At 72.8% G+C, this 114,361-nt stretch carries 97 protein-coding genes and 1 pseudogene (2 of these 98 running past the window's edge); 49 read left to right on the forward strand and 49 right to left on the reverse strand.

Annotated elements, in window-relative coordinates; genetic code table 11:
* Together SRB17_RS26485 and mltG are read left to right on the forward strand one after the other, a co-directional pair.
* Positions 1-693, forward strand: partial view of an ABC transporter ATP-binding protein gene (locus SRB17_RS26485; protein ID WP_153542655.1) — the end only. Its footprint begins 1,116 nt before the window's first position; the window shows 693 of its 1,809 coding nt (coding positions 1,117-1,809); its start codon lies beyond the left edge, outside the window; the stop codon is at positions 691-693.
* Positions 694-846: 153 nt separating this feature from the next.
* Positions 847-1,767, forward strand: coding sequence for an endolytic transglycosylase MltG (mltG, locus tag SRB17_RS26490; protein ID WP_153542656.1), 921 nt, complete (start codon positions 847-849; stop codon positions 1,765-1,767).
* 12 nt (positions 1,768-1,779) lie between these two features.
* On the opposite strand, the gene SRB17_RS26495 is transcribed toward mltG, so the two are convergent.
* On the reverse strand, positions 1,780-2,859 hold the full coding sequence (locus SRB17_RS26495) for an NAD(P)-binding domain-containing protein (RefSeq protein ID WP_323376263.1): 1,080 nt from the start codon (positions 2,857-2,859) through the stop codon (positions 1,780-1,782).
* Positions 2,860-3,482: 623 nt separating this feature from the next.
* On the opposite strand from SRB17_RS26495, the gene SRB17_RS26500 reads away from it, so the two are divergent.
* Together SRB17_RS26500 and SRB17_RS46620 are read left to right on the forward strand one after the other, a co-directional pair.
* On the forward strand, positions 3,483-3,905 hold the full coding sequence (locus tag SRB17_RS26500) for a YjbQ family protein (RefSeq protein WP_153542657.1): 423 nt from the start codon (positions 3,483-3,485) through the stop codon (positions 3,903-3,905).
* Between the two features lie 84 nt (positions 3,906-3,989).
* Positions 3,990-4,619 carry a transposase family protein gene (locus SRB17_RS46620; protein WP_228396300.1) on the forward strand — a complete coding sequence of 210 codons (630 nt, stop codon included), beginning with the start codon at positions 3,990-3,992 and terminating at the stop codon, positions 4,617-4,619.
* 95 nt (positions 4,620-4,714) lie between these two features.
* Here the strand turns inward: SRB17_RS46620 and SRB17_RS26510 are convergent, their stop codons facing one another.
* Positions 4,715-8,374, reverse strand: coding sequence for a LamG-like jellyroll fold domain-containing protein (locus tag SRB17_RS26510; protein WP_153542658.1), 3,660 nt, complete (start codon positions 8,372-8,374; stop codon positions 4,715-4,717).
* Positions 8,375-8,801: 427 nt separating this feature from the next.
* On the opposite strand from SRB17_RS26510, the gene SRB17_RS26515 reads away from it, so the two are divergent.
* From SRB17_RS26515 to SRB17_RS26545, 7 genes are all read left to right on the forward strand, one after another.
* Positions 8,802-9,815 carry a LacI family DNA-binding transcriptional regulator gene (locus SRB17_RS26515; protein ID WP_323376264.1) on the forward strand — a complete coding sequence of 338 codons (1,014 nt, stop codon included), beginning with the start codon at positions 8,802-8,804 and terminating at the stop codon, positions 9,813-9,815.
* 132 nt (positions 9,816-9,947) lie between these two features.
* Entirely contained in the window at positions 9,948-11,195 is a 1,248-nt protein-coding gene (locus SRB17_RS26520; protein ID WP_153542660.1) for a sugar ABC transporter substrate-binding protein, read from the forward strand.
* Between the two features lie 10 nt (positions 11,196-11,205).
* On the forward strand, positions 11,206-12,192 hold the full coding sequence (locus tag SRB17_RS26525; protein ID WP_153542661.1) for a carbohydrate ABC transporter permease: 987 nt from the start codon (positions 11,206-11,208) through the stop codon (positions 12,190-12,192).
* The gene (locus tag SRB17_RS26530) at positions 12,189-13,013 is read left to right on the forward strand and encodes a carbohydrate ABC transporter permease (protein ID WP_153542662.1); all 825 of its coding nucleotides are present in this window, start codon (positions 12,189-12,191) and stop codon (positions 13,011-13,013) included. Before SRB17_RS26525 ends, SRB17_RS26530 begins: the two co-directional genes overlap by 4 nt.
* A gap of 51 nt (positions 13,014-13,064) precedes the next feature.
* On the forward strand, positions 13,065-14,801 hold the full coding sequence (locus SRB17_RS26535; protein WP_153542663.1) for an amylo-alpha-1,6-glucosidase: 1,737 nt from the start codon (positions 13,065-13,067) through the stop codon (positions 14,799-14,801).
* A gap of 73 nt (positions 14,802-14,874) precedes the next feature.
* Positions 14,875-16,728: an RICIN domain-containing protein gene (locus tag SRB17_RS26540; RefSeq protein ID WP_153542664.1), complete on the forward strand. Its 1,854-nt coding sequence runs from the start codon at positions 14,875-14,877 to the stop codon at positions 16,726-16,728.
* Positions 16,729-16,987: 259 nt separating this feature from the next.
* A complete protein-coding gene (locus tag SRB17_RS26545; protein WP_126388790.1) occupies positions 16,988-17,191 on the forward strand; it encodes a cold-shock protein in 204 nt (67 codons plus the stop codon).
* Between the two features lie 450 nt (positions 17,192-17,641).
* On the opposite strand, the gene SRB17_RS26550 is transcribed toward SRB17_RS26545, so the two are convergent.
* From SRB17_RS26550 to SRB17_RS26575, 6 genes are all read right to left on the reverse strand, one after another.
* Positions 17,642-18,829 (reverse strand): cytochrome P450, encoded by a 1,188-nt coding sequence (locus SRB17_RS26550; protein WP_153542665.1) that lies wholly within the window; start codon positions 18,827-18,829, stop codon positions 17,642-17,644.
* Positions 18,830-19,366: 537 nt separating this feature from the next.
* The gene (locus tag SRB17_RS26555; protein WP_153542666.1) at positions 19,367-20,113 is read right to left on the reverse strand and encodes a cupredoxin domain-containing protein; all 747 of its coding nucleotides are present in this window, start codon (positions 20,111-20,113) and stop codon (positions 19,367-19,369) included.
* Positions 20,101-20,652 (reverse strand): hypothetical protein, encoded by a 552-nt coding sequence (locus SRB17_RS26560; RefSeq protein ID WP_153542667.1) that lies wholly within the window; start codon positions 20,650-20,652, stop codon positions 20,101-20,103. The genes SRB17_RS26555 and SRB17_RS26560 overlap by 13 nt, the downstream gene beginning before the upstream one ends.
* A 110-nt stretch (positions 20,653-20,762) precedes the next feature.
* Positions 20,763-21,824, reverse strand: coding sequence for a cupredoxin domain-containing protein (locus tag SRB17_RS26565; RefSeq protein ID WP_153542668.1), 1,062 nt, complete (start codon positions 21,822-21,824; stop codon positions 20,763-20,765).
* Between the two features lie 52 nt (positions 21,825-21,876).
* Positions 21,877-23,211: a copper resistance CopC/CopD family protein gene (locus tag SRB17_RS26570; RefSeq protein ID WP_323376265.1), complete on the reverse strand. Its 1,335-nt coding sequence runs from the start codon at positions 23,209-23,211 to the stop codon at positions 21,877-21,879.
* Entirely contained in the window at positions 23,208-23,408 is a 201-nt protein-coding gene (locus SRB17_RS26575; protein WP_153542669.1) for a hypothetical protein, read from the reverse strand. Before SRB17_RS26575 ends, SRB17_RS26570 begins: the two co-directional genes overlap by 4 nt.
* 1,756 nt (positions 23,409-25,164) lie before the next feature.
* On the opposite strand from SRB17_RS26575, the gene SRB17_RS26580 reads away from it, so the two are divergent.
* On the forward strand, positions 25,165-27,594 hold the full coding sequence (locus tag SRB17_RS26580; protein WP_323376266.1) for an ATP-binding protein: 2,430 nt from the start codon (positions 25,165-25,167) through the stop codon (positions 27,592-27,594).
* Here the strand turns inward: SRB17_RS26580 and SRB17_RS26585 are convergent.
* From SRB17_RS26585 to SRB17_RS26595, 3 genes are all read right to left on the reverse strand, one after another.
* Positions 27,587-29,332, reverse strand: a complete 1,746-nt coding sequence (locus tag SRB17_RS26585; protein ID WP_323376267.1) for a hypothetical protein — start codon at positions 29,330-29,332, stop codon at positions 27,587-27,589. The two genes, SRB17_RS26580 and SRB17_RS26585, sit on opposite strands and share 8 nt — an antisense overlap.
* 185 nt (positions 29,333-29,517) lie before the next feature.
* Positions 29,518-30,309, reverse strand: coding sequence for a helix-turn-helix transcriptional regulator (locus SRB17_RS26590; protein WP_323376268.1), 792 nt, complete (start codon positions 30,307-30,309; stop codon positions 29,518-29,520).
* 804 nt (positions 30,310-31,113) lie between these two features.
* Positions 31,114-31,515, reverse strand: a complete 402-nt coding sequence (locus SRB17_RS26595; RefSeq protein WP_153542671.1) for a DUF5997 family protein — start codon at positions 31,513-31,515, stop codon at positions 31,114-31,116.
* Positions 31,516-31,597: 82 nt separating this feature from the next.
* On the opposite strand from SRB17_RS26595, the gene SRB17_RS26600 reads away from it, so the two are divergent.
* The gene (locus SRB17_RS26600) at positions 31,598-32,359 is read left to right on the forward strand and encodes a LysR family substrate-binding domain-containing protein (protein WP_323376269.1); all 762 of its coding nucleotides are present in this window, start codon (positions 31,598-31,600) and stop codon (positions 32,357-32,359) included.
* A 586-nt stretch (positions 32,360-32,945) separates the two neighbouring features.
* On the opposite strand, the gene SRB17_RS26605 is transcribed toward SRB17_RS26600, so the two are convergent.
* The 3 genes from SRB17_RS26605 to SRB17_RS26615 all read right to left on the reverse strand — a co-directional run bounded on the left by SRB17_RS26605 (position 32,946) and on the right by SRB17_RS26615 (position 35,715).
* Positions 32,946-34,409: an MFS transporter gene (locus SRB17_RS26605; protein WP_153542673.1), complete on the reverse strand. Its 1,464-nt coding sequence runs from the start codon at positions 34,407-34,409 to the stop codon at positions 32,946-32,948.
* Positions 34,410-34,522: 113 nt separating this feature from the next.
* Positions 34,523-35,218, reverse strand: coding sequence for an HAD family hydrolase (locus SRB17_RS26610; RefSeq protein WP_153542674.1), 696 nt, complete (start codon positions 35,216-35,218; stop codon positions 34,523-34,525).
* Between the two features lie 20 nt (positions 35,219-35,238).
* Positions 35,239-35,715, reverse strand: a complete 477-nt coding sequence (locus tag SRB17_RS26615) for an Lrp/AsnC family transcriptional regulator (protein ID WP_153542675.1) — start codon at positions 35,713-35,715, stop codon at positions 35,239-35,241.
* Positions 35,716-35,964: 249 nt separating this feature from the next.
* Between SRB17_RS26615 and SRB17_RS26620 the strand changes: the two genes are divergently transcribed.
* Together SRB17_RS26620 and SRB17_RS26625 are read left to right on the forward strand one after the other, a co-directional pair.
* The gene (locus tag SRB17_RS26620) at positions 35,965-37,449 is read left to right on the forward strand and encodes an FUSC family protein (RefSeq protein ID WP_323376270.1); all 1,485 of its coding nucleotides are present in this window, start codon (positions 35,965-35,967) and stop codon (positions 37,447-37,449) included.
* Positions 37,450-38,230: 781 nt separating this feature from the next.
* Positions 38,231-39,268 (forward strand): lactonase family protein, encoded by a 1,038-nt coding sequence (locus SRB17_RS26625; RefSeq protein ID WP_323376271.1) that lies wholly within the window; start codon positions 38,231-38,233, stop codon positions 39,266-39,268.
* Between the two features lie 107 nt (positions 39,269-39,375).
* On the opposite strand, the gene SRB17_RS26630 is transcribed toward SRB17_RS26625, so the two are convergent.
* From SRB17_RS26630 to SRB17_RS26645, 4 genes and pseudogenes are all read right to left on the reverse strand, one after another.
* Positions 39,376-40,302, reverse strand: a complete 927-nt coding sequence (locus SRB17_RS26630) for a sirohydrochlorin chelatase (protein ID WP_153542678.1) — start codon at positions 40,300-40,302, stop codon at positions 39,376-39,378.
* A gap of 189 nt (positions 40,303-40,491) precedes the next feature.
* Positions 40,492-41,470: pseudogene (locus tag SRB17_RS26635) on the reverse strand (BadF/BadG/BcrA/BcrD ATPase family protein).
* A complete protein-coding gene (locus SRB17_RS26640; RefSeq protein WP_323376272.1) occupies positions 41,467-42,144 on the reverse strand; it encodes a uracil-DNA glycosylase in 678 nt (225 codons plus the stop codon). The pseudogene SRB17_RS26635 and the gene SRB17_RS26640 overlap by 4 nt, the downstream one beginning before the upstream one ends.
* An 89-nt stretch (positions 42,145-42,233) precedes the next feature.
* The gene (locus SRB17_RS26645; protein WP_194294168.1) at positions 42,234-43,322 is read right to left on the reverse strand and encodes a WD40/YVTN/BNR-like repeat-containing protein; all 1,089 of its coding nucleotides are present in this window, start codon (positions 43,320-43,322) and stop codon (positions 42,234-42,236) included.
* Positions 43,323-43,610: 288 nt separating this feature from the next.
* Between SRB17_RS26645 and SRB17_RS26650 the strand changes: the two genes are divergently transcribed.
* On the forward strand, positions 43,611-44,201 hold the full coding sequence (locus SRB17_RS26650; protein ID WP_194294148.1) for a hypothetical protein: 591 nt from the start codon (positions 43,611-43,613) through the stop codon (positions 44,199-44,201).
* Positions 44,202-44,422: 221 nt separating this feature from the next.
* Positions 44,423-46,492, forward strand: a complete 2,070-nt coding sequence (locus tag SRB17_RS26655) for a serine/threonine-protein kinase (protein WP_323376273.1) — start codon at positions 44,423-44,425, stop codon at positions 46,490-46,492.
* Here the strand turns inward: SRB17_RS26655 and SRB17_RS26660 are convergent.
* The gene (locus SRB17_RS26660) at positions 46,435-48,483 is read right to left on the reverse strand and encodes a HEAT repeat domain-containing protein (protein ID WP_323376274.1); all 2,049 of its coding nucleotides are present in this window, start codon (positions 48,481-48,483) and stop codon (positions 46,435-46,437) included. The genes SRB17_RS26655 and SRB17_RS26660 overlap by 58 nt on opposite strands.
* 167 nt (positions 48,484-48,650) lie before the next feature.
* On the reverse strand, positions 48,651-50,342 hold the full coding sequence (locus tag SRB17_RS26665; RefSeq protein WP_153542680.1) for a DNA alkylation response protein: 1,692 nt from the start codon (positions 50,340-50,342) through the stop codon (positions 48,651-48,653).
* Between the two features lie 70 nt (positions 50,343-50,412).
* On the opposite strand from SRB17_RS26665, the gene SRB17_RS26670 reads away from it, so the two are divergent.
* Together SRB17_RS26670 and SRB17_RS26675 are read left to right on the forward strand one after the other, a co-directional pair.
* Positions 50,413-51,183, forward strand: coding sequence for a PaaX family transcriptional regulator C-terminal domain-containing protein (locus SRB17_RS26670; protein WP_194294149.1), 771 nt, complete (start codon positions 50,413-50,415; stop codon positions 51,181-51,183).
* The gene (locus SRB17_RS26675; protein WP_153542681.1) at positions 51,180-51,608 is read left to right on the forward strand and encodes a DUF6221 family protein; all 429 of its coding nucleotides are present in this window, start codon (positions 51,180-51,182) and stop codon (positions 51,606-51,608) included. Before SRB17_RS26670 ends, SRB17_RS26675 begins: the two co-directional genes overlap by 4 nt.
* Positions 51,609-51,616: 8 nt before the next feature.
* Here the strand turns inward: SRB17_RS26675 and SRB17_RS26680 are convergent, their stop codons facing one another.
* Complete coding sequence (locus tag SRB17_RS26680) at positions 51,617-53,857, reverse strand: DEAD/DEAH box helicase (protein WP_153542682.1); 2,241 nt, start codon at positions 53,855-53,857, stop codon at positions 51,617-51,619.
* A gap of 460 nt (positions 53,858-54,317) precedes the next feature.
* Between SRB17_RS26680 and SRB17_RS48570 the strand changes: the two genes are divergently transcribed.
* From SRB17_RS48570 to SRB17_RS26700, 3 genes are all read left to right on the forward strand, one after another.
* Positions 54,318-55,088 (forward strand): hypothetical protein, encoded by a 771-nt coding sequence (locus tag SRB17_RS48570; RefSeq protein ID WP_416237088.1) that lies wholly within the window; start codon positions 54,318-54,320, stop codon positions 55,086-55,088.
* Positions 55,089-55,096: 8 nt separating this feature from the next.
* On the forward strand, positions 55,097-59,431 hold the full coding sequence (locus tag SRB17_RS26690) for a cation-translocating P-type ATPase (protein WP_153542683.1): 4,335 nt from the start codon (positions 55,097-55,099) through the stop codon (positions 59,429-59,431).
* A gap of 661 nt (positions 59,432-60,092) precedes the next feature.
* Positions 60,093-60,497: an ArsR/SmtB family transcription factor gene (locus SRB17_RS26700; protein WP_416237089.1), complete on the forward strand. Its 405-nt coding sequence runs from the start codon at positions 60,093-60,095 to the stop codon at positions 60,495-60,497.
* Here SRB17_RS26700 and SRB17_RS26705 read toward each other — a convergent pair.
* Both SRB17_RS26705 and SRB17_RS26710 read right to left on the reverse strand, forming a co-directional pair.
* Positions 60,414-61,808, reverse strand: a complete 1,395-nt coding sequence (locus SRB17_RS26705) for a nucleobase:cation symporter-2 family protein (RefSeq protein ID WP_153542685.1) — start codon at positions 61,806-61,808, stop codon at positions 60,414-60,416. The genes SRB17_RS26700 and SRB17_RS26705 overlap by 84 nt on opposite strands.
* A gap of 161 nt (positions 61,809-61,969) precedes the next feature.
* On the reverse strand, positions 61,970-63,307 hold the full coding sequence (locus SRB17_RS26710) for an FAD-dependent oxidoreductase (protein ID WP_323376275.1): 1,338 nt from the start codon (positions 63,305-63,307) through the stop codon (positions 61,970-61,972).
* A gap of 201 nt (positions 63,308-63,508) precedes the next feature.
* On the opposite strand from SRB17_RS26710, the gene SRB17_RS26715 reads away from it, so the two are divergent.
* Positions 63,509-64,141 (forward strand): DUF6214 family protein, encoded by a 633-nt coding sequence (locus SRB17_RS26715; RefSeq protein ID WP_323376351.1) that lies wholly within the window; start codon positions 63,509-63,511, stop codon positions 64,139-64,141.
* A gap of 31 nt (positions 64,142-64,172) precedes the next feature.
* Here the strand turns inward: SRB17_RS26715 and SRB17_RS26720 are convergent, their stop codons facing one another.
* From SRB17_RS26720 to SRB17_RS26740, 5 genes are all read right to left on the reverse strand, one after another.
* Positions 64,173-64,841, reverse strand: a complete 669-nt coding sequence (locus SRB17_RS26720; protein ID WP_153542687.1) for a TetR/AcrR family transcriptional regulator — start codon at positions 64,839-64,841, stop codon at positions 64,173-64,175.
* 337 nt (positions 64,842-65,178) lie between these two features.
* Positions 65,179-65,868, reverse strand: coding sequence for an HAD family hydrolase (locus SRB17_RS26725; RefSeq protein ID WP_153542688.1), 690 nt, complete (start codon positions 65,866-65,868; stop codon positions 65,179-65,181).
* 10 nt (positions 65,869-65,878) lie between these two features.
* Positions 65,879-66,610 carry a phosphatase PAP2 family protein gene (locus SRB17_RS26730; protein ID WP_153542689.1) on the reverse strand — a complete coding sequence of 244 codons (732 nt, stop codon included), beginning with the start codon at positions 66,608-66,610 and terminating at the stop codon, positions 65,879-65,881.
* 103 nt (positions 66,611-66,713) lie between these two features.
* Positions 66,714-67,649, reverse strand: a complete 936-nt coding sequence (locus tag SRB17_RS26735; protein ID WP_153542690.1) for a M56 family metallopeptidase — start codon at positions 67,647-67,649, stop codon at positions 66,714-66,716.
* Positions 67,650-67,736: 87 nt separating this feature from the next.
* Positions 67,737-68,291 carry a DUF5134 domain-containing protein gene (locus tag SRB17_RS26740; protein WP_323376276.1) on the reverse strand — a complete coding sequence of 185 codons (555 nt, stop codon included), beginning with the start codon at positions 68,289-68,291 and terminating at the stop codon, positions 67,737-67,739.
* Between the two features lie 197 nt (positions 68,292-68,488).
* Here SRB17_RS26740 and SRB17_RS26745 point away from each other — a divergent pair, with 197 nt between their 5' ends.
* The gene (locus SRB17_RS26745) at positions 68,489-70,174 is read left to right on the forward strand and encodes an FUSC family protein (protein ID WP_153542692.1); all 1,686 of its coding nucleotides are present in this window, start codon (positions 68,489-68,491) and stop codon (positions 70,172-70,174) included.
* A 308-nt stretch (positions 70,175-70,482) separates the two neighbouring features.
* A complete protein-coding gene (locus SRB17_RS26750; protein WP_323376352.1) occupies positions 70,483-71,028 on the forward strand; it encodes a MarR family transcriptional regulator in 546 nt (181 codons plus the stop codon).
* Between the two features lie 435 nt (positions 71,029-71,463).
* Here the strand turns inward: SRB17_RS26750 and SRB17_RS26755 are convergent, their stop codons facing one another.
* The gene (locus SRB17_RS26755; protein ID WP_153542693.1) at positions 71,464-72,228 is read right to left on the reverse strand and encodes a VOC family protein; all 765 of its coding nucleotides are present in this window, start codon (positions 72,226-72,228) and stop codon (positions 71,464-71,466) included.
* 177 nt (positions 72,229-72,405) lie between these two features.
* Here SRB17_RS26755 and SRB17_RS26760 point away from each other — a divergent pair, with 177 nt between their 5' ends.
* Entirely contained in the window at positions 72,406-73,227 is an 822-nt protein-coding gene (locus SRB17_RS26760; protein WP_153542694.1) for a class I SAM-dependent methyltransferase, read from the forward strand.
* A gap of 616 nt (positions 73,228-73,843) precedes the next feature.
* Here SRB17_RS26760 and SRB17_RS26765 read toward each other — a convergent pair.
* Positions 73,844-74,236, reverse strand: coding sequence for a VOC family protein (locus SRB17_RS26765; RefSeq protein ID WP_153542695.1), 393 nt, complete (start codon positions 74,234-74,236; stop codon positions 73,844-73,846).
* Positions 74,237-74,306: 70 nt separating this feature from the next.
* On the opposite strand from SRB17_RS26765, the gene SRB17_RS26770 reads away from it, so the two are divergent.
* Positions 74,307-74,846, forward strand: coding sequence for a GNAT family N-acetyltransferase (locus SRB17_RS26770; protein ID WP_153542696.1), 540 nt, complete (start codon positions 74,307-74,309; stop codon positions 74,844-74,846).
* A 3-nt stretch (positions 74,847-74,849) separates the two neighbouring features.
* Here SRB17_RS26770 and SRB17_RS26775 read toward each other — a convergent pair whose 3' ends face one another.
* Positions 74,850-75,533, reverse strand: coding sequence for a glycerophosphodiester phosphodiesterase (locus SRB17_RS26775; RefSeq protein WP_153542697.1), 684 nt, complete (start codon positions 75,531-75,533; stop codon positions 74,850-74,852).
* Between the two features lie 392 nt (positions 75,534-75,925).
* Here SRB17_RS26775 and SRB17_RS26780 point away from each other — a divergent pair, with 392 nt between their 5' ends.
* From SRB17_RS26780 to SRB17_RS26795, 4 genes are all read left to right on the forward strand, one after another.
* Positions 75,926-77,323, forward strand: coding sequence for a DUF6421 family protein (locus SRB17_RS26780; RefSeq protein ID WP_153542698.1), 1,398 nt, complete (start codon positions 75,926-75,928; stop codon positions 77,321-77,323).
* Complete coding sequence (locus tag SRB17_RS26785; RefSeq protein ID WP_323376277.1) at positions 77,320-78,114, forward strand: SDR family oxidoreductase; 795 nt, start codon at positions 77,320-77,322, stop codon at positions 78,112-78,114. The genes SRB17_RS26780 and SRB17_RS26785 overlap by 4 nt, the downstream gene beginning before the upstream one ends.
* The gene (locus SRB17_RS26790) at positions 78,111-79,181 is read left to right on the forward strand and encodes a low specificity L-threonine aldolase (protein ID WP_323376278.1); all 1,071 of its coding nucleotides are present in this window, start codon (positions 78,111-78,113) and stop codon (positions 79,179-79,181) included. The genes SRB17_RS26785 and SRB17_RS26790 overlap by 4 nt, the downstream gene beginning before the upstream one ends.
* A 78-nt stretch (positions 79,182-79,259) precedes the next feature.
* Positions 79,260-79,853 carry a transglutaminase-like domain-containing protein gene (locus SRB17_RS26795; protein WP_153542699.1) on the forward strand — a complete coding sequence of 198 codons (594 nt, stop codon included), beginning with the start codon at positions 79,260-79,262 and terminating at the stop codon, positions 79,851-79,853.
* Positions 79,854-80,071: 218 nt separating this feature from the next.
* Here SRB17_RS26795 and SRB17_RS26800 read toward each other — a convergent pair whose 3' ends face one another.
* Positions 80,072-80,800: a lysophospholipid acyltransferase family protein gene (locus tag SRB17_RS26800; RefSeq protein WP_153542700.1), complete on the reverse strand. Its 729-nt coding sequence runs from the start codon at positions 80,798-80,800 to the stop codon at positions 80,072-80,074.
* 188 nt (positions 80,801-80,988) lie between these two features.
* The gene (locus SRB17_RS26805; RefSeq protein WP_153542701.1) at positions 80,989-81,405 is read right to left on the reverse strand and encodes a DUF4395 domain-containing protein; all 417 of its coding nucleotides are present in this window, start codon (positions 81,403-81,405) and stop codon (positions 80,989-80,991) included.
* Positions 81,406-81,480: 75 nt separating this feature from the next.
* On the opposite strand from SRB17_RS26805, the gene SRB17_RS26810 reads away from it, so the two are divergent.
* From SRB17_RS26810 to SRB17_RS26835, 7 genes are all read left to right on the forward strand, one after another.
* Positions 81,481-81,894, forward strand: coding sequence for a TlpA family protein disulfide reductase (locus tag SRB17_RS26810; protein WP_153542999.1), 414 nt, complete (start codon positions 81,481-81,483; stop codon positions 81,892-81,894).
* An 83-nt stretch (positions 81,895-81,977) separates the two neighbouring features.
* The gene (locus SRB17_RS48575) at positions 81,978-82,058 is read left to right on the forward strand and encodes a putative leader peptide (protein ID WP_351617915.1); all 81 of its coding nucleotides are present in this window, start codon (positions 81,978-81,980) and stop codon (positions 82,056-82,058) included.
* A gap of 44 nt (positions 82,059-82,102) precedes the next feature.
* A complete protein-coding gene (locus tag SRB17_RS26815; protein ID WP_153542702.1) occupies positions 82,103-82,612 on the forward strand; it encodes a flavin reductase family protein in 510 nt (169 codons plus the stop codon).
* Positions 82,613-82,829: 217 nt separating this feature from the next.
* The gene (locus SRB17_RS26820; RefSeq protein WP_323376279.1) at positions 82,830-83,615 is read left to right on the forward strand and encodes an electron transfer flavoprotein subunit beta/FixA family protein; all 786 of its coding nucleotides are present in this window, start codon (positions 82,830-82,832) and stop codon (positions 83,613-83,615) included.
* 54 nt (positions 83,616-83,669) lie between these two features.
* Positions 83,670-84,632, forward strand: a complete 963-nt coding sequence (locus SRB17_RS26825; protein ID WP_153542703.1) for an electron transfer flavoprotein subunit alpha/FixB family protein — start codon at positions 83,670-83,672, stop codon at positions 84,630-84,632.
* Between the two features lie 182 nt (positions 84,633-84,814).
* Complete coding sequence (locus SRB17_RS26830; RefSeq protein WP_153542704.1) at positions 84,815-86,113, forward strand: DUF6986 family protein; 1,299 nt, start codon at positions 84,815-84,817, stop codon at positions 86,111-86,113.
* 122 nt (positions 86,114-86,235) lie between these two features.
* A complete protein-coding gene (locus tag SRB17_RS26835) occupies positions 86,236-87,993 on the forward strand; it encodes a protein kinase domain-containing protein (RefSeq protein ID WP_323376280.1) in 1,758 nt (585 codons plus the stop codon).
* On the opposite strand, the gene SRB17_RS26840 is transcribed toward SRB17_RS26835, so the two are convergent.
* Positions 87,939-88,718, reverse strand: coding sequence for a hypothetical protein (locus SRB17_RS26840; RefSeq protein WP_323376281.1), 780 nt, complete (start codon positions 88,716-88,718; stop codon positions 87,939-87,941). The genes SRB17_RS26835 and SRB17_RS26840 overlap by 55 nt on opposite strands.
* Positions 88,719-88,725: 7 nt before the next feature.
* Entirely contained in the window at positions 88,726-89,775 is a 1,050-nt protein-coding gene (locus SRB17_RS26845) for a LacI family DNA-binding transcriptional regulator (RefSeq protein WP_323376282.1), read from the reverse strand.
* Between the two features lie 260 nt (positions 89,776-90,035).
* Between SRB17_RS26845 and SRB17_RS26850 the strand changes: the two genes are divergently transcribed.
* A complete protein-coding gene (locus SRB17_RS26850; protein ID WP_153542705.1) occupies positions 90,036-90,983 on the forward strand; it encodes an ROK family protein in 948 nt (315 codons plus the stop codon).
* 120 nt (positions 90,984-91,103) lie between these two features.
* On the opposite strand, the gene SRB17_RS26855 is transcribed toward SRB17_RS26850, so the two are convergent.
* The 4 genes from SRB17_RS26855 to SRB17_RS26870 form a co-directional block, all read right to left on the reverse strand.
* A complete protein-coding gene (locus tag SRB17_RS26855; RefSeq protein ID WP_153542706.1) occupies positions 91,104-93,125 on the reverse strand; it encodes an NPCBM/NEW2 domain-containing protein in 2,022 nt (673 codons plus the stop codon).
* Between the two features lie 215 nt (positions 93,126-93,340).
* Positions 93,341-94,117 carry a maleylpyruvate isomerase family mycothiol-dependent enzyme gene (locus SRB17_RS26860; protein WP_323376283.1) on the reverse strand — a complete coding sequence of 259 codons (777 nt, stop codon included), beginning with the start codon at positions 94,115-94,117 and terminating at the stop codon, positions 93,341-93,343.
* Positions 94,114-94,467 carry a hypothetical protein gene (locus SRB17_RS26865; RefSeq protein WP_153542707.1) on the reverse strand — a complete coding sequence of 118 codons (354 nt, stop codon included), beginning with the start codon at positions 94,465-94,467 and terminating at the stop codon, positions 94,114-94,116. The genes SRB17_RS26860 and SRB17_RS26865 overlap by 4 nt, the downstream gene beginning before the upstream one ends.
* Positions 94,468-94,577: 110 nt before the next feature.
* Positions 94,578-94,910, reverse strand: a complete 333-nt coding sequence (locus SRB17_RS26870) for a hypothetical protein (RefSeq protein ID WP_153542708.1) — start codon at positions 94,908-94,910, stop codon at positions 94,578-94,580.
* Positions 94,911-95,171: 261 nt separating this feature from the next.
* Here SRB17_RS26870 and SRB17_RS26875 point away from each other — a divergent pair, with 261 nt between their 5' ends.
* Positions 95,172-95,378, forward strand: coding sequence for a hypothetical protein (locus SRB17_RS26875; RefSeq protein WP_194294150.1), 207 nt, complete (start codon positions 95,172-95,174; stop codon positions 95,376-95,378).
* A 142-nt stretch (positions 95,379-95,520) separates the two neighbouring features.
* Entirely contained in the window at positions 95,521-96,564 is a 1,044-nt protein-coding gene (locus SRB17_RS26880; protein ID WP_323376284.1) for an NUDIX hydrolase, read from the forward strand.
* 226 nt (positions 96,565-96,790) lie between these two features.
* Here SRB17_RS26880 and SRB17_RS26885 read toward each other — a convergent pair whose 3' ends face one another.
* Positions 96,791-97,495, reverse strand: coding sequence for an MBL fold metallo-hydrolase (locus tag SRB17_RS26885; protein ID WP_153542709.1), 705 nt, complete (start codon positions 97,493-97,495; stop codon positions 96,791-96,793).
* 62 nt (positions 97,496-97,557) lie between these two features.
* The gene (locus SRB17_RS26890; RefSeq protein WP_153542710.1) at positions 97,558-98,913 is read right to left on the reverse strand and encodes a dipeptidase; all 1,356 of its coding nucleotides are present in this window, start codon (positions 98,911-98,913) and stop codon (positions 97,558-97,560) included.
* A gap of 141 nt (positions 98,914-99,054) precedes the next feature.
* Between SRB17_RS26890 and SRB17_RS26895 the strand changes: the two genes are divergently transcribed.
* Entirely contained in the window at positions 99,055-100,296 is a 1,242-nt protein-coding gene (locus SRB17_RS26895; RefSeq protein WP_323376285.1) for a geranylgeranyl reductase family protein, read from the forward strand.
* An 883-nt stretch (positions 100,297-101,179) separates the two neighbouring features.
* Here the strand turns inward: SRB17_RS26895 and SRB17_RS26900 are convergent.
* Positions 101,180-101,629: a nitroreductase family deazaflavin-dependent oxidoreductase gene (locus SRB17_RS26900; protein ID WP_153542711.1), complete on the reverse strand. Its 450-nt coding sequence runs from the start codon at positions 101,627-101,629 to the stop codon at positions 101,180-101,182.
* Between the two features lie 145 nt (positions 101,630-101,774).
* Here SRB17_RS26900 and SRB17_RS26905 point away from each other — a divergent pair, with 145 nt between their 5' ends.
* From SRB17_RS26905 to SRB17_RS26915, 3 genes are all read left to right on the forward strand, one after another.
* A complete protein-coding gene (locus tag SRB17_RS26905) occupies positions 101,775-102,461 on the forward strand; it encodes a TetR/AcrR family transcriptional regulator (RefSeq protein WP_153542712.1) in 687 nt (228 codons plus the stop codon).
* Between the two features lie 108 nt (positions 102,462-102,569).
* Positions 102,570-103,793, forward strand: coding sequence for a sensor histidine kinase (locus tag SRB17_RS26910; RefSeq protein WP_416237090.1), 1,224 nt, complete (start codon positions 102,570-102,572; stop codon positions 103,791-103,793).
* Positions 103,790-104,455 (forward strand): response regulator transcription factor, encoded by a 666-nt coding sequence (locus SRB17_RS26915; RefSeq protein WP_323376286.1) that lies wholly within the window; start codon positions 103,790-103,792, stop codon positions 104,453-104,455. Before SRB17_RS26910 ends, SRB17_RS26915 begins: the two co-directional genes overlap by 4 nt.
* Here the strand turns inward: SRB17_RS26915 and SRB17_RS26920 are convergent.
* Positions 104,416-104,703 carry a DUF6332 family protein gene (locus SRB17_RS26920; protein WP_153542714.1) on the reverse strand — a complete coding sequence of 96 codons (288 nt, stop codon included), beginning with the start codon at positions 104,701-104,703 and terminating at the stop codon, positions 104,416-104,418. The two genes, SRB17_RS26915 and SRB17_RS26920, sit on opposite strands and share 40 nt — an antisense overlap.
* A 71-nt stretch (positions 104,704-104,774) precedes the next feature.
* Complete coding sequence (locus tag SRB17_RS26925; protein WP_153542715.1) at positions 104,775-106,265, reverse strand: MFS transporter; 1,491 nt, start codon at positions 106,263-106,265, stop codon at positions 104,775-104,777.
* 85 nt (positions 106,266-106,350) lie between these two features.
* Between SRB17_RS26925 and SRB17_RS26930 the strand changes: the two genes are divergently transcribed.
* Positions 106,351-106,743: a MarR family winged helix-turn-helix transcriptional regulator gene (locus tag SRB17_RS26930; RefSeq protein ID WP_194294151.1), complete on the forward strand. Its 393-nt coding sequence runs from the start codon at positions 106,351-106,353 to the stop codon at positions 106,741-106,743.
* On the opposite strand, the gene SRB17_RS26935 is transcribed toward SRB17_RS26930, so the two are convergent.
* From SRB17_RS26935 to SRB17_RS26950, 4 genes are all read right to left on the reverse strand, one after another.
* Positions 106,730-107,470 carry a maleylpyruvate isomerase family mycothiol-dependent enzyme gene (locus SRB17_RS26935; RefSeq protein ID WP_153542717.1) on the reverse strand — a complete coding sequence of 247 codons (741 nt, stop codon included), beginning with the start codon at positions 107,468-107,470 and terminating at the stop codon, positions 106,730-106,732. The two genes, SRB17_RS26930 and SRB17_RS26935, sit on opposite strands and share 14 nt — an antisense overlap.
* Positions 107,471-107,557: 87 nt before the next feature.
* Positions 107,558-108,739, reverse strand: a complete 1,182-nt coding sequence (locus SRB17_RS26940; protein WP_323376287.1) for an MFS transporter — start codon at positions 108,737-108,739, stop codon at positions 107,558-107,560.
* Between the two features lie 692 nt (positions 108,740-109,431).
* The gene (locus tag SRB17_RS26945) at positions 109,432-110,118 is read right to left on the reverse strand and encodes an SDR family oxidoreductase (RefSeq protein WP_153542718.1); all 687 of its coding nucleotides are present in this window, start codon (positions 110,116-110,118) and stop codon (positions 109,432-109,434) included.
* Positions 110,119-110,216: 98 nt separating this feature from the next.
* A complete protein-coding gene (locus SRB17_RS26950) occupies positions 110,217-110,945 on the reverse strand; it encodes an SDR family NAD(P)-dependent oxidoreductase (protein WP_323376288.1) in 729 nt (242 codons plus the stop codon).
* A 177-nt stretch (positions 110,946-111,122) separates the two neighbouring features.
* Here SRB17_RS26950 and SRB17_RS26955 point away from each other — a divergent pair, with 177 nt between their 5' ends.
* Positions 111,123-112,172 carry a sigma-70 family RNA polymerase sigma factor gene (locus SRB17_RS26955; RefSeq protein ID WP_323376289.1) on the forward strand — a complete coding sequence of 350 codons (1,050 nt, stop codon included), beginning with the start codon at positions 111,123-111,125 and terminating at the stop codon, positions 112,170-112,172.
* Positions 112,173-112,342: 170 nt separating this feature from the next.
* Positions 112,343-112,738: a luciferase family protein gene (locus tag SRB17_RS26960; protein WP_194294152.1), complete on the forward strand. Its 396-nt coding sequence runs from the start codon at positions 112,343-112,345 to the stop codon at positions 112,736-112,738.
* Positions 112,739-112,761: 23 nt separating this feature from the next.
* On the opposite strand, the gene SRB17_RS26965 is transcribed toward SRB17_RS26960, so the two are convergent.
* On the reverse strand, positions 112,762-113,541 hold the full coding sequence (locus SRB17_RS26965; protein WP_153542720.1) for a DeoR/GlpR family DNA-binding transcription regulator: 780 nt from the start codon (positions 113,539-113,541) through the stop codon (positions 112,762-112,764).
* A 123-nt stretch (positions 113,542-113,664) separates the two neighbouring features.
* Here SRB17_RS26965 and SRB17_RS26970 point away from each other — a divergent pair, with 123 nt between their 5' ends.
* A protein-coding gene (locus tag SRB17_RS26970; RefSeq protein WP_153542721.1) for an SIS domain-containing protein crosses the window boundary here: on the forward strand, positions 113,665-114,361 show its 5' portion. The gene runs 185 nt beyond the window's last position; 697 of the gene's 882 nt are visible here — the first part of the coding sequence; its start codon is at positions 113,665-113,667; its stop codon lies beyond the right edge, outside the window.

A 114,361-nucleotide genomic window follows, 5' to 3' on the forward strand; every position in this document is an offset into this window, starting at 1 on the left:
CGCCGCGTCCTCGAAGGCATCGACGTCACCGTGCCCGCGGGCGGCAGCCTCGCCGTCGTCGGCCCGACCGGCGCCGGCAAGTCCACGCTCGGCTATCTGGTGCCCCGTCTGTACGACGTCACCGGCGGCCGCGTCACCATCGACGGCGTCGACGTCCGGGACCTCGACTTCGACACCCTCGCCCGCGCGGTCGGCGTCGTGTCGCAGGAGACGTACCTCTTCCACGCCTCGGTCGCCGACAACCTCCGCTTCGCCAAGCCGGACGCCACGGACGAGGAACTGCGGGCGGCTGCCGGCGCGGCGCAGATACACGACCACATCGCCGCGCTGCCCGACGGCTACGACACGGTCGTCGGCGAACGCGGCCACCGCTTCTCCGGCGGCGAGAAGCAGCGCCTCGCGATCGCCCGCACGATCCTGCGCGATCCGCCGGTCCTCATCCTCGACGAGGCGACCAGCGCGCTCGACACCCGTACGGAGGCCGCCGTCCAGGAGGCGATCGACGCCCTGTCGGCCGACCGGACGACGATCACCATCGCCCACCGCCTGTCCACGATCCGCGGCGCCGACCAGATCGTGGTCCTCGACTCCGGCCGGCTCGCCGAACGCGGCAGCCACGAGGAACTGCTGGAACGGGACGGGCGGTACGCGGCGCTGGTACGCCGGGACGCGCAACTGGAACCGACGGCCTGAGCGGGCGGTGACCGATGACCTGAGAGGGTCGTGACCGACGAACTGAGCGGGTCGTGACCGGCGGGACCGCGGTCGTGACCGACCCGCTGACGCTGGGGCCGACAGGCTGAACATATGCCGGGTTTGCGGCGATTTGCGTATTACCGTTCCGGTATGCAGACGAACATTCCGCCGCGGAGCACGATTCGACTGACACGCCGGGGCAGACTCGTCCTCGTCGTGGCCGGCGCCGTCGTGGTCGGTACCGCCGCGGCGGTACCGCTGCTGGCGCTGCACAGCGGCCCCGAACAGACACCGCGCGCCGCGCTGGTCGTCCCGGAGGGCTGGCGTGCGAGCCAGGTGTACGCCGCGATCGACAAGGCCCTCCAGCTGCCTCCCGGAAGCACGCGCAAGTCCGTCGGGAAGGCCGGTCTGAAGCTGCCGAGCGAGGCCGCGGGCAACCCGGAGGGGTATCTCTTCCCGGCGACATATCCCCTCGAGAAGGGAGCGACACCCGAGTCCGTGCTGCGTTTCATGGTCGACACCGCCGAGGGCAGGTTCAATGCGGCGCCGATCGCGGCCGGGGCGCAGCGCAAGGCGATGAACGTCTACCAGACCGTCACCATCGCCAGCATCGTCCAGGCGGAGGCCGCGACCAGGGCGGACATGGGCAAGGTCGCCCGAGTCGTCTTCAACCGGCTGGAGCGCGGGATGCCGCTGCAGATGGACTCGACGATCAACTACACGCTGAACCGCAGCACGCTCCGTACCGACCAGGACGACATCCGCATCGACAGTCCCTACAACTCCTACCAGCGCATGGGGCTGCCGCCCACACCGATCGACAACCCTGGCGAGGACGCGATGCGTGCCGCACTCAACCCGACGCCGGGCGAGTGGCTGTACTTCGTCACGGTCAAGCCGGGAGAGACCCGCTTCACCTCCGACTACGCGACGCACATGCGCAACGTGGGAGAGTTCAACTCCCTCCACGCGGGCCCGGGTCGGGCGCAGAGCCCGAGCCAGGCACAGAGCCCGAGCCAGGCACGGATCCCGAGTCAGAGTCCGGCCTCCCCGTGGCCCCCGGTCCGCTGAGCGGGCGGGACGTCACGCGGCGACCGGCTGTTCCTCGGCCAGCAGTCTCCTGATGTCCCGGACGGCCGCGCGGCCCGCCCGGTTCGCGCCGATGGTACTGGCCGAGGGGCCGTAGCCGACGAGATGGACGCGTGGATCGGCCACCGCCCGGGTTCCCTCGACCCGGATCCCACCGCCCGGCTCGCGCAGCCGCAGCGGACGGAGATGGTCCAGCGCCGCGCGGAACCCGGTCGCCCAGAGGATCACATCGGCGGTGACCTGCCGTCCGTCGTCCCACGCCACGCCGTCCGGCGTGATCCGGTCGAACATCGGCTGCCGGTCCAGCACTCCGTCCGCGAGACCCTGCCGGACGGCGTCGTTGAGGGGCAGCCCGGTGACCGAGACCACGCTGCGCGGAGGCAGCCCCTGGCGCACCCGCTCCTCCACCAGTGCGACGGCCGCGCGGCCCACCTCCTGGTCGAACGGGCCCTCGCGGAACACCGGAGGCCGCCGGGTGACCCAGGTGGTCGCGGCCGCGTACGGGGCCAGCTCCAGCAGGTGCTGGGTGCCCGAGGCACCGCCGCCCACGACCACGACACGCTGCCCGGCGAACTCCTCGGGGCCGGCGTACTGCGCGGTGTGCAACTGCCGCCCGCGGAAGGTCTCCTGACCGGGATAGCGCGGCCAGAACGGCCGGTCCCACGTGCCGGTCGCATTGATCAGGGCGCGCGTCGACCAGGTGCCGTCCGAGGTCTCGACGAGCAGCCGCCCGCCGTCGCCTTCCCGCACCGCCCGAACGTCGACGGGACGTCGCACACGCAGGTCGAAGGCGCGCTCGTACCGGTCGAAGTACTCGCCGATCACCTCCGCCGAAGGCCGCGCGGGATCGGCGTCCGTCAGCTCCATGCCGGGCAGCGCGTGCATCCCGTGCACCTTCCCGTACGTCAGCGAGGGCCACCGGAACTGCCAGGCGCCGCCCGGCGCGGGGGAGTGGTCGAGGACCACGGCATCGCGGTCCGGCTCGAAACCGGTGCGCCGCAGATGATAGGCGCTGGACAGCCCGGCCTGACCAGCGCCGATGACGACGACCTCGACCTCGCGCGATTTGTTCACGCCTCTACCAACCGGGATCCGGGCACGGATCTTCCCGAGAACCCGCGGTGGGACTCCCGGACGCCGACGGCAGGGCCCCGCCTCCCGGCTCACCGCCCGCCGGACACCAGCTGTGGCGCTCCGGTGTGCTGCGCGAACGCGGCCGTGGTCCAGCCAGGTGCCCTCGGCGATGTGCACCGTGTACTCGATGTCCGGCGCCCGCACCCCGCCGCATCACGGGCGTCGTTGGGGCCGTAGTCGTGTCGTTCCACGAGGATGCGGCCGCCGCCGGCGGCAGGAACCCGTGCTCTCGGAGGCGACGTGCGGCAGCCCGGTGTCCTCGGCCCACGCAGCTCAGCCCGGCCGCCTTCAGGCAGGCGACCGAACAGCAGGCCACAGGGGCAGTGGAGCCCGAGGAGGGAAAGAAGCCGGAAAGGGTGCCGGCGGCAGCGGGGACACGCGGCGCAGGTCGCCGCAGCAGGTCCATATGACCGCGCGTGTGAGCAGGGCTGAACACAACATGCGGCAGAACGCGGCCAGATGGCCGCCACAGTCACACGGGCGTCTCGTCCTGTGGACCGGCCGTCTCAGGATGCCCTCGCGCCGCAGGGTGCGGAGCCCGGCGTATGGGCCAGGATGGGGGCATGCCAGATGCCTTCACCACCCGCATGCTGCACATCTCCACCGGCTCCCGGGAACGCGTCGTCGACCTCACCGGTGACTGCGAGGACTTTCTGCGCGCGGCGGCGGCCGGCCGCGACGGCCTGCTCAGTGTCTTCGTCCCGCACGCAACCGCCGGAATCGCCGTCATCGAGACGGGCGCCGGCAGCGACGACGACCTCCTCGCCGCCCTGCACACCCTGCTCCCCGCCGACGACCGCTGGCAGCACCGCCACGGCAGCCCCGGCCACGGCCGCGACCACGTCCTCCCGGCCATCGTCCCGCCCCACGCGACCCTCCCGGTGATCGGCGGCCGCCTGGAGCTGGGCACCTGGCAGTCGGTCTGCCTGGTCGACACCAACAGGGATAATCCCAGCCGTCAGGTGCGGCTGAGCTTTCTGGGCTGAGCAAGATCGTCCTGGGTGTGGCCGCCATGTCTCCGTACCTTGCGTGTTCGAAGCGTAGAAGTCTTGCGCGGTACGGTCCTGAACATGACGGCAGGAGTGCCGGCATGGCCCTGCCCGGAAGCGATCGATGCCCCTCCCCGATGCCGGACGAGGGGCCGCCTGGGGCCGGCGCGGAGGCAGGCACGGCACCTGGTGATCACGAGGTACCGAAACCCTGACGCGGCTCCGACGTCACCGGATGAGCTCCCCAGCCTGCTGACCTGCCTGGCCCCGTGTGCCGTCCTGGCCGGAGCGAAGTCCCTGGCCGCGATCGCGAAGTGGGTCACCGACGCCCCTCCCTGCATCCTGGCCCGGCTCGGTGGCCCGTGCCGGGAACCTGACCGCAGCCCCGTCACCCCAGCCGAGGCCACCGTGCGCCGCGCTCTCCAACGCATCGACGGCGACGCGCTGGATACAGCCATCGGCAGCAGCGAGACCACCACGTCCACCGCGGCGACCCCGACCACGCAACCTACCGCTGGAACGTCCACGATGACCGCTGCCACGGTTTCGGGGGCAATGCGGTCATCGCGTCCTGGTACAAGCAAGCCCCCCGTCCTCGACCTCGACGGCCGCCCCAGCCCGTATCCGACGCGCTGCTCGATGAATCACCGTCCGGGGTCGGCGCCGACGGACTCGGCTGAACCCAACTGCCGTGCCAGAGGCGGGCCGTGAGCGGCCCGCCTCCGCGGAGCCACAGCCCTCGGTTCACCGCGCGACGGGCAGAGCGGGCTGCTCGGCTCATCGTGAGAGAGGGCTGCCGCCTTGCCTCACCGCACCTCGCGTGTGTACGGCGCGACGGTGATCCGGTCGATCAGTGGTGCGTAGCGCGAGCGGAGCAGCACTCCAGGGAAGGTGTCCGAGGCGTATGTGGAGCCGTCGAAGTTCGGCAGTTCCTCGGAGCGGAAGGTGATGGTGTTCTGTCCCTTCCTGAGGTGGACCGGGACGGTCAGCTCCCAGAAGTTGTTCTGATGGAAGCTGTGCGGGAAGCTGACGCGCCGCATGTCGCTGCCGTTGACGGTGATGTCGGCGTGACGGGCGAGCGGGTCAGGGTTGTAGTGGGTGGCCTCGGACTGCTCGGGGTTGGAATAGCGGATGCGCAGTGCGTACAAGCCGGCCTTGTCCGCAGCGACCGTGAACGTCGCGGTGTTGTCGTTGCCCGGGTCGCCGCCGATCCCGGTGATCGCCGTGCCGTCGGTCGCCAGGGACAGCGGGGTAAGCGTGGCCGAGCCCGTGAGCTCGGCGTCCTGCGCCTCGTACGTACGCGCCTCGAGCGTGCCGTCCGTGGGCGTGACCGTCAGGCGGTCGACCAGCGTGGCGGCCGAACCGCCGGTCACCGTCACCTTGTTGACGCCGCCCGAGAGGGAGACGGCCACCTCGTGACTGCTCTTGGTCACGTGCAGTACGTCGTGCGCGTTGACGGACAGCTGCGCGTTCCCGCCGCCGAGGGTGTCGACCTCGAGGGTGGCCTCCCGGTCGGCGGGGGAGTAGACCCAGAACGTGGCCGTCTGGTTCTTCGCGACCCGGACCGCGCCCGAGCCGGTGGCGGGGGTCCCGGTGTGCTTCGGCAGGTCGTAGACGGGCCGCGCCCCGCCGCTCGTCCAGGCCAGCTCGCCCTCGTAGACCCTGGTGGCCGCCGACGCGGACGGCAGGGACAGCGTGAGACGGTCGACGATGGCGTCGCCCTTGGTGGCGCGCTTGCCGTCGAGGCTCTTCGCGGCGAGCGTCAGGGTGTGCTTGCCCTTGGTGAGGTGGACCTTGGTGTCGGTGTGGTCCCACACCACCCACTTGTAGCCGAGCGGCATGTACAGCTCCTGCTCGCTGTCCGCCTGTCCGTCCACTCGTAGGAACACGTTGGTGGGGCCCTGCTCCTTCACCTTGTCGAACGTGTTGAGGGAGTTGGCGAAGACGCTCAGGTCGTAGGTGCCGTCCTCGGGCACGTCGACGCCGAAGTCCAGCGTGACGTCCGAGCCTGTGCGCAGCCCGCCGACGTCGTAGCCGCCCGAGGTGTAGAACTTCGACACGTCGGCGGGCGAACCCTCCGGGCCGTTCCTGGAGTAGCCGGACCCGGTGTGCGCCGCGTCCTCCGCCTCGTACGACCCCTGCCAGCGCACGGGCGGTGACTGGGTGCCCTTCGCCTTCCGGGCCGGGCTGAGGACGATCTCGTACGCCGAGGACTCCTTGAGCTTCGGCAGCGTGCCGTCACCGAAGTCGACGAGGACCTGGCCGTTGTCATCGACCTCGAGGTTTGTCTCGGCCAGCAGCTTCGGGCCGGAGTTGTCGCCCACCTGGCCGCTCCAGTCGATCTCGCTCACCCAGGCGTGGACGGTGTCTCCGAAGACCTTCTTGGGGACGTTGTCGAAGGTGATGTGGCCCTTGCCGTCGGACCCGCCGAAGATCAGCCGGGACTGCTTCTTCTTCGCGTCGAGCGTGGCGACTCCCTGCATGGTGTAGTTCTGGCCCGGGAACGGCGGTGTCACGGTCACCGTGTGCCCGCTCATCGAGGCGTACGAGTTGAGCAGCCACCACTGGCCGTTGCCGCGGTTGGACCGCACCGCGGAGTCGGAGAGGTTGCCGTCGATGTTCCAGTACGCGATGTCGGCGTCCACCTTGGACTCCTCGATCGCGGACACCCACTGGATCATCTGTCCGGGCACCGAGGTGTGGTAGTTGAATGCGTACTCGTTGATGTTGATCGGGAGCTGGGTGCCCTCGCGGTCGGTGCCCTGGAACAGCTCCTTCTCCCATGCCCGGTACTTGGTGACGCTCTGGCGCACCGCCTCGGGGTGGCTCAGCTCGTGCCAGGTGATGACGTCCGGGAGCGTGCCGGCGGCCAGGGCGTGCGTGAGGAAGCCCTTCACCTGGTCGTACAGGACGCTCGTGTTGGGGCCGGCTATGCGGGCACTGGGCATTTTGCCCTTGATGAGCTTGTAGACCTCGTCCCACGCGGCGAAATAGTCCTTGGGGTCGTCGAGCCAGCTGACCTTGTCGTAACTCCACTCGCCGGTGCCGAACATGTTGCCTTCGGGCTCGTTGAAGGGCACGAAGACGATGTTGTCCTGGTACTGCTTCGGCAGCTGCAGGACCTGGTCGACCTGCTTGGCGATCTTCTTCTCGTAGAGCTTGAGCTTCTCTGCGGGCGTGTCGCCCGGCCACTCGTACGGGAAGCCGCGGTGGATGTCGGTCATGTAGATGTAGACGTCACCGTCGGTGGAGTCGGCCAGCGGCTTGACGACGTCCAGCGCGTCGGCCCCCGGGTGCTGCGGGCCGTCCTGGGCCTTCGTGGAGACCGTGCGCAGTCCCATGCCCTCGATGAGGTTGTCGGTGGGGACGCCCGGTCCGTACACGCCGTAGAGCGTGCCGGAGGCGCCGCCGTGGAACGCGCCGGTGTCCGAGCCGAGGTCGACGGTGAGCTCTCCCTCCCGGACCACGGTGACGGTCGCCCGCACGGCCCGCCCGGCCGCTGCTCCGGCCACGGTGAACGTGCCCGGCTGGGCGTACTTCTCGGGCCCTGCGGCGTCCCAGGTGATGGGCGTGTCGCGGTCGTAGCCGTCGGAGAAGGACGAGCGGACCGTCGCGGGTAGGGACGGGGCCGTCCCGGTCGTCGTACGGACCTCGAAGGACGTCTGCGAGAGCTGCTGGAGCGTGGGCACCGTCCCGACCGTACCGGCCACCTGCTCGGGGCTGAGCGCAGCATGCCACACCGTGAAGTCGTCGATCGCGCCCTTGAGCAGGGGGTCCTGGTAGAAGGACTTGCCGATGTAGCCGGCAGCCGTGGCCGAACCGTCCAGCAGGTCCTTGGCCTTGACGGTCGTCGATGCGGCGGAGACAGCCACTCCGTCGAGGTAGGTGGTGACCCGGTGGGTGGCGGTGTCGAGGGTGACGGTGACGGTCCGCCAGCCGTCGGAGGGCAGGGGCGCATAGCCGGAGACCTGTGCTTCCGCGCCTCCCCCGCCGGTGGTCACGGCGGTGCGCAGCACGCTGCCGTTGTAGGGCGTCGTGAACAGGTACTTCGTGGTGTCGGTGCCGAGGTCGAAGATCCGCTGCCAGGACGACGTGTCCCCACTCCACTTCACGCGGGCCGAGACCGTCAAGTCGCTTGCGTCGCCCAGAACTTCGCGGGGCAGGCGGACGTACGCGCCGTCGGAGGTGGGTGCTCCGCCGGGCAGGGCGAGCGCCGTGCCGCCGTCCGTGCCCGCGACGGTCCGGGCGGTGGAGCCGTTCACCAGGGTCGCCGTCAGGCCGTTGCCGGAGCTGTCGGTGATCCTTCCGGAGGCGAGGTCGTCCTGGTCGAAGGTGTAGTGGGCGACGGGCTGGGGCGGGCCGGCCGCCTGCGCGGGGGCGGCCGGTGCGGCCAGCAGGCCCGCGCCGAGGGTCAGTGCCACGGCGGCCGGAGCCCGGCGCCGCGCGGATCTGTCAGCGGATGGCATGGATTGCGTCCTCGATCCTTGCATAGGAGGTTCCGAAGGCGTCGGCGCGCGGAATCGAACCGGTTCGACCGCATGCGCCACAGCGACAAGGGAACTCTTCTGGCCGGCGGGTTGGACGCCCCCGCGTTCCGGGGGAAGGTGCGAAGCGGGCTCATGGCCGTCGGAAGGATCACTTCGTCGAACCGGTTCGCGAAGTTAGCACCGGGGAGGCCGACCAGCAATCCCTCCGACGCAAGGGTGCCTTCGTGCCCTTTCGGCGTCGGAAAAGTCCGGCAGGAGGTGTTGACAGTCGTGTGGGTCCTTCCTACCTTCGCTTCACGCGAACCGGTTCGACAACCGGCTCCTGATCCGCGTCCCACCCTTCACCCTCACGACCGGCGGCCGCTCCCTGCTAGAGGCGTCGAACCGGTTCGAGCAAGGAGGCACCGTGAACATCGGCGAGATCGCCCGGCGGGCCGGTGTCTCGCGCAGCACCGTGTCCTACGCGCTCAGCGGCAAGCGCCCTGTCTCCGACGACACCCGCCGGAAGATCCAGCAGGTCATCGACGAACTGGGCTACCGGCCCAATGCGAGTGCGCGGGCCCTGGCCAACGGCCGGACCAGCACGATCGGCCTGGTGTTCCCGCCGGCCGGCAACCACTACACCGGGATGCAGCTGGACTTCATCGGCAGTGTGGTGGAGGCCGCCGCGGCCTACGACTACGACGTGCTGTTGTCCCCGAGCGGTGTGGACAGCGACCGCTCGTTCCAGCGGCTGCTGGGGGAGCGGCGCGTCGACGGTGCGATCCTGATGGAGATCAGGCTGGAGGACGACCGGGTCGATCACCTGGCCGCCCTGGACTTCCCCTCCGTCGCCATCGGCCGCACCGCTCACCCCGAGGGCAGCTGGTGGGTCGGCCTGGACCACACCGCGCTGGCGGCGGCGTGCGTGCACCATCTGGCGGACCTCGGCCACCGGCGGGTCGCCTTCGTCAACCGGCCCGAGCAGCTGCTGCGATCCGGATACGAGTCCGCGCACCGGGGCCTCGACGGCTTCACCAAGGCCGCCGCCGAGCGCGGGCTGACGGTGCGGACGTACTGCTGCGGGGACGACGCCGCGTCCGGCCAGGCCTGCCTGGAACGGATCCTGCACGACGACCCGGCCACCACGGCCCTGGTCACACTCAACGAGGCCGCCCTGGGAGGCCTGTACCGGGGGCTCGCCCAGGCGGGCCGCCACGTGCCACGCGACTTCTCCGTCACCGGGGTCGTGGCCGCGCGCTGGGCGGAGACGGTGACTCCGCAGCTCACCGCGGCCGACGTACCGGCGGAGGAAATGGGCCGTCGCGCCGTCGAGTTGCTCGTGGAGCGGCTGGACCATCCCGACGCTCCGCCCCGGCACCATCTCCTCGCGCCGCCGATCTCGCTGCGGGCCAGCACCGGTCCCGGTACGGCGCCCTGACCGCACCCCTCGGGTAACCCCCAGGTTCCCGCTTCACCCGCCGATCGCTCACCGGCGCCGTCCGGCGTGCCCGTTCTTCCTCGTCACCCCGTGCCCTCGGCTCCCGCATGCCCGAAACCAAAGGAACCCGCGATGAACAGCTCCTCCCGACGGCGGCGTCCGACCGCCGCAGCCCTGACCGCCCTGGCCGTGGCCGCCGGCGCCACCGCCTGCTCCTCCGGCTCGGGCAGCAGCGGCACCGAGGGTGCCGGCAGCGGCACGTACACCATCTGGGACCCGTACCCGCAGTTCGACAAGAGCTCGGCCTGGGCGAAGCTGCTGGACCAGTGTGGCACCAAGGCCGGAGTGAAGATCAAGCGGACCGGCTTCGACACCAGCGACCTGGGCAACAAGACGCTGCTGGCGGCGCAGCAGGGCAACTCGCCGGACGTCCTCATCGTCGACAACCCGGTCGTCTCGACCCTGGCCGAGGCAGGCGTACTCACCACGACCGACGACAACAAGCTGGACACCTCGAAGGTGGACCCCAACCTGCTCGCGGCCGGCCAGTCGGGCGGCAAGACCTACGGCACACCGATCGGCGCCAACACCCTCGCTCTCTACTACAACAAGAAGGTGCTCAAGGAGGCCGGGGTGGACGTCGCCGCGGTCAAGGACTGGACGTCACTGACGGCGGCGTTGGAGAAGGTCAAGAAGGCGGGCAAGAAGGGCATCACGTTCTCGGCGATCGGCACGGAGGAGGGCAGCTTCCAGTTCTTGCCGTGGTTCTGGGGCGCAGGCGGCAAGCTGACCGAACTCGATTCCGCCCAGGCCGTCTCCGCCCTCTCCCTGTGGAAGGACTGGCTGAACAACGGCTACGCCCCCAACTCGGTGCTCAACAACACCCAGACGACCAGCTGGCAGGAGTTCGCCGGCGGCGACTACGCGTTCGCGGAGAACGGCACCTGGCAACTCGCCAATGCCAAGAAGGCCGGCTTCGACTACGGCGTCCTGCCCATTCCCGCCGCGAACGGGGGTCAGGCCGCGGCCCCGACCGGCGGCGAGTTCGTGACCCTCCCGGTCCAGAAGGCCACCGGGCGCTACGCCGTCTCCCAGAGGCTGGCGACCTGCCTGACCAGCGGCGACAACCTCTACACCACTGACACCACGCTGTCCTACGTGGCCCCCACCAGCGAGGTGCAGGACAAGCAGGTGGCCGCGAACGCCGAGCTGAAGCCGTGGGTGGTCGCGGTCAAGGCGGCCAGGGGCCGCACCAGTGACGACCTGGGCACCAAGTACCCCAAGATCTCCGAACAGATGTGGAAGGCGGTCCAGTCCGCGCTCAGCGGGTCCAAGTCGCCCAAGGACGCGCTTACTTCGGCGCAGTCCGCCGTCAAGTGACGTGGGCCCGATGAAGCAGACGACGACGCATCCACCGGACCACCGTTCTGTGCGCGTCGGGAACGGGGCGGCCTCCGTCACCCCTCCCCTGACCCGCACCGGGAGGCGGCGGCGACCCGCCTCCACCCAGTGGGCCGCCTGGGCCTTCCTCGCTCCGGTGACCCTCTACCTCCTCCTCTTCTACGCCTATCCGCTGTACCGCAACATCGACCTGAGCCTGCGCGAGTACACCGTCCGCTCCTTCGTCCAAGGCGACGCGCCGTTCACGGGCCTGAAGAACTACCGCGCCGTCTTCGACGACCCGACGTTCGCGCCGGCCCTGCTGCACACCGCGGTGTTCACCGCCGTGTGCCTGGTCTTCCAGTACGCCATCGGACTCGCCCTCGCGGTCTTCTTCAACCAGAACTTCCGGCTCTCGGCCACGCTCCGCGCCCTGTTCCTGGTGCCCTGGCTGCTGCCGCTGATCGTCTCGGCCTCCACCTGGTCGTGGCTGCTGAACAGCGAGTCGGGCGTCGTCAACGCCGCCCTGCACGCCATCGGTATGGGTCCGGTGAACTGGCTGACCTCGCCGTCCTGGTCGCTGACCTCGGTGATCATCGCGAACATCTGGATCGGCGTCCCCTTCAATCTGGTCGTCCTCTACAGCGGCCTGCAGTCCATTCCCGCGAGTCTGTACGAGGCCGCCGCCATCGACGGGGCGAATGCCTGGCAGCGCTTCTGGCGCGTCACCTTCCCGCTGCTGCGCCCGGTGTCGGCGATCACCCTGCTGCTGGGGTTGATCTACACGCTGAAGGTCTTCGACATCATCTGGATCATGACCAAGGGCGGCCCGGCGGACTCGTCCACCACCCTCGCCACCTGGTCCTACCAGCTCGGCTTCGGCAACCTCCTGCCGGCCTTCGGCCCCGGCGCGGCCGTCGGAAACCTGCTCGTGGTCGCCGCGCTGGTCTTCGGCCTGGTCTATGTCCGGGCCCAGAGAAAGCAGGCACTGTCATGAGCCGAGGCCGCAGGCGCACGCCGGTGAAGACCACGATCGGCGTCCTGCTGACCGGGATCATGCTCTTCCCGGTCTACTGGATGGTCAACGTCTCCCTCACCCCCGACCAGGACATGCGCAAGAGCCCACCGGACCTGCTGCCGGTCCATGGCACCCTGGGCGGCTACCGCACCGTCCTCCAAGAGCAACTGCCCTACCTCGGCACCAGCCTCGTCATCGGCCTGGGCACCGTCGTCCTGACCGTCGCCCTGTCCGCACCCGCCGGCTATGCCCTGGCCAAGCTGCGCCCACGCGGCGGAGGCATCCTGAACTTCGTTCTGCTGGCCGCCCAGATGATCCCCGGCATCATCATGGCGATGGGCTTCTACGCCATCTACCTCCAGCTCGGCCTGCTGCAGACCGTGCCCGGCCTGATCGTCGCCGACTCCACCCTCGCCGTCCCCTTCGGCGTCCTCATCTTCACCGCGTTCATGTCCGGCATCCCCGGCGAACTGCTCCAGGCGGCGACGACCGACGGCGCCGGGCCACTGCGCACCTTCTGGTCCATCGTCCTGCCGATCAGCCGCAACGCCGTCGTGACCGTGTCCCTGTTCGCGTTCCTGTGGTCCTGGTCCGACTTCGTCTTCGCGAGCACCCTCGTCAACGGCGGCGCCCACGAGCCGATCACCCTGGGCATCTACCACTACATCGGCAACAACAACCAGCAATGGAACGCCATCATGGCCACCGCCGTCGTCGCCTCCCTGCCGGCCGCGGTCATCCTCGTCCTCGCGCAGCGCTACGTCGCCGCCGGCGTGACCGCCGGTGCCGTCAAGGACTGAGTTCCTTCCCCTCTGTTCGAGTCCCTGTGCTCGAGAAACGAGTCGAACTTCATGACCGCCGCCCGCTCCGGCCCGGCCTTCTCCGTCCAGGACATCCCGTTCAGCGCATACGGATCCTGGTTCGACATATCGCCCGTGGTGGCGGAGAAGACGTACGCCGATGACCTCCACCTCGTCTCGCACCAGAACGGCATGCACGCCGTTCTGCGCCTGGTCCCCCGGGACCCGGCAACGGGCGGCCGGGCCGAGACCCGCGTCGAGGCGACACCAGGCCTGCTCAGCTGGATCGGCGGGAGCGGGCGCGTCGACCTGGCTTACGAGTCGCCGGACACCGTGCGGCTGCGGGGGAGCGGCCTGGGTATCGGAGTCTTCGCCGCGGCGCACACCCTGACTCCGTTCAGCGGAACGTACTTCTTTCGCGACCCGGCGGCGGGCGCGCACGTGTTCACGTCGTACGAGACCGGACGCCGTTACCGCGTCGCCGTGCTGTCCGGCTCCATCGCCGTGTCGGGTGGTGCTCAGGCCCTGGGCAGTGCCGACCGCGGCGTGGCCGTGACCGCGGCGGCGGACGGAGCGTGGGAGATCGCGATCGAGGAGTTCCAGACCGCCCGAGCGCCGTACGCGGCCTCGGCGAGCTTCGACGACCTCGTGGAGTCCGCGCGGGGCGTGTTCGCGGACTTCGCCGACGCGGTGGCCCCCTGGCGCTCGGCGGCCACCCCGGCGGCCGAGCTCGCCGCCTACGTCGTCTGGTCGGCGACCGTACGGCCGGCCGGACTGGTCACGCGGCCCGCCGTACTGATGTCCAAGCACTGGATGGACAAGGTCTGGAGCTGGGACCACTGCTTCAACGCCCTCGCCCTCGGACCGGGTTGTCCCGAACTGGCCCTGGACCAGTTCGCGCTGCCCTTCGACCACCAGGACGACAGCGGCGCCCTGCCCGACTCCGTCACCCACTCCGAGGTCCTCCACAACTTCGTCAAACCTCCCATCCACGGCTGGACCCTCCGTCATCTGCGTCGCCGACTGCCGACACCTCCGGATCGGGCTGAACTGGCCCAGGTGTACGAGCGGTTGAAGCGCTGGACCGACTTCTGGCTCACCGCACGACGAGTCCCCGGGGACGACCTGGCCTACTACCAGCACGGCAACGACAGCGGCTGGGACAACGCCACCACGTTCGACTCCGAGCGGGTGGTCGTCACCGCCGACCTGGCCGCCTTTCTCGTCCTGCAGCTGCACGAACTGGCCGCTATAGCTGAGCAATTGAGGGAGTCCGACGAGGCGATCCGGTGGACGCGCACAGCCGGGGAGATACAGCAGGCCCTGATCGACCAGCTCTGGACCGGTGACAGGTTCGTCGCCCGGGGGGTCGGCACCGGGAACACCTGGAGCAGCGCCAGCCTGCTCGACCTGATGCCCATCGTGCTGGGCGAGCACCTGCCCGACGAGATCAGCAGCGCGCTGGCCGACCACATCAAGGCCCACCTGACGCCGTACGGCCTGGCCACCGAACTGACCACCTCGCCGCACTACCTCGCCGACGGCTACTGGCGCGGCCCGATCTGGGCCCCCGCCACCATCCTCATCGAGGACGGCCTGCGCCGGGCCGGACACCACCGGCTGGCCGACGACATCAGCGGCCGCTTCCGCGCCCTGTGCGAGACCCACGGCTTCGCCGAGAACTTCGACGCCCTCACCGGAACGGGCCTGCGGGACCGCGCCTACACCTGGACCGCCAGCAGCTACCTCTTGCTGGCTGAAGCACACGTGTACCGAGCCGGTCGCTGACCGGCCGCCGCCCGCACGGCCCCCGGGCCGTGCGGGCTCCGCTCCTTCCTCCTCCCTCCGCAGGAGCCGCCCGATGAAGTCGCCCACAACGCCCCCCGGACGCACCGCCCGCGCCGGACGCCGAACGGTCTCGTCCGTCGCCGTCCTCATGGCGGCGCTGGCCTCAACTCTGGTGCCCGCCGCCCGCTCCCAGGCTGCCGACACCACCGTCACCGTCGACTTCGCCACCGCCGGTGGCGCCCCGGCACACCACGCCTCCGGAACGATCTACGGCATGACGCCGGACGGCTCACTCCCGCAGGACCACTTCTTCAAGGACATCAAGTGGCACTTCATGCGGGCCGGCGGCGCACAGCTCAACAGCGGCGGCTACGCCACCAGCCTCGCCGACTACCGGACCCGTTGGAACGCGACCCTGGCCCAGTACAAGCGGGCTGTCGCGCTCGGTGGCACCTTCGTGCTGCTGCCGCACGACCTGTGGGGCGCCGACGGCACCACGAACCAGGGCTGGCCCGGTGACAACGGTGACTGGACGCAGTTCGACAACTTCGTCACCCAGCTCATCAACGACGTCAAAGCCAACAACATGAACGTCGAGTGGGACCTGTGGAACGAGCCTGACGGCAGCGGTTTCTGGAAGCCCTCGCAGGCGCAGTACCTGCAGATGTGGTCGCGCTTCTACGCCCGGGTCCGGGCCGCGTTCCCGGGCCAGCTGATCGTCGGCCCCAGCACTGCGAGCCAGCCGAACTCGTCCAGCACCTGGTGGACCGCGTACCTGAACTACGTCAAGGCCAACAACGTCGCCCCTGACATCTACAGTTGGCACGACGAACCGGGCGACCCCGCCACCGACGTCGGCCGCGCCAACTCCGTCCTTGCCGCAGCGGGGTTGACCAACACCCGCCCGTACCAGATCAACGAGTACGCCACCCTGTCCATGCAGTCCCCCGGCGGCGGTGCCTGGTTCATCGGCCGCCTGGAACGCGCAGGCGCCGACGGCCTGCGCGGCAACTGGGCCTCCGGCACCGGCCTGCACGACGACGAGGCGAACCTGCTCACCAAGAACAGCGCCGGACAGTACCTGCCGCTGGGCGAGTGGTTCATGTACCGCTACTACGGCTCCCAGACCGGCAACATCGTCAACCTCGTCCCCGGCCCCGGCACCGACGGTTTGGCCGTCAAGGACAACACCGCCAAGGACGCCAAGATCCTGCTCGGCAGCAATGGGGACACCGGCACCGTGACCGTCGACCTCACCGGCTTGAACACCACGTCCGTGGTGGACAGCGGCAAGGTCCGTGCGGTCGTCCAGCGTGTCCCGTACAACAACGGCGCCGCAGTGACCGGCCCAGAGACGGTATCCGACACCACCCTGACCGTCAGCAACAACGCGGCTTCAGTGCGCATCCCCTGGAGCAACGCCAAGGACGGTTACACCGTCACCCTGCTCGCGCCGTCCAACACCACCATCTCCACGGTCGCGGTCAGCGAGAACAGTGGGCAGTGCCTGGACGACACCGATCTGAGCACCGCCGACAAGACCCAGTACCAGCAGTGGTACTGCGAGGGCGGCTACCAGCAGATGCTCGACCTCAGGCCGGTGAGCGGCAAGACCGACACGTACACCGTGGTCGACGAGCTCAGCGGCAAGTGCCTCGACGTCTCCGGGGCATCCACCGCCGACGGCGCCGCCGTCATCCAGTACACCTGCAACGGCGGCACCAACCAGCAGTTCACGCTCAACCCGGTCACCGCGCTGGGCAACAGCAAGGACTACCAACTGGTCGCCGTCCACAGCGGCAAGTGCGTCGACGTCAGCAACGTCTCCACGACGGCCGGCGCGCTGATCCACCAGTGGGCCTGCGACCCGGCGAGCGCGCTGAGTGCCAAGAAGAACCAGATCTGGCGTCTCTCCGGCAAGAGCTGACGCGTGACACGTGCGGCCGCCTGCCTCGGCCCTCTCTTTCGTGGCCATGGCTCGGGATAATCCGAGTCGAGAGGTGCGATCGACTGTCCTCGGACAGTAAAAAGGGGATGTACGGGTGAAAGTAGTGCGGATGCATATATCGTGCTAAACTTACAGGTAGTTGCAGTTGTGGTTCCCGAAAACTTCAAGTGCCTTGGCAACTGCATGCTGCCCGGGCATTTTTGTAGCTCCTCGGGCACTGCACCCAAGGAGATGTGAAATGGCTACTGGCACCGTCAAGTGGTTCAACGCGGAAAAGGGTTTCGGCTTCATCGAGCAGGACGGCGGCGGCCCGGACGTCTTCGCCCATTACTCGAACATCGCCGCCCAGGGCTTCCGTGAGCTTCAGGAAGGTCAGAAGGTGAACTTCGACATCACGCAGGGCCAGAAGGGTCCGCAGGCGGAGAACATCACTCCCGCCTGACGTCGAAGAGTATGAGATATCTGGGGCCTCACCGTTGGGTGGGGTCCCAGCTCGCTGATTTTTGCACCCAGGTCGAATTCGTTTGATCGCGCATTCGGCTCGTTTCCTGCAATTCATCCGACTCATTCCGGTCGGGAATTCCTCGATGCGCTCCCTGTCGAGGCAGGTTCTCCATGAGCCGTTCAGCTCACGCGAACGACCGTTTTCGTCCACAGGGTCACGGTCGCAAGGGTCACGGTCGCACCGGCGTCGGTCCAGGCGACACCGCACGCCGCCCCTCCGCACCACAGGGAGAGTTCGCGCTGCCGGTCACCCCCCGGCCCTCCCGCCACCTGAGGGCCGTCTTCAGCGACGTCGAGCGCAGCCGCGCTCACTCGCCCGAAGGCTTCGCCACCTGACCTCCCTCGACGGTGCCGGTACACCGCACAGCGGAGGTGACCCGGCATCGCGTCAGCGCTGTGCCGACACGTCCCAGCGGACGCGCAGGGCCGGGGGTTTCCGGAAGACCAGGCCTTTGGGCGCGGTGGGCGAGGCCGGGTCGAGCCGCAGGCCGTGGAGACGATCGAGGAGCGCGAGGAGGCAGGCCCGGGTTTCCAGGCGGGCAAGGTGGGCGCCCAGACAGAAGTGTGGGCCGTGCGCGAAGGCCAGCTGAAGGCGGGAGTTGCCCCGTCGCAGGTCGAATCCGTCGGGGTCCTGGAAGATCTCGGGGTCGCGGTTCGCACCGGCGAGCGAGACGACCACCAGATCACCGCGCCGCACGTCCGCCCCGCCGATCGTCACGTCGGCGGTTGCGTAGCGGTCCACGACCGCCGCGGCGGGTTCCAGGCGGAGCGATTCCTCGATCGCCGCGTCGACCAGGTCGGGATCGGCACGCACGAGGGCGAGTTGACCAGGGTGTGCCAGCAAGTGCAGTACGGCGTTGGCGATCATGCCCTCGGTGGTCTCGATACCGCCGAACATCAGCACGGCGGCGTTGGCGACCACCTCCGGCAGTTGCAGGCGCTTGCTCTCGGCCGCCGTGACCAGCAGCGACGCCTCGCTTCCTGCCGCGACCGTCGCCTCGACGCTTCCTCGCAGCTGGTCGAATGCCGCCGCCCCGGCGGGTTTCGCCGGTAGCCCGGCGGTGATGTCGGAGACCGCGCTCACGATGGCGTCGTACCAGGACAGCACCGCCTCGGCATCCGCGCCGATCAGGCCCAGCGACTCGGCGACGACGGCGACGGCCAGCGGCCCGGCCACCTCCCGGCGCAGTTCGGCGCTGCCACGCGGCCGGATGCCTTCCACGAGCCGGGCGGCTTCCTGTTCCACGAACCCGGTGAACCGGTCGTGCACATCTTGCGTGCGGAAGGGGTCGGTGAAGGGGGCGCGGTGCCGGTTGTGCTCGGCGCCCTCCACGGAGAGCATGCTCGGACCGACCACCTGCGCGGTGGAGAAGCGGGGGTCGTCCACCGTGAAGGTCGCCGCGTCGCGCATCACGCGCAGTGCGAGATCACGCCGCGTCACAAGCCAGCCGCCCAGCACGGGGAGCCATGAAACCGGTTCGCGGGCGCGCAGCAGGGCCAGCCGGGGGTGGGGGTCGTCCTCCAGCTCGGTGAGCGTGGTCGCGGAGCCGAGTGGAAACCGGTGCGCTCTCACCATAGAAGCTCTCCCTGTTCCCTTCCTGGATTCCGGCCTCCCCGGCCCACTGAGAGCGTATGCGTCTGCGGCGGTGCGTTGAGCTGGTCCCACACCGTGGGTGACCCGCTCTGTGTGCGGCGGACATCGCCCCACACTCGGCGGTGCACGTGCCGGAACCGTGGCGTCGAGATCCGGCCGCACCGAATGCCCCTTGGTCCGTCGGTGGGCCTCGACCGTGTTGATGGTGCGGGCCGTGGCGGTGTCGCCGGTGGAACCACCGATCGCGAACGTCTCGTTGATCTTGAAATGATGGTTCGACCAAGCCGAGCCGTCACCGCGGCGACACCCGGGTGACGCCGGGCGGGCAGTGGCTCAATCCGTCGGGGTTGATCCGTGGGCAGCGAGACAGCACGTCGGACGACCAGCAGACGGGCTCCCACCGGTGGTCGCGAGCGATCCGCGCACGGGCCTTGTCTCTGACCGCCGGTCTGGGCGGTGGATGGTCGTCACGACGCTGCATGGCTGACCGAGCGCACAGAGTGAGCGGCCGCTGGTACGTCAGCTCGGCGAGGCGGTGTCGCGGCGCGCGCCCGCGGCGGCCGAGCGGGAACCGACCAGGAGCAGGCAGAGCACGGCGACACCCGCGACGACACCGGCGAGGAGGAGCAGCGGGTCGAGCGGGCGGGCCGCAGAGGTGGTGCTGTCGGCCGGTGCGGCCGCCTGCTGGGTCGGTGCTGCCGCGGCGGCTGCCGCTGCGGTGGAGGCAGACGGGCTGCCGGACGCCGGCGCGGCGGCCGACGCGCTGCGCCCGGCGTGCGCGGTGGGGCCGACCGCGGGAGCGGACCGAGCGGGCCGTGCGGGCCGTGCGGCTGAGGGGGCGGAACCACCGGCGTGCTGCTGGGTGGTCGGGTGCGTGGTGGGAGTGGGTGCGGCGGCGGCATTGACGACGAGCTGCGCGGACATGCCGGGGTGCACGGTGCAGACGTAGCCGTAGGTGCCGGGCGTGGTGAAAGTGTGGCTCCAGGTGCCGCCCTTGCTCAGCAGTGGGGAGTGTATCGACTCCGGGCCGGAGGTGGTCTTCACGTCGTGGGGGGCCTGGTCCTGGTTGACCCAGGTGACGGTGTCGCCGGCTGTGACGGTCAGGCTGCGCGGGCTGAAGGCGTAGCCGGACATCACGACGCGGTACGAGGTGGCAGCGTGCGCGGGGCAGGGGGCGAGGAAGGTGACCGCGCTCGCCAGGAGCAGGGCTGCCGGCAGCAGGCGGACGATGTGGGCGGGCCGGAGCCGGGCGGTCAAGGGGCGCATGTGAACTCCGCGGCGACGAGCAGGCCGAGGTGGCGTGCGGGGCGTGTCCGGGACAGGGCGAAACCGGTCGTGCGGTGCAGCGGGCCGTAGGGGACGCGCGCGGCGCCGACGACGAGGAGGCCGGCGTCGGTGCGCTCGACGACGCGCAGCAGCAGCGTGGCGGGAAGTGGCTCGAGCGAGGCGTCGCCCGTGCCGAGGGACCCGGGCACGCGCAGCCGCCGTCCGTCCGCCACCGGTTCGATCGCGGTACTGACAAAAGTGAGCAGCTCGCCGCCGAGCGCGTCGCCGCCCAGCGCGAGGCTCAGGACGCAGTCCTCGGGATCGGCGGCGACGGTCAGTGCCGCCTCCTCGACGTCGGCGCGTCGGCGCAGGGTGGTCAACGGACCGATGCGGTAGGTGAGTTCGGTGATGCAGCGGCCGGCGGCGGCTGCGTACGCGCCGGGGCGGGGGAGCCAGTCATGGTCTGGCTGCTCAGGCAGTGTCGCGATGGACGACGTGCGCACCGGCAGCTGTTGCGTGGGCGGGAGTTCGGTGGTCATGGCGGTACCTCGGGCTCGTGGCGGGCGCCTGCCTGATCGGGGACAATGGCGGTGGTGGCGGGCCGGCCGACTGCGACTCGGCCGGCCCGCCATGTCTCATCGCCCCGGCGTCAGCAGGAGTTGGTGAGGTAGTCCTCGGTCGGGGCGAGCATGTGCTCGGCCCAGACGGTGTGCATCTTCACGTAGGCGTCGGGGTTGAGGATGTCCGAGACCTGCTGGCCCAGGGACTCCTCCAGGTGTGCGGAGTCGATGTGCTGGAGGAGCACCGTGAGGGTGTCGTCGCCGACGGAGCCGGCGCCGTTCACGGCCGGGGTGAGGATGGACTCCACCCAGACGGTGTGCATCTTGATGTAGTTGTCGAGATGGAGCGCGTCCTGGACCTGCTGGCCCGGGGACTCCTCCAGGTGGGCCTTGTTGATGTGCTGGAGGATCGGCAGCAGGACCTGCTGGATGCTGACGCACTGCTCGCTGCCGCCGTCACCGCTGCCTCCGCTCGTACCGCCCGAGCCGCTGGTGCCGCCGGTCGAGCCGCCGCCGGAGCCGCCGGAGTTCGATCCGCCCGTGCCGCCCCCGGTGGAGCCGCCCGTGGACCCACCGGTGGAGCCCCCGGTCGAACCGCCCGTGGAGCCTCCGGTCGAACCACCGGAACCGCCGGTCGCGCCGCCCGTACCACCGCCGGTGCCGCCGCCGCTGTCGGCGACGACGGTGATGGAGGCGGTCATGTCGGGGTGGACGGCGCAGTAGTACTTGTACGTGCCGGGCTTGGTGAAGGTGTACGACCAGCTGTCGCCCTTGTTCAGGGTGCCGGAGTCGAACTTGGCGGGGCCGCTGGTCGTGGTGACCGTGTGCGGAGCGGAGTCCTCGTTGATCCACTTCACGGTCTGACCGACCTTGATGGTCAGGTTCGGCCGGGTGAACTTGTAGCCCTTGATCTCGATGGTGTAGTCGGCCGCCTTGGCCTGTGCAGCGGCCGGCTGTGCCTGGGCCATGGAGCGGGCCTCGGCTGCCGGAGCGGCGGTGGCCGGAGCGGCGGCGCCGCTGGATGCCTGGAGGAGGCTGAGACAGGCGACGGCTGAGATGCCGGCGCCCACGCCGGTGGCCAGCAGTACCCGGTTGCCGGCCCGGGATTGCCGGTGGCGCGGCGGAGGTGCGGTGGTGTCGTCGGTACGCATGATCGTGCGTCTCTCCTTGTCAGGTGAGAGGGGGTGGATCAGGGAGGGCCGGTCAGCGGCCGGGAGCGGACGTGACCAGCAGACTCGTCGCGGCGAGGACGACGAGGACGAGCCCCGTCTCGGCTGCGACCGAGTAGACGAAGGGCCGTACGGTGGCGCGGTCGCCGCGCAGCAGGACCGCGATGTCGAGCCGGGTGCGCACCCAGCTCCGGCTGCCCTGGGCGATGAGCAACACCGCCGCCAGGACGGCGAGTTTGAGCAGCAGCAGGTGGCCGTAGCCGGTGTGGAACAGGGCCCCGAACGAGCCGACGATCTGCCAGGCCAGCACCGCGCCGGCCACCGCGATCGCCGCGACGGACACGCCGGCCAGCGTGGAGTAGCCGGAAACGGCGGCCGAGAGCTCTTCGGGGCGGCGCCTGGGCAGTACCCCGAGGAGCAGCAGGGTCAGGCCGCCCAGCCACACGGACACGCCGAGCAGGTGCACCAGGTCGGCCACCGCACCCCAACCGGGATGCGTGCCTTCGGCGTTGTGGCCGGCCATGCCGGTCGTACGGAGCAGTCCGAGAGTGACGGCGAGGGCGCCGACCCGCCAGCCCGGCGAGCGCGCGGCCCGCTCGCCGCCCTGGAGCAAAGCGGTGAGCACGATGGCGGCGAGCACCCACATCAACACCCGGCAGGCGGCCACGATGCCGACCTCCGTGCCCAGCAGGTCCCGATACGTGGTCAGGTGGAACGCGTCGCCGAGGGCGCCCATCGCTCCGTACGCACCCTGCAGTCCCGGTGTGACCAGGCTCGCCGCGAGCCCACCCGCCCAGGCCAGCGTGAGGATGCGGCGGGTACGGCGGTCCTGGGCACCGTGTGGCCAGAGAAGTGCGAGGAAGACGAGACCACCGACGTAGAGGGCGAGGGTGAGGTATCCGGCCCAGCGGGCGGCCGCCCAAGCCTTGCGCACGCTGTCAGAAGGCGTGGGTGCGACCGCCGCGTCATCGGAGGCGGAGGCGTCCGTCGCCTTCGTGGTGAGGGGAAACGAGAGCGTACCGGAGGTCGGATGACCGTCCTCCATGTCTCGCACCTGCCAGACCAAGGAGAGCCGGTCCTGACCGGCCACCCTCGGAACGGAGACCTCGACACCATTGCCCCGACGGTCGCCGTGGTCCGGACGGGACACGGCGAGCCGCTTGCCACCTGCTGTGACGCGGACGTCGGGCAGGTCGACCGGTTCGCTGAAGGTCAGCCGTACCGTCGCCGGCGTGTGCGTGAGCCGGGTGCCGTCCTTGGGCGACGAGGACTCCAGCTCGGTGTGAGCCGAAGCGGCTGGAGCGAACAGCAGCAGGGCCACAACAGCGGCCGGCGCGGTAGTCCACAGGCGCACAGCGCGATGTCTCACCGGAGCACCTCCGGCAGTACCGAGGGTGACGGCGCAACGACGACGCACAGCGGCGAGAGGTCGGTGCTCGACGGTGACGAGGAGGGAGCGGGCGTCGGGGAAGCCGCGACCCCAGAGGCGTCCGGCCCGAGCAGGCCGTCCAGCAGGTCGGTCAGCGAGGTGAGTGTGCCGTTCAGCAGCGGCTGCACCAGGTGCACCTCACCCTTCTGGCAGCCGTCCGACGGCGTTGGAGAAGGACTGGGGGAAGGCTTCGGTGAGGGGGAATGCGATGCCGGATCGGAGGGCCCGGGCATCGGCATCTGGCCTCCGTCTGCGCCGCCTGCCGCCTGCCCACCGTGCCCGTCGCCGGACGATGTGTCGCTTGCGATCGGAATTCCGGCACCGCCGTCTCCGGCCCAGGAATCCCCAGCAGAACCGGCGCCCATATCGCCGCCCGGGTTGTCGGGATCCCCGGAAGTCGTCCCCGGCGACGGGCTGACGGAGGTCGACGGAGCCGGTGCTGCCGGCGGTGCGGCTGCGTCGAAGGCCACGGGTGGGGGCGCGCCGATGCCGGACGCGTACCCGAGTACGACGATCACCGCCGCGACCAGGGCACCGGCCACGATCTCGTCGCGATGATCTCCCGGCCAGGACGCCCTGGCGAACAAGGACATGGCCCCTCCTGACGCTGTGCGTGAAAGGCAGTGCCCAGGAGTGGAGCGGGACGAGGATTCCCGGCCGCTACGCGTCAGTTAATCGCCCGTTTCATTGCCTCATATTCGCCCCCTACCCGACTGTGAGAACGGACCTCCCCACCCCAATCCACGCAATGCATTCCGTGAAGAACATGGAGTGCCCGTGAATTCGAACGCGCTCCTCATTTATTCCTTCACCGAATCACCGCGAATGCATATGCAGGGCATCGGCATCTCTCGCCGGTGGGCTTGGGCTCTTTCTGGACCATGGATCCGCCTGGCTGATCGTCATCGGCGTCCTGGGCGCGCTCGCGGCGGCCTGCGTCGGCGCCCTGCTCGGCGTCACGATGTTGGCCCGCTGGGTGCTCTCCCAAACCTGTGCGCTCAGGTACGACTGTGGCGCCCGGTCCCTCAAATGTGTCGAAAGGCAGATGTATCGAAAGGCAGATGTGTCGAAAGGCAATAAAGTCACTGTGCAGGACCCTGGCCACGGTGCCGCACCGCCGAGCACGAGGGTCGCTGGCATGAGCACCCTCTGATCCTCCTCCTCGCCCAGGACGGCAGGCTGCGGCCCAGTGACCCGGTGTCCGCCTACGTTCCCGGAGTGCCGGGAGGCGAACACAGCACCATCGCCGAGCTGCCCTCAGGTCCATGACGTGTCTCGACTGTGGCGAGCCGTCAACGGCCGTGGCTGACCCAGTTCGACTGAGTTTCCTGGCCTGATCAAGATCGTCCTGGGCGTGGCCGTCATGGTCGGCGTGCGACTGCTGCCGCGTGCCGAGCGCCGTCCGCGACTGCGAGGGCGAAGTTGCCGCCGCGCGGGCTCCCGCGTGGCGGCATCCCGCACGGTCAGGCGGCACGCTGTCGCGTTTGACCACGTGGCCGTGCGACGAGAACCGTGTCGCCCCGGCCGGGATGGCCGGCGGAGAGGATCGCCCGCACAGCCCCAGCACCAGGGTGACCAGGCCATTCCCTGGAAGGCCGGAGCGGGCGCGGCGGACCTCTGCGTCGATCGGGTTTCGCTGGTGCCCCGGCCCGCGCGGTAGCAGAAGATCGACCGGTCCGGCGACCCGCAGTGCCACGACGGCGGCGTCAGCGTGTTCGGGGCCAGTACGAGCCGGTCGGTCGCGTCGATCACCACGGCGTCCGGCGCGTCGATCCGCTCGTCCACCCGGCGTGATGACGTCGGCTCCGGTGGTGCCGACTGGGAATCCGGCGAAGATCCTTCTACGGTGGGATCCGCCTGTCCCGGGGCCGCTGGACGACGTAAGGGGGCTTGGTGGAAGCCGAGTTGGGGACGCTCGCCGCGCAAGGGGCCACGGCTCTGGTCGGGCTCATGGTCACGGACGCCTGGCAGAAGATGAAGCACGGGAGCCGGCGGTTCACCCGCTGGCTCTCGCGGCGCGGCGAGGACGGTGAACTTGACGTCGCGCGCGAGGAGTTGGAGGCGGCCCGGCAGAGCGGTGACGAGGAGGGCGCGGCGGACCGGGTCGCCGCCGACTGGGAGCGGCGGCTGCTCCGCATCCTCGAGGACGACCCCGAGGCGGCGGGGGAACTGCGCTGGCTGCTGGCCGAGGTGCTGCCGGGAACGTCGTACGACATCGCCTTCGACGTCCGTCCTGCCGCACCGGCGGTGCCCGGTGCGCAACCCGACCATCTCCCCGCCCTGACCGGCACGTTCAGCAACCGGGTCGCCGAGCTCGACCGGATGAACAGCCTGTGCGGGGAACCCGACAGGGTGCGGCTCGCCGTCCTCGCCGGGCTGCCCGGGGTGGGCAAGACGGCGCTCGCCTGCCGCTGGGCCGACACCCGGCGCGAGCACTTCCCCGACGGCCTCTTCTACGTCGACTACGCCGCCCTGCGCGACGAGTCCGCCGTCGGCGCGGCCATGGGCCCCGCCGAGACCTCACAGGCCCTCGCCTCGATCCTGCGGGCCGTGCTGGGGAGCGATGCCCATGTCTCCGAGCGGTTCGAGGAGCTGCGGCGGCAGTACGAGACCCACTCCCGAGGCCGGCGCATGCTCGTCCTCATCGACAACGTCACCCTGGCCTCCCAGGTGCGAGCGCTGATCCCCACGGGTCCCGGCAGCACCGTCATGGTCACCAGCCACAGCAAGCTCGGCGAACTCGTCGCCCAGGACGGCGCCGAACTCATCGACCTGAAGCCCCTCGACGCACACGGCGGCCTGAAGCTGCTGAGCGACCAGTGCGGAGACGATGTGGTCGCGGCCGAACCCGGCGCGGCCGGACGCCTGGTGGCACTGTGCGGCGGACTGCCGGTGGCGCTGCGCATCGTGGCGACCCGGCTGACCACCGGCGACGCGCCGAGCCTGACGTACCTGGCCCAGGAACTGGAGGACGAGAGCGAACGGCTGGAGGGCATCTCCCTGCCCGGCGGCGACCACTCGCTGTCGGCCGTCCTCGGCCCCTCCTACCGGCTGCTGCCGCCCGGCCCCGCCCGGATGTTCCGCCTGCTGGGCTGGCTGCCCTCGGGACTGTTCGACGAGTCGGTCGCGGCCGCCGCCGCGGGTGTGGACCGCCGCACGGCCAGGCGGCTGCTGCGCGAACTGACCGCCGCGAGCCTGCTGGAGGTCGACCGCGACGGCCGCTACCGCGTCCACGACCTCGTCCGCCTGTATGCCCGCGAGCGTGCCGTGGCCGAGGAACGGCCCGCCGAGGAGCGCGCCCTCGTCGAGCGGCTGACCACGCACTACCTCGTCCTCTCGGCCCTCGCCGACCGGGCGCAACGCGCGGACCGACTGCGCGTCGCCGATCTGACCGAGCTGCTGGCGGGGGCGGCCGATCCCTTCTCCGCACCCGGTGGCCCCGCCCCGCTGACCTGGCTCGACGCCGAGTGCCCCGCGGTCCTCGCCGTCCTGCGCGCGGCCGTACGCCACCGCCTGTACGCCCTGGCCTGGCCGCTGGCCGAGGCGTTCACCGTGCTGTTCCTGCACCACCGCCACCTCGGCGCCTGGAAGGAGTCCCTGAGCCTGGGCAGCGAGGCCGCTGCCGCGCTGGCCGCCGACCCTGCCACCCCCGCCGACCTCGCGGCCGAGGCCCGTGCCGGCGAGGCCCGGCTGCGCAGCCTGCTCTCGCGCCCGCTCACCGACCTCGGCGAACACGACCGCGCCCGCAGCGAACTGGAGCGCGCCGTCGCGCTCGCCGAGCCCACTGACCGCCTGCTGCTGCGCGCCTCCGTCCAGGAGTTCTACGGCCGCCACCTCGACCTCTTCGAACCGGCCCGGGCCGTGCAGACGTACCGCTACTGCCTCGACCTCAACCGCCGCGCCGGGGACCGGCGCGGCGAAGCCCTGGCCCTGCTCTTCCTGGGCTCGGCGCTCGACGCCCAGGGGGAGCACGAGCAGGCCCTCACCCTGCTCGGCCGGGCACGCGCGGACCTGCTGAACCTCCCCGAGCCCGACGAGCGGATGGCGGCCCGCGCCCTCCTCGCCATCGGCCGGGCCCACGCCCGCCGCGACGAGTTCGACGAGGCCTTCCGCGCCCTGGAGACGGCGGCCGGCACCCTCCAGGAGCGGCGTGCGTACAGCTACGAGGCCGACGCGCGGGAGCAACTCGCCGACCTCGCGCAGCACACCGGCCGCCACTCGGACCGGGTGCGCGCGTGGCTGACCCGTGCCCTCGAGATCCACGAGGCGAACGGCAACCGGCGCGCGGACGACGTGCGCCGCCGGCTGAGGGACCTCAGCTGAGACGCGAGGACGCGGGGCGCGGGCGGAGTACGACGTCCTCGTCCCGCACCCCGGCGATCCGCAGGGTCAGCAGCGCCTCGCCCGGCGGAAGACCCTGCCGCAGCCGGGCGTAGACGATCGCCGCGGCGAGCCCGGGCGACGTCGCCGGTCCGGTCACCGCCGCCTCGACCACCCGGCCGTCGCGCAGCCCCACCAGATGGCCACCGCCCCGCACCGCGCAGGCGGCCAGCAGACCGCCGGGCAGCCGCGCCAGGGTGTCACGGATCCAGCGCAGCGCCTCGGGAACCGATCCGGCCCGGTCGGCCCGCTCGATCACCGAGGCGCTCTCCAGCAGTCGGCGGTCGCGTTCCGCGTCCGAACAGGCCAGATGCGCGAAGCGGTACGGCGCCGCCGCGAGGCCCTCTTCCTCGGCCGCCGGTCCGCCGTGCGCGTAGGCCCGTGCGTCGGCCGGATACCGGCGCACCGACACGACCGGACCGGCCGGCGCCTCGGCGGCCTCGGTGACGACCAGCCAGGAGGTGACGGACCCGGCCGCCTGTTCCGGCACGGGCAGCAGCAGGTCCGGCGGGGGCGCGGAGACCGGCTCGGGAAGATCCAGCAACTCGTAGACGGCCGCGCGGAGCCGCGCCGATGCCCGGCCCGAGTCGGCGAAGGCCCGCCGTGTCATCCGGGCGTACCGCTCGGGGGCGTGGTCGCGTACGGCGTCCTCGACCTGAGCCGCCAGATCGCCGCCGGGATCCAGGCGCGGTGTCACGTCCGCCAGATCGTGCGCGGCCGTCCCCGGTACCGCGTCGGCGCCGAACGCGCCGAGCAGCACCGGATGGCCGAGCGCGGCGCCGTACAGGGTCACCGAGCCGTGGTCGCCGATCACCACGTCCGCCGCGACGAGTGCCGGCCGCCAGGCGTGCACGGGCGGCATCACCAGCAGGCCCGCGTCGAGCGCCGAGGCCTGGAGCGCACGGATCTGCCACGCCCCGTGTGCCGCCCAGACATTGGGGTGGACCACGGCCGCGACCCGGTAGGCGTCGTGGGGGAGCGCGCCCAGCAGTCGGACCGGCAGATCCGGATGCCGGCCGAGCAGGGAGGTCGGCCCCCAGGTGGAGCTGATCACGACGAGCCGCAGGCCCTCGGCGACACCGAGCGCCCGCCGGTAGGCGTCCCTGCGGGCCCGGGCGGCGAGCAGTTCGTCGTAGCAGGGGTCGCCCAGCAGCAGGGTGCGGCCGGCGGTCTTCGGGTGCGCGGCGAGGAGCTGTCGTTCCTGGTCCGGGTGCGATACGGCGAGCCAGGCCCGGCCGGACTCCAGCAGCGCGTCGGGGACGAGCCCGGACAGCCGGTCGTGCGCCCCGCGCGCGTCCGGGACCCGCTTCTGGAAGCCCACGCCGTGCGGCAGCACCAGCACCGGGCAGTCGCCCTCCGGTATGTCCACGTTCTCGCTGGCCGTGAGGACGAGATCAGGGCCTATGTGCGCCAGCTGGTCCCAGGGCATGACCCGGCATCCGGAGTCCCGGAGGATCTCCCGCACCCCGTCGGCGAACGCGGAGGTGGGGTCGTGGGCGAAGACGACGCTCACTCGGGGGTCGTCGCGGACCAGCGCGGGCAGCGCCTCCAGCACGCGCACCGTGGAGGTGACGGTGCGCGCGGCGACGACGAGCGTCCGCTCGGCGGGGAAGGTACGCCAGCGGTGGGCGTCGGGGCCTACAGGGACGCGTAGGAAACCGCCGGAGGGGCTACCGGACACCACGTCCCCGCCCGAGCCCCACGCGGTTCGCGGTTCGCGGTTCGCGGTTCGCGGTTCGCGGTTCGCGGTTCGCGGTTCGCGGGACCGTCGCCGTATCACGTGACACGTTGGCTGACAACCCTTCAGATCGGCTCGGCTCCGGCGGACCGCACCACGGTAACGAATCACGCGGGCCGGGCCCAGGCTCAGGGTGGGCCGGGCGACGGCACCAGACCGAGTTGCTGGGCTCGCAGTACGGTGCCGAGCCGGTCGCGGGTGCCCAGCTTGCGGTAGATGTTCTCGACGTGCTTGTGCACCGTACGGACGGAGATGCCGAGGCGACGGCCGATGGCGTCGGCGGTGAGCGCCTCGGTGAGCAGCAACAGGACGGTCGTCTCGCGCGGCGTCAGCGCACAGTCCGCCGCCCGTTCGTCCGGCGCTCCGCCCGGGCCAAGCCCGCGCCGCCACTCCTCCAGCAGCTGCCGCTGCCGCTCGACGGCCGCCAGCAGCGGCTGTGCGCGCTCCGCCATGACGAGCTGGTCGTCGGTGAAGTCCGTACCGGACCGATAGACCAGGCACCCGGTGACCGGGGCGGTGCTGTCGGCGAGCGGTACGCCGAGCACGTGGTCCACGTCGAGGGCCTGGCCGAGCAGACGCGCCGTGGGACTGTCCGGCCAGCGCCGCCCCGCCGTCCGCTGGGCGGTGACGGGCATCCGGTCGGTCCTGTCCGCGTAATGGCGGGCGAACGGATAGCCCGCGCGGAGCAGGGCCAGGTCCGCTTCCCCGAGCCGCTCCAGCTCGGCGGCGGCAGCGTCGGGTGCCGCACCGATCGTGCCCGCGTGCTCGTTCCAGTCGTCGCGTTTGTGGATGACCGCCTCGCCGCCGCACAGGTCCGCCAGGGCACCGGCGAGCATCGGCCACAGGTGCGCGGGTCGTCGTTCGTGCAGCGCCGCCACGGCGACCGCCGTCATGCGTTCGTAGGCCCTGTCCAGCCCCACCTGGTCCTCTCCCGTTGCCTCGCCGCGCGCCCTGCCCCTCCGCATACGTACTTCTACGCATACCCCCGCGGCACAGCGTGTCGCACACTTCAACCCGGCGGCACCGGCCTGTGCGGACGGACGTCCGGCGGGCCGCCGACACGGGGGAACGGCGGCCCGTCCGGTGTCGTGCCTTTCCCCTCCCTTCGCCCCCTCACTCCGGCCGGGGGTCTTTCGCGCTGTTCCGGCCAGGCTGCGACGCAGAGCACGCGGTCCACCTCCTCGGTGTAGCAGGCGGCCGCCGGCCAGACGCGGGCGAAGCGGTACGGGTCCGCCGGCAGGAGGCGGCCGCACACATCGCGGGAGCGTTCCGCTGGCACCGCGTGCAGTTCCTCCAGCAGACCGGCCGCCGTGGCCGGCCCGGCCGCCGGGCGTCGGCGGCCGTGTCGCCGGGGAAGGACAGCACCCACCGGCCGCTCGAGACCGCCCGCTGGACGCGGCGGCGCAGCAGATGGATGGGAGCCTGCTCGGCACTCGGCGCCGCCTGCGCCGGGGACGCGGGCGCGGTGGGCAGGTCCGCGCGCTGCAGCCGGTCCAGGCCCACGTCGACCCGCGCACCGGACTGCGCCGGATGCTCGGTGGCGAGGAGCTGGGCGCGGGGGTGCGGGGCCGGGGTGAGCCGGGCGACGACCCGGAGCGTGGCGCCCCGGGCGGCCGGCAGACGCAGGTTGTCCCAAAAACGGTTCTGGAAAGGCCGTTCGAGAAACCGGAGACCCGGAAAGGCCGGAGAGCGGCAAAGCCCGGAAACCGGAGAGGGGGGAAGGATCAGTCGCGCCCGGCGGCCCGCTCCTGCTTCTCCTTCTTCAGCTGGTTGATCCGCGCGGCCTCCTTGCGGACCTCGGCCTGGGTGGCGCGCTCCTTCTCCAGCCACTCGGGCCGCTCCTGCTTGAGCGCCTCGATCTGCTCGGTCGTCAGCGGCTCGGTGACCCCGCCGCGCGCGAGACCGGCGATGGACACGCCGAGCTTCGCGGCGACCACCGGACGCGGGTGGGGGCCGTTGCGCCGCAGCTCACTCAGCCACTCCGGCGGGTTCGCCTGCAGCTCGTTCAGCTCGGCGCGCGTGACGACGCCCTCCTGGAACGAGGCGGGGGTGGCGGGGAGGTACACACCCAGCTTCTTCGCCGCGGTCGCGGGCTTCATCGTCTGGGTGCTCTGCTGCGAACTCATGAGGTCAAGGGTATCGGCCGTGTGCCGGGCCGCTGACCACGGCCGGTGACGGAGGGCAGGCCACGGCCGGTAACCTGGCCTGGTGACAGGCTCGGAGGAATCACCGTCGTTCCGGCTCGCGTACGTACCCGGAGTGACGCCCGCCAAATGGGTGAGGATCTGGAACGAGCGTCTGCCGGACATCCCGCTCACTCTCGTCCAGGTCCCGGCCGCTCAGGCGCCCGAGGTGCTGCGCGCGGGCGAGGCCGACGCGGGCTTCGTACGGCTCCCGGTGGACCGTACGTTCTTCAGCGCGATCCCCCTCTACACCGAGACCACGGTGGTCGTCGTCCCCAAGGACCACCTGATCACGGCGGCGGACGAGGTGACCATGGCCGACCTCGCCGACGAGGTGCTCTTCCATCCCCTGGACGACGTCCTCGGCTGGGACAGTCCGCCCGGCGAACCCGCCTTCGAGCGCCCCGTGACGACAGCGGACGCGATCGAGCTGGTGGCCGCGAACGTCGGCCTCCTGGTCGTCCCGCAGTCCCTGGCGCGCCTCCACCACCGCAAGGACCTCACGTACCGCCCCGTCACCGACGCCCCGCAGTCCGGCGTCGCCCTGTCCTGGCCGGAGGAGGCCACCACCGACCTGGTGGAGGACCTCATCGGCATCGTCCGCGGCCGCACCGCCAACAGCACCCGGGGCCGTACGAAGCCTCCGGCCGAGCAGCAACGGAAGCGCTCCGAGCCGACCGGCACCCGGCAGAAGGCGGCACCGAAGCCGACGGGCCGGACCCCGCGCGCCCGCACGGCGGGGACCAAGCAGACTCCCAAGCGGGGCAAGCCACGCCGGAGGTCGTGAGGGGGGCGGTGCGGCGGCGGTTGCCGTGCGCCCCATTTCGTACGGTCGATGCCGGGCCTGGGTGGCGGTGACCGGCTCGCGGCGACCGGGCGGCGCCGACCGTGCGGCGGTGACCGGCTCACGGCAACCGGCTTGCGGTGACCGGGCGGCGGCACCAGTCGGCTGTAACCGGTTTGTGGTAGTAGGGGGGCGGCGGTAACCGGCCCGCGTTGACCGGTTTGTGGCGGTAGCGGGCAGCGGTAACCGGCCCGCGGCAACCGGCTTGCGGCGACACCGGCTTGTGGCAACCCGACCGCATCCCGCGTCCTCGCCGAGACGCTCGCCGCCGCCACCGCGCTCCGCGCCGCACGCCCCGCAGTCGGCGTCGTGCCCGATATGGTCCGCCGCGCGCCGCCCCGCAGTCGGCGTCGTGCCGATATGGTCCGCGGCGCCCCGCCCTGCAGCCGGTGCCGTACCGGTATGGTCGGCGCTCCCCGCCCCGCCTTGGAGTCGGCGTCGTGCCGTTATGGTTTTCCTCGCCTCGCCCGACCCTTGCACCTGGCGCCGTGCAGACATGGCCCTCCGCGCCCCGTCCGCCCACCGGCCCCTACACCCTCTCCCGCGCCGTCTCCCTCCGCTGCTCCGGCTGGGGACGGACGCGGCGTTCCCGCAGGTCGGCGAAGGCCAGGCAGAGGGCCAGCAGGATGATGCCGACCGAGGTGAGCAGGCCGTACTGGAGCGCGGTCGCGGGGCTGTCGTCGTTGGCCAGGTGGGCGAAGTACACCGAGCCGACCACGGCGACACCGGCCGCCGAGCCGATGCGCTGGGCGGTCTGGAGTACCCCGCCGGCGGCCCCGCCCCGCCGCACGGGCACGAGGGACAGGGTGAGCGTGGTGTTGGGGGAGACGGTCAGGCCGGAGCCGATGCCGGCGACGAGCAGCGGAAGCGCCGCCGCCCAGGCCACGCCTCGCCCCGGGGCCCAGTGCACGGCCGCGAGGACGCCGAGCATCCCCGCCGCCACCGTGCACAGCCCGGCGATGACCAGCTTGCGTCCGAAGCGCACCACCAGCCGGCCGCCCGCAGCGGCACCGACCGCCGAGCCCGCCGCGAACGGCATGGACGACAGGCCCGCCGCCAGCGCGCCGTAGCCCATGCCGTTCTGCAGGAACAACGTGTAGACGAAGAACAGCGTCGTGAAGCCGCCGAAGTACACCAGGCTCAGCAGCGCGCCCAGCGAGAAGGAGCGCAGCGAGAAGAGCCGCAGGTCGACCAGCGGTGCCCGGCCCCGCCGCCCCTGGCGCCGCTCCCATGCCCAGAACGCGGCCAGCAGCCCGGCGCCCACGGGGAGCAGGGCCCACTTCAGCCGTCCGTGCCACTGCTGTTCCTGTACCAGGGGCAGCATCAGCCCGAGCACACCGCAGCCGAGGAGCAGGACACCCGGAACGTCGAAGCACTCGCGCTTGCCCGGCGAGCCGGGGGAGTGGGGCAGCAGCCGCAGCGCCGCGCAGAAGGCGGCCAACCCGATGGGCAGGTTGACGTAGAACACCCAGCGCCAGGCGTCGGGGCCGCCGGCCGCCTGGATCAGCAGGCCGCCCGCGAGCGGGCCGACCGCCGTGGAGATGCCGATGGTGCTGCCCATCATGCCGAACGCGCGGGCCCGATCCGCGCCCTGGAACATCTGCTGGATCAGCGCCGAGGTCTGCGGCGCGATCAGGCCCGCCGACGCTCCCTGGACCAGCCGGAACAGCACCAGCCAGGCTGCGCCGGTGGACAGCCCGCAGGCCGCCGAGGCGAGCGTGAACAGCGCGAGCCCGGTCAGAAAGGTCTGGCGCCGTCCGCGCATGTCGCCGAGTCGCCCCGCCGGGACCAGGGCCAGGCCGAGGGTGAGGGCGTACCCGGACATCACCCACGACAGCTCGGCCGTGCTGGCGCCCAGTCCGTGCTCCACCGAGGGCAGCGCCACGTTCACGATCGAGGTGTCCAGCAAGGTCATGAAGGCCGCGGTCAGGCAGACGGCGAGCGCTTTCCACCGTCGGTCGTGCGGGGCCGGCCCGGCCCGGTCTGTGGTCATGGGATCACGCTAGGCAGCCACCGCCTCCCGCGCACGGCAGGAACGTCCAGGGCGGGACACCCTGCCCCACCCCCGACCGCGTCGAGGAACGGGCTGACCGGTGCCGGTGCCGCTCAGCGGGACCGCGCCATGGCCCGGAGCCAGGCGTACGCCGACTGTGCCGTGAACTCCGTCTGGCCGCCGCGCAGCAGAAGGGTCGCCGTGGCGAACTCGGGCATGTCGGCCTGGGCGGCCACGTACGGGATCGCGATGCAGCGCATGCCGGCCGCGTGGGCGGCGGCCGCGCCCGGTGCCGCGTCCTCCAGGACCACGCAGTCCCCGGGGTCCGCGCCGAGCCGGCGGGCCGCCTCCAGCAACACGTCGGGGGCCGGCTTGCCGTGCGGCACCTCCTCGGCGGACACCACCGTACGCAGGCAGGTGCCCAGGCCCGTGCCTGCGAGGATCGCCTCGATCGCCTCCGGGGAGGACCCGGACGCGACCGCCATCGGTACCCCGTCGGCGGCCAGGAGTTCCACGAACTTCCGCATCTCCGGGTACACGGGTGTACGGGTCCGGGCGATCTCCAGGTATCGCCGGTTCAGCTCGGCGAGCAGGTCCTCGGCCGGCGTGCTCAGGCCGTAGCGCTCTGCCCAGAGCCGCGTCGCGTCCTGGTTGCCGATGCCGACGTAGGCCTCGTTGTCCGCCCAGGTGAAGTCCGGGACGCCGTGCCCGGCCAGGGTCTGCCGGCTCGCCTCGTAGTAGTTCGGTTCGCTGTCCACCAGCGTTCCGTCGAGATCGAAGATGACCGAGAGGCCGCCGAGATCGCTCATGCGCTCCAGCATGCCAAGGGTCAGGTGCGCGTCGCCCGGCCGATCGACTCCACCAGGGGCAGCAGCCGCTGCGGGACGCGCTCGCGCAGCGCCACCTCGGTACGCGTGCGCACCACGCCCGGCAGGCTGATCAGCTTCTGGATGATGTCCTCCAGATGGGCGTTGTCCCGGCCCACCACCCGGGCGAGCAGATCGCCCCCGCCCGTGATCGAGAACGCCTCCACGATCTCCGGTACGGCCGCCAGCGCGTCCCCGACGTCGTCCAGGTGGCCCTGGGTGACCTCGATGTGCACGAACGCCAGCACCGGATGGCCCAGGGCGGCGGGGGAGAGGGAGGGGCCGGTGCCGGTGATCACACCGTCCCGCTCCAGCCGGTCAAGCCGCGCCTGGAGGGTGCCGCGGGCGACGCCGAGGATGCGGGCGTATTCGCGCACGCTGGTGCGCGGCTGTTCCAGGAGCAGTCGCAGGATGCGGGTGTCGAGTTCGTCCACGGCCATGATGGACGACTGTACCAATGGCTCAGTCGGCCTAAGTGCGCCTGTGGCCTCGAACTGGTCCGTTGGCTCTTCGTGAACGCGGCCACCGGTGCGCTGCTGCACCAATGGCACAGCGATTCGCGACACACTTGAGCCAGTGACGTCGGTGATGCTCTCATGGAGGCGTCGATGGCGCTGCGGAGTCCCGCGGCGCCTTTTCTGTGCCGGTGTTCCGTCCGGTTTCCATCGGTTTCCATGGGGAGGGCAGCAGTGCTGAAGAGGGTGTTCGTGGCTCCGGACCCGGGACGGGCGCGGTTGCGCTTCGCCGCGCGGGCCGTCCTCGGCATCGGCCTCGCGGTCGTCGTCTGCCTTCTCGCCGGTCAGTCCGTCGTCGGCGCGGTCGCCGGCGGCCTCGCGGCTCTCCTCGCCCTGTTCACCGTCGCCGACGCGACCGTGCGCGGGCAGGCCGTGACCACCGCACTGCTGCCCGCCGTGGGGGTGCCGGTGCTCGCCGCCGCGGCCGAGCTGCACGCCGTGCCCGTTGCGCGCGACCTCGTGTTCCTGGGCGTCGTCGGCGCCGGGGTGTACGCGCGCCGCTGGGGGCCGCGCGGGCACAGCCTCGGTGTGTTCGCCTTCATGACCTTCTTCGTGGCCCAGTTCCTGCACGCCACCCCGGCGCAGCTGCCCGAGCTGTACGCTGCCGTCCTGCTGTCGGTGCTCAGCGCAGCCGTGGTGCGCTTCGGCGTGTGGTGCTACGAGCGCCGGCTGCCCCCGGCCGTCGTACCTTCCCCCACTCCCGGCTTGGCTCGGGTGACCACGCGGCAGGCCGTCCAGGCGACCGCCGGCGCGGGCTTCGCGCTGGTCGTCGGCCAGCTGGTGTCCGGACAGCGGTGGTACTGGGCCGTCGGCGCCACCTGGTGGATCTTCGTCAACACCGCCTCGCGCGGTGAGACCCTGGTACGCGGCTTCCGTCGGGTCCTCGGCACGGTGATCGGCATCTGCCTCGGCTTCCTCGTCGCCGTTCCCGTGGGCGGCGCGCCGGTCCCGACGGCCGTCCTGGTCACCGTCGCCGTCTTCGGCATCTTCTACACGGCCGCCGTCTCCTACACCTGGATGATGCTCTGGGTCACCCTGCTCGCCGAACTGCTCTACGGCCTCCTCGGCGTCCTGAGCCCCGGCCTGCTCGCGCTGCGTTTCGCCGAGACCGGCGTGGGGGCACTCGGCGCCGCGCTCGCCGTGCTGTTCGTCCTGCCGGTGACCACCCACGCGATCACGGACGCCTGGATCCAGCGCGCCCTGCGCTGCGTACACGCCTGTACGGCCGAGGCCGCGGCCCGGCTCGCCGGTTCCAGCACGGCGGACCCGGCGCCCCGCGTCGCTGAACTGGAGCAGCTGCTCGGCCGGGTCCGGCTGGCCGTGGCCCCGCTGGTCCACCCGCTGAACCCGATGCCGGCCCGCAAGCGGCGCGCCCGCCGGGTGCTGGCGCTCCTCGACGACTGCGCCCGTGAGGTACACGGCCTGGTCGCCGTCGCCGCCGACCCCGAGGCGTCGCACGACGCCCGCCTCGCCGCGGCCTGCTGGCGCGTCGAGTCGGCCGTCGAGGCGCTTACGGCAGGCCGTCGGGAGCCCGTCCACAACCCCGCCGAGCCCCCCGCCGAGCCCGCCCTGGCCCACCTCCACGGCCTGGAACGTGCCCTCACCGACCTGGCCGAGCCCCTGCGTGCTCCGACGGGGTCACGGCCGGTTGGGGCTTGAGCCGGGCGGTGTGGGCGTGCGGTTGGTGGGGGCTTGTGCCGGGTGGCGTGCGGGGGTGCGGTTGGTGGGGGCTTGTGCCGGGTGGCGTGCGGGGGTGCGGTTGGTGGGGGCTTGTGCCGGGCGGCGTGCGGGGCGCCGGATGGTGGGGCTGATCGGGGCAGTGTGCGGGGCGCGGGTGGATGGGGGCTTGTGCCGGGCAGTGTGTGCGGGGCGCGGATGGTTGGGGGCTGATCCGGGCGACGTGCGGGGCGCGGGTGGTGGGGAGTCGAGCACCGGCGGGGGCGCGGGTGGTGAGGGGCTGAGTCGAGCACCGGCGGGGGACGCGGGTGGTGAGGGGTTCAGCCGAGCACCGGCGGGGGGCGCGGGTGGTGAGGGGCTGAGTCGAGTACCGGCGGGGGCGCGGGTGGTGAGGGGCTGAGTCGAGTACCGGCGGGGGACGCGGGTGGTGAGGGGTTCAGCCGAGCACCGGCGAGGACGCAGGTGGTGAGGGGCTGGACCGGCCGGCAGTGACGGTCCTGCGTGGCGGTGCGGGGGCCGTGACCGGGGCCTCGGTGGGGTGACCTGTGCCTGCGGAGCCCGTGCGGCGTTGTCCCGGCCCCGGCAATGATCAGACCCGGCGTTGCAATGACCGGACCCCTGTGGCAATGATCGGACCACGCACAGCAACCGTTCGCTTCCCGCGAGAGAAAGAACCACCGGCCACGCCCCGGCCCTTGGTCTAGACCGGCCGTGATCGCTGCTACCGTCGGCCCCGGACGGGCTCGACCGAGAGGGGACAGCGGTGGCACAGGACAGCAGGTCCGGCAGGAGCCGGGCGTTCATCGGCTCGTTCACGGCGGCGGGCGGTCCCGGCCTCGTGACCGCCGAGGTCGCGCCGGAGGGCGGCGCCCTCCTCCTCGGCACCGCGGTGAGCGAGGTACCCGACCCGTCCTACCTGGTTCTCGCGCCGGACGGGGCGACGCTCTACGCGGTCAGCGAGACGGCCGAGGGTGCCGTCGCTGCTTACCGCGTCGACGGCGGCCGGCCCGAACCCGCGGGGCCACCCGTGCGGGTCGACGGCAGCGGACCGACCCACCTCGGCCTGTACGCCGGCCATGTGCTGACGGCCAACTACGGCTGCGGCAGCGTCACCGCCGTACCCGTGCGGCCGGACGGCTCTCTCGCCGCCAAGCCCTCCGGGCGGCTCCAGCACACCGGCTCGGGCCCGCACGACCGGCGCCAACGCGGTCCGCACGCCCACCAGGTGCAGCCCGACCCGAGCGGCCGGTGGGCCGTCAGCGTCGATCTCGGCACGGACTCGGTGCGCATCTGCACCCTGGAGGACGGCGTTCCCGCCGTGCACGGCGAGTTCGCCCTGCGCCCCGGCTCCGGCCCCCGCCATCTGGCTTTCCACCCGGACGCCACGCACGCCTACGTCGTCAACGAACTCACCCCCACCGTCACCGTGTGCCGGTGGGACGCCGAGGCCGGCTGCCTCAGACCGCTGGTCGAGGTCCCCGTGCTGCCCGGCGCCCCGGCCGGCGACGCCTATCCGTCCGGGATCGCGGTCTCGCCCGACGGCCGTTTCGTGTGGACCGCGACCCGCGGCGAGGACGTCCTGTCGATCCTCGCCGTCGAGGGCGAGTCGCTCCGGCTGATCGGCACAGTGCCCTGCGGCGGGCACTGGCCGCGCGCGCTCGCCGAGCACGACGGCTTCCTCTACGCGGCCAACGAGCGCTCCGGCGACGTGACGTGGTTCGCCGTGGACGAGGCGACGGGGCTGCCCCGCTACGAGGGCTCCGTGTCGGTCACCGCGGCCTCCTGCATCGTCTTCGGCTGAGGCCGCTGAGGCCGCGCGGGGCAGGGCGTTCCGGCAAGGCGAAGGGCCCGCTCCGGGGTGGGGAGCGGGCCCTTCGCCGTACGGGTGCCGCGAGGTGGCGGCGGGGGTCAGCGGACCGGAATGCCCTGCGCCTGCTGCGGGGCGATGCCCAGTGTCGTCGTGTACTTGGCGAGGGCGAGCTTGCCGATGGCCGGGTACGCGCCGAGCGCCTCGGCCGTGGCGCAGCCCGCCTCCTCGGCGGCCGCCGCCAGCAGCGCCGGGTCGATCTCCGGGCCGATCAGATACGGCGCGAGTGCCAGCTGCTGCGAGCCCGAGGAACGCAGCTGCTCGGCGACGGAGGAGATCGAGCCCTCCTGGTCCAGGGCCGCCGCCATCACCGGCACGGCGAGGCGCGCGGCGAGCAGCATGCCGGTGATCCCGGCCGCCTGTACGGCCTCCTCTCCGCCCACGGACGCCAGGATGATGCCGTCCGCGGCGGTCGCCACGGTGAACAGGCGCGCGCGGTCGGCACGGGCCAGGCTCGCCTCCGACAGCCGCACGTGCAGCGCCTCGGCGAGCAGCGGGTGCGGGCCGAGCACGTCGGTCAGATCGGCGGCGACCCGGCTGTCCATCACGGACTGGCGGATCTGCCGCAGCAGGGAGCTGTCCGGACCGGCCAGCAGCGGGACGACGACGGCGACCGGGCCGTCGGGCTGCTTGACGCCCTCGACCCCGGCGGCGACGGCCTGCTCATAACGGGCCGTGCGCTCCTCGGCCGCGCGCACGAGCACGGAGCGGAGCGTGGGGTACTCGGCGTCGTCCCCGTCCAGGTATCCGATCCGGGCGTCCAGGCCGGGCAGCTCGGAGCGGGCGATGCTCACGACCTCCTCGGCGAGGGCACGCGTGGCGGCGCTGGGCGCACCGGGCACCGCGAGGGTGAGCGCGGGCGCACCCTCCGGAGCCACCAGCGGTTCCGGTCGGCGGTGCCGTCCGGGCTGGCGGGGTCGCGGCATTCGTACGGGCAGGCCGGACTCGGGCCCAGTGGGGGTGCTCATGGCGCCGCATGTTACTGGCTTTCCCGGTTACTCCGTTCGGGGAGGGTGCAGGTGAGCGGTATCCGTCCGGTTTTGTCTGATGAGTTACGCGCCGGCGGCACGTGTTATAGGCACTTGCCGCGGATATGGGTCGACAAAGAGGTGACAAGGCAGAAGAATCCGCTTTTGTGAGGAGCGCGAGCGGGGACCTCAATCGCCTTGCGCGGGGACCACGCAGAGCACGGTCGGTTCGCCCGGCAGGGTGAGCCGGCCGGCCGCGAGCTCGCTCGCGATCCGGACCGAGCCGTGCAGGGGATCGCCCTCGGCCGGCACCTGCCGGGCGTGCGGCAGCCTGCTCGCCAACTCCTCGCGCAGCGGTACGAGGAGGGGCTCGCCCATCCGGAACATGGCGCCGGTGAGCGCCACTTGGGGCTCCCCGTCAGCCGGGCACCCGGCCGCGGCCGACTCGGCCATGTGCCGGGCCACGGCGCGCAGGATGCCCGCGGCGACCGGCTCGTGCGCGGCGCACGGGGCCACCCGGGGGCGAAGGAGGCAGGTACGGCGTGCCGGTCGGAGCGAGAGTAGAGCTGTCCCGGCAGCCCGCACACCGGGCCGAATCGCTCCTGAGCGCACGTCGGCGACGCGGCGGAGCCACCGTCCCGGCCGTCGTGGGCCCGCAGCGCCGTGTCCAGGCCGGCCCACCCGATCCAGACGCCGCTGCCGCGGTCACCGGGCAGATGGCCGTAGCCGCCGGCCCGGCGTCGTGCCTTCGGGTTGGTGCCGACCGCGATCGGCCCGGTGCCCGCGGCGAGCATCGCGCCCGGACGCGACCCGAGGGCGCTGACGCGGCCGGTCACGGCGTCGGCGGCGAGCGCCACGTGTCGTATACCCAGCTCCCGGGCGAGGGTGCCCGGCAGTTCGGCGCGCGGGGCGTGGCCCAGGGTGGCGAACCCGGCGGCACCGACGACGGCAGTGCCCGGCCTGTCCACTCCCGCCCCGGCGGTGGACGCGCGGGCCGGCGGGACGAGTTGGGCCATCAGACGGGCGGGATCGATGCCCCACTCGCCCGTGCGGACCGGCTCGCGTGACTCCCGCTGTGCGGTGGGCGGCCGGCCCGGCACGGCACGCCGACGGCGATCCGGAGACCGGAGCCTCCGGAGTCCAACGCCGGACAACCGGGGACGGTCACGGCAGTCGCCAGTCCACGGGCTGCCCGCCCTGCTGGATCAGCAGGTCGTTGGCCCGGCTGAACGGGCGCGAGCCGAAGAAACCGTAGTCGGCCGACTTGGGCGAGGGATGCGGGGACTCCACCGCCGGCAGGCTGCCCAGCAGCGGACGCAGATTGCGGGCTTCCCGGCCCCAGAGGATGGCGACCAGCGGCTTGCCGCGTGCCGCCAGCGCCCGGATCGCCTGCTCGGTGACCTCCTCCCAGCCCTTGTCGCGGTGGGCACCCGGGCGGCGGGGAGCCACGGTCAGCGCCCTGTTGAGCAGCAGGATGCCCTGCTGGGTCCACGGCGTCAGGTCGCCGCTGGACGGCTGGGGCAGCCCCAGGTCGGTGTTCAGCTCGCGGAAGATGTTGATCAGGCTGGGCGGCAGCGGGCGTACCTCGGGCGCGACCGAGAACGACAGCCCCACCGCGTGCCCCGGGGTCGGATACGGGTCCTGACCGACGATCAGGACCCGTACGTCGTCGAAGGGCTGCTGGAAGGCCCGCAGGACGTGGGGTCCGGCCGGGAGGTAGGTGCGTCCCGCGGCGATCTCCGTGCGCAGGAAGTCGCCCATCGCGGCGATCCGTCCGGCGACGGGTTCCAGGGCCTTCGCCCAGCCCGGTTCGACGATTTCATGCAAGGGTCGTGGTGCCACGGGCGTCACCCTACTGCCGTACACGGCCCGGTGATCAACCGATGGCCGAAGCCCGGCGGCGACGCCCCCCGGCAACCAGCCCGTGCGCCTCAGCCGATCACCGCCGCCCGCACGCACAGCACGTCCGGCAGATGCGCCGCCAGCTGCTGCCAGCTGTCGCCGTCGTCGGCCGAGGCGAACACCTCGCCGTTGCGGTTGCCGAAGTAGACGCCCGCCGGGTCGGCGTCGTCGGTGCACAGGGCGTCCCGCAGCACCGTGCCGTAGTGATCCTCCTCCGGCAGCCCCTTGGACAGCGGCTCCCAGGTCCGGCCCGCGTCCGCGGTGCGGAAGACCCGGCAGCGGTGCTCTGCGGGCACCCGGTCCGCGTCGGCGTTGATCGGGAAGACGTACGCCGTGTCGGCCCGGCGTGGATGGGTGGCCACCGCGAAGCCGAACGTGGACGGCAGATCCGCGCCGATGTCCGTCCAGTGCGCGCCCGCGTCATCGCTTCTGTACACCCCCCAGTGGTTCTGCAGATAGAGCCGGTCCGGGTCGCCCGCGTCCTTGGCGATCTTGTGCACGCACTGGCCGAACTCCGGGTTCGGGTCGGGCAGGAACACCGCGGACACACCGGAGTTGGACGGCGCCCAGCTCGCCCCGCCGTCGCTGGAGCGGAACACCCCGGCCGTCGAGACGGCCACGGTGACCGCCTTGGGGTCACGGGCGTCGGTGACCACCGTGTGCAGACCCTCACCGCCACCGCCCGGCACCCACCGCGAGCGCGTCGGATGCTCCCACAGCGGCCGGACCAGTTCGAAGCTCTCGCCGCGGTCCTCCGAGCGGTACAGCGCCGCCGGTTCCGTGCCCGCGTACACCACATCGGGCTCGGCGGCGGCCGGGTGCAGCTGCCAGACGCGCTCCAGGGAAGCGCCGGTCTCCTTGGGGAACTTGACGGCCGGCTGCGGCGGTTCCGTCCAGGTGCGGCCCAGGTCGTCGGAGTGGAAGACCGACGGGCCCCAGTGCGCGCTGTCGCCGCCCGCCAGCAGCCGCGGCCGGTCCCCTCGGGTGTCGATCGCGACCGAGTAGACGGCCTGCGCGTTGAAATAGGGACTGTCGTCGAACTCCCAGGCGCCGCCGCCCCTGCGCCGCCCGATGAAAAGGCCTTTGCGGGTGCCCACCGCCAGCAGTACCTCGGTCATGCCGATCACCTCCGGGACGTCTTCGTCCAGGTAGTCGTGAGACACGTAGTCGTCGGTTATCGGCCAGTGTGCACCCCACCACTGACAGTCCCCCCTTGCATGCACGTTTCCACAGGTCACAGCGGTGCCGTCGGTCCATGACGGCGATCGGCCCGGGTCCGTTGCGGCATGCGCCTGCGCGCGAGGGGCGTCTCGTGCGACCGTCGGGGAGACGGCTCGTCGTGAGCAGCGGAGCGATCTCCCGCGTATGGGAGGGCGGTCCGGCCGGTCGGTGCGCTCGTGAGGAGGATGCCCTTGAAGGCGTTCCGTGGTCCGAAGGTGTGGCTGTGGCGCTGGCGGCGCAACCCGCTCAAACGCCGGGCCGACGTGGTGGAGGCCTGGGTGGTGCTCGGCACCTGGCTGCTGACCGTCCTGGCGGGGATCTCGGCCGGACTCGTGGCGGCCGGTTCGGTGGAACACGGACTCGCGAGGGAGCGGGCGGCCTGGCGTCCCGCGGTGGCCCACGTGGTGGAACGGGCCCCGGGAACCTCCCCCGTGCACCGCCACGCCTCCGCCGGCGAGCGCGTCTGGGCCAAGGTGAGCTGGACCGTGGCCGACGGCTCCGCCCACACCGGTCAGGTCCGGGTGGTGCCCGGCAGCAAGGCCGGTGCGCCGGTCACGGTCTGGACCGATCCGCGGGGCCGGCTCGTCAGCCGTCCCGCCTCCGTCGCCGAGGCCGCCTTCCGGGGCACCCTGATCGGCTGCCTGGTGGGCGTGAGCGCGGCGGCCGTCCCCTTCGTCGGCGGCCTCGCCCTGCGCGGCCGTCTGGAACGCCGCCGCATGCACGCCTGGGACGCGGAGTGGGCGCGGCTCGGACCGCAGTGGGGACGGATGGTCTGACCACGGCCCGGCGGCCTCGGGTCCCCGTCCGGCCGGGGGACCCGTGACGCCTGTGAGACCGTCAGCTCCCTTGGATTTCCCGTGCATTGTCACGATCGGGTGACGTTGCCCGAACCAAGGCAACCTCACAGGATCTTCACAGGTCACACACGCGCAAGACACGACGTCCGGCGGGCCGCGGCCCGAGGTCGCTGCCGACCGCACCAAGGAACGGAAACTCTGTGAGCACTGCCGGTTCTCCGGGACGTGTCCAGCCCGCCCGGCCGGGCGACCCTTCCCGCATCGGCCCCTACCGGATCATCGGCCGGCTCGGCGCCGGCGGCATGGGCACCGTGCACGCCGGTCTGACCGCCGACGGACTGCGGGTCGCGGTCAAGGTGATCCATCCCGCGCAGGCCGAGGACCCGGAGTTCCGGGCCCGGTTCCGGCGCGAGGTGCAGCTGTCCGCCCGGGTGCAGGGACCCTGCCTCGTGCCTCTGCTCGCCGCCGACCCGGAGGCCGCCGCACCCTGGCTGGCGACCGCCTACGCCCCCGGCCCCACCCTCAACCAGTACCTGGCCGACCACGGCCCCCTCACCGGCGGAACCCTCTACGCCTTCGCGGCCGGCACCGCGCAGGCGCTGGCCGCCATCCACGCGGCCGGTGTCGTGCACCGTGACGTGAAGCCGCAGAACGTCATCCTCGGCCCGGCCGGCCCGCGGGTCCTGGACTTCGGCATCGCCCGCGCCGCGGACGGCACCAGCGTGACCCGCACCGGGGTGATGACCGGCACACCCGGCTGGATCAGCCCCGAGTACTACCGCACCAGCACCGCGGGGCCCGAGGGCGACCTGTTCGCCTGGGGGGCGCTCGTCGCCCACGCGGCCACCGGGCGGCTCCCGTTCGGCGTCGGCGCCCCGGACGCGGTCGCGTTCCGGGTCATGTCCGGTGAGCCCGATCTGGACGGGGTCCCCGAGGCGCTGCTCGGCCTCGTGCGAAAGGCCCTCGCGAAGGAACCCGCCGAGCGGCCGGCCGCCGCCTCCCTGGCGGAGGAGTGCACCCGGCTCCTCGCCGGCCAGGCCACCCAGGTCCTCGACGCGGCAGCCGGGGCGGAGCCCACCAGGGTCGGCGAACTGGTCACCGCCCAGTGGCACATACCCGCGCCGGACGACCCCACCTGGCACCCTCCGGCAGCCTCCTCGCGCAGACGCGCCCTGCTCGCGGTCCTCGTCGCCGCGGTCCTCGTCGGAGCCTCGGCGGGCGGTGCCCTCGCCCTTCGCACCGGCGGCCACGACGACAGCGTCGGCCGGGGCGCCGCCGGTCACGCCACCGCCGGCCCGGCCGGAGCGTCCGCCACGACACGCGCCGGCGGCGCCGCGCACGTCACCCCACCCTCCCCGACCCCCGGCGGCACCACGGCGTCTCCGACCGACCCGCGCCGGGTCGCCATACCGGTGGATCCGCTCGCCGGGATCTCCGGCCCGGCCTTCACCCGTGCCGGCGACGAGTCCGAGCCGACCACCGACGAGTGGCGGGCCAGCGCCGCGGCGAGCACCGCGCAGGAGCGGGCCGTCGAACGGGCGGTCCGCGCCGACGTCACGGCCATGCTGGCGACCAAGCACATGGACTTCATGACACCCACGGTCACCTTCAACAAGCGGGCGCAGACCGTGATGGTGACCGGTGGCCCGGTCTCCCAGCTCCCCGACGACGACCAGGGGATGTTCGAGCGGGCCGGGGAGATGGCGGCCTGCACCGCCCTCGCGCACCGGCTCCAGGACGAACCGAGAGCATGGCCCTACGGCCGTTACGTCGTCGCCTGGAGGCATGTCGACGGCGACCCCGAACCTGATGTCCTCGGCTTCGGCGAAGCCACCGACGGCTGCCTCACCCGGATCGCCGGACAGTGGCAGGGAGACCAGGGAGGCCTGGCCGCCGCCGGCATACCGAGCAGCGACAAGGCGGAGATCCGCGTCGCCGACGCCGCCGACAAGGCCATCACGGCGGAGTGGAACTCCCGGATCGCGCAGGGCGACGGCCTCGCGCCGTTCAGCGACCGCAACGCCATCAGCCTTGGCTTCGACCCCGTCGAGAGGGCCGCCTATGTGTGGGCACGGGACACCAATGAGGTCCTGGTGGGCCGTGCCCAGCGGGACAACTTCCAGGACGCGGTGTCCAAGACCCTGTGCCCGAAGCTGACGGCCGAGTTCCACCGCAACCCGTCGTGGAACTACACGCGGTGGAGCGTCGCCGTCTACGAGCCGGACGGCTCCGACCCCGAACTCGTCCGGTCGGGAGAGTGTCTGCCCTGAATCCGCTGACACCTCGCCAGCACCTCCCGGCACGCGCGCAGCAGGTCCTCGTCCTCCGGTATGCCCTGCCCGGCGCCTCCGGCCGCATGGGCCAAGTGGCGGCGCGGAGCGGCCAGTTCCTCGGCCGCCAGGTGCCGTAACGGCGCCGCGGCCGGGCCCATCGCGGTCAGGCACCGGGCGATCGCACGGCGGGTGCGCGGGTCCTGTGCCCAGGCCTCCCGGAACACCGGCAGCAAAGGCTCCGGATCCGCGTCGATGCGCCACAGCGCACCCGCGGCCGACACCCGATCCCGTGCGAAACACGACCGGGCCATGCGACGCAGCCCGGGCAGCGCGGCCCGCCCGGCCGGACCCAGACGGCCGAGCTGCACGGCGGCCAGGCGGCGGCTCGCCGGATCACCTTCAACCAACTCCCGCAACAGCACGGGGAGTACGGCGGAGGCGTCCCGCTGCACCGACCAGAGAGCACCGGCCGCTGCGGCGGCATGCCGGGTGCGCAGGAGCGCACGGAGGGCCGTCACCGCCCGCGCGGTGGCGCCCAGCACCTCCAGCGTTGTGATGACCTGGCCCGTGACCGCGTCGTCCCGCGCCCCCGGTCCGCCGCGGGCACCCGACAGCAGCCGCAGCACCTCCGGAACGGCCTCCTCGTCCCCGATGGCGCCCAGCGCCGCCAGCAGCGGGGCGGCGAGCCGGGCGGCAGAGGGAGAGGACGGCGGAATCCGGCCGAGCCGGTGCCGCAGCGCGGGAGCGAGCGGGGCCGCGGCCGCACCCAGGTGGGCCAGCTCGAACCCCAGGTCCACCGGTGCCGCAGGGCCGGCCAGCAGGTGGGCCAGGGCCGGGACCGCGCGCGGATCGCCGCACCTGACCAGTGCTTTGAGCGGACCGCCCAACGTGCACGAGCCGCGCTCCACGCGGTGCGCCCACAGGTCGGGCCGGGCACACACCAGGGCGTGCAGGTCGTCAGCGGCCGGCGCGGCCAGCGCGAACAGCCCCGCCAGCACGGCGACCGCCGCTTCCCGCAACCAGTCCCGGTCCGCGTGCAGTTGGGTGCCGAGCAGCCGGACCGTGCCGACGTGGTCGACGCGCCAGCCGCGCAGCAGCGCCCCCGCCATCCACACGCCATGGCACCGGTCCACCGGGTCCGGACCGGTCAACTGCCCGCCGAGGAGGGCGATCCGGTCGTCCACGAGGTCACCGAGCGCCATGTGCAGGGTGCGCAGCAGCCGCGAGCCCTCCTCGTCGGACGGGCGCAGCCGCCGTATGCGCCCGACGAGGCCGCTGGCGGCGCAGGGCTCGGGGACGCGGGCGCGGTGCGCGGAGCGCTCCCGCAGCAGCCGTACCGCCGTCGGCACCAGGTCGGCGGGCAGCCGGGCGGGCGCGACGAGCGCGAGCTGACCGAGCGCGGCGAGCCGCAGCCCCGGGGTGTACGGCGGCGCACTCTGCTCGGCCAGGAGGTCCACCGCGGCGTCGGCGTGCGCGGGGTGCCGGCGGACGAACAGGGCGAGCGCCTCCGGGAGGGCGAGCAGGACCCGGTCGTCCCGCTCGGCCCGCAGCCGCTGCCGTAACAGGTCCAGCACCCGGGCCGGAGCGGGCAGGAAGTGCACGAGGGCCGAGGCGGTCGCCCGGCGCACCGCGGGGTCCGGGTCTTCGGCGAGCCGGACGAACACCTCGGCACCCGCGCGCACGGCCTCCCGTGCCCGCGGGTCCCCGTCCGTGCTCTCCGCGCCGATACCGACCAGCAGTTCCACGATGCCGCCCCGGTCCGGCACCTCCTCCCGGGCCGCGAGCGAGAGCAGGAACGGGACGCAGGCCAGCGTCGAGTCGTACACACACCCCGGGTGGTGCAGCGCGCCGTACATCCCGTCGAGCGCGGTCGCCCGCTCGGCGGTGTCCGCGGACACCAGCGCCCGTAACCAGCCGGGCACGTCCTCCGCGCTGCCGTACGCGTGCCGTAGCGAGGCCCAGTCGACCTCGTCGATCCCCGTGAACACGTTGTCCTCCCCAGACGAGTGCCACCTGGCCGCGAGTGTGCACCACGGGACTGACAACGGTCCGGAGCTGGGCGCTGACTGTGTGCGATCCGTCGGCTGTCCCCGGCCAGGTCGCGGGCTCCCCGCGCATGCCGCCGAGGGGAGCGCCGGCGCCTGGTGGGAGGGGGTCAGTTCAGGCCGGGCAGGGCCCTCTCCAGGATCGTGCCGAGGTCGGTTCCGGAGGGCAGCGTGCCGAACGCCTGCCCCCAGTCGCCGCCCAGGCGGCTCGCGCAGAAGGCGTCCGCCACCGGGTGCGGGGCGTGCCGTACCAGCAGGGAGGCCTGGAGGGCGAGCGCCATCCGCTCGACCATTCGGCGGGCGCCGACCTGGTCCGTTTCGGCCAACTGGTCCTTCAGGGAGGCCACCGTCGTGTCCAGGCGGGCATCCGCCCCGCGTGCGAGGGCGAGTTCGGTGAACAGGGCTTCGGCGGTGTCCGGTTCGCGGCCGAGGGCGCGCAGCACGTCGAGCGCGTTGACGTTGCCCGAGCCCTCCCAGATCGACAGCAACGGAGCCTCCCGGTAGTGCCGCGGCATGCCGGAGTCCTCGACGTAGCCGTTGCCGCCCAGGCACTCCAGGGCCTCGGCGGTGAACGCCGGGCCCCGCTTGGTGACCCAGTACTTGCCGACGGCCGTGGCGATCCGCCGGAAGGCCCGCTCCCCGGCGTCCCCGCGCACCGCGCGATCCGCCGCGCCGGCCAGCCGCAGCGTGAGCGTCGTCGCCGCCTCCGACTCCAGCGCCAGGTCGGCCAGGACGTTGCGCATCAGCGGCTGCTCGATCAGCCGGGCCCCGAAAGCGCTGCGGTGCCGGGCGTGATGCCCCGCCTCGACCAGTGCCTTGCGCATCAGGGTCGCCGAGGACATCACACAGTCCAGCCGGGTGCAGTTGACCATCTCGATGATGGTCTTCACCCCGCGCCCCTCCGGCCCGACCAGCCAGGCCACCGTACCGTCGAACTCCGGTTCCGAGGACGCGTTGGAGCGGTTGCCCAGCTTGTCCTTCAGTCGCTGGATGCGGAAGGTGTTGCGGCTGCCGTCCGGCAGCACGCGCGGTACGAGGAAGCACGACAGGCCGCCCGGGGCCTGCGCGAGCACGAGGAAGACGTCGCACATCGGCGCCGACGTGAACCACTTGTGCCCGCGCAGCGTGTACACACCGGGCTCCGAGGTGGGCGTGGCCACGGTGGTGTTCGTCCGGACGTCCGACCCGCCCTGCTTCTCGGTCATGCCCATCCCCGCGAGCAGGCCCGGCTTCTCGGTCGGGACGCGCAGCTCAGGGTCGTACTCCCGGCTGGTGAGCAGCGGTTCGTACACCTTGGCCAGATCCGGCTGTGCGCGCAGCGCGGGCACGGCGGCGTACGTCATCGACGTCGGGCAGCCGTGCCCGGCCTCCGTGTGCCCCCACACCAGCCCGCCCGCGGTACGGGCCACATGGGCGCCGGGCCGCTCGTCCGCCCACGGGGCGCCGGCCAGGCCCTCGGCGACCGCCGTGCGCATCAGGTGGTGCCAGCTGGGATGGAACTCCACCTCGTCGACCCGGTGGCCGTGGCGGTCGTGGGTGCGCAGGACCGGCTCGTGCCGGTTCGCCAGCTCACCCCACTCCTGTGCCTCGGCGCTGCCGGCGCGCGCCCCCAGGCGCCGGACGCCGTCCTCGGCCCACCCGGCGCCCTCCCGGCGCAGCCCCTCCAGCAGGGCCGGATCGTCGGAGGCGTCGTACGGGGCCAGAGGCGGGGCCTGGTTGGTGACCTCGTGCGTGGCGTACTGCTGCTGGGGCTGCGGCTGCGCAGGCGACTGCGCATGCGGCTGCGCGGAAATCGAGACCATGGGAGCATGTTGCACTCTCGCTGCGGCCGTAGCAATACTGCAACAGGAGGCGCACGTACAGTACGTGCCCATGCGCATGAACGTCTCGCCCGAGCCGCAGCAGGCGCCGGAGCCGCCGGGCCTGCGGCCGCTGTCCGCGCGGTCGGTCGTGCTGAGCCTGCTCCTCGGCGCGCACCCGGCGGAGCTGCCCGTGAAGGACCTGGTCCGGCTGGTGGAGCCCTTCGGCGTCGGAGGCTCCACGCTGCGCGCCGCGCTGAGCCGGATGGTGACCGCGGGGGATCTGCGCCGCACCGACGCCGTCTACCGGCTCAGCGACCGGCTACTGGCACGCCAGCGGCGCCAGGACGAGGCGCTCCGGCCAGGCACGCGCGCGTGGGACGGCGACTGGGAGATGCTGGTCGTCACGGCGACCGGCCGGGGCCCCGCCGAACGCGCCGAGCTGCGCGCCCGGTTGGCCGCCCTGCGCCTGGCGGAACTCCGCGAGGGCGTGTGGCTGCGCCCGGCCAACCTCGACCGTGCCCTGCCGGACACGCTGGGCTCGGTCGCCCGGACCTACACCGCGCGCCCCGACGAGCCCGCGCACGACCTGGTCGCCCGGCTCTGGCCGCTGGACGCCTGGGCGGCCACCGCGCGGGCACTGCTCGCCCGCACCTCGGCCGCCCGGACACCGGCGGACCGCCTCACCGCGTACGCCGCGGCCGTACGCCACCTGCTCACCGACCCCGTCCTGCCGCCCGGACTCCTCCCCGCCCACTGGCCGGGGGAGGCCCTGCGGACGGCCTACGCCGGTTATCAGCGGGAGTTGGCCGACTCGGTGGGACGAAGGGAGCGTGCCGCATGACGGCCGTGGGCGTCGAAGGGTTCCTGCGCGCCCGGTTCCAGGACGAGGAAGAGGCCGTCCGGGACGCGATCGCCGGTGCGCCCGGCGCGGTCCGGGGCGTCATGGCCGACGAGATCGAGCAGGTGCTCACGTCCTGGGACGGCCGGAGCACCCACACGCCGATGGTGCAGTTCGGCGCCGAGGACCCGGTGAAGCTGCTCACCCACGTGGCCCGGCACGATCCGGCCCGGGTGCTGCGCGAACTCGGGGTGAAGCAGGCGCTGCTGGAGGAGCATCACATGCGCGACGACGGCAGGTGCCACATCCGCCGTGAAGCAGGGCGTCCCCGATGGCCGTGCACCACACTGCGCCTGCTCGCCCTGCCGTACGCCGGCCATCCCGGCTACGACGGTTCCTGGCGGCCCGGGGTCTCCCCTCGCCCCTGAGTCTGCCGTCAGGCGTCGCCGCCGGCCGCCTCACCGGTTCCGGCACCGGGAAGGGCGTCCGCCGGTGCGTCGGACGCGCCGCCGGCACGGCCGGTTGAGAACCCCAGGCGGGTCTGTTCCTCCGCGACGATCAGGCGCGCCATCTCGGTGTCCGACACGTCGACGGCGTCCGGGGTCGCCTCCGCCACCGCGCTGCGGCGGGCGTAGGCGTCGAACAGGCGGACCTTCCGGCGCAGCATCTCCACCATCCGCTCGTCCACGCCGCCCGGAGCCAGCAGGCGGTGCACCCGGACCGGCCGTACCTGGCCCATGCGATGGGCCCGCGCCACCGCCTGCTGTTCGACGGTGGGCTTGATCTGGGGCTCGCAGATGATCACGACGGAGGCGGCCTGGAGGTTGAGCCCGACGCCCCCCGCCTGGATCTGCGCCAGCAGCACCGCCGGACCGGACACGGCAGTGAACTCGTCGACGAGCGACTGGCGCCGCTCAGGCGGCACGCTCCCGGTGAGCGGGCCGACCACGGGACCACCGGCCCGTGACCCGGCGCCGAGCGCGTCCTTCACCGCGCCCAGGACGTCCCGGAAGTTGGAGAACACCACCACCTTCAGTCCGTTCTCCCCCGCCTCCTGCACGATCTCGCGGAGCCGGACGAGCTTGGCGGACTTCTCCGGGCGGGCGTACGCGGCCCTGCGCATCGCCATGAAGTTGCCGGAGGCCACCGCCTCGCGATACGCCTCCTCGTCCGAGGTGCTCGGTTCCTCCCACTCGTCCGTCTGCTGCAGGGCGGGCAGTTCGGCGAGGACGTCCACCTGGTTGCGGCGCAGGTACACCGGGGCGACCGCCTTCCGGAAGGCCACGGAGCCGGGCAGTCCGGCACCGTCGCCGATGCGCTCGGCGACGGTCTCGTCGAGCATCCGTACCAGGTTGCGGAACTCGGCGACCCGGTTCTCCATCGGCGTGCCCGTCATGAAGAGGACCCGTTCGCAGTGCCCGGCCCACTGGGTCACGGCCCGGGAGCGCAGGGCCCTGGGGTTCTTCACGCAGTGCGCCTCGTCCACCACCAGCATCCCGATCTCTCCGCCGCCGGGGACCGGGAAGCCGCGCAGGGCGTCGAAGGTCGTCACGGCGACGCCGCCCCGCCCCTTCCAGGAGGCGAACGCGCCGTGCCGGTCCGGCCCGTGCAGGGGTGTGACGCGGAGCGAGGTGCGTGCCTCGATCTCACGCGTCCAGTTCACCAGGACGCTCGCCGGGCACACGACCATGAAGTGGCTCTGCCCTTCGGCGGCCAGATGCGTCAGCGCGGCCATGGCCTGGACGGTCTTGCCGAGCCCCATCTCGTCGCCGAGGATCACCCGGCGCTGCGCCAGGGCGAACCGGGCGCCGAACGCCTGGTAGCCGCGCAGCGACACGCGCAGCCGGGAATCGTCGAGCTGCTGGCCCCGCACCCGCTCGGCGATGCCGTCGGGCAGGAACCCCTCGGCGGCAGCCGTGTCCGGAGCGCGCCCGGAGATCTCGGCGAGCAGGCCGTAGTAGTCGGCGGAGCGCAGTTCGAAGTCCACCCAGGCCGCGAGGTCGTTCGACGCACCCCGCAGCAGGTCCACCGACGCCTGCGCGAGCGCCTCGTGGGCGCCGGCCTCGGCCGCCTCCGCCACCAGCGTGCGCAGTTCCTCGACCGCCTCCAGCGCCCGGGCCTTCCTGGCCCGCCCGGCCAGCAGCATGCTCAGCCGCCCGGAGGCCGGCCGGGCCTCGGACAGCAGGGGACCGAGCCGCTCCGTCAGCTCGGCGGCGGTGCCGACCGCTCGCCGCGCCTCGGGCCCGGCCTCCACCAGCACGTGCAGCGCCATGACGAGCGCCGTGGTCCGCGGCTCCGGACGGTCGACGTCGATGTGCACGGCGACGGTGTCCCGCACCGCGTCGGACAGCTGCCGTGCGGCGGCGACGATCTGATCCGCCGTGCGCTGACCGACTCCGGGGATCTGCCGCAGCCGGTAGGGACCGGCTTCCAGCACCTGCCGGACCGTGCGCAGCCCGTTCCTGTCCACACCGCCCAGCCGCAGCCGTCCGTCCGTCGCGTCCTGCAGCCGCGCCACGGATATGGCGTCGAGCGCCTGCTCCACCGCCGCGTCCTGGAGCGGCTTCAGCGCCGCTCGGACCGCCTCGACGGCTCTGCCGTGGTCGTCGGCCAGTCCCTGTGCGGCCTCGTACAGCCGGGCCGCCCGCGCGACCGCCTCCCGCTCCCTGCGCCCCATCCGCCCTCCCTCGCGCCCCATCCTTCCATCCGCGGAAGACCCGGCGGGGGCGGGGCCGTGGCGGCAGGGACCGGGGCCGCCGTCGGTGTCGACGGGGGCCCGGCCGGGTGGATGTGACGGACTTCCTGCTGGAGTCGCCGACGACGGTGATGTTCCTCCGGGGCGCGCGTCCGCCGCAGTCGTCCCCCTTCGGCACCGGACCGGCGTTGCCCGCCCGCCGGCCGGGGACTGGTCGCACCTGGACCTCGAGGGCCACCGGCTCCTCGGCTCGGCCGTGCCCGAGGGACTCTTCCGGGGCGGCGGCCGAGGCCCGCGGGCGGGGCGCTCGGTGCGGGTGGCGCGGGAGCGGTGCGGGGCGTTCCCTGGGAAGTGGGCACCCCCGGGGCGAGAGAGGCGGGGATGACCAGCGCGGTTGCGGGCACTCGGTGGGCACGCAAGGCGATCTCACCCGAGGAGAGTCATGGCTGAGCAGAAGTCGTCGTCGGTCCTCACGGCGCCCCTGCGCGGCGCGGCCTCGGCACTGCGCAGGGTGCCCGGCGCCGGGGTGGTGAGCAGGGCCGCGGAGGAAACCCTGGACAAGGTCGGCGCGCTCTCGCCCCGCGGCCGGCGTATCGCGGTGTACGCCGGGGCCGGAGTGCTCGGCGCCGCGGGCGTGGTGGAGTGGCCCGTGGCCCTCACGGGCGCGGCAGTGGCCTGGCTCACCCAGCCACGGCCCGCACATCCGGCGGACGGCGGGAACGGGGGCGGCCGGAGTCCCGAGCCCGCCCACGACCTCGGCACCGCGGCCCTGAGGTCCGGCCACGGCGGCGGGTCCCGGGGCGCCCACGGCACAGGTCGGGCGAAGGCCGCCGCGGAGGACGAGACTTCCGGCGGGGCCTGGGACGCCGGCGCCGCAGAGGCCGGGGTCGAGGCGGCCGGAGCCGCCGAGGCTTCCGGCGCGGCCGCGGCCTCCGGGGAGAGCCGGACGGCCGGCCACACCGGGACGCATGGGAGCGGCCGGTCAGCCGGAGGCACGCGGCCGCACGGAGGCGGCCAGACGGCCGGCGGCACGGGGACGCACGGGAGCGGCCGGTCAGCCGGCGGCACGGGGGCGTCCGGCAGCGCCGGTAGGGCCGGAAGCACCAAGACCTCCGGCAGCACGCGGACCACCCGCGGTGCCGAGAGCGCGGTGGGCAAGCCGTCCACCGGGCCGCTCGGTCCCACGGCTCGGCCCGACCGCACCACGCTCTGAGGAGGGCCATGGCGCTCCGACTGCTGGCGGTGCCCTCGGCGGCCGTACGGCTGCTGCCCTCGGCTCCGCGACTGCTCGCGCCGGCGGTCGGGGCGGCCGCCGGCGCCGCCGCGGGAACGGCACGCGCCGGAGTGCGCTGCGCGGACGCGGCCGTACGGGTGGCGCGGGTCGCGCGCAACGCGCTGCCCGGCACCGGCGACCACTGGCGGGCCGGGGCCCGTGCCCACCTCGCCCTGCGACCGCTGGAGCAGGAGCACGTGCGGCGCGCGGGCGGCACGGCACATCTGGCGCGCCGGGTGGCCGAGCGGCTGGCCGAGCGGCCCGACGTACTGGTCGCGTACTGGGACGAGGGGCTCGCGCGCCTGGTGGTGACCGCGACCGAGGAGGAGGCCACCGACCGGATCGTGGACCACGCCGCCGAACTGGCCGAGGGCCACGGACTGCTCCTCGCGGCCGCGGACGTGGACGAGACCACGCATCCGGCCGACCCGACCGGGGTGCGCGCTGCCGTGACCACGCTCGCCGCCGACACGCTGGGCATCGGCGTCGCCGTCACCGCGTACATGCTTCGGCTGCCGCCCACGCCGCGGCTGGCGACCGCGGTGGTGACACTGCTGCGGGAGAACCCGCGCTTTCGCGCCTGGCTGCGCGCCCGGCTCGGGGACGTCCGCATGGATCTCCTGCTGGCCTGCGCGAACGCCACGGTCCACGGAGCCGGACAGACCCCGACCTCCCTCGTCCTCGACGGCGCCCTGCGCGCGTGCCAGGTGGCTGAGACGGTGGCGCGCGCCGCCGCCTTCGACGCCGTGCACGACCAGCTGTGCGCGCCCGGGCGGATCAGCCTCCCGGCGGACGGCGCACCCCGCCCGCCGCTGCGGGAGTCCCCGGCCCAGGAGTACGCCGAGCACGCCTCCGCGGGCAGTGTGCTGGGTGCAGCGGCCACCCTGCTGGTCAAGCACGACGGCGCCGAGGCAGCGGAGGCGGTCCTCGCCGGCTCGCCGAAGGCCGCCCGCTACGGCCCCGCCGCCTTCCACGCGCTGCTGAGCGCCGCGTTCGCCCGCACGGGGGTCCTGGTCCGTGACCCGGACCGGCTGCGCCGGCTGGAGATGGCCGGCACGGTCGTCCTGCACTCCAGCGCGCTGTGCACGGACGAGGGCGAGGCCGACCCGTGGGCCGAACCGGTGCTGGACGCGGCCCGCCGGGCCCGCCTGCGCGTGGTGCTCGTGGACGACCCCGCCCTGGAGGACTTCACCGGCCTCGCCGACCAGGTCGTCGACGCCCGCCGGCCGCTGGACGACGTGGTGTACCAGGCGCGCGGTGACGCCGGCGCGGTGCTCGCCGTCGCCCGGGTGCGCGCGGCCGACGAGCAGGACGTGCTGGCCGGGCTGCGCTGCGCCGACATCGCCCTCGCCCTCACCGACCGCGACGGCGCCGTGGTCTGGGGCGCGGACCTCCTCGCGCTGCACGGGCTGCCCGACGTATGGCGGGTGCTGACCGCGATCCCGGCCGCCCGTACGGTCGGCGGCCATGCCCAGACCCTGGCCCGTTCCGGCGCCGCGCTCTCCGGGCTTCTGGTGGCCGTCGGCGAGTCTTGCGGCGGCCGCGGACGCCTGGCCGCGCTGCCGGGGCTGCGGCACGCCCCCGTCGACGCCGCCGCCGTGTCGGCCCTGATCTCCGGGGGCCGGGCCGCGCTCGGCGTGGCGGCGGCCCGGCCCCCGCATCCGCACGCGCGCGTGCACTGGCACGAGCTGGACCCCGAGCAGGCCCAGGAGCGGCTGGAGCACGAACCGGCCGCCGAGGTCGCGGCGTTCGAGGCGCTGACCGCCCGCGCGCGCACGGCCGCCACCAGGGTTTTCAGGCATCCGGTCGCCGCGCCCGCGCGCTGGTCCTACCGGCTCGGCCGGGCCGTACGCGGTGAACTCCATGACCCGCTCACCCCGGTCCTCGCGGTCGGCTCGGCGGCGTCGGCGATCCTCGGCTCGATGGTGGACGCCCTGCTCGTCGTCGGCGCCCTGGACCTGAACGCCCTGGTCGGCGGCATCCAGCGGCTGCGCGCCGAACGGGCCCTGTCCGGACTGCTCGAGGAGCAGCGGCAGAAGGCGCGGCTCGTCCCGCCGGAGACCGAGGCGCCGGCCGGCGGCACGCGCACCGTGGAGGCGGGCAAGCTGCATCCGGGCGACGTGATCCAGCTGAAGGCGGACGACGTGGTGCCCGCCGATGCCCGGCTGCTGTGGCAGGACGGTCTGGAGGTCGACGAGTCGGCCCTGACCGGCGAGTCCCTGCCGGTGGAGAAACAGACGGACCCGACCCCGCACGCCCCGGTCGCCGACCGGCGGTGCATGGTCTTCGAGGGGACGACCGTGGTGGCGGGCCAGGCCCGGGCCGTGGTGGTCGACATCGGCGACCACACGGAGGCCGCCCGCGCCGTCCACCTGGCAGCCCGCACGCCCCCCGCCGGCGGGGTGCAGGCCCGGCTGCAGGAACTCACCCGCAAGGCACTGCCGTTGACCCTGGCGGGCGGCGCCGCGGTCACGGGCCTGGCGCTGGTGCGCGGCACGGCGATCCGGGAGGCGGTCAGCGGCGGCGTGGCGGTGGCCGTGGCCGCCGTACCGGAGGGGCTGCCCTTGGTGGCCACGGTCGCGCAGCTGGCGGCGGCCCGGCGGCTCAGCCGTGACGGTGTCCTGGTCCGCACCCCGCGCACCCTGGAGGCGCTGGGCCGCATGGACACCTTCTGCTTCGACAAGACCGGCACGCTCACCGAGAACCGGCTGCGCCTGGTGCGCACCTCCGACGCCGACGGCACGGTGCGCCCGGTGGACGACGCCGGGTCGGCGGGCACCGTGCGGGCCGCCGTACGCGCCTGCCCGCGCGTCGACGGCGATGCCGAGCGGCCGGTGCACGCCACCGACGAGGCCGTGCTGGCGGCGGCCGGTCCGGATCCGGAGTGGACACAGTGCGCGGACCTGCCCTTCGAGGCGGCACGCGGATACGCCGCCGCCGTCGGCCGGAGCAGGGACGGCCCGCTCGTGCTGGTGGTCAAGGGCGCCCCGGAGACCGTGCTGCCCGCCTGCGCCGGGCTGCCGGAGCACGCCTCCGAGGCGGCCCAGGCGCTGGCGCGGGACGGCCTCAGGGTGCTTGCGGTGGCCGAACGGCGGCTCGGCGCGGACGAGCAGGAGGACGACGTCCTCGAACAGCCGCTGCGGGAGCTGGAGTTCATCGGACTGCTCGCCCTTTCCGACGTACCGCGCGAGACCTCCACGGCGCTCGTGGCGGGCCTGCTCGAGGCGGGCGTACGACCGGTCATGCTCACCGGGGACCATCCGCAGACCGCGCGCGCCATCGCGGCCGAGCTGGGCTGGCCCGCGGACACCGTCGTCGTCACGGGTGACGAGCTGGCGGCGGCGGACCGGGCGGCCAGGGCCCGGATGCTGCGGGACGCGGGCGTGGTGGCGCGGGTGGCGCCCGAGCAGAAGCTCCAGGTGGTGGAGGCGCTGCGGGACGCGGGCCGGGTCGTCGGCATGGTCGGCGACGGCGCCAACGACGCCGCGGCCATCCGCGCCGCCGACATCGGCGTCGGGATCAGCGCGCGGGGTTCGGCCGCCGCGCGCAACGCCGCCGACATCGTCCTCACCGACGACGATCTGACGGTGCTGATCGACGCCGTCGGCGAGGGCCGCGCGCTGTGGCACAGCGTGGCCGACGCCATCGCCATCCTGATCGGCGGCAACGCGGGCGAGGTCGGATTCGGCATCCTGGGCACGCTGCTGTCCGGCCGGGCGCCGCTGTCCACCCGGCAGATGCTGATGGTGAACCTCTTCACCGACCTGTTCCCGTCGATGGCGGTGGCGGTGACCGAGAAGGCGGACGCGCCGGTTCCGGCCCGGGGCGGATCGCAGCAGGACGACGGGTCCGGCATCGTGCGCGCCCGCGGTGGATCGCCGGAGGACGCCTCCGCCGTCCTGGGCGAGCCCCTGCTGCGGCAGATCCGGCACCGGGCGCTCACCACCTGCCTGGGCGCGGTGACGGCCTGGCTGATCGGCCGCTTCACGCCGGGGACCGCACGCCGCTCCAGCACCATGGCGCTGTGCGGGGTGGTCGGCACACAGCTCGTGCAGACGTGGCTGGACCGGCGCGAGAGCCGCCTGGTGCAGGTCACCTGCCTGGGTTCCGCCGTGGCGCTGGTCGCGGCCGTCCAGATCCCGGTCGCCAGCCATGCCGTCGGGTGCACCCCGCTCGGCCCGGTCGCCTGGACCGGTGTCCTGGCCGCGATCGCCCTGGCCCTCGCGGGCCAGCGAGCGCTGCCCCGCCTGGAGGAGACGGTCGCCCGACTGCTGCCGAACTGACCGAAGGCCGACCGCGCTCCGGCCGGCGGGTGGTGTCTGGGCGGTCACGCTCAGACGGTGCCGGCGGTGGCGGGTGGCCGTGGTCGGACGGTGCCGTGGCTGGGTGGCCATGCTCCGACGGTGCCGGGCGTGCGTGGCCATGGTCCGATGGCGCCGGTGGTGGCGGGTGGCGGCGCTCAGGCCGACGGGTGGCGGCGGGTGGTGGCGCTCAGGCTGGCGGGTGGTGGCGGGTGGTGGCGGGTGGCGGCGCCGAGGCCGGCCGGTGGTGGCAGGCGGCCGCGCTCAGGACGGCCGGTGGTGGCTGGGCGGGTCGCGTTCGGACCGTACCGATAGCGGCCGGTGGCGGCGGTCGGACCGTGCCAGTGGCGGCGGCACTCAGGTCGGCCGGCGCTGGGCAGCCATGCAGCGGCGGCGCTGAGGCCGCCCGGTGCCGGCCGGTGGTGGGCTGTCAGGCCTGCCGGTGGCGGCACCAGGCCGGCCGGTGCCGGGTAGCCATGAAGGTACGGTGCCGGTGGTGGCGGTGAGGCCGCTCGGTGGTGGACGGTGGTGGCCGCCAGGCCTGCCGATGATGGCGGGCGGTCGCGCCCAAGTCGACCGGTAGTGGCCGATGGTGGCGGTCACGCTCGCTGGTGCCGGCCGTCGGCCGCCGTCAGACCGAGCGGTGGTACGGGTCCGGTACCCGGACCTCCCCGCCCAGTTCGTGGGCGGCGTACCGGGCCCACGACGGGTTGCGCAGCAGCTCGCGGCCCAGCAGGACGGCGTCGGCCTCGCCGTTCGTCACGATCTCGCGCTCTCCGACCCGATGCGACTGCAGATCGTGCGCGAACTCGCCGCCAGGGGGGTGGAGTTGACCTGCTCGCAGTTCGAACTGCCGGTGACCAGGTCCACCACCACGCACCACTTCCGGGTGCTGCGCGAGAGCGGGGTCGTCCGGCAGATCTACCGGGGTACGGCCAAGATGAACGGCCTGCGCCGGGACGACCTAGACGGTCTCTTCCCGGGACTGCTCGACAGCCTTCTCGCGGCCGCCGACCGGCAGTCCGTCCGCCTCGGCGACGGCGCCTGAACCCGCCTTCCCGGGAAGGTGGTTGAAGAGCAGGTTGAGTACGATCGCGGACAGGCAGCCCGCGCTGATCCCGCTGTTCATCACCGTCTGGAACCAGTCCGGGAACTTCTCGTAGACCGTCGGCACCCCCACCGGCAGCATGCCGACCGCCACCGACACGGCCACCACGGTCAGGTTGTGGTTCCCCTGGAAGTCGACCCGGGCCAGCGTCCGCAGCCCGCTCGCCGCGACCGTGCCGAACATGACCAGCCCGGCGCCGCCCAGCACCGGCGCCGGGATCGCCGCGACCACCGCGCCCAGCTTGGGCAGCAGACCGAGCAGCACCAGGATCCCGCCGGCCGCCGCGACCACCCAGCGGCTGCGCACCCGGGTCATCCCGACCAGGCCCACGTTCTGCGCGTACGCCGTGTACGGGAAGGTGTTGAACACCCCGCCCAGCACCGTCGACAGGCCGTCCGCGCGCAGCCCGTCGGCGAGCGAGCGCGGCTCGACCTTCCGTCCGGTCAGCTCACCCACCGCGATCAGGTCACCGGTCGTCTCGGTCATGGTCACCAGGGCGACCACCAGCATGGACACGATCGCGGACGCCTTGAACTGCGGCGCCCCGAAGTGGAACGGCGTGCTGATGCCCACCCAGTCGGCGCCGGAGACCCCGCTGAAGTCGGTGAACCCGAACGGCACCGCGACCGCCAGACCCACCGCGATCCCGATCAGGACGGCGATCCGGCCAAGGGCGGCGGGCGCGAACCGCTGCACGGCCAGCACCACCGCCAGCACGAAGGCCGCCAGCGCCAGGTTCTTCGGCTCCCCGAAGTCCTTTGCACCGGCGCCGCCCGCCGCCCAGTTGCCCGCGACCGGCAGCAGCGAGACCCCGATGATCAGGATCACCGTGCCGGTCACCAGCGGCGGGAAGAAGCGCAACAGCCGGCCGAAGACCGGCGCGAGCAGCATGATCGCCAGGCCCGCGACGATCACCGAGCCGTAGATCGCGGGCAGCCCGCCCCCCGTCGTCCCGATCAGCACCATCGGCGACACCGCCGCGAACGTACAGCCCTGCATGATCGGCAGCCGGACGCCGAACCGCCAGAAGCCGATGCACTGGATCAGCGTGGCGATCCCGCACACCAGCAGGTCGGCGGTGATCAGATACGCCAGGTCGGCGGGCGACATCTTCATCGCGCCACCCACGATGAGCGGCACGGCGACGGCACCCGCGTACATCGCGAGCACGTGCTGCAGCCCGAAGGCCGCCAGTTGCCGTGCCGGTGGTATCTCGTCGACGGGGTGGATGTCTGCGGTGGTGGTGGCCATGAGGACTCCAGCGGTGCGCGGGCGGGGAGTGGCATCCGAACAGGACGAGACCGTAAGCGCCTTGAACAGTTTGTTGATTTCCGGTCTGTTGCCGCTGTGTGTCATGCCCGCCCGGCCGGTGCGGAATCCCCGGCTCCACCCGGATCCCCCGGCCACCGGGCCTACGTCGACCGGGCCGCCGTAAGTAGCGCGTCCCAGTCGGCCAGCTTGACCACGCCCCGTCCGAGCCGCGCGCCCAGGTCGGCCTCGGCCCGCTCGATCGCCAGCCACCCCGCCCACGGCACGGGTTCGATCCCGGCCGCCCGCAGCGCGGGCACCGGATCCTCGGGCACCGGCCGGCGCAGGAGCTCCGGAGCGTCCGCGAGCAAGGAGGTCACCGTCTCCTTGGCGCAGGGCCGGTTGGTGCCGATGACACCCGTCGGACCGCGCTTGATCCAGCCGGCGACGTACTCACCGGGGGAGAGGTCACCCTCGCGTACGACCCGCCCCGCCGCGTTCGGCACCGTGCCGCTCGGCGCGTCGAACGGCAGTCCGTCCGGTGGTGCTCCGCGATAGCCCACCGAGCGCAGCACCAACTGGGCGGGCACGTCCACGAACCGGCCGGTGCCCGTCACCCCGCCCCGCCCGTCCGGAGCCGTCCGCTCGAAGCGCACGGCGCCCACCCGGCCCGCGTCCGCGAGCAGTTCCACGGGGCGCAGGAAGAACCGCAGGGCGATGCGCCGGGCGGCGTCGGCCGAGGGCCGGGCGGCCCAGCCGCGCAGCACCTCCAGATTGCGGCGCGGTACGGCGGGCAGGGCGGCGGGGTCGGCCGGATCCAGCGCCAGGTCGGCGGGATCGACGCGGACTTCGGTGCCGGGCAGCGCGCCCAGCTCGCGCAGCTCCTTGGTGGTGAAGCGGGCCTGCGAGGGGCCGCGCCGGCCCACCATGTGCACCTCGGTGATCCCGCTCGCCGTCAGCGTGTCCAGCGCTGCCTGCGGCATGTCCGTCGGGCGCAGCTCCGGGGCGCCCCGGACCAGCATCCGAGTGACGTCCACCGCCACATTGCCCACGCCGATGACGACGGCCGACCGCACTCCGCGCAGAAAGCCGGCGTCGGCCGCGTCCGGATGCGCGCTGTACCAGGCCACGAAGTCGGTCGCCGACCAGCTGCCCGGCAGCTCCTCGCCCGGAATCCCGAGTCGGCGGTCGGCGGCGGCGCCCACGCAGTACACCACGGCGTGGTACAGCTCCCGCAGCCGCTCCACCGGCAGCCCACCCGGGCCGCCGCCCACCAGCACCCCGCCGAGGAATCGCACCCGCTCGTGCTCCAGCACCGTCCTCAGGCTGCCCTGCAGGGACTTGATCTTCTCGTGGTCCGGGGCGACGCCGTACCGGACCAGGCCGTACGGGCAGGGCAGGCGGTCCAGGACGTCCACGGACACCTCGGGGTCCTGCTGAACCAGGGTCTGGGCGGTGTAACACCCGCTCGGCCCCGAACCGACGACGGCGACACGCAGCACAGCGGTACTCCTCGCCCGAAGGAGGTGGTGTGCGGACGGCTCCAGCATGGCACCCACAACCCCATGAGGGCAGGGGCCGGCGGGGTGACTGCGAAGCGTGTCCGTTCGTACGAGGCGTAATCATACGGTTACTTTCCGTGTGTGCCAGAAGCATCCTTTCTTGATCTCTCCGATCGGGACGCGGAGGACGGCGTGGTGTCCGTGTGCCCTGCGTGGGAGGTGCGGGAGCAGTGCGAGGTCACGTCCTGGTTCCAGGTTCGGCTGGCCTTCCCGGACGGCGCGCGGGTCGACGCCCTGGCCGTCGTGCGCGAGGGCCGCGTGTCCATCGAGGACGTCAGTGCCCAGCCGGCCCTGTCCCTCGCCGATCTGGCGGTGCTCGCGGACTGGATCGAGGGGCCGCTGTTCGCGTCGTGCGGGGTGGAGCGGTCGTGCGACAGCGACGGCGATGAACGCCTGCAGGGGCGGTACGCACCGGAATCCGACGAGAAGGCCGGCGACGAGAAGGCCGACCAGGAGGAAGCCGGCGCGGAGGAAATCGGCGACGGGCAGGGCGGCGCGCAGGACGTCGGTGCGGAGGAGGGCGGCGCGCGAGAGGCCGGCGCGGAGGAGGACGAGCTCTGGGTAGGTTCGCGGCGTGCCCGGCCGGTCTGGCCGCGCGGCGTCGAGGGCCGTCGGCTGGCCGCGCAGGAATACCGTGTTGCACAGGAGCAGGGGAGTGACCCGGTGCTCGCCGTGATGAGCGCGACCGGACACAGTCGCCGCCGCTCCCTCAGGCTGATCGCCCAGGCGCGGGACGCGGGATTCCTCACGCCCCGTCACGCACGCCGCGACTGAGTCGGTTTGCTCGTTGCAGCTCTCGCGTCCCTTAGGGACTGCTCGGCCGCTCCTCCGTCGCGAAGAACCGGGACAGGTCCTGCTCTCGCGCCTCCTGGCCCTCCTCGCTCTCCGGCGGCACCCCGGACGCCCAGTCGAGCCCGTACCGCTGGAACAGTTCGGCCCGCAGCGCAGGTACCGGCATCGGCACCCCCGGAACCAGCGCCGAGTACACCGCGCCCATGAGTACGGCCCGCAGCATCGGATAGTCGGCGGCGACGTCCTGGGAGCCGTACCGGGCGACGGTGTCGCTGAGCAGTTCCGACAGCCGGCGCTGCTCCGGGCACTGCACGAAGCCCTCCGCCTGCAGCAGCCCCGCCATGTGCTGCCGCATCAGCACCGGCCGGTCGCTGGCCAGGCCCAGGATCGCGTCGATGGCCCGGGCGAGGCGCTCCCGGCCGTCCTCGGTGTGCGGCTCCCGCTCCAGCGCTTCCTCCAGCGTGCGGTGCATCAGCCGGTGCACGGCCGACTGCACCAGCTGGCGCTTGCCGGGGAAGTAGTACGACACCAGTCCGCGCGCCGAACCGGCGCGGTCCGCGATGTCGCCCAGCGTGGTGGCCTCGAAGCCGTGCTCGTCGACCAGCTCCACGGCGGCCTGCAACAGCCGCTCCCGGGAACGCCGCCGCAACTCTTCATTGACCGAGGCGTTGCGCGGGGACATCCTGTAACTCCTGCGTTGACTGGCTGCCAGCCAACTATACTCATCGCAGCGGGCACCGCCATGCGCGGGCCCGGTCCAGGGCTGCCGTCCGTCTGGGGCGACGCGGGGGATCGTCTCAGACGGACGGCGCGAGGAGTCCCGACGGCAGCCGGGCCCTGCACTCACCGGCGCTGTCACCGCAACCGCACCGTCCGCGTGTCGCCCCATGGGACCGACCGCGGGAATCCCTCGGTGTCGCACACCGCGCGAACTGGACCCGTGCGGGGCGCGTGTGCGCCCCGCCACCGAGGTCGAGGGCCGCCAGGGCTGACCCCGCGCGGCCGGCGGGCGCCGGGCCTCAGCCCACCAGATCCAGCACGGGCAGCAGCGCGTCGGGCCGGTCCGTCACCGGCAGGTGGTCGACGAAGTGCACCCGGCAGCCGAGCGCGGCCGCGCCACCGTCGGCCTCCTTGCTGTCGCCCACCATCACCACCTGTCGCGGATCGGCGCCCAGCGCCGCACAGGCGACCGAGAACAGCCGCGGGTCCGGCTTCTGCACCCCGTGCTCGTACGACAGGACGTACGCGTCCACATACCGGTCGAGCCCGTGCTCGCGGAACACCGGGCGCAGATCCCAGCCGATGTTGCTGACCACGCCCACGCCGATCCCTCGTTCGTGCAGGGTGCGCAGCACCTCGGGGGCGTCCGGGTACGGGGCCCAGGCGGCCGGGAGCTTGTGCCGCTCGTACAGCGCGTCGTGCAGCCCGGGGTCGGGCAGCGGCACCCGCCGGGACAGGCCCGTGTAAGCGGCCCGGTGCAGTTCCGCGCTCTCGTCCCGCACCGCCCAGACGCCCGCCAGGTCCGCCGGCAGCTCCACCGGATTCGCTCCGCCCGGCAGCGCTCCCGCCGTCTCCAAGGACCGTGCGGCGGCCTTCAGTTCGGGTTCGGGCAGGGCGTGTCCCGTGTCGGCCAGGACCGCACGCAGCCAGGACTCGGTGGATTCGATGCGGAACAGGGTTCCGGAGAAGTCGAACAGCACGGCAGACATGCGCCCGACCCTATCGGGGCCGGTGGCCGGCGGTGTCGGCCGGAGCGGGCCGCGGCCACTCGTACACGACCACGGCCAGGGCCACCGTCAGTGCCCCGAACAGCCAGCCGCCGACCACGTCCGAGGGCCAGTGGACGCCCAGCCACACCCGGGTCACGCCCACGCCCAGCACCGAGACCACGGCCGCCGCCACGGCCGTACGCCGCCGGACGCGGCCCGCGCCGAAGCGGTGCAGCAGCCACAGCAGCAGGCCGCACACCACGGTGGCCGTCATGGCATGACCGGACGGGAAGGCCGCGTACCGGGCGGAGTCGACGGGGTCCGGCCACACCGGCCGGGGCCGGTCGACGGCGCGCTTCACCGACTGCTGCACCACCGCCGCCAGGGCCACGGTGACCGCCGGCCACAGCGCCGTCCACCACGCGGCGTGCCGCCACACCAGCCACAACACGGCGGCCGCGCACACCAGACGCATCGTCAGCGGGTCCCAGGCCCAGTCGGTCAGTACCCGGAAGGCGTGCGTGAGAGCGTGGTCGTGGGCCGCCCAGTGGTGCGTCGCGCGGGAGACGTTGCCGTCCACGGTGAGCAGCGGATGCCAGCGGACCGGGGCGAGGGCCGTCAGCAGCGCGCAGCACACGCCGACGGCGGCGGCGAGGAGGGCCGCGGCGCGCAGGGCCCGCGGGCGGGACCGGGACGCCGCAGTGGGCCTGGGGCGCGGGTCGGCGCTGGGGCTGCGGGGCATGCCGCGATCTTTGTTGATCGGGAGGCCCGTGGCCACCGTCCGGCCGGCCCGCGCGGCGTACGGTGCCGACGGACCCGAGCCGTCGGTCGATCGTCGTCAGCCGTCAGCCGAGGGCACGCAGGCCCGGAACCAGGGCCACCAGTACCGGGAGCACCGGCACCAGCGCCGCGACGGCCGTCAGACGCAGCCGGCGCAGTGCGGGGAGCCGGCCCGGGGGAGTGAGCAACCGGTGCACACGCTGCGGCACATGGGCCTGCGCGGAGGGGCATGGTCCGAACACGCCCCGCTCCTCGTTGAGTTCGACCAGCGCCAGCGCGGTCGTCAGCCGGCCGAAGCGCCGGGATGCCATGTCGTCGGCGGCCAGCTCGACCAGCCGGTGCATCTCGGCGCGGAACGCGGCGAACACCGGCACCTGCGGGAATCCGCCCGCCAGCGCCGCCGAGCAGTGCAGCAGCCAGTCGTGCCGCGCCTGCGCGTGGCCCTGCTCATGGGCGATGAGGGCGTTCAGTTGACGCCCCTTCAGGCGACGCAGCGCGGCCGTCGTGATGACCAGGCGGGGCGCCGTACCGGCCAGCCACCAGGCGTCGGGACGCTCGCCCTCCAGCACCACCAGCCGGCCGCCCGCCGGTTCCTCGCCCGGCAACAGCGGGGCGCGCACGACGAGTTCGGCGCGCCGGGTGCGCCGCCGGGCCCGGGCCCGTACGACCTCGCGCACCAGCATCGCCAGGCTCCACAGGCCGCCGGAGGCCAGCAGTACGGCGGTCGGTGCCGCCCACGGGCCCGCCGTGCCGAGGGCGTAGGCGTCCACGACCGCGCGCGGAGCCCGGGCGAACACATGCCCGCGCACTTCCTGCCAGGCCGCCGACGCGCTGAGCGTCATCGACAGTACGCAGCACAGCAGGACGGCCGCCACGACGCACTGCCACATCCAGAGGGCGACGACCGGTTCGCGGTCCGGCCAGTCGGCCCGGGCGAGCAGCCGCGGGGCGACGACGGCGGTCAGGGCGCCGAGCAGCAGCAGGGCCACGGGGACCATCATGGTCAGCACCCTATGAGCGCGAGGCCGCTCACGGGTACGGTCCGCGCCACCGAAGTGACGCAGACAACGCACCCGCACAGACTCCGCTCACATCGTCAGCAGCATGGCCACCATGCCGATCCCCATCGACAGCCGGCAGGCCCGCGACAGCTCCGGCCGATCGCCCCAGCCGAGCGGTCCGCCGCCGACCCCGGCCACCGTGGCCGGCACCAGGCGGGCTCCGGCGAGCAGCACGTAACCCGCGAAATACAGCAGCAGCAGGCTGGTCAACAGCGGCATCCCCGAGCCGCCGTGCGCATGGTGGGCGGCGCCGGGCGGGGCCGCGGCCATGGCCACCGACATGTAGACCATCGCGCACGTGCCCACCAGGTGGTGCAGGTGATGCGGGGTGGCGCGCGAGGCCCACAGCGCGCGCAGCGCCGCCGCGCCGAACACGGCCGCGTACACCGGCCACACCCACCTCGGCGGCGCGAACACCGCCGCGGGCACGGCCATCACGGCCATGCCGAAGCCCATCAGCGCCTCGGCGCCCGCGGCCCTGCGCTGCTCCTCGACGCGGCTGCGCATCCGCAGCAGGCAGTAGGCCCCGGTCGCCGCGCACAGGGCGACCAGCAGCCACGCGGCCGGTACCGGTCCGTGCACGCGCACCTCCCCGTTCGACGGTCGGTCGAGGAATGCGATGCCCACGCCATGCGGAGCGCACGCGAGCGCAAGGGTGTACACGGGGAGCATTCGGCGGAGCGCGGCAGGTGAGCGCGCCGAGGGGAACGCCGCGAGAGTCATCCGCGAGAATCACCGGTGAGGAATTTTACGAGTAAAACACATGTTAAATTGATGGTATGAGCAGTGCGACCCACCACCGACTTCCCCTCGCCGGAGTGCTCCGTCTCGGGCGGCCCTCCGACATCTGGTTCAAGCCCGCGCTGAGCGTGGTCGCCGCGGTCGCGCCGCCCAACCTGATCCTGCTGGCGCTGGGCCGCCTCGACCTCGCGATGTACACGATGGCCGGGTCGCTGTGCGCGCTCTACGGTCACAGCCGGCCCTACGCCGCCCGCGCCCGCGTCCTGGCCTGGGTGGCGCTCGGCATGGTCGGCGGCCTCACGGTCTCCCTGCTGGCCGCGTCGCTCACGGGCAACGCCGTCGTCCTCGTCACCGTCGGCGCCGCCATGGCGGCCGTCCAGAAGACCGTGAGCGACGCGGCCCGGCTCGGACCGCCCGGGAACGTGGTCCTGACCTTCATCAGCTCCGCCTCGCTGTTCGCGCCGCAGACCCTCGGCCAGGTGCCCGGTCACGTCGGGCTCGCCCTGGCGGCCGGCGCCTGGGCCTGGCTGGTCGGCATGGCGCCCGGACTGCTCCGCCCGTACGGCCCCGAGCGCCGCGCCACCGCCCAGGCCCTGGACGCGGCGGCCGCGCACGCCGACACACGCGGCACCGCCGGCGGGCACGCCCGGGCCCGTGCCGCGAGCGCCGCCGCGATCCACGCCGCCTGGCAGTCGCTGCTCGCCGCCGGGGCCCGCCCCGACCGCACCAGGCGCGCCCTCGAACGGCTCCTCGTCCGCGCCGAGGTCGCGCTCGCCGCGCCCGCCGACACCGACCCGGCACGGCTGCGCGCCTGGGCCCGCGAACTGCGTGGCACCGGGCGGATCCCCCGCGTCCGGTTCCCGCGCGAGTCCGCCGACGAACTCCTCGGCATCGACACCGAACTGGCCTACCCCCGCCCGCCGCTGCGGCATCGCCTGGCTCCCCTCGCCCCGATCGCCGCGCGCACCGCGATCGGCTGCGCCCTCGCCGGTTACGCCTCCCTCGCGCTCGGGGTGGGCCGTCCCTACTGGGCGCTGGTCACCGCGGCCTCCCTCTACCAGGCCAACGTCACGCTCACCTGGAACCGGGGCATCCAGCGGGTCGTCGGCAACCTCGCCGGCGTCCTGGTCTTCGCCGCCGTCGCCCCGCTCGCCCATCTCCACCCGGTCGCGCTGGTGCTGTGCTGCCTCGCCTTCAACTTCGGCGCGGAGGCGCTGATCGCGCGCAACTACTGGCTCGGCACCGTCTGCGTGACCCCGATGGCCCTGCTCATCACCGAGTTCGCCCGCGCCCAGGACCCGGCCGAGCTGATCACCGAGCGGGTCGCGGACACCCTGATCGGCGCGCTGGTCGGCTTCGTCGCGGCCGTCGCCGTCACCAACCGGCGCGCGGGCGACCGCCTCGAACACGCGCTGGCCACGATGGAGCGGGCCCGCGAGAACGCCGCCCGGCTGCTGGCCGAGCCGTACCCGGCCCCCCGCGCCCTGGAGTCGGCCCGCCGCAGCCTCGCCGCCGCCCTCGCCGACCTGCGCGCCACGGCCGACGCCGCGTCCGGCGAGTGGTGGCAGCGCGCCCTGCCCGAGGAGCGGGTCGTGCTCGCCGAGCAGGCCGGACACCGTACGCTCGCGGCGACGGTACGACGCCAGGGTCTCGTACCGCAGCACCAGGATCCGGTGGATCCGGTCCAGGGCCCGGGCAGGACGACGGAGGACATACGGCCATGACGGCGACGAACGGCGGACAAACGCCGGCGGACGACCCGGCCGACACGGACCGGACGACCGACCACCGGCACGCCGGCGCGGAACCGGTGGAGAGCCGTGATCCGGCCGGCGAACGCCTGGGGAGCGGTGACGTCACGGCTGGCGCGGGGGTCCACCGGCGTGCCGGTGGCGAACCGGCGGGCGGTCGCCGTTCGGTCGGCGCAGGCCCGGGGAGCGGTGACGACGCGGCCGGTGCGGGCCGTGCGGGCGGTCACCGGCCCGCCGGCGCGGACACCGATGCCGGTGAGGTCGTCCGCCCCGGTGGACCGGTGACCGGAACCGACCCGGACACGGCCGGCGATCCTGCCGCTCGGCAGGACACCGTCGCCGCCGTCGTGCGGCAGTGGCGGGCCGTGCATCCCGAGTTGGACACCGGGCCCATGGAGGTCATCGGCCGGATCAACCGGTGTGCCGCGCTGCTCCAGCAGGCCGAGGACGCGCCGCTGCGCCGGGCCGGGCTCAGCCGCCCCGAGTTCGACCTGCTGGGCGCGCTGCGCCGCACCGGCCACGAGCTGACCCCGGGGGAGCTGGCCCGGGAGACCTTCTCCTCCGGGGCCGCCGTCACCAAGCGGCTCAAGCAGCTGACCGAAAGCGGACTGGTCGAGCGGCGCGGCGACACCCGGGACCGCCGGGTCGCCCACGTCCGCCTCACCGAGGCGGGCCGCGACCTCGTCGACGGCATCCTCCCGGAGCAACTCACCTATGAATCGGCCGTGTTGAGTGTGCTGGCTCCCGAGGGGCTGGACGAACTCGCCGTTCTGCTCGCCGAATTGCTCGGCCGCCTGGAGGGCCGGATGGGGGCGCTTCGGGCGTAACGGAGGACATCGGAGGACGTCGTGCGCCGTACGGCGGTACGTGGAGCGGCGGTCCTCGATGTCGGTCCAGCGGTCGCCGTAGGCATTCCGCGTGATGAGCGGTTCCCGCAGAAAGTCGTGCGGGGAGCCGAGCGGCACGGCACTCGCCCCGTCCAGTCGCTTCAGCGCGTCCGCGTCCAGCTGATCACGTCCTCCCCCCAGGCGGCCGGCCTGTGCCCCACGGAGTCCAGCCGGCCAGTCCGACACGCCCAAGTCCAGCACTGTGCCGGAGCGCACGACGTCGTCCAGGGCGCGCATCATCGCCTCGATCGGGGTGAAGTTGTCCCGGCGAGCAGTGAAGTTGCCGCCGGCATCGGCATACATGTCGAGGATCCGCGCACTGGTGTCCTTGTCGGCACCCCAGCCCCAAGCGCACGCGAAGTCACGGGCAGCGCCTCAGCCCTCCTCGCCGGCCCGGTGCACGCCGAACGCCGCGCCCTGCGGATCCCGCAGCACCGCGATGCGCGGGCCGTCGGGCACCGACACGGGTGCCAGGACGACGGACCCGCCCGCCCGCTGCGCGACCTCGGCCGTCGCGTCCACGTCGTCCACCGCGAAGTACGGCAGCCAGTGCGGCGGCACCTCGGGCGGGAACCGGTCGCCCATGTCGGCCATGCCGCCGAAGTCGTCGCCGCCGATGCCCCACTGCGTGTACCACTCGGAGGTGTCGACGCTCCAGCCGAACACCGTGGTGTAGAAGTCCCGGGCCCGCTCGGTGTCCCGGGTCGCCAGTTCCACCCAGCCGAGGGTGCCGGGCGCGTTGAACAGCCCGGCCCCGGGGAAGGCCCGCGCCTGCCACAGCTGGAACGCCGCGCCGGTCGGGTCGAGGGCCACCGCGAACCGGCCCACGTCGAACACGTCCATCGGGCCGAGGATCACCGTCCCGCCGGCCTCCTCCACGCGCCGTGCCGCCGCGTCCGCGTCGGTCACCGCGAAGGAGACGTTCCACGCCACGGGCTGGGACTCCTGGTACAGCGGGGTGAGTGCGGCGACCGCAGCGTCACCCAGGTGCGCCACCGTGTACCCGCCCGCCTCCTGCCGCGGATCGGTCTCCGGCCGCCAGCCGAACAACTCGGTGTAGAACCCCTTGGCCCCCTCCAGATCGTTGGTCCCGAGCTCGGTCCAGCAGGGTCCGCCGGTCACCGGCCTGTCGAACTTCATGACGGGGTCCCTTCCGGCCGCGGCGGACTGGCGTATCGGCACAGAGATCCCTTCCGGTGCGCGAAGCGACCTCTTCCGGCACGCTAACCCCGGCCCCCTGTCCGGGCCATCCGGGACGGTCGACGGGGGCGCCGAATTCACTTGCCCGCGCGGAACACGGTGCGCAAGGGTCCCGTCATGAGCACCGAGGACGCCGTGGCCCCCGCGCTGGCCGAGGAGATCGCCGAGTACTACGGACGTGACCGTGAGGACGCCCGGCTGCGGACCGGCGCCGGACGGCTGGAGTTCTGGCGCACCCAGGACGTGCTGCGCAGGCTCCTGCCGCCAGCTCCGGCGCGGATCCTCGACGTGGGCGGTGGCAGCGGAGTCCACGCCGAGTGGCTCGCCGCCGACGGCCATGACGTGGAACTCCTCGACCCGGTGCCCCGGCACGTCGAACGGGCGGCCGGGCTGCCCGGCGTGCGGGCCCGCCACGGCGACGCCCGCGCCCTGGACGCACCGGACGCGTCCGTGGACGTCGTGCTGCTCCTCGGCCCGCTCTACCACCTGCCCGAGCGCCCGGACCGGGTGCGGGCACTCGCCGAGGCGCGCCGGGTGGTGCGGCCCGGAGGGCTCGTGGTCGCCGCGACGATCAACCGGTTCGCACCGCTGCACGACAACCTGAGCACCGGGCTCTACTTCGACGCCGGGCACCGGCCGCAGATCGAGGCCGCTGTCGGCGACGGCCGGATGCGGCCGACCGGTGGGCCGAAGTCCCTGTTCACCACGGCCTACTTCCACGACCCCGGCGACGTCCCCACCGAGTTCACGGACGCCGGCCTGACGCCGCACGGGCAGTACGGCCTCGAAGGCGCGGCCTGGCTGATGGGCGGCATCGACTCCTGGCTCGACGATGCGGAGCGCCGGCCGCTGGTCCTGGCGGCCATGCGGCAGACCGAGTCCGTGCCCTCACTGCTGGGCATCAGCGGCCATGTCCTCACCTCCGGGACCAGACCCTGAACATCAGCCGGGACACGAACACCAGAACCTCGGCGCCAGGCCCCGGAGACCAGAGGCTCGGTGCCAGGCCCCTGGGCGTCAGAGGTCCGGTGCCATGGCCCGGGCGCCACAGGCCCGGCGCCAGGGTTGCGGAACGCGGGTGTCCCGGCGGCAGGCCCGTGGGCGTCAGAGGTCCGGCGCGAGGGTCGCGGGCGTCAGAGGTCCGGCGCGAGGGTCGCGGGCGTCAGAGGTCCGGCGCGAGGGTCGCGGGACGCGGGTGGCCCGGCGGGAGGCCCCTGGACGCAAGGCGTCCGGTGCCATGGCCCGGGCGTCGCAGCCCCGCGCCAGGGTTGCGGGACGTGGGCGGCCGGGCGGCAGGCCCGTGGGCGTCAGAGGTCCGGCGCGAGGGTTGCGGGCGTCAGAGGTCCGGCGCGAGGGTTGCGGGCGTCACAGGCCCCGCGCCAGGGTTGCGGGACGTGGGCGGCCCGGCGGCAGGCCCCTGGACGCCAGACGTCCGGTGCCAGGGCCCGGGACCTGAGCGGCCCCGCGCCGAGGTCTCGGACGTCGGCGGCCCCGCGCCAGGGTCCGGATGCCGTGCGCCCGGACGCCGTACGCCGCGGCGCGAGAAGCACAGTCGCTAGATCCCCGGCCGGTAGCGCAGCGGATGGTCCTCCGGCACCTCCACCAGCGCGATGCGGATGCCGTCCGGGTCGGCGATCCACATCTCGACCAGGCCCCACGGCTCCTTCACCGGCGGCCGGACGATATCGACGCCCGTGGCCTTCAGCTCCTCGTGCGCGGCCGTCACGTCGTCGACCTGCAACCACAGCCGGACCGCGGGCGACGGCGGCGCCTCGGACCTCCCGGAGACCTCCAGGAAGCCGCCGCCGAGGAAGTAGACGGTCCCCCGCTCGGACCCCGTACCGAACTCACGGTAGACGGACAGGCCCAGCTGCTCGCCGTAGAAGACCCGGGAGCGCTCGGGGTCGGTGGGGGTGAGCAGCGTCCGGCTGCTGAGTACGTGCACCATGCAGGCGGAGCCTAGCGGCAGGGTTACCCTCGACCCTGGCTCAGCCACGCCCGAGATCGGAGACAGTTCCATGGAAACCCCCGCCGCCGGACCCGCCTTCAGAGACGCCACCGGCGCCGACGTCGACGCGCTGGTCGCGCTGATCGAGTCGGCCTACCGGGGCGACTCCAGCCGGGCCGGGTGGACCACCGAGGCGGACATCCTGCAGGGGCGGCGGACGGATCCCGAGGGCGTGCTGGAGGTCATCAAGTCCCCGGAGAGCCGGCTGATGGTCGTGGAGCAGGGCGGGCGGATCGTCGCCTGCTGCCAGCTCGAACACCGCGGTGATCATGCCTACTTCGGCATGTTCGCGGTCAGCCCCACCCTGCAGGGCGTGGGCCTCGGCAAGACGGTCATGGCGGAGGCCGAGCGCCAGGTCCGCGAGGCCTGGGGCGTCACCGAGATGCACATGACGGTGATCTCCGTACGGGACGACCTGATCGCCTGGTACGAGCGCCGGGGCTACCGCCGTACGGGAAAGATGTCGCCCTTCCCGTACGGCGACGAGCGCTTCGGCATCCCGCAGCGCGACGACCTGCAGTTCGAGCTGCTGGTGAAGAAGCTCGGGTGACCGTCAGGCCGTGAAGCGCCCCGTGCGCTTGATCTCCGGGAAATCGGTCGTCGCGCCGTCCAGCTCCAGGGCGCGGACCAGCCGCAGATGATCCTGGGTGTTGACGACCCAGCCGATGATCCGCAGCCCGGACCTGCGCGCGTGCTCGACCACCTCCAGGGTGAGCCGGCGGATGTTGAGACAGACGGTCGCCGCGCCCACGGCGACCGCCCGCTCCACGATGTCCGTGCCGTAGCGGCTCCCGATCAGCGCCGTGCGCACGCCCGGCACCAGCCGGGCGATCTCGGCGACCGCGTCGTCGTGGAACGAGGACACCTCCACCCGCCCGACCAGATCGCGTTCGTGCATCACCGCCGCCAGCGCCCGGGCCGCCGCCACATCCTTGATCTCGGCCTGCAGCGGCGTGCGCACCGCGTCCAGCACCTCCTCGAACACCGGCACCCGCTCCCCGCGGCCCGCGTCCAGGGAGCGCAGCTCGGCCAGGGTCTTGTCGGCGATGGGCCCGGTGCCGTCGGTCGTGCGGTCCACCTCGGCGTCGTGCATGACGACCAGAGCGCCGTCCTTGCTCAGGTGAAGATCCAGTTCGATCAGATCGAGGCCGGCGTCCTGCGCGGCGACGAAGGAACGAAGGGTGTTCTCGGGCTCCACACCCATGACCCCGCGGTGACCGATGGTAAGGAAGTTCAAGGTTCGACTCCGTTCCGTCGACGGCGGCTCGGCACGCGCGGAACGGGCGGACTCCGTCGTCCACGCGGGCAGAGTCGCAGCCTAACGGCCGGACCCCGCGATGAACCCGCACGTGCACGAGGCATACGGGTGCGTGGCGGCCGCCGGGCGGCCGGTACACGCCCCCGCCGTCACCCTGTCGTGGGCGAGTCCCGGCCGCTTTGACCCACCGGATCGCTGCGGCACCGCAAGCGGGGATACTCGGCGGAAGTGAGCGCCGTCACGGTTTACGGCAGGAAAAATGTCGGTGACCAAGGGGATGGACAGAAAGATTTCCCGATCTGCCTCTTGCTGGCTGAAACGGGGTATGCATACGGTGTCCTTACGCGAGCTTCTCCCGTGGAGGATGGGACATGACGGAAATTCTTGTGCAGGCGGGTACGGAGGGACAGATTCCTTCGTCGACCAGGGTGGTTGAGCACCCGGCCTGGCCCGTGCTCAAGGATGCCGTGGAGCGGATCCGGCCATGGCAGTCCAAGGACGGATCGATCGACTTCGAGGCCGAAAACGCCCCTGCCGGGGCGGACGTCGAGGCCGCCGTACGGCGTGTTGTCGACGCGGTCGAAGAGCTGTCCCCGCTCATCCCGCACGACGAGGCCTACCACCAGGCTCTGGTGAAGGATCTGCACCGCTGGGCCGAGGGCGGCTTCCAGGTGCCGGACTTCCTGGACTCCCTGCTCGCCTTCCAGCCCGCCGCACAGCGCGCCGACGGCCTGCAGCACCTGGTCGTCTTCCCGATGTACACGCAGAACGGCAACCTCGACCGCAACCTGGAGGCGGTCGTGCTGCGCATGGTCTGGCCGGAGTGGCTGGCCGAGCTGGAGCGCACCCGCTACGACAACCCGCTGTTCTGCGGCATCACCTTCGAGGACTTCACCTCCGGCTACGACACCAACTCGGCCGTCCTCTTCCCGGAGACCATCGCCGTACGCGAGGCGCCGGAACGATTCTCCTGGGGTGGCATCTTCTGCGACCGGGAGGCCGCCCGCTTCCGCCGGGTCACCGAGGCCGCCGTCGACATCCTGGGCCTTCAGCTGCCCGAGGACATCGCCGCGATGGTCCACGACCAGAAGCGCTGCGAAGAGGCCTTCGTGCTCTGGGACATGGTCCACGACCGCACCCACAGCCACGGCGACCTGCCGTTCGACCCGTTCATGATCAAGCAGCGCCAGCCGTTCTGGATGTACGGCCTGGAGGAGCTGCGCTGCGACCTCACCGCCTTCAAGGAGGCCGTGAAGCTCCAGGCGGACGGCGTCCCGCAGGCCCGTGACGTGCAGTACGCGGTGCTCTTCGACCGGATGTTCCGCTTCCCGGTGACCGGCGACCGCGTCCGCAACTACGACGGCCTCGGCGGCCAGCTGCTCTTCGCCTACCTGCACAAGCACGACGTCGTCCGCTGGACCGACAACAAGCTCTCCATCGACTGGGAGCGCGCCCCGCAGGTCACCAACCAGCTCTGCGCCGAGATCGAGAAGCTTTACAAGGACGGCATCGACCGGCCGAAGCTGGTGCACTGGTTCGCCGGCTACGAGCTGGTCTCCACCTACCTCGCCCCGCACCCCGGCTCCAGGTGGGCCAAGGGCCCGGAGGCGCTGGACCTGACCCAGCCGCCGCGCAAGCTCGTGGACGACGTGCTTCCGGACGAGTTTCCGCTGAGCATGTTCTACGAGGCCCTGTCCAAGAAGCTGAAGAATGTGATCGCCTCCACCAAGGGCATCACGGCGGACAGCGCCGAGCGGATCGCCGCGTGAGCGACCGCAGCGACGAGAACACTGCTTCAGAGGGGAAGAACGTGGCGAACAACGGGTCTCTCAGCGGTGCGGTGATCGCGGTGGCCGGCGCGGGCGGACCCGCCGGGCACGCGACGCTGGTCCGGCTCGCCGAGGCCGGCGCGGTCGTCGTCGGCGCCGACAACAACCCCGAGCGCCTGGCGGAGGCCGTGGACGCGGCCCGCTACGCGCGCGGCGGCGCCACGGTCACGGGGGAGACGGTCGACCTGCTCGACCTGGACTCGACCCGGGCCTGGGCCGACCGCATCGAGAAGGAGCACGGCCGGATCGACGGTCTGGTCCACCTGGTCGGCGGCTGGCGCGGCAGCGCCACCTTCGAGGAGACGAGCCTCGCGGACTGGGACCTGCTGGAGAAGCTGCTCATCCGCACGGTGCAGCACACCTCCCTGGCCTTCTACGACGGCCTGCAGCGCAGCGACCGCGGCCGCTACCTGCTGATCAGCGCCGCCGGCGCGTCGAAGCCCACCGCGGGCAACGCGGCGTACTCCGCGTCCAAGGCCGCCGCCGAGGCGTGGACCCTGGCCATGGCCGACGGCTTCCGCAAGGCCGGCGGCGAGGCCGGACCGCGCTCGGCGGCTACGATCCTGGTGGTGAAGGCGCTGGTGCACGACGCGATGCGCGCCGAACGCCCCAACGCGAAGTTCGCGGGTTTCACGGACGTCAAGGACCTCGCCGAGGCCATCGAGGGCGTCTGGAGCAAGCCCGCCGCGGAAGTGAACGGAAACCGTCTGTGGCTGACCGAGAAGCCGTGAACCCTCCCAAGACCGACGCGCGTCGCCATCACGACCCCGCGGTCCGCGGTTTCGCCAGTGACAACTACGCCGGGGCCCACCCCGAGGTGCTGGCCGCCCTGGCCCTCGCCAACGGCGGCCACCAGGTGGCGTACGGCGAGGACGAGTACACCGAGAACCTCCAGCGGATCATCCGCAGCCACTTCGGGGCCACCGCGGAGGCTTTCCCGGTCTTCAACGGCACCGGCGCGAACGTGGTCGCGCTCCAGGCGGTCACCGACCGCTGGGGCGCGGTGATCTGCGCCGAGAGCGCCCACATCAACGTGGACGAGGGCGGCGCGCCCGAGCGGATGGGCGGCCTGAAGCTGCTCACCGTGCCCACGCCGGACGGCAAGCTCACGCCCGAGCTGATCGACCGGCAGGCCTGGGGCTTCGAGGACGAGCACCGCGCGATGCCGCAGGTCGTGTCGATCACCCAGAGCACGGAGCTCGGCACCCTCTACACGCCGGAGGAGATCCGCGCGATCTGCGAGCACGCCCATGCGCACGGCATGAAGGTGCACCTGGACGGCTCCCGGATAGCCAACGCGGCCGCCTCCCTGAACGTCCCCATGCGCACGTTCACCGACGCGGTCGGCGTCGACATCCTCTCGCTGGGCGGGACCAAGAACGGTGCCGTGTTCGGCGAGGCGGTCGTGGTCCTCAACCAGGACGCGGTGCGGCAGATGAAGCATCTGCGGAAGATGTCGATGCAGCTCGCCTCGAAGATGCGCTTCGTTTCGGTGCAGTTGGAGGCGCTGCTGGCGAAGGACCTGTGGCTGCGCAACGCCCGGCACGCCAACGAGATGGCCCAGCGGCTCGCCGAGGGCGTGCGCGCGGTGCACGGCGTGGAGATCCTCTACCCGGTGCAGGCCAACGGCGTGTTCGCGCGACTCCCGCACGACGTGTCCGAGCGCCTGCAGAAGCGCTTCCGCTTCTACTTCTGGGACGAGGGCGCCGGAGTGGTGCGCTGGATGTGCTCCTTCGACACCACCGAGGAAGACGTCGACACCTTCGTGGCGGCGCTCAAGGAGGAGATGGCGCGCTAGCCTCCAGCTATGCATAGGTATGCGGCCGCTTGAAAAGTCATTGACTGTCGGGTGGCCGCGTTCCTATGCTCTGCGGGCATGGAGCTGATCCAGAACACCGCCGATCTGTCCGCGTACTTGGCCGCGGACGAGGTCATCGACCATCACCATCCCGTGGTCCGGGAGACCGCCGAGCGGCTGGCCGCGGAGGCCACAGACTCGTATGCCTATGCGCGGGCCGCCTATGAATTCGTCCGCGACACCATCCCGCACTCCCAGGACTCCGGCGACCTGCGCGTCACCTGGCGCGCCTCCGACGTCATCAGGCAACGCACGGGCATCTGCCACGCCAAGGCACACGCGCTGGCGGCCCTGCTGCGCGCGGAGGACATCCCGACGGCCCTGTGCTACCAACGGCTGACCCATGACGCCGGAAGCGGCCATGTCCTGCACGGCCTGGTCGCCGTCCGCTTCCACGGCGCCTGGCACCGGCAGGACCCGCGCGGCAACAAGCCGGGCGTGGACGCCCGGTTCTCCCTCGACGGCGAGCGACTGGCCTGGATCCCCGATCCCTCGGCCGGTGAGCTCGACTATCCGGTCCTGTACGCCGCACCGCACCCGGTCGTCCTCGACGCCCTGAAGGCGGCACCTGACCGGCCGTACCTGTGGAAAACGCTCCCGGACGCACTCTGAGACCGGCAGGAACCCCGCTGAACGGCCCACTGTCACATGCACGTTGGCGACAAACCCGGTGTCCCGTCACGACGCCGAGCTGCCGGGTGCCGGTGCGCCGTGAAGCCGACGGCACCGCAACTCCCCAGGGGCGCGGGGAACTGCGAGACCGACCCCCACCAGCACGCAGCCGAACGAACCCCCCGAGGACCCCCACCCCCCGACCAAAGCACCGCAGGTTACCGCGCCTCGGCCGCCCGCAACTGCTCCGCCGTCGGTGCCGTACCCCCCAGATGGGCGGGCAGCCACCAGGAGTCCCCGGAATCCTTCGGGCGGCCCGGGTAGGCGCGCTGCGCGGCATCCAGCAGTTCCTGGACGCCCGCGCGCAGCCGGCGGGTGATGGCGCCCGCGTACTGGTCGCGGGGTGCCTCGACCGCCTCGCCGACGCGGATGGTGACCGGCAGGTGGCTGCGCCTGAAGTTGCGGGGGTGGCCCTTCGTCCACAGCCGCTGGGTGCCCCACACCGCCATCGGGACCAGCGGGACACCGGCGTCCTGGGCGAGCCGGGCCGCACCGGACTTGAAGCTCTTCAGCGTGAACGACTGCGAGATGGTGGCCTCCGGGAAGACCCCGACGACTTCACCGGAGCGCAGCGAGTCCAGCGCGTGCGCGTAGGCCGCCTCGCCCTGATTGCGGTCCACCGGGATGTGCTTCATGCCGCGCATCAGCGGACCGGAGATCCGGTGGCGGAAGACGGACTCCTTGGCCATGAAGCGCACCAGCCGGTTCTGCGGCAGCGCCGCCAGGCCGTTGAAGACGAAGTCCAGATAGCTGATGTGATTGCTCACCAGCACGGCGCCGCCCGAGCGCGGGATGTTCTCCGACCCCTGGCAGTCGATGTTCAGGTCCCAGACCTTGAACAGCGTCTTGGCGAAACCGATGACGGGACGGTAGACCAGCTCTGCCATGGGCGGGGTGGACCCTTTCTGCTCTGCTCGGGAAAGGGGGCTCCCGGCGGGAAAGTTACGCAGCCGTAGGTTTACGGCGTCTCGCAGATCGTGCCCGAAGAACGGACGGGTAGCCAGTTCTGGTGCCCGGCGGCGGCGAGATTCTCGTCACGTCGGCCTACATCCCGCCTCGGATCGTCAAGCCCGTTTTACTCCGCCCGTACAGTGGCCCTCTTCAGGAGCAGGAACATCTCGCATCCCAGGCAGAAGCCGAACGCCGCGTTCAGGAAAGCGGCGGCCAGCGCAGCGCCGGTCGCGGCCAGTCCCAGCCACTGCGGACCGGCGGTGAACCCGACGAGGCCGAGCCCCGCGAACACCAGGCCCACGGCCTGCGCGAACCGCGGCGGCTCCGGCGCCTCGAACTCCTTCGGCGGCCCGAGCCGCGGCCGTAGCGCCGTGCGGAACGCCCAGCCGTACGGCGAGCGCTGCACGCCCGCGACCGCCCCCACCGCGAACGCCAGCGTCTGCCAGCCCAGCACCCAGGAGTTCTGCAGGATCAGTGCCACGGCCAGCACGGCCGTCGTCACGGCCGCGCCGAAGCGCGGCCCCCTCACATCGATGTCCATGAATCCAGCATTCCGCAACGGAAACGCCCGCGGGAGGCGGGAATCTTTGCAGTCTCGTGAATGCTTGTGCAGATGATGACCGGAGTGGTGGTGTGCGTGGCGGTGCTCGTCGTGGCGAGCGCCTTCGGAGTGCTGCACAAGCGGCGGAGCGGGAGAGTTCGGGTGCGCGGGCGGGACGAGGGCAAGCGGCTGGGAGCCGCCGAGCTGGGCGGCGACCTCGGCGAGCGCGCCACGCTGGTCCAGTTCTCCAGCGCCTTCTGCGCACCCTGCCGGGCCACCCGGCGCGTCCTCGGCGAGGTCGCCGGCATGGTCCCCGGGGTGACCCACATCGAGATCGACGCCGAGGCCCGTCTGGAGCTCGTACGCGAACTGGAGATCCTCAAGACGCCCACCGTGCTGGTGCTCGACGCCGACGGACGGGTCGTACGGCGTGCCACTGGACAGCCCCGCAAGGCCGACGTCATCGCGGCGCTGGGCGAGGCCGTGTGAGGGTGCCTCAGGAGACGGCGCGGTGCCTTCCGTATCCCGGACCGTGCTTGACTGGGCGTACCAACTATCGTCAGCCTGACCGTATGCCGACCGAACTCCTTCTCCACGGGCGGGTCCACGTCGACCTCGCCCGCACCGCGAGCGCCATCTGTCCGGGCTGTTGAGACCCGACGGCCCAGCTCGCGACCACCAGCAGAAGGACAACTCCATGACGGCCTCGCCCGACCTCGGCACTGTTCAGCTCGCCTCCCCCGACCTGTTGCGCTCGACGTTCCGCCGGCACGCCGCCGGTGTGGCGGTGATCACCGCGCGCGGTGCCTCCGGCCCGGTGGGTTTCACCGCCACCTCCCTCACCTCGGTCTCCGCCGAGCCCCCGCTCGTCTCCTTCGGCATCGGCACGGGCGCCTCCAGCTGGCCCGCGATAGCAGACACGGAACACATCGGCGTCCACATACTCGGCGAGCACCAGGGCGAGCTGGCCGCCACCTTCGCCCGCAGCGGCGCCGACCGCTTCGGAGCGCCGACCGCCTGGCGCGAGGGCCCGGAAGGCGTACCGGTGCTCGACGACGTGCTGGCCTGGCTGGTCTGCCGGATCGTCGGCAGGGTCCCGGCCGGTGATCACCGGATCGTGCTCGCCGAGGTCGTCCTGGGCGACCCCTCGGGGGCCGGCCGACCCCTCCTCTACCACCAGGGCCGCTTCAACGGTCTGCGGGATTGATCACGTCCGCCCGTCCTGCGCGGGCGTCGAGTTCCGGTTACGCTGCGTTGCGAAGGTCACAGTTCAAAGCGCTTGCTTAGCGGGCATGAACTGGGTGTACTGACGAGTAATATTCCGGTCGGAGCGCGCGGACGCCCCGACCGGAATCGGCCGCTTGAGGCGCCTATGCTGCGTGCAAGAGGCAGCCCGGAAATGACGATGCAGTAGGAGAGCCGGCGTGAGCTTGAGGATCGTTGTCACTGTGAAGTACGTGCCCGACGCCACTGGCGACCGGCACTTCGCCGATGACCTGACCGTCGACCGCGACGACGTGGACGGTCTGCTCTCCGAACTGGACGAGTACGCGGTCGAGCAGGCCCTCCAGATCGCGGAGAACGCGGACGACGCCGAGGTCACCGTCCTGACGGTCGGCCCCGAGGACGCCAAGGACGCGCTCCGCAAGGCCCTGTCCATGGGTGCCGACAAGGCCATCCACGTCGAGGACGACGACCTGCACGGCACCGACGCCATCGGCACGTCCCTGGTGCTGGCCAAGGCCATCGAGAAGGCCGGCTTCGACCTGGTCGTCTCCGGTATGGCCTCCACCGACGGCACCATGGGCGTCGTACCGGCCCTCGTCGCCGAGCGCCTGGGCGTCCCGCAGGTCACCCTGCTGTCCGAGGTCTCCGTCGAGGACGGCGTCGTGAAGGGCCGCCGCGACGGCGACGCCGCCTCCGAGCAGCTTCAGGCCTCGCTCCCGGCGATCGTGTCGGTCACCGACCAGTCGGGCGAGGCGCGTTACCCGTCCTTCAAGGGCATCATGGCGGCCAAGAAGAAGCCGGTGGAGTCCTGGGACCTGTCCGACCTGGACATCGAGGCCGAGGAGGTCGGCCTGGACGGCGCGTTCACCAAGGTCGAGACCGCGAACGAGCGTCCGGCGCGCACGGCCGGCACCATCGTCAAGGACGAGGGCGAGGGCGGCAAGCAGCTCGCTGAGTTCCTCGCGAGCCAGAAGTTCATCTGAGGCTCGCCCCCGCTGACCGCCCCTCAACTTCCGTTTTCGCAGGAGATCAATCCCATGGCTGAAGTCCTCGTCTACGTCGACCACGTGGACGGTGCCGTCCGCAAGCCCACCCTCGAGCTGCTGACCCTGGCCCGCCGCATCGGCGAGCCCGTCGCCGTCGCGCTCGGAGGCGGCGCCGCCGACACCGCCGCCACGCTCGCCGAGCACGGTGCGACCCGCGTCCTCACCCACGACGCCCCCGAGTACGCCGAGTACCTGGTGGTGCCGAAGGTGGACGCCCTGCAGGCCGCCCACGAGGCCGTCTCCCCGGCCGCCGTGCTGGTCCCCTCCTCTGCCGAGGGCAAGGAGATCGCCGCCCGTCTGGCGCTGCGCATCGGCTCCGGCATCATCACCGACGCCGTCGACCTGGAGGCCGGCGACGAGGGCCCGGTGGCCACCCAGTCCGTGTTCGCCGCGTCCTTCACCACCAAGTCCCGCGTCATCAAGGGCACCCCGGTCATCACGGTCAAGCCGAACTCGGCCGCCGTGGAGGCCGCCCCGGCCGCCGGTGCGGTCGAGGCCCTCGCCGTGACCTTCTCGGACAAGGCGACCGGCACGAAGATCACCGCGCGCACGCCGCGTGAGTCGACGGGCCGCCCGGAGCTGACCGAGGCCGCGATCGTGGTCTCCGGTGGCCGTGGCGTGAACGGCGCCGAGAACTTCTCGATCATCGAGGCCCTCGCCGACTCCCTCGGTGCGGCCGTCGGCGCCTCGCGTGCCGCCGTCGACGCCGGCTGGTACCCGCACACCAACCAGGTCGGCCAGACCGGCAAGTCGGTCTCGCCGCAGCTGTACATCGCCAACGGCATCTCCGGCGCGATCCAGCACCGTGCCGGTATGCAGACCTCCAAGACGATCGTGGCCGTCAACAAGGACGCGGAGGCCCCGATCTTCGAGCTGGTCGACTTCGGCGTGGTCGGCGACCTCTTCGACGTCGTCCCGCAGCTGACCGAGGAGGTCAAGGCCCGCAAGGGCTGAGCCCCACCCAGGCGCCCCGAGGCCCCGGTGACCGACGCGGTCACCGGGGCCTCGGGGCATCCTGGTGACGACCGCCGGGCGCCGACCAGCGGGTGGACGGGGTGTTGACCAGCGAGAACCGCACGGATAACTTCACTCTACGGATTGTTGATTCCGTAGAGCGGAAAATTGGAGGGTGTGGGATGGGTCAGCAGGAGAAGGTGGCGACGAGCCTCGCGGGCGCCGTGAGCGAGGAGATCAGCGCCTCCCTCGCACCGGTCGACGCAGAGCTGGAGCGCCGCTACCCCGGGGACCCCGGCACCCGGCAGCCCGTGCACACCGTCTACGTCCCCGGTGACGCCTTCGCCGCCGACACCATCCGTTCCTGGGGCGACCAGGCCCTCGCCGCCCTGGACGAGCACGCCCCCGACGCCGCCTCCTTCGCCGCCGTCCTGGGGCTCTCCGACGAACTCGCCGAACCGGTCTACTCCCGCGTCCGCGCCAAGCTGGAACGCGAGCCCATCGAGGACCTGCGCGTCGACTTCGAGGACGGCTACGGCCCCCGCCCCGACGCCGAGGAGGACCGGGCGGCGGCCCGCGCGGCCCGGCTGATCGCGGAGGCGTACCGCAACGGCACGGCGTCGCCGTACATGGGCATCCGCATGAAGTGCATGGAAGCGCCGGTACGCGACCGGGGCATCCGCACCCTCGACGTCTTCCTCACCGGTCTGATCGAGGCCGGCGGCCTGCCCGAGGGCCTGGTGCTGACCCTGCCCAAGGTGACGTACCCGGAGCAGGTCGGCGCGTTCGTGCGGCTGCTGGAGGCCTTCGAGAAGGTGCACGGTCTGGACGCCGGGCGGCTCGGCTTCGAGATCCAGATCGAGACCAGCCAGTCCATCCTCGCCACCGACGGCACCGCCACCGTCGCCCGGATGATCCAGGCCGCCGAGGGCCGCGCCACCGGGCTGCACTACGGCACCTTCGACTACAGCGCCTGTCTCGGCGTCTCCGCCGCCTACCAGGCCAGCGACCACCCGGCCGCCGACCACGCCAAGGCGGTCATGCAGGTCGCGGCCGCGGGCACCGGCGTGCGCGTCTCGGACGGCTCCACCAACGTCCTGCCCGTCGGCCCCACCGAGAAGGTCCACGACGCCTGGCGGTTGCACTACGGCCTCACCCGCCGCGCCCTGGCCCGCGCCTACTACCAGGGCTGGGACATGCACCCCGGCCACATCCCCACCCGCTACGCCGCCGTCTTCGCCTTCTACCGCGAGGGCTTCGAGCAGGCCGCCGCCCGCCTCGCCCGCTACGCCAACCGGGCCGGCGGCGACGTCATGGACGAGCCCGCCACCGCCAAGGCCCTCAGCGGCTATCTGCTGCGCGGCCTGGACTGCGGCGCCCTCGACATCGCCGAGGTCGCCCGCCTCAGCGGCCTGACCCGCGCCGACCTGGAGGGCTTCGCCGCTCCCCGGCGCGGTGACCTGACGGCCTCCACGAAGTAGAGGTCGCGGGCAGGTCACAGCCCCCGGCCGGGGGAGTGGCCCGGCACCGCCGCCCCGTACGCTGGACGCCACGCATCGATCAGGCGGACGCGACCAAGGACGACGACAGGAACGGGGCGGCGGTGTCTTCGGGGGAGCTGGGACCGGCGGAGTACGGGCACACGGACGACGGGGCCGGCCGGCTGCTGGCCGGGCGCTACCGCGTCACCGCGCGGCTCGGCCGCGGCGGCATGGGCGTGGTCTGGCGGGCCGTGGACGAGGTCCTCGGCCGCGAGGTCGCCGTCAAGGAACTGCGTACCTACAACGACACGGCCGGACCGGAACTGTCCGAGCTCAGGCTGCGCATGCAGCGCGAGGCCCGGGCCGCCGCCCGGGTCCGCCACCCCGGTGTCGTCGCCGTGCACGACGTCACCGAGGTCGACGGGCGCCCGCTGATCGTCATGGAGCTGATCGACGGGCCCTCCCTGGACGACGTCCTGCGCGAGCGCGGCACCGTCGACCCGTACGAGGCGGCACGCATCGGCGCCGCGGTGACGGACGCGCTGGCCGCCGCCCACCGCGCCGGCGTCCTGCACCGCGACGTCAAGCCGGGCAACATCCTCCTGGACCGCTCCGGCCGCGTCGTCCTCACCGACTTCGGCATCGCCACCATGGACGACCCCGGCGACGGCTCGGCCACCCGCCTCACCCGCAGCGGCGAACTCGTCGGCTCCCTCGACTACCTGGCCCCCGAACGTGCCCAGGGTGCCGAGCCGGGCCCGCCCGCCGACATGTGGGCCGTGGGCGCAACTCTCTACGCGGCCGTCGAGGGCGCCTCACCCTTCCGCCGTACGTCCACCTACTCGACGCTCACCGCGATCGTCTCCGAACCCCTGCCCGAGCCCCGCCGGGCGGGGCCGCTGGCGCCGGTGCTGCGGCGTCTGATGGACAAGCGCCCGGACGCCCGGCCGGACGCCGAGGAGGCTCGTGGGGCGCTGCACGAGGTGGCTCGGGCACGGACCCCGGACGTCCCGACGACCACCCTGCGCGCGACGCCGCCCCGGGCGGCCGGACCGACGCAGAGCGCGCCGTCCGTGCCGCCGGGCTTCGGCCTCGTACAGCCCGGCCCGGCGTCCGCCTTCGCCGCCGGCCCGCCCCTGCACCCGGTGCCCTCGTACGCCGACGGCACCGCCCCCACCGGACCGACCCCCGCTCACCCGCCCGGCGCCCTCACCGGGCCGCTGGACTCGGCGACCGGCTCGCCCCGCCGCAGGGGCCGCGCTCTGCTCGCCGCCGCTTCCGTCGCCGTCGTCCTCGCCGCGGCCGGGGTCACCGTGGCCCTGGTGCGCGACCAGGGGGCGCCGAGGACGGACTCGGCGGCGGCCGGGTCCCGCTCCGGGACCGCGACCACGAAACGGGCCGGAACCGAGTGGTCCACGCAGCCGAAGAAGTCGCACGGGCACGGCTGGAAGGGCGCCGAGCCCGGCGGGACGGCGAGCGGCGCGGGTGACGGCAAGCCGTCCTCGCGCCCCTCCGCTTCGGCCTCCGCCACGCCATCGGACCAGCCGTCCAAGGCTCCAGCCCCGACCGGAAGTTCGGGGCACTCCTCCAGTCCGGGGGCGGCCTGCCGGGCCATCGGCGGCAGTAAGTACGACTGCCAGGTCTGGCGCACCGCCACGTCCTACACGGCCTCCGGCACCGCGGCCGGGACCCTGAACGCGGGCACCGACTACTTCTACTGCCAGGCGAATCTGGGCCGCCGGGAGACCTACGGGCGGTGGACGAACGTGTGGTGGGCGAAGACCGACGACGACAGCGGCAACACCGGCGTCTATGTCAGCGACGTCTACCTGAAGGGCGGGAACAACGACCAACCGGTGCCCGGGCTGCCGGTCTGCTGATTGTTGGCGTACGGCTCGAAACCCGACTCCGTCACCCACTTCTGCTCGGCGAACAGCCGGGTGCCCCGCGCGCAGAGCCCGGGATCACGGCGGGCCCGCGCGCAGAACTCCTCCGGCGTGATTCCGAACAGCTCTCGTAACGCGGCTGAATCCACGAGGAGTTCGGTGAGCAGGGCACGCTGGTCGCCGGGACGGCGGCGCGGCGCACCGGCGCCGTCGTGCAGCACGCCGTGCCGGTTGACGTACGCGTACGCCCCGGTGAGCGCGGACCCGTCCGGCAGGCCGATCCGCACGTCCGGGGCGGGGAGCCAGGCCCGCCGGAAGTGGGGCTCGCTGGCGTCGATCACCTCCAGCTGGCGCCGGTCCAGCCAGATGACGAACAACTCCCGTAACGCCTGAGGTGACTTGACGGGAGAGGCGGAGACATAGCCCAGGCGGCTGACGTGCGCCGAGATGCCGACGTCGAGCCCGGACACCCGCGAGCGCACCATCGGCACGGGCGAGTCGATCCCGAACTCGGACATTTTGTGCCGCAGTTGGCCCGGGCAGGCGTTGGAGCCGACGGCGAGCAGCGGCACCCGGTCGTCGTGGACCAGGCGCTCCAGCGGCAACATCCGGTCGCCGTACAGCAGTCCGGAGTCGGCGGGCCAGGCGCCGGGATAGGTCAGCGGATGGTCGCGGGGAGCGTCGGCGAGGCCGAGTTCCTCCAGGGTGCGGCCGGTCACGGGCGGCTCAGTCGGCCGGCGGCAGCTCGCCCGAGCCGCGCGTGATCAGCCGGGTGGGCAGCTCGATGCGCTCCGGTGCGACGAGGCCGCCGTCCAGCTGACGGAACAGGCGCTCGGCCGCGGTGCGGCCGAGGGCGGCCGCGTCCTGGGCGACGACCGTGACGCCCGGCTGGAGCAGATCGGCCAGCTCGATGTCGTCGAACCCGACGAGGGCGACCGGGCGGGAGTGCTCGGCCAGCACCCGGATCACCGTGACCGTCACCCGGTTGTTGCCCGTGAAGATCGCGGTGACGGGGGCGGGTCCGGAGAGCATCTCCTCCGCCGCCCGGCGCACCCGCTCGGGATTGGTCTGTCCCAGAGACATCCAGGCGTCCTCGACCGGTATCCCCGCGTCCTCCATGGCCGCCCGGTAGCCGCGCAGCCGCTCGGCGGCGGTGTGGATGCGCGGCATGTCGCCGATGAAGCCGATCCGGCGGTGGCCGTGCGCGATGAGATGGGCGACGCCGTCCCGGGCACCGCCGTAGTTGTCGGACAGGACCACGTCGGCGTCGATGCGCCCGGCCGGACGGTCCACGAACACCGTTGCCACGCCCGCCCGGATCTCCGGTTCGAGATAGCGGTGGTCGTCCCCGGCCGGGATCACCACGAGACCGTCCACCCGCCGTGCGCACAGGGCCAGCGCCAGTTCCTGCTCGCGCTCCGGGTCCTCGGCGCTGGAGCCGTTGATCAGCAGGGCGCCGTGGGCGCGGGCCACCTCCTCGACGGCGCGGCTGAGCGGGCCGTAGAAGGGGTCGGCGAGATCCTCCAGGACCAGGCCGATGCTCGCCGTACGGCCCTTGCGCAGCACGCGGGCGCTGTCGTTGCGGCGGAAGCCCAGCGCGTCGATCGCCTCCTGCACCCGGCGCTCGGTGTCCGGGGTGACTCCGGGCTCGCCGTTGACCACCCGGGAGACCGTCTTCAGGCCGACCCCGGCCCGCGCCGCCACGTCCTTCATGGTCGGGCGGTTGCCGTAACGGGTGCCGGAAAGGCTGTCTGTGCGGCGGGTGGTCTCGGGCACGATGCGGCGTCCTGTCCTGTCGTCCGTCTGGCCACGGAGCCGGTGCGCCCGGGGGTGTGCGCCGGTGTGTGCGGGGTTGTGCACCCCGGGTGATGCGCCGATCCGTGGTTTGTATGAGGATGTGGCGTCGAGCATAGAGCCTGGACAACGTTGTCAGATGCGCGAGAGACTGTCCACGACTGTCTGTCGGCCTGCGTCCCACCGTGTGACCGGCCTGCGCCTTTTGGTTCTCGAGCTTTCAACGGGGAGATCTGACTCTGATGCACACCGACCTCGTGGCGGCCCTGGACATCGGCGGCACCAAGATCGCCGGCGCGCTGGTGGACGGCGACGGACGGATACTGGCACGCGCCCAGCGCGGCACGCCCGCCCAGCAGAACGGCGAAACGGTCATGCGGGCCGTCGAGGAGGTCGTCGGCGACCTCGCCGGGTCGCCGCTGTGGGAACGCGCCGGCAGCGTCGGCATCGGCAGCGCCGGCCCGGTGGACGCCTCGGCGGGCACGGTCAGTCCGGTGAACGTGCCGGGCTGGCGGGACTTCCCACTGGTCGAGCGGGTGCGCACGGCCACCGGCGGGCTCCCCGTCGAGCTGATCGGCGACGGAGTCGCGATCACGGCGGCCGAGCACTGGCAGGGCGCCGCGCGCGGCCACGACAACGCGCTGTGCATGGTGGTGTCGACCGGCGTCGGGGGCGGCCTGGTCCTGAACGGCCAGTTGCACCCCGGGCCGACCGGCAACGCGGGGCACATCGGTCACATCAGCGTCGACCTCGACGGCGACCCGTGCCCGTGCGGCTCGCGCGGCTGTGTGGAGCGGATCGCGAGCGGCCCGAACATCGCCCGCCGCGCCCTGGAGCAGGGCTGGCGACCCGGCCCCGACGGCGACACCTCGGCCGCCGCCGTGGCCGACGCCGCCCGCGAGGGCGACCCGGTCGCCGTAGCCTCCTTCGAGCGCGCGGCGCAGGCCCTGGCCGCCGGCATCGCGGCAACCGCGACCCTGGTCGAGATCGACATCGCCGTGATCGGCGGCGGCGTCGGCAAGGCGGGCGACATCCTCTTCACCCCCCTGCGCAAGGCCCTCGCCGCCTACGCGACCCTCTCCTTCGTCCAGCGCCTGACCATCGCCCCCGCCCAGATGGGCACGGACGCGGGGCTGGTCGGCGCGGCGGCCGCTGCGCTGGCGCGGAGGCCGGACGCGGCGGGGGTCTGACGGGCACCGGGGACGCCGCGCCCACCGGTGCCGCCTCCCGAAGGGGCGCGGGGGACTGCGCGACCAGCCCCCACGCACCCGGAGCCGCGTACGGCTCACCGCCCCGTCGGGTGGGCTTCGTCAGCAACTCACGCGCGCGGCCGCCCAGTCCGCATGGTCGGAGTCGTTGCCGTCTCCCGCGTCGGTGACGACCAGCCGGATCACCTGGGCGCCGGTGACGTCGGCCGTGAGCGGCTGGGCCGGCATCGCGTTGGTCAGGACGCCGGTCGAGGCGACCTTCGTGCCGTCGGCCCAGATCTCGAAGGTGACGGTGCCCTTCGTGCCCTTCTCGTCGTCCACGCCGACGTCCGCGGTGACCTTGCTGCAGGCCTTGCCGGTGTAGAAGGAGACGTCGCTCGGGGCGTGCACGCCGAGGCCCTTGGCGTACACGGCGCCGCCGATGGTGATCGGGTGGCCGTCGCCCGCGGCGCTCTCCCCGTTGCTGGTGTCGCGCTCCACCGGCCCCCAGCCGCTGGTCGCCGACAGCCAGGTCAGGTCACTGAGGTACGACGTCCCGGCGGGCGGCCGGACGACGACGGACGCGGTCAGCGGGACGGTGTCGGTGACGGGCTGACCGGTCGGGGAGACGTAACGCGCCCGCAGCGTGAGGCCGTAGGAGCCGGCCGGTGTTCCGGCCGGCGCGGTGACGGTCCACCCGGTGCGCAGGGCCTGGCCGGTGGCGAGAGTGCCGGCGGTGGCCGGCGAGGTGGCCCGTACGGTCCATCCGTCGGGGCCGGTCAAGGACGCGGAGACGCGGCGCGCGGGGTTGCGGCCTAGGTCGGTGACGGTGCTGGTCAGCGTGGCCGGAGTGCCCGCCTCAAGCAACGTGCTGCCGTCCAGGCCCAGTTCGGCGGCGGGCGGGTGCGCGGCCCAGCGGGGGTCGGCCGAGACGCGCAGCAGCACGGTGCCGTGGGCCGGGACGGTGGCCGCGAGAGTGCCGGCGGTGTTGTAGCTCTTGTGCTGCCACAGGTCCCGCAGGGTGTACGCGGAGGCGTCGGGGAGGCCGACGGCGGTCGCGGTGGTGGCGATCCGCTGGGCGGTGCCCGACTCGTTGAACAGGGCCACCGCGCGGCTGCCGTCCTTCATCTCCTTGGCGATCACCCAGCGTCCGTCGGCCGAGGAGACGACCGTGCCCTGCTTGCCCAGCGGGTCCTGGTCGACCGCGATGACCTCTTTGTTGTCCAGGATGTCGAAGGTCGCGGGTGAGGCCTTGCGCAGGTCGGTGCCGATCAGCAGCGGCGCGGCCATGACCGACCAGAGGGAGAAGTGCGAGCGGTACTCGGTGTCCGTCATGCCGCCGTTGCCGACCTCCAGCATGTCGGGGTCGTTCCAGTGGCCGGGACCGGCGTACGGCGCGAGCGGCAGGTTCTGCTTCAGGATGGACAGCATCGAGGACCAGTCGTCACTGATGTCACCGGTGGTCCGCCACAGGTGGCCGACGTCGGAGGCCCACTCCCAGGGCTTGTTCTGGCCCCATTCGCAGATGCTGTAGACGATGGGCCGCCCGGTGGCCTCGAGCGCGTCGCGCATGGTCGTGTAGCGCTTCTTGGCGTCGACGCCCTGGTTGTTGCAGTTGTCGTACTTCAGGTAGTCCACGCCCCAGTCGGCGAACTGCTGGGCGTCGCTGTACTCGTGGCCGAGCGCGCCGGGGAAGCCCGCGCTGTTGCAGGTCTTGGTGCCGGCGCTGGTGTAGATGCCGAGTTTGAGCCCCTTGGAGTGGACGTAGTCGGCGACGGCCTTGATGCCGTTCGGGAAGCGGGCCGGGTCGGGCACCAGCTTGCCGTCGGCGTCGCGCTGCGGCAGGGCCCAGCAGTCGTCCAGGTTGACGTACTGGTAGCCGGCGTCCTTCAGGCCCTTCGCCACGAAGAGGTCGGCGATGCCCTTGACCATGCTCTCGTTGAAGTCCGCGCTGCAGTGCGTGGAGTTCCAGTTGTTGAAGCCCATGGGCGGGGTCAGGGCGAGACCGTCGGCCAGGGCCGGAGCGGCCGGGGCCTGGGCGGAGGCGGCCAGCGCGGGGCCGGCGAGGCCCGCCGCGCACAGCAGGCCTGCGGTGAGTGCTCCGACGACTCTCCGGCGGGTTGTGCGGGTGTGAGGGTGACGCATCGTTGACGTTCCTCCGACTCGCGAAAGGTGACTGACGGCAGGGCGGTGCCTGGGTGTCGTGCATGTGTCAGCTGTGCGCGTTTACGGTAGGACGTGTCGGACTGTGTTGGAAGAGGTGCGTCCCGACTGTTCGACACGCCGTCAGAGGCGTTGGTGGCAGGGCCGTTCAGGTCAGTGGCTGCTGTCGGGCGTTCGGATATGTGCGCTTCCGGGGCTCACGCCTCGTCGTCGACGCGGCCCCAGCCGGGCAGTGGAGGCTGGGGCCAGGCGGGCGGGGCCGGGAGGAGAGCGGCCGGGTTGCCGGTCGTGAGCACGCCGGCCGGAGTCCGTCCGCTGAGCCAGCCGAGCACCTGGTGCCCGGCTCCCGTGACCGAAGGTCCCTCCGGCGCCACACACCAGCGCCGGCCGAGGTCCACGGCCTCCACCGAGGCGAGCGGAAAGCCCTGGGCGCGCAGTGTGGTGAGGGTGTCGTCCAGCGCCCAGGCGACATAGCTGTCGGGCCACTGCTCGGTGCCGTGCCCGACGCCCAGGTCGAGGTGGTGCGTCTCCAACTCCCGCAGGCAGCGCAGCAGGAGGTACCAGGCCGGGTGCCGCCAGCCGGCCAGCGCGGGGACCAGCCGGTCCCAGGCGGGGCCGGACAGCACGCGTGCGTGCGCCGCGAACCGGTCCAGGCCCTCACGCAGTCGGGCCGCGAGCCCCTCGGCGGACAGTGTGGCGTCCCGCTCGATCGCCGCGGCCTGCGTCGCCGCGTCCGTGCGGGGGCCCGGTGCGCGGCCGGTGTGGGCCAGGCGCAGCAGCCAGACGTAGGCGTCGACGCTGTGGGCGACGTGGGCGAGCACATGGCCGCGCGTCCACCCCGGCAGCCCGGAAGGGGCACGCAGTCCGGGGCCGGACAGGCCGGCCGCGGCCCGCGCGAACCGGTCGCCCGAGCGCACGACGTCCTCGATGGGACCGGCTCCGGCTCCGGCGCCGAAGCCCGGGAGCCCGCTCACCGGAACTCCCGCACGACTTCGATCCGTCCGACGATATGGGCGTTGAACTCGTCCAACTCCTCCGCCGGGACCCACAGTTCGAGGATCGTCTCGCCGCCGGCCCGCCGGACCGGATACCGGGCGAGGAACTCCGTGTCGACCTCGAACCGGGTCACGAAACCGGCGCCGTCGTGCTGGACGTTCCAGTCCCGGGCGATGCGGATCGCGTAGTCCTCGTTGAGGACCGGGTAGAAGATCGGCTGCTCCGGGAGCCGGGGCGGCCAGGCCCGCCAGTCGAGCCCGCGGACCAGCTCCAGCTCCTTGGGGCCCGTCGGGCGCCAGAGGGTCGTCGTCGGGGGTGGGCTGGTCATGGTCTCGCGTCTCCGGTACGGGCCTGCCACGCCGGCAGGCAGGTCGGGAGGTCGGACGATACCGGCCTCACCGAGGAGCGGACCAGCGGATTTCGGCGGGGCCGGCAGCCTCATGGCGCCGCGAACCGCCGTGCCAGGTCGCGGTGATGTGCGGCCGCCCGCTCCACCCGGGCCCGATCGGCCGTCGCCCCGGGCCGTACGGCCAGCCCCGCGAGCCGGTCGGCGAGCCGCTTGTGCCGGTCCCGGGCGTGCTCGCGGCACGGCAGGCACGTGACGCGCTCGGGGTGCCGTGAGACGTGAGCGCGGGGCACCCGCAGTCCGCACCCCGTGGTGGCCTCGGCGGACAGCGTGCCGACCAGACCGAACGTGGCGGCGATGACGTTGCGCACGGCCGCCGCGTCGCCCTGCGCCTCGACATGGACGTGACCGTCGGAATGCTCCATGCGCCCTCCCGCCGGGCTGGTGACCCGGCCTTCCCACGGGTTCGGTGACCCGGCCCTCCCGGCCCGGGACGGTGACTCGCCACTTCCACCGGGGCGACAACTCGCCGCTCCCACCGGGACAGTAACTCTCCCCTCCCACCGGGACAGTAGCTCTCCCTCCCATCGGGACGGTGACCCACCCCTCCCCTGAGGACGGTGACCTCGGTCGTCCGCTCGCGGGTCTCCGCGTGACCGTTGGCCGGATCCGCAGTTGATCAGCGCATGAAGAAGCGCAGCATGCTCGCCATCGCCAGCCTGGCCACCGGATTCGTCGTGGCCGCCGTCACCCCCTCCCACGCGGCGGACAAGGGCCCCGCCGGGATGGCCCTGGACGGCCTCAACGTCTCGGACACGCTCGACTCGGCCGCCGGCCACCCGGTCAGCCTGGACAGTTTCACCGTCGACGACCAGCCCCACGGGCAGCGGTAGGCCCGACGGCCCACGGCGCGCGTGCCGGTGTCCCCGCCGCGGGGGCACCGGCACTCCCGTTCCGGCGCCCTCACCGGGGCGGGGTTTCCGTGGCAGGGTGGAGCGGGCAATCCTCAGGGGGCCAACACAAGAGGGGGAGTCCGTGACCGTCGTCTGGATCAACGGCGCGTTCGGTGCGGGGAAGACCACCACCGCACGGGAACTGATCGAGCTGATCCCGAACAGCACGCTCTTCGACCCCGAGGTCATCGGCGCGGGGCTCACGCACCTGCTGCCGGCCAAGCGCCTCGCCGAGGTCGGTGACTTCCAGGACCTGCCGATCTGGCGCCGGCTCGTGGTCGACACGGCCGCCGCGATGCTCGCCGAGCTCGGCGGGACCCTCGTGGTGCCCATGACCCTGCTCCGCCAGGAGTACCGCGACGAGATCTTCGGCGGCCTCGCCGCCCGCAGGATCCCCGTGCACCATCTGCTGCTCGCCCCGGCTGAAACGATCCTGCGCCAGCGGATAGCCGGCCGGGAGGTCCCGGCGGACCTGCCCGACGGCGAGATACGGGTGCGGCAGTGGGCCTACGACCACATAGAGCCCTACCGCGCCGCCCTCGCCTCCTGGCTCACCGCCGACGCCCACCTCGTGGACACCAGCGCCCTCACCCCGTACGCCACCGCCGTCCGCATCGCCGACGCCGTCGGCAGCGGTGCCGTACCGCCCTGCGACATCGTGCAGACCCCCGAGCCGACCGCCGAGACCCTCGCCGCCGGGGTGCTGCTCTTCGACGAGCACGACCGGGTGCTCCTCGTGGACCCCACCTACAAGCCCGGCTGGGAGTTCCCCGGTGGCGTGGTCGAGCGCGGCGAGGCACCGGCCCGCGCCGGGATGCGCGAGGTCGCCGAGGAGACCGGGATACGGCTGCGGGAGGTGCCCCGGCTGCTCGTCGTGGACTGGGAACGGCCGGTGCCACCCGGCTTCGGCGGGCTGCGGCTGCTGTTCGACGGCGGCCGGCTGGCGTCCGGCGAGGCGTCCCGGGTGCTGCTGCCGGGCCCTGAGCTGCGCGGCTGGCGCTTCGCCAGCGAGCAGGAGGCCGCCGAGATGCTACCGCCGGTCCGCTACGAGCGGCTGCGCTGGGCACTGCGGGCGCGGGAGCGCGGGACCGCGCTGTATCTGGAGGCGGGAGTACCCGTCGGCTGACCCCCGCCTGCGAGCCGGTGGCTGCCCGGCCGACGCGGCCCGTGGTGCGGTGCGGTGTGGTGCGCGCTTTCGGGTACCGGTGGGTGGTGGCCGGTCACGCAGTTCCCCGCGCCCCTCGCCCCGGTCGCATCCTGCGCCCCTCACGCCGGGAGCATCCCGGGCCCCTCAGGTCGGTCGTGGTACCGGAAGGACGACGAGCCGGTGGACGGCGGCGACGCCTCACCGGTCAGCGGGCCCTCGCGACCTCGCGCAGCGCGGCGGCGGCGCCGCCCACCACGGGATCTCCGTGTCCGAAGCACGCCACGTCCGCGTCCAGTTCAGCCAATCGCACCAGCGAGGCGAGGAGTTGCGGACGGTCGAGGTTGAACACCCCGGGTAGCACCGATCCGTCGACCGGCGAGGCCGCCACCGTGTCCCCGGTGAACAGCACGCGCTCCTCGGGCAGGAACAGGGCGATGCTGCCGTCGGTGTGCCCCGGCACGTGGATCACCCGGGCGCCCCCGCCGAAGCCCAGCACGTCGCCGTCGGACACGCCGGTGACCGAGGCCGGCGGCATCGGCGTACCGTCGGGGAGGAGCTTGGCCGCCGCCGCGTGGATCGGCAGCTCCCAGTCCTCGAACCGTGGGTGCGGACCGGGGAGTTCACCCCGGACGAAGGGCGCGTCCAGGGGGTGCGCCAGCACCTCGGCACCGCTCAGCGCGGCGAACTCGCCCGCCCCGCCCACGTGGTCCTCGTGGAAGTGGGTCAGCACGATCCGCCGTACGTCCCCGGGCGCGTGCCCCAGTGCCCGCACCGCGTCGGCGATCGCACGGCCGGCACCGATCGTGCCCGCGTCGATCAGCGTCAGCGCGTCGTCGTCGCGCCAGAGATAGGCCTGGCCGACGGGGAAGCGCAGGAGGTGCAGCCGGGGGAGCAGTCCGATGACGTCCATGCGCCGACGGTAGGCGGCGCCCCCGCCCGTGGGCGAGGGCGCTCTGCCGCGGGCAGAAGGGCTCAGCCCGCCGCGTAGTTGCTCAGGAACAGCGCCTCGGCGACCGACAGCTGCTCCAGCTCCGCCGGGGACACGCTCTCGTTGACCGCGTGGATCTGCGCCTCCGGCTCGCTCAGGCCGATGAGCAGGATCTCCGCCTGCGGGTACAGCCCGGCGAGGGTGTTGCACAGCGGGATGGAGCCGCCCTCACCCGCGTACTGCATGGTCTCGCCCGGGTAGGCGACCGCCATCGCGTCGGCCATCGCCTGGTAGGCCGGGCTGGCGGCGTCGGCGCGGAAGGCCTGGCCCTGGCCGATCTGCTCGGTGGTGACCCGGGCGCCCCACGGGGTGTGCGCCGTGAGGTGGGCCTCCAGCAGCTTGCTCGCCTCCGCCGCGTCCACGCCCGGCGGCACTCGCAGGCTGACCAGCGCGCGGGCGCTGGAGTGCACGGACGGGGTGGCGCCGACGACCGGCGGGCAGTCGATGCCGAGGACGGTGACGGCCGGGCGGGCCCAGAGGCGGTCGGCGACCGAGCCGTCACCGATCAGCCCGACCCCGTCGAGCACCTTGGCGTCCGCGCGGAACTGCTCCTCGGTGTACTCCAGGCCGTCCCAGGTCCCCGTAGTGTCGAGTCCGTCGACCGTCGTCGAGCCGTTCTCGGCGCGCAGTGAGTCCAGCACGCGGATCAGCGCGGCGAGCGCGTCCGGGGCGGCGCCGCCGAACTGGCCCGAGTGCAGGTTGCCGGCGAGGGTGTCGATCCGCACGCGGACCAGGGTCATGCCGCGCAGCGTGGTGGTCACCGTCGGCAGGCCGACGCGGAAGTTGCCCGCGTCGCCGACCACGATGGTGTCGGCCGCCAGCAGCTCCGGGTGCTCCTCGGCGTACCGCTCCAGGCCGCCCGTGCCCTGTTCCTCCGAGCCCTCGACGATCACCTTGACGTTCACCGGGACGCCGCCGTTCGCCTTCAGGGCGCGCAGCGCGAGCAGATGCATGATCACGCCGCCCTTGCAGTCGGCGGCACCGCGGCCGTACCAGCGACCGTCGCGCTCGGTCAGTTCGAACGGCGGGGTGGTCCAGCCGGCCTCGTCGAGCGGCGGCTGCACGTCGTAGTGCGCGTAGAGGAGAACCGTTTTGGCACCCTCCGGGCCCGGCAGGTAGCCGTAGACGGACTGCGTGCCGTCCGGGGTGTCCAGCAGGGCCACGTCGACGAATCCCTCGGCGCGCAGCGCGTCGGCGATCCAGTTCGCGGCGGCCTCGCTCTCGCTCCTCGGGAACTGCGTGAAGTCCGCCACCGACTTGAAGGCGACCAGCTCGGCCAGCTCCGCCCGGGCCCGGGGCATGAGCGAGGCGACGGTCTCGGCGACCGGATTCGACGACATGGGCACGCTCCTCGTGGGTGCGACGTTGAACAGCTTGAACAGGGTATGTGCCCCCGATACTCCCACAGTGGCCTGCGACGACGGCCGCCGTAGGATGCGAGGGACACTACGGCAGCGGCTTGATCGGAGCGGTAGACCATCGTGAGCGGCGAGAACTCTTCGGCGGACGACGTGGAGCAGGTGTGGGACGTCGTCGTGGTGGGCGCGGGACCCGCGGGGGCCTCGGCCGCCTACGCGGCGGCGGTCGCGGGACGGCGCGTGCTGCTGCTGGAGAAGGCCGAGTTGCCGCGCTACAAGACCTGCGGCGGAGGCATCATCGGCCCCTCCCGCGACGCGCTGCCGCCCGGTTTCGAGCTGCCCTTCCGCGACCGGGTGCACGCGGTCACCTTCTCGAACAACGGCCGCTTCACCCGCACCCGCCGGTCCAAGCAGATGCTGTTCGGGCTGATCAACCGGCCCGAGTTCGACCAGCAGCTGGTCGAGCACGCCCAGAAGGCGGGCGCCGAGCTGCGTACGGGCGTCACAGTGCAGCGGGTCGAGCAGCACGGTTCGGCGGTCCCCGACCGGCGCACGGTCGCCGTGGTCCTGCAGGGCGGCGAGACGGTGCTGGCCCGAGCGGTCGTCGGCGCCGACGGCAGCGCCAGTCGTATAGGGGCGCACGTCGGGGTGAAGCTGGACCAGGTGGACCTCGGGCTGGAGGCGGAGATCCCGGTCCCGGAGCCGGTCGCCGAGGACTGGAAGGGACGGGTACTCATCGACTGGGGCCCGATGCCGGGCAGTTACGGCTGGGTGTTCCCCAAGGGCGACACCCTGACGGTCGGCGTGATCTCCGCGCGCGGCGAAGGCGCCGCCACCAAGCGGTACTTGGAGGACTTCATCGCCCGCCTCGGCCTGTCCGGCTTCGAGCCGGCCGTCTCCTCCGGGCATCTGACCCGCTGCCGCGCCGACGACTCACCGCTGTCCCGGGGCCGGGTGCTGGTCTGTGGTGACGCTGCCGGGCTGCTGGAGCCGTGGACCCGCGAGGGCATCTCCTTCGCGCTGCGCTCGGGTCGGCTCGCGGGCGAGTGGGCGGTGCGCATCGCCGAGGCGCACGACGCGGTGGACACCCGCCGCCAGGCCCTGAACTACGCGTTCGCGATCAAGGCCGGTCTCGGCGTCGAGATGAGCGTCGGCAAGCGCCTGCTGACCGTGTTCGAGCGGCGTCCCGGCCTCTTCCACGCGGCCCTCACCGGATTCCGCCCGGCATGGAAGGCCTTCCGGGACATCACACAGGGCTCGACCTCGCTGGGCGACATGGTCCGCACCCGTCCCATCGCCCAGCGCGCCCTGACCGCGCTGGACCGGCGACCGGCGGCCGCGGTGGAGGACCCGACGGGTTCCTGACCGCGCCGGACGGGGCGGGGCGGGGGCCTGCGGGGACGGGAGCGACGGACACCGCGTGGACCCGGCCGGACGGAGCCTGCGTGAACCGGCCGGTGGGCGGTCGCGTGGACTGGGCCGGTGGGCGGTCGGGTGGACCGGCCGGTGCGGCGGCGCGAGGACCGGGCTGGTGGTGAGCCTACGAGGACCGGGCCGGTGGGGCGCCCGCGCGGACCGGGCTGGTGGGGCGCCCGCGAGGGCCGGGCTGGTGGGGCGACCGCGTGGACCGGACCGGACGGAGTCTGCGTGGACCGGCCGGTGGGAGTCGGCGAGGACTGGGCCGGTGGGCCGTCGGGTGGACCGGCCGGTGGGCGCCCATGAGGACCGGGCCGGTGGCGCGGCGCGTGGACTGGGCTGGACGGAGCCTGTGTGGATCGGCCGGTGGGCGGTCGGGTGGACCGGCCGGTGGCGCGGCGCGAGGGCCGGGCTGGTGGGGCACCGCGTGGACCGGGCTGGTGGGGCGCCCGCGTGGACCGGACCGGACGGAGTCTGCGTGGACCGGCCGGTGTGCGCCCATGAGGACTGGGCCGGTGGCGCGGCGCGAGGGCCGGGCTGGTGGGGCACCGCGTGGACCGGCGACCGGACCGAGCCCGCGTGGACCGGCCGGTGGGAGTCGGCGAGGACTGGGCCGGTGTGCCGTCGGCTGGACCGGCGAGTGGGCGCCCACGAGGACCGGGCTGGTGGTGCGCCCACGAGGACCCGGCGGGTGGTGCGCCCACGAGGACCGGGCTGGTGGGGCGGCGCGTGGACCGGACGGAGCCTGCGTGGACCCGGCGGTGAGCGCCCACGAGGACCGGGCCGGTGGGGGCGGTGCCCGGCACTGGTGAGCCGGGAGCGGGGGTGTCGGTCAGTTCGTGACCGTGATGTGGAAGACGGGGTGGTCGGGGGCGATGCGCCGCAGGTCCTCGTCGGGGGAGTCGGGGCCGACGCCGTCGAAGAAGACCCCGACCTCCGCCTTCCAGCGCTTGAGGTAGGCCCGCAGCAGCGGGACCTTGTCGTCGTCGGCGACCTCGGCGGCGGTGAAGACGTCCACGTTCTTGCCGAGCCGCAGCTCGCCGCCGCCGGCCGCCCGCATGTTGTGGGTCCACTGCACATGGCCGCGCGGGGCGAGCAGATACTGCTGCCCGTCCACCGTCAGCAGGTTCACGGGAGTCGTGCGCCACTCTCCGCTCTTGCGCCCGCGCACCGCCAGCACCCGGGACCCCCAGACGCTGAAGCCGCGCCGGGTGAACCAGGCCACCGCCCGGTTGAAGACGTTGACGGTGAACCAGCCCGGCTTCTTGACGTGAGTCGACATGGTGACCCCCACGGTTTGGGAGAGCGGTGCTCTCGCTTGACTCGATTGTGCCGTAGACAGGTGCTCCGAAGCAAGAGCAGCGCTCACATTTTTGTTCGGCGCTCTCTTTTGTGTGCGCCGCTCTCTTCCGTGGCACACTGCAAGCATGAGCACCACACAGGGCGCCCGGGCACGGGCCAGGATCGAAGTCACCGCCGCCATCAAGGAAGCGGCCCGCAGACAGCTGGCGGAGGAAGGCGCGGCCAAGCTCTCGCTGCGGGCCGTCGCCCGCGAACTGGGCATGGTCTCCTCGGCGCTCTACCGCTACTTCCCCAGCCGTGACGAACTGCTCACCGCCCTGATCATCGATGCCTACGACTCCCTGGGCGAGGCGGCCGAACAGGCGCGGGACGCCGTGGCCGGCGCTGCCCCGGTGGCTCGCTGGACATCGGTGTGCGAGGCGGTGCGCGGCTGGGCGCTCGCCCACCCGCACGAGTACGCGCTGATCTACGGCTCACCCGTGCCGGGCTATGCCGCACCGCAGACCACCGTCCCGGCGGCGGCCCGGGTCGGCCTGGTCTTCATCGGTATCGTCCGGGACACCCGTGCCGACTCCGGCCTCGCCGGTCTCGCCGTGCCCGACGCCCTGCGCCCCGAGGCGGAGCGCATGGCCGCCGACCTCGCTCCCGATCTGCCTCCCGAGGCGATCACGGCCCTGGTGGCGGCCTGGGCCCAGCTGTTCGGACTCGTCAGCTTCGAGCTGTTCGGCCAGTTCAACAAGGTGGTCGAGGACCGGGAGACCTTCTTCCGGCACGCGGTCACGGGACTGGCGCACGGAGTCGGGCTGCGGTAGGCGCAGAGCGGCACCTGATGCCAGGGCCGCGGTAGGCGTCGTACTTCCCCGGGAGTACGCGTGATCACCTCGTCCGGCTGACGCCCGTGCCGCCCGGCGGCGTCTACCGTGGCCTGCATGGATGAGCAGCGCGCCGCGGGGCACGGGTGGCGGCACGGGCCGCCGTGGCGGAGCGCCCCCGACGAGACGGAGCCGGACCGGGCCCACTGGCCCTGGCGCACCACCGTGCTGCTCACCGCGTTCGTCCTCATCGGCACCCACTTCGCGGCCCACAGCGAGGCCCACCGCGTGCCCCTGAACGGCTCCGCGCGCGTCCTGCTGCTCGTCGCCTCGGTCCTGCTGCTGTGGCGGCACCGGCACCCGGTGGCCGTGGCCTACGGCACCGCGGCGGCGACCCTCGTCTACCTGGCCGCGGGCTATCCCTACGGACCGGTCTTCCTGACCGTCGCCGTCGGCTGCTTCAGCGCGGTCGTCGCCGGGCACCGACGGGCGGCCTGGGGAGCCCTCGGCCTGCTGTGGGCCGGGCACGCCCTGATCGCCCTGTGGCTCTACCGCTGGCTCCCGCCCTCCGGGGACAAGGGCGGGAACGTCTACCAGGAGATCGGCATCGGCGCCTGGGTGCTGGCGATCGTCGCCCTGGCCGAACTGGTCCGGGTGCGGCGCGAGCAGTGGGCGCGGGAGCGCGCCGACCGGGCGGAGGCGGCGCGGCGCCGCGCGGACGAGGAACGGCTGCGGATCGCCCGCGAGCTGCACGACGTGCTCGCGCACAGCATCTCCGTCATCAACGTCCAGGCCGGCATGGGGCTCGCGCTGCTCGACAGCGACCCCGAGCAGGCGCGCGCCGCGCTCACCACCATCAAGTCCGCCAGCAAGGAGGCGCTCGGCGAGGTGCGCCAGGTCCTCGACACCCTGCGCGCGCCCGGCGCCGCGCCGCGTGCCCCCGCCCCCGGTCTGGACCGGCTGCCGGAGCTGGTGGAGCAGGCGGCCGCGGCCGGACTCACCGTGGAGATCGAGGGCGAGCCGCCGCCGCTGCCGCCCGGCGCCGACCTCGCCGCCTTCCGTATCGTGCAGGAGGCCCTGACCAACGTCGTACGGCACTCCGGTTCGCGGCACGCCCGCGTGCGGTTCGCCCACGACGGCGACGCGCTGCGGCTGCGCATCGACGACGACGGGCCGGCCACCGGCGCCGACGCCGGGGGCAGCGGCAACGGGCTGGCCGGCATGCGGGAGAGGGCCGCCGCGCTCGGTGGCACCATCGAGGCGGGCCCGCGCCCCGACGGCGGCTTCCGCGTGCTGGCCGTACTGCCGTCGCACCCCAGGGAGGACCAGTGATCCGGGTACTGCTCGCGGACGACCAGTCGCTCGTGCGGGCCGGTTTCAGGGCGTTGCTCGACGCGCAGCCGGACCTCGAGGTGTCCGGGGAGGCGGCCGATGGCGAGGAGGCGCTGCGCCTCGTGCGCGAACTGCGGCCGGACGTCGTCCTGATGGACATCCGCATGCCCCTGCTCGACGGCCTCGCCGCGACCCGGGGCATCACCGGCGACGCGGAGCTGAAGGACGTGAAGGTGGTCATGCTCACCACCTTCGAGCTGGACGAGTACGTCTTCGAGGCGATCCGTTCAGGCGCCTCCGGTTTCCTGGTGAAGGACACCGAACCGGAGGAACTCCTGCGCGCGGTACGGGCGGTGGTCCAGGGCGACGCGCTGCTGTCGCCGGGCGTCACCCGCCGGCTGATCGCGGAGTTCGCGGCCCGCTCCAAGGAGCCCGCGGCGGCGGACGCGCTCGGCCGGCTCACCGAGCGGGAGCGGGAGGTGATGGCCCTGGTGGGCATCGGCCTGTCCAACGAGGAGATCGCCCGTCGGCTGGTGGTCAGCCCGCTCACCGCCAAGACCCACGTCAGCCGCACGATGGTCAAGCTGGGCGCGCGGGACCGCGCCCAACTCGTCGTGCTGGCCTACGAGTCGGGGTTGGTACGGCCCGGCTGGCTGGGCTGAGCGGCCGACTGCCGGAACCGCACCAGCACGCTGACCACCCGGGCCACGAACACGACCGGCGCGACCACCATGCCGAGCCGCAGCAGCGCCTTGGACAGCAGCTGCGGCAGGTCGAAGAGCAGCGCGGGCCCGGCCAGGGCCCCGAACAGCACCGCCGCCGCGAAGGCGGCGCTCACCAGCGCGTAACCGATCTCGACCGTCGCCGCGTCCCGCTCGGCCTTGGTGCGGCGTCCCCCGTATGCGTACATTCCCCCAGCTTCACAGACGTGCGCCCGGCGGGGCAATCGGCCCCGCCGGGCGCACTGTTGGAGGCTTCCCCCTAATCGCGGACCGCCACGCGCTCCGCCTCAGCCTCCTCCACGGTGGACCTGGCGACCACGAGGGACCGCTGGGTACGACGGCCGCGCAGGCCGGTCAGGGTGATCAGCAGGCCGGCCGCCGCGATGCCCGTGACCACCACGAAGCCCGGCCGGTAGCTGTCGAGGACGGCCTGCGAGGTGGCGTGCGCGGGGCCGTTCGCGGTCACCACGGCGGTGACCACCGCCAGGAAGATCGCGCCGCCCACCTGCACCGAGGTGTTGAGCAGACCGGAGACCATGCCCTGCTCGTGGTCCTCGACGCCGTTGGTGGCCTGGATGTTGAGCGACGGGAAGACCAGTGCGCAGGCCGCGCCGATCAGCAGCATGGACGGCAGGATCACGGCTGCGTACACCGGGTCGAGGTCGACGCGCAGGAACAGCGCGTAGCCGAGGACCATGAAGGCGAAACCGGCCGCGATCAGGCGCGGGGTGCCGAACCGGTCGACGATCGCGCCGACCTTGGTGGAGGACACCGCCACCAGCGCGCCCGCCGGCAGGAACGCGAGTGCCGTGTGCAGTGCCGACCAGCCGAGCAGGGACTGCATGTACAGCGTGGTCAGGAACTGGAAGCCGACGTACGAACCGAAGAAGGCGATCGCGCCGAGCTGGGCGCGCACCTGGCTGCCCGAGCGCAGCACGCCCAGCCGGATCAGCGGGCTCGGCGAGCGCCGTTCCACCAGGACGAAGGCGGTGAGCAGCACCGCGACGGCGAGGAAGGACAGCAGCGTGCGGGCCGAGGCCCAGCCGGCCTGGGGCGCCTGGACGACGGTGAAGACCAGCAGCAGCATCGCCGCGGTGCCGAGGACGGCGCCGGGGATGTCGTAGCCGTCGTGGTTCTCCTCGCGGGCGCTGCGCGGCAGCAGCCGGAGGCCGGCGAGCAGTGCGAGGAGGGCGATCGGCGCGGGCAGCAGCATGGTGAAGCGCCAGCTGGCCTCGGTGAGCAGGCCCGAGAGCACCAGGCCCATGGAGAAGCCGGTGGCGGCGCAGGTGGTGTAGATGGAGAGGGCGCGGTTGCGCAGCGGGCCCTCCGGGAACGTCGTGGTGATGATGGACAGGCCGGCCGGAGCCGTGAAGGCCGCGCTCAGACCCTTGATGAACCGGCTGGCGATCAGCAGCGGACCCGAGTCCACGAGCCCGCCGAGCAGCGAGGCGAGCGCGAAGACGCCGAGGGCGACGAGGAACACCTGACGCCGGCCGAGCAGATCGGCGGTGCGTCCGCCGAGCAGGAGCAGGCCGCCGTAGCCCAGGATGTATCCGCTGACGATCCATTGCAGCGTCGACGTGGACAGGTGGAGGTCGGAGCCGATGGACGGCAGTGCGACGCCGACCATCGACACGTCCAGCGCGTCCAGGAACATCGCCGCGCAGAGGACCAGGAGGGTGCCCCACAGCCGGGGGGTCCAGCGGACGGCCGGGGACGGGGCCGCGGAGGGGGTGAGCGGAGAGGTCATGCCGACGACAGTACATGCGCATGCATGGAATGCAAATGCATTTAATTCCGATGCAATAATCTTGTTTCTCTGCTACGGTGCGCGGATGGTGGCGAACAAGGCCGATCAGGCGCTGGTGGACCGGTGGCGGGACATCCTGGCGCTGCACGCGCGGACCCAGTGCGAACTCGACCGCGCACTGCACCGACACGGGCTGTGCGCCAGCGACTTCGAGGTCCTGGACGTGCTGTCCGGGGACTCCTGTGCCTACCGCGTGCAGGAGATCTCCGAGCGGGTCCATCTGAGTCAGAGCGCGCTGTCGCGGCTGATCGCCCGGCTGGAGAAGGACGCGCTCGTCGAGCGTGCCATGTGCCCCGAGGACCGCAGGGGCGTCCGCGTGGCGCTCACCGAGAAGGGGCGCGCGCTGCACGGCGAGGTGCTGCCGGTGCAGCGCGCGGTCCTGACCCGGATGCTGGAGGGCGAGCTCAGCCCCAGGTGACGGCCGACTTCTCGCGCCACAGCTCGGCGACGGCGGCGTCCCCGGTCACCTGCGGGAACGGCAGCCGGTTCCACAGCGCCACGTACAACGGCGCGGCGGGTCCGGCCACTTCGCAGTCGGCGTCTCCTGTCGCGTCCCGCGTGGCCACCGGGGGCTCCTGAGACAGCCGTACGGTCCACACCGCGCCGTCCGTGTCCGTCGCCCGCACCCGCAGAACCCGGGGTTCGGCGCTGCGGACCCTGCTCTTGGCGCGGGCGTGGAAGCCGCGCAGCAGCTCGTCGATGCCGTCCGCCGCGAAGGCGGGGGCGATCTCGGTCCGGGTGCCGCCCCGCGCCGACTCGGCGTCGATCCGGTGCATCGTCGTCTCGTGCGCCTGACGCCGCGCCCAGAACGCGCGGGGTGACGGCGCCGGCAGGAAGTGCCAGCACTGCACGTCGGGCGCGGCCGAGGCGAGGGTGTCGACGAGATGGCGGTGCCCCTCGCGGAACCAGGCCAGCAGCTCGTCGCCGTCGAGGTCGGGCAGCCCGCCGCCGGGCTGGTACGAGGTGTGCCCCTCGACGACGAAGGCGGCGGCCCAGCGGTGCACCATCCCGGTGTGCCGCAGCAGGTCCCTCACCTGCCAGTCGGGGCACGTCGGCACCTTGGCGTCGACGCCGGCCTGCTCGGCGGCCGCGGCGAGCAGCCGGCCCTCCCGGTCCAGGGTCTGCAGAAAGTCGGCAGTGTCCATGGGGGTGAGTGTGCCGGATGGAGGGGGCTCGTGGGCCGGGCTGTCCTGTGTGGCCGGTTTCGGCTCTCCCGGACCTTCGGCCGCCCCTCACGCGCCCATCGTCCGCCGCGTGGACATCCCGATGGCGGCGGCGACGGCGGCCAGTGCCGCGACGCTGGTGAGTGCGGCGGGCAGGGAGAACCAGTCGGCCATGAACCCGATCGCGGGCGGCCCGAGCAGCATGCCGCCGTAGCCCAGCGTCGAGGCGACGGCCACGCCGGACGGTCCGGTCAGCACACCCGCCCGTTCCACGGCGACGGGAAAGAGGTTGGCGAGCCCGAGTCCGGTGACGGCGAAGCCGAGCAGCGCGGCCCACACGGACGGCGCGAGTGAACCGAGCAGCATGCCCCCGGCCGCGACGGTGCCGCCGACGATCACCGTACGGGCACGGCCGAGACGCTCCAGGAGGGTCGTGCCGGTCGCCCGGCCCACGGTCATGGCCAGCGCGAAACACGCGTACCCGGCCGCCGCCACGCCGGACGACGCCGCGAGGTCCTGCTGGAGGTGGAGCGCGCCCCAGTCGGCCATGGCGCCTTCGCCGTAGGCGGTGCACAGCGCGATCAGCCCGAAGACGAGGACCAGCCCGCGGCGGCCGCCCGTCCGGCGCGCCGCGACAGGTGACGGCTCCGGGTGTGGGGAGGGGGCGCGGTCCGCCGGGGCGGGCGGTTCCTGCCGCAGCAGGGTGCGCCCGGCGACGGCTGTGACGAGCAGCCCGATCAGGGTCAGGCCGAACAGATGCCGGGTGGGGGAGAGCGCACCGGAGACCAGGCCGCCGAGACCGGCGCCGATCATCCCGCCGAGGCTGAACGCCGCGTGGAACGACGGCATGATCGGCCGCCGCAGCGCCGCCACCAGGTCGACGGCGGCGCTGTTGAAGGCGACGTTGATACCGCCGTAGGCGGCGCCGAAGACGAGGAGTACGGCGCCGAGGGCGGGCGCGGAGTGAGTCAGCGGGGGCAGGCTGACGCTGAGGGAGAGCAGGACGGCGCAGACCACAGTGACCGGATGGCTGCCGTAGCGGCGGCACAGCCGCCCGGTCAGGGTCATGGTGACGACGGCGCCGGCGGAGACACAGAGCAGGGCCAGGCCCAGGGCGCTGGCGGAGGAGTCGGTCTGCTGCTTGATGGCGGGGATGCGGACCACCCAGCCCGCGAAGACGAAGCCGTCGAGCGCGAAGAACGCGGTGAGAGCGACGCGGAGCCGGGAGAGATCGCGGCTGCCACCCGGCACGACGCTGTGCTTTCGGGTTTTGTTTATTAGCGGCACAAAGTCAGGCTAGGTGGGTGGGCGGGGGTGGTGCAAGGGGAGGGCCGGCACCGGGAGGTGCCCCCGCACGGGGTGTGCGCCGGGACGGGGAGCCCGCCGCACGGGCAAGGCGTGCCGCATGCGGGGTGCGGCCTGCACGCCGAAGCTGGAGGTGTCGCCCCGCGCTGCGTACACGACTGCACCGGGAGATGTCGGCCCTACCCCCGCACCGGGAAGTGCTCCGCACGGGTGTACGCACCCCGCACCAGTACGCGCTCCGCACGGCTGTGTGCGGCGCACGGGTATGCGCTCCCGAACAGCGAAGACGCTGCCGCACGGGTATGGCCCCCTGCACCGGAAGGGTGCCCCGCATGGGTGTGTGCGGCGCACCGGTATGCGCTCCCGAACAGCGAAGAGAGGGTGCCTTGCGGGGGGTGTGTGTGGCCCACGGGTATGCGCCCCTCCGCACGGGCGACGCGCCGTTCCGCGCGGGACGCCCCCGCACAGGGACACGCCGCCTCGCACAGGGACACGCCCTGCCCCGCACAGGGACAACGCCCCGCCCCCCGCACGGGATGCGCCCCTCCCGACGGGAACACGCTCCTCCGCACGGGACGCGCCCCTCCGCACGCCGGAGGCGCACCCGCGCCGATCGGGAAACCGCCCCCCCACACTGCTCAGACCGGCTCGAACCCCTCCCCCGTAACCCTCAGCACCGTCCGCCCCTCGTAGTCCTCGCCGGAGGCGATCGCCACGATGGCCCGGGCGACCCCGGCCGGGTCGAGTGGTACGGGGAAGCGTTCCTTCAGATACGCGTCGGCCGACTGGCCGGTCTCGGCGCCGTACGCGGTGGCCGCGGCCTCGCCGATCGCGGTCCCGGTGAGCAGTTGGCCCGGGACGAGGGCGACGAACCGGATGCCGAGTCCGCGGGCGTCGGCTTCGCGCTGGAGATACCCGGCCAGGAACATCTGCGTCCGCTTGGCGCCGGCGTAGCCGCCCGACAGCGGTGAGCCGCCGAGCCCGGCGCCGCTGGAGAGGATCACCACGGTCGAGCCCGGCCGCAACGGCCGTGCGAGGGCGGCGCGACCGACCTCGAAGGCGATCCTGACGTCGACGTGCCAGGGAGCCGAGAACGACTCCCAGCTCTGCTCCGCGACCGGCGCCATCCGCGGTCGCGCGCCCGCGGCGACCACGACGAGGTCCGGGTCGGCCTCCCCGAGGAGCGCCGTCACCCGCGCGGGATCCGTGGCGTCCCGCTCGTGACCGGAGCCCAGGACACGGAAGCCGGCGGCGGTGAGGGCGTCGGCGGTGGCGCGGCCGACGCTGCCGGCTGCGCCGATGACCAAGGCGTTGTGGCTGTTCATGGGGTTCCTCCCGGGCGGACGGTGGATGCGGACGATGTGCGGTGCCGGGGCGGCGTCGTACGCGTCACGGCGGCGCCCTCTCGTACGAGCCCCATGGCTCAGGAGCCGGTGGCTCGTGCCGCCGGCAGGCCCGCCAGCTGCCGTTCCAGGGCCTTCACCACGCCGCTGTGCCAGCCCTCGGCCAGGGACGCCGACAGCGGGTCGGGGAAGATGTCCTCCTCGCCCTTCTCCACACCGTCGAAGACGGCTCGCGCCACGGACTCGGCGGAGGCCTTCGGGATGTCGAGCGAGCGGGTCATGTCGGTGTCCACGGGCCCGGTCAGCACCGCGTGCACGCGCACCCCCCGTCCCGCCAGCAGGGTGCGCAGCGACTGCGTCAGGGAGAACGCCGCCGCCTTGGACACCGAGTAGGCCGGAAGCAGCGGCAGCGCGGCGAGGCCGTTCAGCGACAGGTTGTTGACGATCGCGCCCTGGGAGCGGAGCAGCGCCGGCAGGAAGGCCTGGATCACGTCGTAGGTGCCGAAGAGGTTGACGGCGAGATGCCGTTCCAGGGCGGTACGGTCTTCCAACTCGTCGGGTACGGCGATGCCGGCGTTGTTGACCAGGACGTCGAGGGCATCGATCTCCCCGGCGGCCCGGCGCAGCCGGTCTCCGTCCGTCACGTCCAGGCGCAGCGGCGTGACCCGCCGGTCCGGGTGGTCCAGCGGCCCGCGGGTACCGGCGTACACCCGCGCCGCGCCCCTCGCCAGGGCCTCCTCAACCAGCTCCCGGCCGATGCCGCGATTGCCGCCGGTGACCAGAACGGCCCTGCCCGCGATGTTCGTCACGGTGATCTCCCTCTCCTTGAAGACGCGTGGACAGCCTGAGCGCGCTGTCCGACGCGCTGTGGATGTGCGGTCACTTGTGGAGACACGGGCGCCCGCGGCGAATCACCGATGACTTTCCGGCCCGGTCGGTGTCCTTACCGTGAGGACCGGAGGAAGAGCGAGGCGAGGGATGCCGTGGTGACCGAGACGACCCTGGACCGTGCGCGGGCCGGCGACGCGGAGGCGTTCCGTGCGCTGACCGAGCCGCACCGGCGCGAACTCCAGCTGCACTGCTACCGGATCCTCGGCTCCGTACAGGACGCGGAGGACACGGTCCAGGAGACCCTGCTCGCCGCCTGGCGCGGGCTGGACGGATTCCAGGGCCGGGCCTCCGTACGCGCCTGGCTGTACCGCATCGCGACCAACCGCTGCCTGAACGCGCTGCGCGACGCCGGCCGGCGGCCGCAGCCGCGCGAACCGGCCCGTCCCCCGTCGGACGTGCCCGACCCCACGCGCCGCTCCGAGGCGCTCTGGTACGAGCCCTACCCGGACGCCCTGCTCGCCGACCTGCCCGACACCGCGCCGGGCCCGGAGGCCCGTTACGAGACGCGGGAGGCGCTGGCGCTGTCGTTCACGGCCGGGCTCCAGCAACTGCCGCCACGGCAGCGCGCGGTCCTGGTGCTGCGCGATGTGCTCGGCTTCCGCACCGCGGAAGTGGCCCAACTTCTCGACAGCAGCGGTGTGTCGGTGAACAGCGCCCTGCAGCGCGCGCGTGCGGCGCTGGACGGCCGGCTGCCCGCACCGGACCGGGACCGTGCACCGCTGCCGCGTTCGACGCGGGAACGCGCGCTCGTCGCACGGTTCGTGGACGCACTGGAGAACTCCGACGTCGACGGGCTCCTCGCGCTGCTGACCGAGGACGCCCGGCTGACGATGCCGCCCGAGCCGCTCGAGTACCAGGGACACACGGCGATCGCCCGGTTCTACGGCGCCCTGCCCTGGTGGGGCGGCCAGGCGCTTCGGCTCCTGTCCACGCGTGCGAACGGCCAGCCCGCGTTCGGCAGCTATCTGCGCGAGCCCGGCAGCCCGGACGCACACGCGTACGGGCTTGTCGTTCTCACACTGCGAGACGACCGGATCTCCGCCATCACCCGCTTCGGCGACAACGGCCTCCTGCCACTCTTCGGCCTGCCCCGGACACTGAGTGACCGGCCCCGAGTGCCCGGGAATCGACCGATGTGCCCTTGACCTGCATCGACTTGAGTCCGCTCGGGCCGACGGCGGCGCCAACGAGGCGGGAGGCACGCCTCGTTCGGCCTGTCCCCAGGGCGTCCGGGCGCATTCCGGGGGCGGATACAGGTCGGTTAATGCTTGCTCACGAGCTGGTTGCCGAGGGGTGAGCGGTCCATGATGGGCTCATGACGTTGGCCTCGCGCGCGCTCGCGCAACTGGCGACCTGGCCCGACCTGAGACAGGCGGTCCCGAGCTGCGGCCTGGGAGAGGCGGTGAGTTCGGCCCAGGGCGAGATCGCCCACTTCCACTCGGACCGCGATGTGGATCTGCGGCTGACCGACCGGGCGATCCGGCGGTTCGCCAAGGACCTCAGGGACTCGGGCGCGATCAGGATCGTGCCCGGTTCGCAGTGGGTGACGCTGCGCCTCGACGCGGCGAGCGACGTCGACCTGCTGCTGACCCTGGTGAGCGTGGCGCTCCAGGCCCAGCAGGCCTGGCCCGACCCGCTCGACCGGCCCGCCGCCGGCTGCAACGACCAGCGTGGCGCGGGTTTCGTGAAGGCCGACCGCGGCGGCATCTGAGCCGGCCCGCCCTGCGTCGCCTGTCACACCGTGACGACCCGGACGCCGGCCTCCTCGAAGCGGCGTACCGTCTCCTGCCCCGCCGCCGTGTCCGTCACGAGCGTGTCCACCAGCTCCGCCCCGCAGATCCGGGCGAACGCCCGCTGGCCCAGCTTGCTGGAGTCCGCGGCGACCACCACCCGCTCGGCGCGCTCGCACAGCAGCCGGTTGATCGCGGCCTCCGCCTCGTCATGGGCCGCCGCGCCGTGCGTCACGTCGAAGGCGACGACCCCGAGCACCGCCACGTCGAGCGTGATCTGACCGAGTACCCCGTCCGCGAGCGGGCCGATGAGTTCGTACGACTGCGGTCGCGCGACCCCGCCCGTCACCACGATCTTGAACTGGGGGCGTACGGCGAGCTCGTTGGCGATGTTGAGCGCGTTGGTGACGACGGTCAGCGCGGGCGATCCGGTGGACAGATCGCCGCGTACGGCCAGGGCGCGGGCCACCTCCGTGGTGGTCGTGCCGCCGGTCAGCCCCACCGCCTCGCCCGGCGCGACGAGTTCGGCCACGGCCTTGGCGATGCGCTGCTTCTCCGAGGCCCGGCGGGCCGTCTTGTAGCGCAGCGGGAGTTCGTACGACACCCCGTGCACCACCGCGCCGCCCCGGGTGCGCACCAGCATCTGCTGCTCGGCGAGCTGGTCGAAGTCCCGCCGGATCGTCGCCGCCGACACCGCCAGCTCGGCCGCCGCCTCCTCGACCTCGAGCCGGCCGCGCTCGACGAGCAGTTCCAGCAGTGCCTTCCAGCGGGCGTCCCGGGACATCCGCAGCCTCCGTTCTGACGTCTCCCGGTGACCCTAGCGCACCTCACCCGCGGTCAAATGCTTGATTGTGCTCGAAAGATCGCTATATCTTGCAGGAAAAATCAGTAAGGGGAGGGTGTGGCCATGAGTCATGTCGAGGACGAGCTGAACAGCCAGCCGGAGTGCTGGATACGGGCGGCCGAGGAGGCGGACCGCTACCGGGAGGCGCTGCCGCGGCCGGGGGAGCGGGTCGCCGTCGTGGGGTGCGGGACCTCGTACTTCATGGCGCAGGCGGCGGCCGCCCTGCGGGAGGGTGCCGGCCAGGGCGAGACCGACGCGTTCGCTGCCTCCGAGTTCCCCCACCGGCGGTCGTACGACCGGGTGGTGGCCCTCACCCGGTCCGGCACCACCACCGAAGTGCTGGAGCTGCTGGCCCGGTTGAGGGGCCGGACCCGGACCACGGCCGTCACCGGCGATCCGGACACCCCGGTGACCTCGGCCGCCGACGACCTCGTGGTGCTGGACTTCGCCGACGAACGCTCCGTCGTCCAGACCCGGTTCGCCACCACCGCTCTCACCCTCCTGCGCGCCCATCTCGGCCTGCACACCGACTCCGTCGTCGCCGACGCGCGCACGGCCCTCGCCACCCCTCTTCCCGAAGAGCTGGTCTCCTGCACCCAGTTCACCTTCCTCGGGCGCGGCTGGACCGTCGGGCTCGCCAACGAGGCCGGGCTGAAGATGCGCGAGGCCGCACTGTCCTGGACCGAGGCGTATCCGGCGATGGAGTACCGGCACGGTCCCATCAGCATCACCACCGGGGGCACGGCCACCTGGATGCTCG

The organism is Streptomyces sp. RB17 (genome assembly GCF_009604455.1).
Taxonomy (GTDB): Bacteria; Actinomycetota; Actinomycetes; order Streptomycetales; family Streptomycetaceae; genus Streptomyces.

Excerpts from the sequence above, each read along its gene's own strand:
- mltG (WP_153542656.1), top strand. The coding sequence starts at position 847 with ATGCAGACGAACATTCCGCCGCGGAGCACGATTCGACTGACACGCCGG.
- SRB17_RS26500 (WP_153542657.1), top strand. The coding sequence starts at position 3,483 with ATGCCAGATGCCTTCACCACCCGCATGCTGCACATCTCCACCGGCTCC.
- SRB17_RS46620 (WP_228396300.1), top strand. The coding sequence starts at position 3,990 with ATGACGGCAGGAGTGCCGGCATGGCCCTGCCCGGAAGCGATCGATGCC.
- SRB17_RS26510 (WP_153542658.1), bottom strand. The coding sequence starts at position 8,374 with ATGCCATCCGCTGACAGATCCGCGCGGCGCCGGGCTCCGGCCGCCGTG.
- SRB17_RS26520 (WP_153542660.1), top strand. The coding sequence starts at position 9,948 with ATGAACAGCTCCTCCCGACGGCGGCGTCCGACCGCCGCAGCCCTGACC.
- SRB17_RS26525 (WP_153542661.1), top strand. The coding sequence starts at position 11,206 with ATGAAGCAGACGACGACGCATCCACCGGACCACCGTTCTGTGCGCGTC.
- SRB17_RS26530 (WP_153542662.1), top strand. The coding sequence starts at position 12,189 with ATGAGCCGAGGCCGCAGGCGCACGCCGGTGAAGACCACGATCGGCGTC.
- SRB17_RS26535 (WP_153542663.1), top strand. The coding sequence starts at position 13,065 with ATGACCGCCGCCCGCTCCGGCCCGGCCTTCTCCGTCCAGGACATCCCG.
- SRB17_RS26540 (WP_153542664.1), top strand. The coding sequence starts at position 14,875 with ATGAAGTCGCCCACAACGCCCCCCGGACGCACCGCCCGCGCCGGACGC.
- SRB17_RS26545 (WP_126388790.1), top strand. The coding sequence starts at position 16,988 with ATGGCTACTGGCACCGTCAAGTGGTTCAACGCGGAAAAGGGTTTCGGC.
- SRB17_RS26550 (WP_153542665.1), bottom strand. The coding sequence starts at position 18,829 with ATGGTGAGAGCGCACCGGTTTCCACTCGGCTCCGCGACCACGCTCACC.
- SRB17_RS26555 (WP_153542666.1), bottom strand. The coding sequence starts at position 20,113 with ATGCGCCCCTTGACCGCCCGGCTCCGGCCCGCCCACATCGTCCGCCTG.
- SRB17_RS26560 (WP_153542667.1), bottom strand. The coding sequence starts at position 20,652 with ATGACCACCGAACTCCCGCCCACGCAACAGCTGCCGGTGCGCACGTCG.
- SRB17_RS26565 (WP_153542668.1), bottom strand. The coding sequence starts at position 21,824 with ATGCGTACCGACGACACCACCGCACCTCCGCCGCGCCACCGGCAATCC.
- SRB17_RS26595 (WP_153542671.1), bottom strand. The coding sequence starts at position 31,515 with ATGAGTTCGCAGCAGAGCACCCAGACGATGAAGCCCGCGACCGCGGCG.
- SRB17_RS26605 (WP_153542673.1), bottom strand. The coding sequence starts at position 34,409 with ATGACCACAGACCGGGCCGGGCCGGCCCCGCACGACCGACGGTGGAAA.
- SRB17_RS26610 (WP_153542674.1), bottom strand. The coding sequence starts at position 35,218 with ATGAGCGATCTCGGCGGCCTCTCGGTCATCTTCGATCTCGACGGAACG.
- SRB17_RS26615 (WP_153542675.1), bottom strand. The coding sequence starts at position 35,715 with ATGGCCGTGGACGAACTCGACACCCGCATCCTGCGACTGCTCCTGGAA.
- SRB17_RS26630 (WP_153542678.1), bottom strand. The coding sequence starts at position 40,302 with ATGAGCACCCCCACTGGGCCCGAGTCCGGCCTGCCCGTACGAATGCCG.
- SRB17_RS26645 (WP_194294168.1), bottom strand. The coding sequence starts at position 43,322 with ATGACCGAGGTACTGCTGGCGGTGGGCACCCGCAAAGGCCTTTTCATC.
- SRB17_RS26650 (WP_194294148.1), top strand. The coding sequence starts at position 43,611 with ATGCCCTTGAAGGCGTTCCGTGGTCCGAAGGTGTGGCTGTGGCGCTGG.
- SRB17_RS26665 (WP_153542680.1), bottom strand. The coding sequence starts at position 50,342 with ATGGTCTCGATTTCCGCGCAGCCGCATGCGCAGTCGCCTGCGCAGCCG.
- SRB17_RS26670 (WP_194294149.1), top strand. The coding sequence starts at position 50,413 with ATGCGCATGAACGTCTCGCCCGAGCCGCAGCAGGCGCCGGAGCCGCCG.
- SRB17_RS26675 (WP_153542681.1), top strand. The coding sequence starts at position 51,180 with ATGACGGCCGTGGGCGTCGAAGGGTTCCTGCGCGCCCGGTTCCAGGAC.
- SRB17_RS26680 (WP_153542682.1), bottom strand. The coding sequence starts at position 53,857 with ATGGGGCGCAGGGAGCGGGAGGCGGTCGCGCGGGCGGCCCGGCTGTAC.
- SRB17_RS48570 (WP_416237088.1), top strand. The coding sequence starts at position 54,318 with ATGGCTGAGCAGAAGTCGTCGTCGGTCCTCACGGCGCCCCTGCGCGGC.
- SRB17_RS26690 (WP_153542683.1), top strand. The coding sequence starts at position 55,097 with ATGGCGCTCCGACTGCTGGCGGTGCCCTCGGCGGCCGTACGGCTGCTG.
- SRB17_RS26705 (WP_153542685.1), bottom strand. The coding sequence starts at position 61,808 with ATGGCCACCACCACCGCAGACATCCACCCCGTCGACGAGATACCACCG.
- SRB17_RS26720 (WP_153542687.1), bottom strand. The coding sequence starts at position 64,841 with ATGTCCCCGCGCAACGCCTCGGTCAATGAAGAGTTGCGGCGGCGTTCC.
- SRB17_RS26725 (WP_153542688.1), bottom strand. The coding sequence starts at position 65,868 with ATGTCTGCCGTGCTGTTCGACTTCTCCGGAACCCTGTTCCGCATCGAA.
- SRB17_RS26730 (WP_153542689.1), bottom strand. The coding sequence starts at position 66,610 with ATGCCCCGCAGCCCCAGCGCCGACCCGCGCCCCAGGCCCACTGCGGCG.
- SRB17_RS26735 (WP_153542690.1), bottom strand. The coding sequence starts at position 67,649 with ATGATGGTCCCCGTGGCCCTGCTGCTGCTCGGCGCCCTGACCGCCGTC.
- SRB17_RS26745 (WP_153542692.1), top strand. The coding sequence starts at position 68,489 with ATGAGCAGTGCGACCCACCACCGACTTCCCCTCGCCGGAGTGCTCCGT.
- SRB17_RS26755 (WP_153542693.1), bottom strand. The coding sequence starts at position 72,228 with ATGAAGTTCGACAGGCCGGTGACCGGCGGACCCTGCTGGACCGAGCTC.
- SRB17_RS26760 (WP_153542694.1), top strand. The coding sequence starts at position 72,406 with ATGAGCACCGAGGACGCCGTGGCCCCCGCGCTGGCCGAGGAGATCGCC.
- SRB17_RS26765 (WP_153542695.1), bottom strand. The coding sequence starts at position 74,236 with ATGGTGCACGTACTCAGCAGCCGGACGCTGCTCACCCCCACCGACCCC.
- SRB17_RS26770 (WP_153542696.1), top strand. The coding sequence starts at position 74,307 with ATGGAAACCCCCGCCGCCGGACCCGCCTTCAGAGACGCCACCGGCGCC.
- SRB17_RS26780 (WP_153542698.1), top strand. The coding sequence starts at position 75,926 with ATGACGGAAATTCTTGTGCAGGCGGGTACGGAGGGACAGATTCCTTCG.
- SRB17_RS26795 (WP_153542699.1), top strand. The coding sequence starts at position 79,260 with ATGGAGCTGATCCAGAACACCGCCGATCTGTCCGCGTACTTGGCCGCG.
- SRB17_RS26800 (WP_153542700.1), bottom strand. The coding sequence starts at position 80,800 with ATGGCAGAGCTGGTCTACCGTCCCGTCATCGGTTTCGCCAAGACGCTG.
- SRB17_RS26805 (WP_153542701.1), bottom strand. The coding sequence starts at position 81,405 with ATGGACATCGATGTGAGGGGGCCGCGCTTCGGCGCGGCCGTGACGACG.
- SRB17_RS26810 (WP_153542999.1), top strand. The coding sequence starts at position 81,481 with ATGACCGGAGTGGTGGTGTGCGTGGCGGTGCTCGTCGTGGCGAGCGCC.
- SRB17_RS48575 (WP_351617915.1), top strand. The coding sequence starts at position 81,978 with ATGCCGACCGAACTCCTTCTCCACGGGCGGGTCCACGTCGACCTCGCC.
- SRB17_RS26815 (WP_153542702.1), top strand. The coding sequence starts at position 82,103 with ATGACGGCCTCGCCCGACCTCGGCACTGTTCAGCTCGCCTCCCCCGAC.
- SRB17_RS26825 (WP_153542703.1), top strand. The coding sequence starts at position 83,670 with ATGGCTGAAGTCCTCGTCTACGTCGACCACGTGGACGGTGCCGTCCGC.
- SRB17_RS26830 (WP_153542704.1), top strand. The coding sequence starts at position 84,815 with ATGGGTCAGCAGGAGAAGGTGGCGACGAGCCTCGCGGGCGCCGTGAGC.
- SRB17_RS26850 (WP_153542705.1), top strand. The coding sequence starts at position 90,036 with ATGCACACCGACCTCGTGGCGGCCCTGGACATCGGCGGCACCAAGATC.
- SRB17_RS26855 (WP_153542706.1), bottom strand. The coding sequence starts at position 93,125 with ATGCGTCACCCTCACACCCGCACAACCCGCCGGAGAGTCGTCGGAGCA.
- SRB17_RS26865 (WP_153542707.1), bottom strand. The coding sequence starts at position 94,467 with ATGACCAGCCCACCCCCGACGACGACCCTCTGGCGCCCGACGGGCCCC.
- SRB17_RS26870 (WP_153542708.1), bottom strand. The coding sequence starts at position 94,910 with ATGGAGCATTCCGACGGTCACGTCCATGTCGAGGCGCAGGGCGACGCG.
- SRB17_RS26875 (WP_194294150.1), top strand. The coding sequence starts at position 95,172 with ATGAAGAAGCGCAGCATGCTCGCCATCGCCAGCCTGGCCACCGGATTC.
- SRB17_RS26885 (WP_153542709.1), bottom strand. The coding sequence starts at position 97,495 with ATGGACGTCATCGGACTGCTCCCCCGGCTGCACCTCCTGCGCTTCCCC.
- SRB17_RS26890 (WP_153542710.1), bottom strand. The coding sequence starts at position 98,913 with ATGTCGTCGAATCCGGTCGCCGAGACCGTCGCCTCGCTCATGCCCCGG.
- SRB17_RS26900 (WP_153542711.1), bottom strand. The coding sequence starts at position 101,629 with ATGTCGACTCACGTCAAGAAGCCGGGCTGGTTCACCGTCAACGTCTTC.
- SRB17_RS26905 (WP_153542712.1), top strand. The coding sequence starts at position 101,775 with ATGAGCACCACACAGGGCGCCCGGGCACGGGCCAGGATCGAAGTCACC.
- SRB17_RS26920 (WP_153542714.1), bottom strand. The coding sequence starts at position 104,703 with ATGTACGCATACGGGGGACGCCGCACCAAGGCCGAGCGGGACGCGGCG.
- SRB17_RS26925 (WP_153542715.1), bottom strand. The coding sequence starts at position 106,265 with ATGACCTCTCCGCTCACCCCCTCCGCGGCCCCGTCCCCGGCCGTCCGC.
- SRB17_RS26930 (WP_194294151.1), top strand. The coding sequence starts at position 106,351 with ATGGTGGCGAACAAGGCCGATCAGGCGCTGGTGGACCGGTGGCGGGAC.
- SRB17_RS26935 (WP_153542717.1), bottom strand. The coding sequence starts at position 107,470 with ATGGACACTGCCGACTTTCTGCAGACCCTGGACCGGGAGGGCCGGCTG.
- SRB17_RS26945 (WP_153542718.1), bottom strand. The coding sequence starts at position 110,118 with ATGAACAGCCACAACGCCTTGGTCATCGGCGCAGCCGGCAGCGTCGGC.
- SRB17_RS26960 (WP_194294152.1), top strand. The coding sequence starts at position 112,343 with ATGACGTTGGCCTCGCGCGCGCTCGCGCAACTGGCGACCTGGCCCGAC.
- SRB17_RS26965 (WP_153542720.1), bottom strand. The coding sequence starts at position 113,541 with ATGTCCCGGGACGCCCGCTGGAAGGCACTGCTGGAACTGCTCGTCGAG.